The organism is Clostridioides sp. ZZV14-6154 (genome assembly GCF_020657785.1).
Taxonomy (GTDB): Bacteria; Bacillota; Clostridia; order Peptostreptococcales; family Peptostreptococcaceae; genus Clostridioides.
Genome location: NZ_JAGWCY010000004.1, coordinates 57,672 through 173,014, shown reverse-complemented (window position 1 = coordinate 173,014; position 115,343 = coordinate 57,672). Strand labels below are relative to the sequence as shown.

The 115,343-nt window shown below is 29.1% G+C and carries 93 protein-coding genes, 2 pseudogenes and 3 riboswitches (2 of these 98 cut by a window edge); of the genes and pseudogenes, 15 read left to right on the top strand and 80 right to left on the bottom strand.

Annotated elements, in window-relative coordinates; translation table 11 throughout:
• The 15 genes and pseudogenes from KGF45_RS11345 to treB all read right to left on the bottom strand — a co-directional run.
• Positions 1-1,493, bottom strand: the 5' portion of a protein-coding gene (locus KGF45_RS11345; RefSeq protein ID WP_227842580.1) for a cell wall-binding repeat-containing protein. The gene continues 379 nt to the left of window position 1, outside the view; the window shows 1,493 of its 1,872 coding nt (coding positions 1-1,493); it begins with the start codon at positions 1,491-1,493; its stop codon lies beyond the left edge, outside the window.
• Between the two features lie 364 nt (positions 1,494-1,857).
• Positions 1,858-4,200 (bottom strand): preprotein translocase subunit SecA, encoded by a 2,343-nt coding sequence (gene secA / locus KGF45_RS11340; protein WP_227842579.1) that lies wholly within the window; start codon positions 4,198-4,200, stop codon positions 1,858-1,860.
• A gap of 273 nt (positions 4,201-4,473) precedes the next feature.
• A complete protein-coding gene (gene slpA, locus KGF45_RS11335; RefSeq protein ID WP_227842578.1) occupies positions 4,474-6,780 on the bottom strand; it encodes an S-layer protein SlpA in 2,307 nt (768 codons plus the stop codon).
• A 289-nt stretch (positions 6,781-7,069) separates the two neighbouring features.
• A complete protein-coding gene (locus KGF45_RS11330; RefSeq protein WP_227842577.1) occupies positions 7,070-8,668 on the bottom strand; it encodes a cell wall-binding repeat-containing protein in 1,599 nt (532 codons plus the stop codon).
• 218 nt (positions 8,669-8,886) lie between these two features.
• Complete coding sequence (locus KGF45_RS11325) at positions 8,887-10,488, bottom strand: cell wall-binding repeat-containing protein (protein WP_227842576.1); 1,602 nt, start codon at positions 10,486-10,488, stop codon at positions 8,887-8,889.
• A 355-nt stretch (positions 10,489-10,843) separates the two neighbouring features.
• Positions 10,844-12,724, bottom strand: coding sequence for a cell wall-binding repeat-containing protein (locus tag KGF45_RS11320; RefSeq protein WP_227842575.1), 1,881 nt, complete (start codon positions 12,722-12,724; stop codon positions 10,844-10,846).
• A gap of 223 nt (positions 12,725-12,947) precedes the next feature.
• The gene (locus KGF45_RS11315; RefSeq protein WP_227842574.1) at positions 12,948-18,902 is read right to left on the bottom strand and encodes a M60 family metallopeptidase; all 5,955 of its coding nucleotides are present in this window, start codon (positions 18,900-18,902) and stop codon (positions 12,948-12,950) included.
• 122 nt (positions 18,903-19,024) lie between these two features.
• A riboswitch (cyclic di-GMP riboswitch) is annotated at positions 19,025-19,110 on the bottom strand.
• Between the two features lie 174 nt (positions 19,111-19,284).
• The gene (locus KGF45_RS11310) at positions 19,285-20,688 is read right to left on the bottom strand and encodes a cell wall-binding protein Cwp9 (RefSeq protein ID WP_227842573.1); all 1,404 of its coding nucleotides are present in this window, start codon (positions 20,686-20,688) and stop codon (positions 19,285-19,287) included.
• A 511-nt stretch (positions 20,689-21,199) separates the two neighbouring features.
• Positions 21,200-21,406: pseudogene (locus tag KGF45_RS11305) on the bottom strand (cell wall-binding repeat-containing protein); the annotation flags it as partial.
• Positions 21,407-21,678: 272 nt separating this feature from the next.
• Complete coding sequence (locus tag KGF45_RS11300; RefSeq protein WP_227827569.1) at positions 21,679-22,221, bottom strand: glucose PTS transporter subunit IIA; 543 nt, start codon at positions 22,219-22,221, stop codon at positions 21,679-21,681.
• Positions 22,190-23,842: an alpha,alpha-phosphotrehalase gene (treC, locus tag KGF45_RS11295; protein ID WP_227827570.1), complete on the bottom strand. Its 1,653-nt coding sequence runs from the start codon at positions 23,840-23,842 to the stop codon at positions 22,190-22,192. Before treC ends, KGF45_RS11300 begins: the two co-directional genes overlap by 32 nt.
• Before the next feature lie 32 nt (positions 23,843-23,874).
• Complete coding sequence (locus KGF45_RS11290; protein WP_227827571.1) at positions 23,875-24,657, bottom strand: sulfite exporter TauE/SafE family protein; 783 nt, start codon at positions 24,655-24,657, stop codon at positions 23,875-23,877.
• A 23-nt stretch (positions 24,658-24,680) separates the two neighbouring features.
• The gene (locus tag KGF45_RS11285) at positions 24,681-25,772 is read right to left on the bottom strand and encodes a radical SAM/SPASM domain-containing protein (protein ID WP_227842572.1); all 1,092 of its coding nucleotides are present in this window, start codon (positions 25,770-25,772) and stop codon (positions 24,681-24,683) included.
• 137 nt (positions 25,773-25,909) lie between these two features.
• On the bottom strand, positions 25,910-27,373 hold the full coding sequence (locus KGF45_RS11280) for a sulfatase (RefSeq protein ID WP_227827573.1): 1,464 nt from the start codon (positions 27,371-27,373) through the stop codon (positions 25,910-25,912).
• Between the two features lie 21 nt (positions 27,374-27,394).
• Positions 27,395-28,819 (bottom strand): PTS trehalose transporter subunit IIBC, encoded by a 1,425-nt coding sequence (gene treB / locus KGF45_RS11275; RefSeq protein WP_227827574.1) that lies wholly within the window; start codon positions 28,817-28,819, stop codon positions 27,395-27,397.
• 176 nt (positions 28,820-28,995) lie between these two features.
• On the opposite strand from treB, the gene treR reads away from it, so the two are divergent.
• On the top strand, positions 28,996-29,718 hold the full coding sequence (treR, locus tag KGF45_RS11270) for a trehalose operon repressor (RefSeq protein ID WP_227827575.1): 723 nt from the start codon (positions 28,996-28,998) through the stop codon (positions 29,716-29,718).
• A gap of 245 nt (positions 29,719-29,963) precedes the next feature.
• On the opposite strand, the gene scfA is transcribed toward treR, so the two are convergent.
• From scfA to KGF45_RS11220, 11 genes are all read right to left on the bottom strand, one after another.
• Complete coding sequence (gene scfA / locus KGF45_RS11265) at positions 29,964-30,107, bottom strand: six-cysteine ranthipeptide SCIFF (RefSeq protein ID WP_009891067.1); 144 nt, start codon at positions 30,105-30,107, stop codon at positions 29,964-29,966.
• A 65-nt stretch (positions 30,108-30,172) separates the two neighbouring features.
• Positions 30,173-30,535 (bottom strand): TIGR04086 family membrane protein, encoded by a 363-nt coding sequence (locus tag KGF45_RS11260; RefSeq protein WP_227827576.1) that lies wholly within the window; start codon positions 30,533-30,535, stop codon positions 30,173-30,175.
• A gap of 57 nt (positions 30,536-30,592) precedes the next feature.
• Positions 30,593-30,886 (bottom strand): preprotein translocase subunit YajC, encoded by a 294-nt coding sequence (yajC, locus tag KGF45_RS11255; RefSeq protein WP_227827577.1) that lies wholly within the window; start codon positions 30,884-30,886, stop codon positions 30,593-30,595.
• A gap of 133 nt (positions 30,887-31,019) precedes the next feature.
• Positions 31,020-32,141 (bottom strand): tRNA guanosine(34) transglycosylase Tgt, encoded by a 1,122-nt coding sequence (gene tgt, locus KGF45_RS11250; RefSeq protein ID WP_227842571.1) that lies wholly within the window; start codon positions 32,139-32,141, stop codon positions 31,020-31,022.
• A gap of 78 nt (positions 32,142-32,219) precedes the next feature.
• Positions 32,220-32,705 (bottom strand): phosphate-starvation-inducible PsiE family protein, encoded by a 486-nt coding sequence (locus KGF45_RS11245; protein WP_227482100.1) that lies wholly within the window; start codon positions 32,703-32,705, stop codon positions 32,220-32,222.
• A gap of 11 nt (positions 32,706-32,716) precedes the next feature.
• The gene (gene queA, locus KGF45_RS11240) at positions 32,717-33,742 is read right to left on the bottom strand and encodes a tRNA preQ1(34) S-adenosylmethionine ribosyltransferase-isomerase QueA (RefSeq protein WP_227827579.1); all 1,026 of its coding nucleotides are present in this window, start codon (positions 33,740-33,742) and stop codon (positions 32,717-32,719) included.
• A 100-nt stretch (positions 33,743-33,842) separates the two neighbouring features.
• The gene (locus tag KGF45_RS20140; RefSeq protein WP_255611334.1) at positions 33,843-33,971 is read right to left on the bottom strand and encodes a hypothetical protein; all 129 of its coding nucleotides are present in this window, start codon (positions 33,969-33,971) and stop codon (positions 33,843-33,845) included.
• An 86-nt stretch (positions 33,972-34,057) separates the two neighbouring features.
• Positions 34,058-35,077: a Holliday junction branch migration DNA helicase RuvB gene (gene ruvB, locus KGF45_RS11235; protein WP_227827580.1), complete on the bottom strand. Its 1,020-nt coding sequence runs from the start codon at positions 35,075-35,077 to the stop codon at positions 34,058-34,060.
• A 72-nt stretch (positions 35,078-35,149) separates the two neighbouring features.
• Complete coding sequence (gene ruvA, locus KGF45_RS11230) at positions 35,150-35,752, bottom strand: Holliday junction branch migration protein RuvA (protein WP_227827581.1); 603 nt, start codon at positions 35,750-35,752, stop codon at positions 35,150-35,152.
• The gene (gene ruvC, locus KGF45_RS11225; protein ID WP_227827582.1) at positions 35,745-36,254 is read right to left on the bottom strand and encodes a crossover junction endodeoxyribonuclease RuvC; all 510 of its coding nucleotides are present in this window, start codon (positions 36,252-36,254) and stop codon (positions 35,745-35,747) included. Before ruvC ends, ruvA begins: the two co-directional genes overlap by 8 nt.
• A gap of 239 nt (positions 36,255-36,493) precedes the next feature.
• Positions 36,494-37,123 carry a hypothetical protein gene (locus tag KGF45_RS11220; protein ID WP_227827583.1) on the bottom strand — a complete coding sequence of 210 codons (630 nt, stop codon included), beginning with the start codon at positions 37,121-37,123 and terminating at the stop codon, positions 36,494-36,496.
• Between the two features lie 202 nt (positions 37,124-37,325).
• On the opposite strand from KGF45_RS11220, the gene KGF45_RS11215 reads away from it, so the two are divergent.
• Both KGF45_RS11215 and KGF45_RS11210 read left to right on the top strand, forming a co-directional pair.
• On the top strand, positions 37,326-37,649 hold the full coding sequence (locus tag KGF45_RS11215) for a DUF1540 domain-containing protein (protein WP_227827584.1): 324 nt from the start codon (positions 37,326-37,328) through the stop codon (positions 37,647-37,649).
• 285 nt (positions 37,650-37,934) lie between these two features.
• The gene (locus KGF45_RS11210) at positions 37,935-38,786 is read left to right on the top strand and encodes a putative ABC transporter permease (RefSeq protein ID WP_227827585.1); all 852 of its coding nucleotides are present in this window, start codon (positions 37,935-37,937) and stop codon (positions 38,784-38,786) included.
• Positions 38,787-38,906: 120 nt separating this feature from the next.
• On the opposite strand, the gene KGF45_RS11205 is transcribed toward KGF45_RS11210, so the two are convergent.
• The 3 genes from KGF45_RS11205 to garR form a co-directional block, all read right to left on the bottom strand.
• Complete coding sequence (locus KGF45_RS11205) at positions 38,907-40,343, bottom strand: four-carbon acid sugar kinase family protein (protein WP_227842570.1); 1,437 nt, start codon at positions 40,341-40,343, stop codon at positions 38,907-38,909.
• Between the two features lie 58 nt (positions 40,344-40,401).
• Positions 40,402-41,784, bottom strand: coding sequence for a gluconate:H+ symporter (locus KGF45_RS11200; RefSeq protein ID WP_227827587.1), 1,383 nt, complete (start codon positions 41,782-41,784; stop codon positions 40,402-40,404).
• 147 nt (positions 41,785-41,931) lie between these two features.
• A complete protein-coding gene (gene garR / locus KGF45_RS11195; protein ID WP_227842569.1) occupies positions 41,932-42,822 on the bottom strand; it encodes a 2-hydroxy-3-oxopropionate reductase in 891 nt (296 codons plus the stop codon).
• A 390-nt stretch (positions 42,823-43,212) separates the two neighbouring features.
• On the opposite strand from garR, the gene KGF45_RS11190 reads away from it, so the two are divergent.
• The 3 genes from KGF45_RS11190 to KGF45_RS11180 all read left to right on the top strand — a co-directional run bounded on the left by KGF45_RS11190 (position 43,213) and on the right by KGF45_RS11180 (position 45,105).
• A complete protein-coding gene (locus KGF45_RS11190; protein WP_227840820.1) occupies positions 43,213-43,884 on the top strand; it encodes a GntR family transcriptional regulator in 672 nt (223 codons plus the stop codon).
• Between the two features lie 100 nt (positions 43,885-43,984).
• Positions 43,985-44,533, top strand: coding sequence for an L-2-amino-thiazoline-4-carboxylic acid hydrolase (locus tag KGF45_RS11185; protein WP_227842568.1), 549 nt, complete (start codon positions 43,985-43,987; stop codon positions 44,531-44,533).
• A 263-nt stretch (positions 44,534-44,796) separates the two neighbouring features.
• Entirely contained in the window at positions 44,797-45,105 is a 309-nt protein-coding gene (locus tag KGF45_RS11180) for a hypothetical protein (RefSeq protein ID WP_227827591.1), read from the top strand.
• A gap of 143 nt (positions 45,106-45,248) precedes the next feature.
• Here the strand turns inward: KGF45_RS11180 and KGF45_RS11175 are convergent, their stop codons facing one another.
• The 3 genes from KGF45_RS11175 to KGF45_RS11165 form a co-directional block, all read right to left on the bottom strand.
• Positions 45,249-47,039: an ABC transporter ATP-binding protein gene (locus tag KGF45_RS11175; RefSeq protein WP_227842567.1), complete on the bottom strand. Its 1,791-nt coding sequence runs from the start codon at positions 47,037-47,039 to the stop codon at positions 45,249-45,251.
• Entirely contained in the window at positions 47,039-48,766 is a 1,728-nt protein-coding gene (locus KGF45_RS11170) for an ABC transporter ATP-binding protein (RefSeq protein ID WP_227827593.1), read from the bottom strand. Before KGF45_RS11170 ends, KGF45_RS11175 begins: the two co-directional genes overlap by 1 nt.
• 247 nt (positions 48,767-49,013) lie before the next feature.
• Positions 49,014-49,550, bottom strand: coding sequence for a dihydrofolate reductase family protein (locus KGF45_RS11165; RefSeq protein ID WP_227827594.1), 537 nt, complete (start codon positions 49,548-49,550; stop codon positions 49,014-49,016).
• A 340-nt stretch (positions 49,551-49,890) separates the two neighbouring features.
• On the opposite strand from KGF45_RS11165, the gene KGF45_RS11160 reads away from it, so the two are divergent.
• On the top strand, positions 49,891-51,003 hold the full coding sequence (locus KGF45_RS11160) for an alanine racemase (RefSeq protein ID WP_227827595.1): 1,113 nt from the start codon (positions 49,891-49,893) through the stop codon (positions 51,001-51,003).
• A gap of 245 nt (positions 51,004-51,248) precedes the next feature.
• Here KGF45_RS11160 and KGF45_RS11155 read toward each other — a convergent pair whose 3' ends face one another.
• From KGF45_RS11155 to KGF45_RS11145, 3 genes are read right to left on the bottom strand one after another with little or no spacing between them, the layout of a single operon-like run.
• On the bottom strand, positions 51,249-51,758 hold the full coding sequence (locus KGF45_RS11155; RefSeq protein ID WP_227827596.1) for a nucleoside recognition domain-containing protein: 510 nt from the start codon (positions 51,756-51,758) through the stop codon (positions 51,249-51,251).
• A 1-nt stretch (position 51,759) separates the two neighbouring features.
• Positions 51,760-52,401 (bottom strand): nucleoside recognition domain-containing protein, encoded by a 642-nt coding sequence (locus KGF45_RS11150; protein WP_227827597.1) that lies wholly within the window; start codon positions 52,399-52,401, stop codon positions 51,760-51,762.
• Positions 52,402-52,415: 14 nt separating this feature from the next.
• Positions 52,416-53,588, bottom strand: a complete 1,173-nt coding sequence (locus tag KGF45_RS11145) for a M20 family metallopeptidase (protein WP_227827598.1) — start codon at positions 53,586-53,588, stop codon at positions 52,416-52,418.
• A 270-nt stretch (positions 53,589-53,858) separates the two neighbouring features.
• Here KGF45_RS11145 and KGF45_RS11140 point away from each other — a divergent pair, with 270 nt between their 5' ends.
• The gene (locus KGF45_RS11140; protein ID WP_227827599.1) at positions 53,859-55,220 is read left to right on the top strand and encodes a hypothetical protein; all 1,362 of its coding nucleotides are present in this window, start codon (positions 53,859-53,861) and stop codon (positions 55,218-55,220) included.
• Positions 55,221-55,488: 268 nt separating this feature from the next.
• Here the strand turns inward: KGF45_RS11140 and KGF45_RS11135 are convergent, their stop codons facing one another.
• The 7 genes from KGF45_RS11135 to bilQ all read right to left on the bottom strand — a co-directional run bounded on the left by KGF45_RS11135 (position 55,489) and on the right by bilQ (position 60,716).
• Positions 55,489-55,953: a DUF1648 domain-containing protein gene (locus KGF45_RS11135; RefSeq protein WP_227842566.1), complete on the bottom strand. Its 465-nt coding sequence runs from the start codon at positions 55,951-55,953 to the stop codon at positions 55,489-55,491.
• A 92-nt stretch (positions 55,954-56,045) separates the two neighbouring features.
• The gene (locus tag KGF45_RS11130) at positions 56,046-56,231 is read right to left on the bottom strand and encodes a hypothetical protein (RefSeq protein ID WP_227827601.1); all 186 of its coding nucleotides are present in this window, start codon (positions 56,229-56,231) and stop codon (positions 56,046-56,048) included.
• Positions 56,232-56,340: 109 nt separating this feature from the next.
• Positions 56,341-57,900 carry an ABC-F family ATP-binding cassette domain-containing protein gene (locus tag KGF45_RS11125; RefSeq protein WP_227842565.1) on the bottom strand — a complete coding sequence of 520 codons (1,560 nt, stop codon included), beginning with the start codon at positions 57,898-57,900 and terminating at the stop codon, positions 56,341-56,343.
• Between the two features lie 183 nt (positions 57,901-58,083).
• Positions 58,084-58,356 (bottom strand): CD3324 family protein, encoded by a 273-nt coding sequence (locus KGF45_RS11120; protein ID WP_227827603.1) that lies wholly within the window; start codon positions 58,354-58,356, stop codon positions 58,084-58,086.
• A 209-nt stretch (positions 58,357-58,565) separates the two neighbouring features.
• Positions 58,566-59,096, bottom strand: coding sequence for a flavodoxin family protein BilS (gene bilS / locus KGF45_RS11115; RefSeq protein ID WP_227827604.1), 531 nt, complete (start codon positions 59,094-59,096; stop codon positions 58,566-58,568).
• Positions 59,097-59,173: 77 nt separating this feature from the next.
• Positions 59,174-60,268 (bottom strand): bilirubin reductase, encoded by a 1,095-nt coding sequence (bilR, locus tag KGF45_RS11110; RefSeq protein ID WP_227827605.1) that lies wholly within the window; start codon positions 60,266-60,268, stop codon positions 59,174-59,176.
• Position 60,269: 1 nt separating this feature from the next.
• Positions 60,270-60,716 (bottom strand): bilirubin utilization transcriptional regulator BilQ, encoded by a 447-nt coding sequence (gene bilQ, locus KGF45_RS11105; RefSeq protein WP_227827606.1) that lies wholly within the window; start codon positions 60,714-60,716, stop codon positions 60,270-60,272.
• A 310-nt stretch (positions 60,717-61,026) separates the two neighbouring features.
• On the opposite strand from bilQ, the gene KGF45_RS11100 reads away from it, so the two are divergent.
• Both KGF45_RS11100 and KGF45_RS11095 read left to right on the top strand, forming a co-directional pair.
• On the top strand, positions 61,027-62,217 hold the full coding sequence (locus tag KGF45_RS11100) for a pyridoxal phosphate-dependent aminotransferase (protein WP_227827607.1): 1,191 nt from the start codon (positions 61,027-61,029) through the stop codon (positions 62,215-62,217).
• Positions 62,218-62,383: 166 nt separating this feature from the next.
• Entirely contained in the window at positions 62,384-63,352 is a 969-nt protein-coding gene (locus tag KGF45_RS11095) for a DMT family transporter (RefSeq protein WP_227827608.1), read from the top strand.
• A 198-nt stretch (positions 63,353-63,550) separates the two neighbouring features.
• Here KGF45_RS11095 and KGF45_RS11090 read toward each other — a convergent pair whose 3' ends face one another.
• From KGF45_RS11090 to KGF45_RS11075, 4 genes are all read right to left on the bottom strand, one after another.
• On the bottom strand, positions 63,551-64,213 hold the full coding sequence (locus KGF45_RS11090; protein WP_227827609.1) for an anthrax toxin lethal factor-related metalloendopeptidase: 663 nt from the start codon (positions 64,211-64,213) through the stop codon (positions 63,551-63,553).
• Between the two features lie 99 nt (positions 64,214-64,312).
• Positions 64,313-64,399, bottom strand: a riboswitch (cyclic di-GMP riboswitch).
• A gap of 184 nt (positions 64,400-64,583) precedes the next feature.
• Positions 64,584-67,439, bottom strand: a complete 2,856-nt coding sequence (locus KGF45_RS11085) for an SrtB-anchored collagen-binding adhesin (RefSeq protein ID WP_227842564.1) — start codon at positions 67,437-67,439, stop codon at positions 64,584-64,586.
• A gap of 116 nt (positions 67,440-67,555) precedes the next feature.
• Positions 67,556-67,641: riboswitch (cyclic di-GMP riboswitch) on the bottom strand.
• A 130-nt stretch (positions 67,642-67,771) separates the two neighbouring features.
• The gene (locus KGF45_RS11080) at positions 67,772-68,950 is read right to left on the bottom strand and encodes a cation diffusion facilitator family transporter (RefSeq protein WP_227827611.1); all 1,179 of its coding nucleotides are present in this window, start codon (positions 68,948-68,950) and stop codon (positions 67,772-67,774) included.
• Between the two features lie 132 nt (positions 68,951-69,082).
• Positions 69,083-70,033, bottom strand: coding sequence for a DMT family transporter (locus tag KGF45_RS11075; RefSeq protein ID WP_227827612.1), 951 nt, complete (start codon positions 70,031-70,033; stop codon positions 69,083-69,085).
• Positions 70,034-70,369: 336 nt separating this feature from the next.
• Between KGF45_RS11075 and KGF45_RS11070 the strand changes: the two genes are divergently transcribed.
• Positions 70,370-71,743, top strand: a complete 1,374-nt coding sequence (locus KGF45_RS11070; protein ID WP_227827613.1) for a sigma-54 interaction domain-containing protein — start codon at positions 70,370-70,372, stop codon at positions 71,741-71,743.
• A gap of 231 nt (positions 71,744-71,974) precedes the next feature.
• On the opposite strand, the gene KGF45_RS11065 is transcribed toward KGF45_RS11070, so the two are convergent.
• The 8 genes from KGF45_RS11065 to serS form a co-directional block, all read right to left on the bottom strand.
• Complete coding sequence (locus tag KGF45_RS11065; protein ID WP_227842563.1) at positions 71,975-74,743, bottom strand: calcium-translocating P-type ATPase, PMCA-type; 2,769 nt, start codon at positions 74,741-74,743, stop codon at positions 71,975-71,977.
• Between the two features lie 171 nt (positions 74,744-74,914).
• The gene (gene glyA / locus KGF45_RS11060; protein ID WP_227842562.1) at positions 74,915-76,171 is read right to left on the bottom strand and encodes a serine hydroxymethyltransferase; all 1,257 of its coding nucleotides are present in this window, start codon (positions 76,169-76,171) and stop codon (positions 74,915-74,917) included.
• A gap of 70 nt (positions 76,172-76,241) precedes the next feature.
• Positions 76,242-77,744 (bottom strand): AbgT family transporter, encoded by a 1,503-nt coding sequence (locus KGF45_RS11055; protein WP_227827689.1) that lies wholly within the window; start codon positions 77,742-77,744, stop codon positions 76,242-76,244.
• A 97-nt stretch (positions 77,745-77,841) separates the two neighbouring features.
• Positions 77,842-79,026 (bottom strand): M20 family metallopeptidase, encoded by a 1,185-nt coding sequence (locus KGF45_RS11050; RefSeq protein WP_227842561.1) that lies wholly within the window; start codon positions 79,024-79,026, stop codon positions 77,842-77,844.
• Between the two features lie 238 nt (positions 79,027-79,264).
• Entirely contained in the window at positions 79,265-80,353 is a 1,089-nt protein-coding gene (locus KGF45_RS11045) for a hypothetical protein (RefSeq protein WP_227827617.1), read from the bottom strand.
• A 276-nt stretch (positions 80,354-80,629) separates the two neighbouring features.
• The gene (locus KGF45_RS11040) at positions 80,630-81,334 is read right to left on the bottom strand and encodes a response regulator transcription factor (protein WP_227827618.1); all 705 of its coding nucleotides are present in this window, start codon (positions 81,332-81,334) and stop codon (positions 80,630-80,632) included.
• Between the two features lie 113 nt (positions 81,335-81,447).
• A complete protein-coding gene (locus tag KGF45_RS11035; protein ID WP_227842560.1) occupies positions 81,448-82,953 on the bottom strand; it encodes a histidine kinase in 1,506 nt (501 codons plus the stop codon).
• Positions 82,954-83,151: 198 nt separating this feature from the next.
• Positions 83,152-84,423: a serine--tRNA ligase gene (gene serS / locus KGF45_RS11030; RefSeq protein WP_227842559.1), complete on the bottom strand. Its 1,272-nt coding sequence runs from the start codon at positions 84,421-84,423 to the stop codon at positions 83,152-83,154.
• Positions 84,424-84,854: 431 nt separating this feature from the next.
• On the opposite strand from serS, the pseudogene KGF45_RS11025 reads away from it, so the two are divergent.
• Positions 84,855-85,019, top strand: a pseudogene (locus KGF45_RS11025) (cupin domain-containing protein); the annotation flags it as partial.
• Positions 85,020-85,204: 185 nt separating this feature from the next.
• Here KGF45_RS11025 and KGF45_RS11020 read toward each other — a convergent pair.
• Entirely contained in the window at positions 85,205-86,803 is a 1,599-nt protein-coding gene (locus KGF45_RS11020) for an amidohydrolase (protein ID WP_227842558.1), read from the bottom strand.
• A 456-nt stretch (positions 86,804-87,259) separates the two neighbouring features.
• Between KGF45_RS11020 and KGF45_RS11015 the strand changes: the two genes are divergently transcribed.
• On the top strand, positions 87,260-88,186 hold the full coding sequence (locus KGF45_RS11015) for a carbon-nitrogen hydrolase family protein (protein WP_227827622.1): 927 nt from the start codon (positions 87,260-87,262) through the stop codon (positions 88,184-88,186).
• A 199-nt stretch (positions 88,187-88,385) separates the two neighbouring features.
• On the opposite strand, the gene KGF45_RS11010 is transcribed toward KGF45_RS11015, so the two are convergent.
• Complete coding sequence (locus tag KGF45_RS11010; protein ID WP_227827623.1) at positions 88,386-89,381, bottom strand: YhdH/YhfP family quinone oxidoreductase; 996 nt, start codon at positions 89,379-89,381, stop codon at positions 88,386-88,388.
• Positions 89,382-89,501: 120 nt separating this feature from the next.
• On the opposite strand from KGF45_RS11010, the gene KGF45_RS11005 reads away from it, so the two are divergent.
• The gene (locus tag KGF45_RS11005; RefSeq protein ID WP_227827624.1) at positions 89,502-89,939 is read left to right on the top strand and encodes a MarR family winged helix-turn-helix transcriptional regulator; all 438 of its coding nucleotides are present in this window, start codon (positions 89,502-89,504) and stop codon (positions 89,937-89,939) included.
• Between the two features lie 86 nt (positions 89,940-90,025).
• Positions 90,026-90,613 carry a rubrerythrin gene (rbr, locus tag KGF45_RS11000; protein WP_227434375.1) on the top strand — a complete coding sequence of 196 codons (588 nt, stop codon included), beginning with the start codon at positions 90,026-90,028 and terminating at the stop codon, positions 90,611-90,613.
• Positions 90,614-90,827: 214 nt separating this feature from the next.
• On the opposite strand, the gene KGF45_RS10995 is transcribed toward rbr, so the two are convergent.
• The 24 genes from KGF45_RS10995 to KGF45_RS10880 all read right to left on the bottom strand — a co-directional run.
• Positions 90,828-91,448, bottom strand: coding sequence for a YhbD family protein (locus KGF45_RS10995; protein ID WP_227842557.1), 621 nt, complete (start codon positions 91,446-91,448; stop codon positions 90,828-90,830).
• Positions 91,449-91,455: 7 nt separating this feature from the next.
• The gene (locus KGF45_RS10990; RefSeq protein ID WP_227827626.1) at positions 91,456-92,226 is read right to left on the bottom strand and encodes a polymer-forming cytoskeletal protein; all 771 of its coding nucleotides are present in this window, start codon (positions 92,224-92,226) and stop codon (positions 91,456-91,458) included.
• A gap of 39 nt (positions 92,227-92,265) precedes the next feature.
• Positions 92,266-93,108, bottom strand: a complete 843-nt coding sequence (locus KGF45_RS10985) for a hypothetical protein (RefSeq protein WP_227827627.1) — start codon at positions 93,106-93,108, stop codon at positions 92,266-92,268.
• A 271-nt stretch (positions 93,109-93,379) separates the two neighbouring features.
• Positions 93,380-95,290 (bottom strand): 2-aminoethylphosphonate--pyruvate transaminase, encoded by a 1,911-nt coding sequence (gene phnW, locus KGF45_RS20460; RefSeq protein WP_227842556.1) that lies wholly within the window; start codon positions 95,288-95,290, stop codon positions 93,380-93,382.
• Between the two features lie 267 nt (positions 95,291-95,557).
• Positions 95,558-96,343, bottom strand: a complete 786-nt coding sequence (locus KGF45_RS10975) for a DeoR/GlpR family DNA-binding transcription regulator (protein WP_227827629.1) — start codon at positions 96,341-96,343, stop codon at positions 95,558-95,560.
• Between the two features lie 309 nt (positions 96,344-96,652).
• The gene (gene dltC, locus KGF45_RS10970; RefSeq protein ID WP_227434367.1) at positions 96,653-96,883 is read right to left on the bottom strand and encodes a D-alanine--poly(phosphoribitol) ligase subunit DltC; all 231 of its coding nucleotides are present in this window, start codon (positions 96,881-96,883) and stop codon (positions 96,653-96,655) included.
• 18 nt (positions 96,884-96,901) lie between these two features.
• Positions 96,902-98,050, bottom strand: coding sequence for a D-alanyl-lipoteichoic acid biosynthesis protein DltB (gene dltB / locus KGF45_RS10965; protein WP_227839580.1), 1,149 nt, complete (start codon positions 98,048-98,050; stop codon positions 96,902-96,904).
• The gene (locus KGF45_RS10960) at positions 98,050-99,564 is read right to left on the bottom strand and encodes a D-alanine--poly(phosphoribitol) ligase (RefSeq protein WP_227842555.1); all 1,515 of its coding nucleotides are present in this window, start codon (positions 99,562-99,564) and stop codon (positions 98,050-98,052) included. The genes dltB and KGF45_RS10960 overlap by 1 nt, the downstream gene beginning before the upstream one ends.
• Positions 99,565-99,578: 14 nt before the next feature.
• Positions 99,579-99,719: a hypothetical protein gene (locus tag KGF45_RS10955; RefSeq protein ID WP_227434522.1), complete on the bottom strand. Its 141-nt coding sequence runs from the start codon at positions 99,717-99,719 to the stop codon at positions 99,579-99,581.
• Complete coding sequence (dltD, locus tag KGF45_RS10950) at positions 99,685-100,875, bottom strand: D-alanyl-lipoteichoic acid biosynthesis protein DltD (protein WP_227842554.1); 1,191 nt, start codon at positions 100,873-100,875, stop codon at positions 99,685-99,687. Before dltD ends, KGF45_RS10955 begins: the two co-directional genes overlap by 35 nt.
• A gap of 242 nt (positions 100,876-101,117) precedes the next feature.
• Entirely contained in the window at positions 101,118-101,351 is a 234-nt protein-coding gene (locus tag KGF45_RS10945; protein ID WP_227827633.1) for a hypothetical protein, read from the bottom strand.
• An 86-nt stretch (positions 101,352-101,437) separates the two neighbouring features.
• The gene (locus tag KGF45_RS10940; RefSeq protein ID WP_227827634.1) at positions 101,438-102,457 is read right to left on the bottom strand and encodes a Gfo/Idh/MocA family protein; all 1,020 of its coding nucleotides are present in this window, start codon (positions 102,455-102,457) and stop codon (positions 101,438-101,440) included.
• Between the two features lie 195 nt (positions 102,458-102,652).
• The gene (locus KGF45_RS10935; protein ID WP_227842553.1) at positions 102,653-103,186 is read right to left on the bottom strand and encodes a putative ABC transporter permease; all 534 of its coding nucleotides are present in this window, start codon (positions 103,184-103,186) and stop codon (positions 102,653-102,655) included.
• Between the two features lie 101 nt (positions 103,187-103,287).
• On the bottom strand, positions 103,288-103,968 hold the full coding sequence (locus KGF45_RS10930; protein WP_227827636.1) for an HAD family hydrolase: 681 nt from the start codon (positions 103,966-103,968) through the stop codon (positions 103,288-103,290).
• Between the two features lie 28 nt (positions 103,969-103,996).
• Complete coding sequence (locus tag KGF45_RS10925; RefSeq protein ID WP_227827637.1) at positions 103,997-105,286, bottom strand: hemolysin family protein; 1,290 nt, start codon at positions 105,284-105,286, stop codon at positions 103,997-103,999.
• A 222-nt stretch (positions 105,287-105,508) separates the two neighbouring features.
• Entirely contained in the window at positions 105,509-106,183 is a 675-nt protein-coding gene (locus tag KGF45_RS10920; RefSeq protein WP_227827638.1) for a flavodoxin family protein, read from the bottom strand.
• Positions 106,184-106,210: 27 nt separating this feature from the next.
• Complete coding sequence (locus KGF45_RS10915; RefSeq protein WP_227827639.1) at positions 106,211-107,554, bottom strand: uracil-xanthine permease family protein; 1,344 nt, start codon at positions 107,552-107,554, stop codon at positions 106,211-106,213.
• Between the two features lie 163 nt (positions 107,555-107,717).
• Positions 107,718-108,065: a TIGR03792 family protein gene (locus KGF45_RS10910; protein WP_227827640.1), complete on the bottom strand. Its 348-nt coding sequence runs from the start codon at positions 108,063-108,065 to the stop codon at positions 107,718-107,720.
• Positions 108,066-108,181: 116 nt separating this feature from the next.
• Positions 108,182-109,582, bottom strand: a complete 1,401-nt coding sequence (lpdA, locus tag KGF45_RS10905) for a dihydrolipoyl dehydrogenase (RefSeq protein WP_227842552.1) — start codon at positions 109,580-109,582, stop codon at positions 108,182-108,184.
• A gap of 58 nt (positions 109,583-109,640) precedes the next feature.
• On the bottom strand, positions 109,641-110,687 hold the full coding sequence (locus KGF45_RS10900; protein WP_227842551.1) for a dihydrofolate reductase family protein: 1,047 nt from the start codon (positions 110,685-110,687) through the stop codon (positions 109,641-109,643).
• Positions 110,677-112,074, bottom strand: a complete 1,398-nt coding sequence (locus KGF45_RS10895) for an amidohydrolase family protein (RefSeq protein WP_227827643.1) — start codon at positions 112,072-112,074, stop codon at positions 110,677-110,679. Before KGF45_RS10895 ends, KGF45_RS10900 begins: the two co-directional genes overlap by 11 nt.
• A gap of 138 nt (positions 112,075-112,212) precedes the next feature.
• Positions 112,213-113,478 (bottom strand): dihydrolipoamide acetyltransferase family protein, encoded by a 1,266-nt coding sequence (locus KGF45_RS10890; RefSeq protein ID WP_227842550.1) that lies wholly within the window; start codon positions 113,476-113,478, stop codon positions 112,213-112,215.
• A 17-nt stretch (positions 113,479-113,495) separates the two neighbouring features.
• The gene (locus KGF45_RS10885; protein WP_227842549.1) at positions 113,496-114,473 is read right to left on the bottom strand and encodes an alpha-ketoacid dehydrogenase subunit beta; all 978 of its coding nucleotides are present in this window, start codon (positions 114,471-114,473) and stop codon (positions 113,496-113,498) included.
• Positions 114,473-115,343, bottom strand: partial view of a thiamine pyrophosphate-dependent dehydrogenase E1 component subunit alpha gene (locus KGF45_RS10880; protein ID WP_227842548.1) — the 3' portion only. 110 nt of this gene lie beyond the right edge of the window; only the last 871 of its 981 coding nucleotides appear in the window; its start codon lies beyond the right edge, outside the window — the gene reads right to left on this strand; the stop codon is at positions 114,473-114,475. Before KGF45_RS10880 ends, KGF45_RS10885 begins: the two co-directional genes overlap by 1 nt.

The window sequence follows — 115,343 nt, the reverse complement described above, 5'->3', positions numbered from 1 at the left end:
ATGCCAATCTCTTTTCCATCCATCAATTTGATAGCTTCTGCTGAAAGATCATTCCAACCATTTACTATTATAGGAGCCTTAAGTTCAGCAGCTTTAGCAGCTATACTCATAGCATCAGCTTCTCCTTTTGCACCTACTACAAATGCATCTTTAAAAGAACCCATAGCTTTTGCTACTGCTACTGAAGTTGTATGTCTATCATCTCCAGCTAGTCTTTCAATATTCTTAGTTATTGATTCTAATTGCTTTTTAGCTGTATTTGATACTGCTGACTCTCCACCTACTATATATATTTTAGCAGATGGGCTTTTCTTAATTATATCTTTTATATAGTCTAAAGTTACTTTTGGTATTTCATTATCAGATGCCAACAGTATAGGTGCTTTTTTAGATTGAGCTAGTGGTGTAGCTGCTAACCCATCAACTAATTTATTTGAATTAACTATAACTACATTATCAGTGTATTTTGTTTGTTTTGCTATAGCTACTGCAGTTGCATATCTATCTTCTCCAGCTATTAATTTAACTTTCGAATTTCCTTCTAATGCTGATTTAGTATCTTTTAACTCTTTTTCGTTAGTACCTTCTACAGTAAGTTCTATCGCTTTTCCAGATGCATCAGTATATTTAACAGTAAATTTATACTTTCCTGTTTCTGAATCTTTTACTGAAATATCACTAATTGATTTTGATATACCATTTACTACCATATTACCTTGAATAGTTAATCTATATCCATCATATAAATCTTGTGGTGAAACTGTGTTTAAATCACTATTTTTTATAGTTATTTCAGCTAATTGAATATCATCAATATTTTTAGCTCCTGCTACACCTAATTTATTGATTTTATCTACTTTAAAACCATCTGCAGAAGGATCTAAATTCGTCCCAGTTGAATCAACTGGATTTACTGTTAAATCAACCTTTTCATCACCAACACCCACTGTTATAGTGTTAGAAGTTACTGTTTCTGTTTTATCTCTTAGTGTTATAACTAACTTATCTTTATCACTATCATATGAAGCTTTTACATCTGCAACTTTATAAATTCCATTAGTTTCAGTTTTAGCTTTTTCTGTTATTGAATTAGCTTCAGCTGAAAGGTCTGCTGAATTTTCATACCTTTCAATTGCTTCTGCAACTACTTCTTTTGCACTATTTGTTGCATGACCTTTGTCTGTTATAGTTACAAGAAGTTCTTTATTTTCTCCCAAAGCATTTACTAATTTTTCTAACTCATCTATATTAGTTATTATTTTTAATTGTGATGAAGTTTCACCAACCTTTATTTCATATATTGGTTGTCCAACTTGAGAACCTCCAGTATATTTTTGAGACATTAGATCTCTAACTTTTGAAACTAACTCTGTAGCTTCTTTTTTAGTTATTGTTTGTTTTTTTACCTGTGTAGTTTCCGCAGCAAAAACTGGAGCTACTGATGTACTTATCATTGCAGCTGCCATAACTACTGAAAGATTTTTTCTATTCATGGTGTTCTCCCCCTAAAAAATTCAATTTTTCCTTATTCACCAATTATAATATATATTTGATATTATTTCAATAAATAGGATATATTGTAATAATTAAGCACTATTATCAAAAAAATTCAATTTTAGATACTTAGCTACTATTGTATGCAAAAAAGTAACAAAATTGTAATTTTTTTTAATAATCCAGATTATAACTCATAGACTTTTTTATACCTTTATAGTATAATATTAAATGGAAGAAAGAAATTTCAAGCATCTCTTTTTTCCGTATTTCTCACAAAGAAAAAGAGGCTGATTTTCAGCCTCTTTTTCATTTAAATTAATTCTCTTAAAAGTCTGTCTTCATTCATATAACTTTAATATGTTAGTCAAATTTATAAAGGTATTGGACTGTTGACACTCTGATATTTTTGTTTAAAGCTTCAAACATTTCATATCCTTCTATTGCATATTCTTTAAATGGATCTTTTTGACCATATGCTTTAAGACCTATATATTGTCTTAACTGATCCATAGCATCTATATGTTCAACCCAATAGGTATCTACAACCTCAAGTAATACTTTTCTCTCTAATTTTTCTAACTCTTTAATTCCAATCATCATTTTCTTAAGATCATATACTCTCTTAGAAATTTCATATGTTTGATTAATTATTTCATCAACACTTTTTTCATCTAATCTTGGAATTAATAATGTATCAGCTGGCATAAATATTTTATATAGGTATCTAAAATAACCTTGGTAATCTCTAGTCTTTTTCAAATATTTATCAGCAGACTCTTGAATAATCTCCATTACCATTTTTTGTATCTCATCAGAAATATTTAAATCATCTAAAACTTTATTTCTCTCATTATAGATTACTTTTCTCTGCTCATTAATAGTATCATCATATTTAAGAACATTCTTTCTTTGCTCGAAATTTTTTCCTTCAATACCTTTTTGAGCTCTTTCAATTGCTCTATTTAGAGCTTTACTCTCTAGAGCTTCTTCTTCTTTTGTACTCATTCTTTTTAATATTTTTTCTATTGTTTTCCCACCATATAACTTTATTACTTCATCCTCTAAACTTACAAAGAACCTTGAAGTTCCTGGATCTCCCTGTCTACCAGAACGACCTCTAAGCTGATTGTCTATTCTTCTAGTCTCATGTCTTTCTGTTCCTATAACATATAATCCACCTAAATCTTTTACTATCTTTTCTTCTTCTTCATCTCCTGCACCAAGAGATATATCAGTTCCTCTACCTGCCATATTTGTAGCAATTGTTACAGAACCTAATTTACCAGCTTTAGATATTATTTCAGCTTCCTTATCATGCTGTTTTGCATTTAAAACTTGATGCTTAACGCCTCTCTTTTTCAACAATCTAGACAACTTTTCTGATTTTTCAATAGAAACAGTTCCAACAAGAATTGGTTGTTTAGTTTTATTTATTCTTATTATTTCTTCTACAACTGCATTATATTTAGCATTTTCTGTTTTAAACACCTTATCATGTAAATCAGCTCTTATGACTGGCTTATTAGTTGGTATTTGAACAACATTTATTTTGTATGTAGACTCAAATTCGCTTTCTTCAGTCTTTGCAGTACCTGTCATACCAGATAATTTAGAATATAGTCTAAAGAAATTCTGGAAAGTAACAGTTGCCATTGTTTTTGATTCATCTTTTATCTTTACACCTTCTTTTGCTTCTATAGCTTGATGAAGACCATCAGTAAATCTTCTACCATCCATTATTCTTCCTGTAAATTCATCAACTATTAGTATCTCATCTTCTTTAACAACATACTCAACATCTATGCTCATCAGTTTATGAGCTCTAAGAGATTGGTTTACATGGTGAAATATTTCTATATTATCAATGTGTGTAATATTTCCTATGCCAAAAAATGACTCTGCTTTACTAAGACCACTTTGTGTAAGTGCTATTGTTTTGTCTTTTCTATCCATTTCAAAATCTTCTTCATTTATAGTTTTTATAAATGCATTTGCAAGTTCGTAAAGTTTAGTTCCTTCTTCTCCACTTCCAGCAATTATAAGTGGAGTCCTAGCTTCATCTATAAGAATAGAGTCAACTTCATCCACTATAGCAAAATTTAACTCTCTTTGAACCTTATCTATCTTCTTTGTCACCATATTGTCTCTTAAATAATCAAATCCATACTCATTATTTGTACCATAAGTTATATCACATTGATATTGTAATTTTCTTTCTGATGGCTGTTGTCCATTAATTATTACTCCAACTGTCATTCCCAGAAACTCATATACTGGTTGCATTAGTTCTTTATCACGTTGCGCCAAATAATCATTAACTGTAATTACATGTACCCCTTTTCCTTCTAATGCATTTAAATAAACTGGTGCTACTCCAACTAATGTTTTTCCTTCTCCAGTTCTCATTTCAGCTATTTTCCCTTGATGTAGCACTATTCCACCAATTAATTGAACTCTATATTGACGCATACCCAATATTCTCTTCGATACTTCTCTGACCACAGCAAAGGCTTCTGGTAACATATCATCTAAAGTTTCACCTTTACCTAACCTACTCTTAAATATATTTGTCATATTTTTTAACTCATCATCACTTAATAATTGTATTTTATTTTCTAATGCATCTATCTTATCCACTATATTATTTAATTTTTTAATTTCTATTTCATCTGTTTTGTCTAATATCATATCTAGAACTGACATATTTATTTTACCTCCTAATTTATGTTTCTCTTACTATTATACATTAAAATTTTAGAATAGTAGACAATTTTTTTAATGTATAGTATAATAATCATACTTAAATAAATAATTACATCTTTTTATTTAAGTATTTCTCACAAAAGGAGCAATCTAATTTTGGATTATAATAACAAAATTAGATTGCTCCTTTAAATTTTATATTATATTTTTTAAAGATAACAATAAAAGACTTCTCAATGAGAAGTCTTTTATATAAAATCTAGTAATTTAAATTTACATTCCTACTAAATCTTTTAATTTTTTAACAACTGAGTCAGCTATTCCTCCACCAACTTTAACTATTTTATTAGATGCATCATCATCAACAACTTTACTTATAGCTACATGTTGCTCAGAAGATAAGTTGTCAGTAGCTAATACTATTGGAGCTGGAGATAAGTCTCTATTTGCTGTTCCAAGATTAGCTGCTATTGGTCCAGCTGCTAAAGCATCTACTAATTGATCTTCCTTAGTTGAACCATCTTTTGCTAAGAATACATTTTTAACATTCTTAGGACTTGCTTCATAATATTCTTTTATAACTTCTGCATTAGTAGCTTGTCTATCATCTCCACTAATTCTATCTACAGATCTATCTATAGTATCTTTTATAGATGCTTTTACTTTATCAGAAACTGAATTTTCTCCACCTATAACATCTACTTTATCAGCTGAATCTAAGAAATCTTTTGCATCAGAAGATAATGCATCAGCTTTTCCATCTACAACTACTATTGGAGTTGCTTCATCTCCTTTTAATTGAGATGCTACTGGAGCTATACTCATAGCATCTGCTAATCCTGTACCACCAACTACAAATGCTTTATTATCATTATTTAACTCAACTTCATCAGCTATCTTAAGAGAAGTTTCATATCTATCATTACCTGCAAATCTTTCAACTTTTAATCCCATATCTTCTAAAGATTTTAAAACATCTTTAGAAACTGAATTTTCTCCACCAACTACATATACTTTCTTTTTAGTATTAACAGCATTATTACTACTTAATCCCATAACTCTCTTAATTTCATTTTTTACATTACTATCTAATTGATCTTTTGAAGTTAATAATAATGGAGCAGTTTTTTCAGCTGCTAAAGGTCCTGCTACTAATCCATCAACTATAGCTTGAGAACCTACAAGTACAACATTATCAACTGCATCTTCTTTAATTGTATTAGAATTATCATCAATATCATTATTATAATATGATTTACTTAATTCTATAGCTGTTTCTATTCTATCATCACCTGAAATACTATCAACATCAGAGTAACTATTATTGTAATCTTTTAAGTCTTTTAAACCATCTATAAAATCATCTTCATCTGTAGACTCTATAACTAACTTAAGAGGTGTATTTTTAGGTGCTAAACCTTCTGCTGAATCATTAGATTTTGAGAAACCTTGTAATCTTTTCCCTTTAGCAAAGAAAACAGCTTTATAAGTACCATCTTTATCATATGCACTACCATCAAGGTTATCTTTCTCATTTAAAGCTTTAGCTTCTTCATAAACAGCACTTATTTGATCACCATCAAAACTATATTTTTGAGCAATTGCTTTTATTGCATCAGAATCAGTTGCTTTTATAGTTTCTTCTTTTGCATCTAATACTCTAACAGTAACTGTCTTTTCAGTACTTGTTTGTGGTGCTGCTTCTTCTTTATCAAAACCTATAAATTCTTTAGAAGAGTTAAATAAAGGCTTAGAGAAATCAAGTTTTTCTCCACCCTCTTTTACTGTAATTGTGGCAGCACTTGAAGCAATAGCTAATTTTTGTGCGCTTGTTAAACTACCTGTAAGAGCTGTAGTACTTGCAAGATTAGTTAAAACTTTATCTGTTCCAGTTGGTTCTTCAACTGTTACATCAAGAGTGACATTGCCATTAGCATCTTTATCTGTTGAACCTACAGAAAAATATGATTTAAAAGTAGCTATTGTTGCAGCTTCTGTTGTGTCACCACTTCCTGCATTAGCTGCAACTTGACTTTTTATACCAGCTTTTTCATCAAGCACACTCATATTAATAGTTCCTATTGCATCTGTTATCTTTTGCCCAGAAGTTGCTGCTAATTCATTTATATCACTAGCCTTATATGTTGGTGTTACTTGTGTAGAAGTTGACTTTTTAGTTATTTTGAAATCCATATATCTATCAGACTTCAAATTTTTCATTTGATCTTCAACATAATCTACATTAACAACATCGCCTCTTTTTACAGTACTCTCTTTAACAACTACTTCATCATCATCATCTTTTATCTCCATAGTTATTATATTAAGAGCTTTAGCTTTTCCTAACTCAGTCCAAGCATTAGCTTCTGTTCCACCATTAGTTTTAATATATTCATCTATGGCTTTATTGTTTTCATTAACCAATTCCTTAATTTTATCAAGTAAATTTTTATATTTACTCTTTACTACCGTATACTTATCTGCATTTTCAACACTAGGTTGTGTATCAGCAAATATTGGAGCAGCGCTACCTACTACAGTAACTGCTGCCATAGCCATTGCTAAATTTTTCTTATTCATTTCTTAAATTCCTCCCAACATTATATTAAATTACATCTCTTTAATTATGTACATATAAATTTCATGTTCATATAGTCCAAATATTTCTCACACTCTTATGATAGACTATATAAAATATAATTTCAATAATTTATGCAAAATTAATTGAAGTTTTTTCCAACAAATTAATTGTTTTTTTGCTATTTTTGTATTTTTTAAAATTATTTTTATAATTTTTTCATCATTTCAACTTTATTTTTTTATTCAAATTAAATTTCTTCACTTTCTACTATAGATAGTGATATAAAATCTAACTATTTAAGAATTCCATTGCTGCATTTACTTCCCCTTTACTAGAAATATACATACCAAATCCAAAGCTATAAAATTCTTCTTTCAACATATTCTCATTATACTTAGAAGACTTCTTCCATAAATCAAAAATAGACTCAGCCATTTCTTTTGCATCTTTAGAAGTATAAACAGACTTAACATTCATAGGTAAATATGCAATATTTTCACCACTTCTTGCTCCAAATCCAAAAAACACTTCAGCTGCATTTTTTCCGTCAATCTCATGTGCAAATATCTTTTTCTCATCCATATACTTAGACCATGCATTTGCCATTCCAGCTAAAGAATCTAATTCCCTTAAAGGCTTCTTGCCTTTTTCTTTTCTATATGAATTAACCAAATTGTACATCTCATTAGAAACCATAGCCTTAAACTCATAACTATTAGGGTCTTTTGTACTTGTATTTACAATTACCTTAACATTTACACTAATCTCACACTTCTGACCAAAATTATCAAAAGCAGTTATTTTTAAAACATATGTGCCTGCCTTACTGGTATCTACATTTCCTTCAATATTAGCCTTTAAATCATTTCCATAATAATCAGTAGCAACTATATTCAACATACTATTATCAAACTTATCCCCTACAGAAATCTCAACATCATTAGCAGTTATCGTAGGCAAAGTATTTTTATCAGATGCAGAACTAACACATTGGTCAACAACCTTCCTATCCATTCCACCTAAAGAAGTAACTTCATCAGCACCTCTAAGTACACTCTTATCACTTCCATCATTAACAAGAACTATAGGCTTGTCCTTAGCTAGTGGAGAACCAGCCACAGCATCAACTAACTTATATCCTTGGGATATATAAAACTTCTTTGTTCCCTTATAAAAGCGTTGTATAACTTTCTTATTAGTCTCAAATCTATCCTTACCAGCAATTCTAACAGAATTAGTCTTACTTACAAGTTCATTACTCATTATCTCTTCTGACCCAAGAGAATAACATTGAACATCATCAACCTTAAATGGTATGCGCTTTCCATTAGTAAGTATTACAGGCACTCCATCTCTAGCTGCAACAGAAGATACACTCATTGCATCAGCCTCACCTGTATATCCATTTACAAGAAATACTTTATCACCTTTATTTACTGGCTTAATAGTAGAAATCTCTTTTACTATAAGATAACTAGTCTTTATTCTATCTTCTCCACCAATTCTCTTAACCTCAATACCCTTATTCTTAAGTTGATTTTCTACAGATTTACCTATAGTATCCTCTGTACCTATAACATAAGCATTCTTAACATCCTTTAATCTTTTTTCAACATCAGATGGTATCTTATCTTTTTGTACCAACATTATAGGTGCTTTTGCAACTCCTGATAATCCACTTGCACTTAATCCATCTACTATAGAATTATCAGTATTTACTAATATGACTGTGTCATATATTTGTTTATCTGCTATCAATGCAGAAGTCTCATATCTATCTTTCCCTTGTATCTTCTCTATACTTGAAAGTGCATTGATATTTATTGCCCCTGCCATTATTAATGATACTGTCAATCCTATTGATAATATTCTCTTATTTACCTTCATAAAACTCCTCCTACCAATCTTTTAATAATTCAACTCATTATAAATTACATCCTCAGTAGTTATTCCCTTAAAATTTATAAATGTCTAAAATAAAAAACATCTAAAATACCATAATCTATAAAGCAATAACAAAATAGACTACAAAAAGTACTTTAGATGTGATTTTAAATTTTATGATACCAGTAAATTAATAAAAAAACAAGATTTATGGTAGTTTTTTACAAACTACCTTCATTACCATTTAAAAACTCTTGAGTAGCATGTACCTGACCATCAGATAATATATAAAGTCCAAATCCAGTACTAAAAAATTCGTCACTAAGCATATTTGCATTGTATTCTGGTGACTTCTTCCACACTTCGAATACAGTCTTTGCCAAATCTTTTGCATCTTGAGTAGTTTGAACATTCTTAGAATTAATATAAATATATGCTATATTTTCTTCACTTCTCATTCCAAACTCAGAAAATACTTGTGGAGCATTTTTGCCATCTATATAATGTGCAAAAACTTTTTTATCCATCATATACTTAGACCATGCATTTGCCATACCTTCTAGCTTACTAGATACTACTAACGGTCCTTTACCTTTTTCTTTTCTATAAGAATTAATTAAGTTATACATTTCAGTAGACACCATCTTTTTAAATTCTGGGCTATTGTAATCATGAGATTTATCATCTAGCACTTTTATCTGTACTCTTTTTTCTGTGCTTTGTCCCCATTCATCTGTAGCTTTTAATGTCAATATATATGTACCTACTCTATTTGTATCTATAAATCCATCAATTTCTATTGGTAAAACCTTCCCAGTATTATCTTTAGCCACTATATTCAACTTGCTACTATCAAACTTTTCACCTTTATATATCTCTGTAGTACCCATTGTGATTGTTGGAGGTTGCCCATTTGACTTTAATGCGCTTATACATTGTTCTATTACCTTGTCACTTAACTCACCTATAGAAGTTATATGCTTAGCTCCTTCTAACACAACTTTGCTACTACCATCATTTACTAATACCATCGGAAAATCTTTAGTTAATGGTGCAGATGCTATAGCATCTACTAATTGATAGCCATCTGATACATAGAATACATCTGAATTTTTATAAAAGTAGTCTATTACCTTCTTGTTAGTTTCAAATCGGTCAGTTCCTTCTATTCTTACTGAGTTTGTATTCTTAACTATAGCACTACTCATTATTTCTTCTGAGCCTATACAATATGATTGTATACTTTTAACATTAAAAGGCACACTCTTCCCATCTGTAAGTATGATTGGAACTCCATCTCTAGTAGCTACTGATGATACACTCATTGCATCTGCTTCTCCACTGTAGGCATTAGTTAATAGTACCTTATCCACTTTTTTTATAGTTGCTATTTCTTTAGCTATTAGATAACTTGTTTTTAGTCTATCTTCTCCACCAATTCTCTTGACTTCTATATTTTTAGAATTTAATTCTTTTTCTACTGATTTACTTATAGTATCTTCTGTACCTATTATGTATGCTTTTTTGATATTTTTTAAACATCTATTTGTATCTGTTGGTATCTTGTTTTTTTGTGTAAATAATATTGGTGCTTTTGTTGCACCTGACAATCCACTTGCACTTAATCCATCTGCAAGCGATTTTTCTGTATTCACTAAAATTACTGTTTCATAAGTTTGTCTATCAGCTATCTTTGCTGCTGTTTCATATCTATCTTTACCATATATTTTTTCTACTGTTGATGATGCATTTACATTTTTAAAGCTCACCAATATTAATGCTACTGCTAGACCTAATGATAATATTTTTTTGTTCATTTTCATATCCCCCTGATGATTTTTATATTTTATATTTATAAAAGAAGTACTGTTTCTTTATTTTTCCTTTATTTTCTATACATTATAAAGTATATCTTATATAAATATCTTTCGTCTAGATATTAATGTCTTATTTCGTCAAAATTTAGATAAATTATTTTTAGGTATATTTTTAATATCTTAAAACACAATCTATGTATAAAAACTATTTTATATCATATATGTGTAGTTAATATTATATTATTCTTTTAGCTACATTTTTACTAAAATAGATTAAATAAAAAATAAGAATGTATTTTAGATATATAAATTTATATATCTAAATACATTCTTATTCTAGTTCTTACTAATCTTAGTATAGTTATTTTGATTCAATTAAGCTCTTAATCTTATCTACTACAGATGAAGCTATTCCTCCACCCACTTCAAACAACTTAGATGAATTTTTATTTTTTAATGATGATTCTTGTGATTTATCTAACGTATTTGTAGCAAGTACAACTGGTGAATTATTCTTAGCTGCTAATGGACCAACTGCTAAAGCATCTATAAGCTTATCTTGATTAGCAACTATAACCCCATCCAATTTTGACTGAGAATAGAATTTATCTATTACTTTAGCATTTGTCTCTTGTCTATTTTGACCTGCAACTCTATTTTTTGATACATCTTTATTTGCTATTTTTCCGACTTGTTCAATAGCCTTGTTAGATATTTTCTCTACTCCACCAATAAAGTATACATTTGACACCTTGTTTGATTTAATAAATTGTTCTGCTTCATTATCTACACCATCTTTTTGTGTAAGTACTATTGGAGTTTTTTCCTTACCAGCTAATGATGCTATTGATAATGAATCTGCTTCTCCATTTCCTGCCCCTATATACAGCTTGCCTATATTATTCGTCTTATCAATTTCTTTTGCTATATTAATAGAAGTTTGATATCTTGTATCTCCACCTATTCTTTGCACTGATATTTTTGAATTTACGCTTTTAATAGCTTCAACAACTGAATTTGGCATTGAGTTATTTCCACCTATTACAATTACTTTTGATGGATTTAATCTTTTTAGTTCCTCTACAGTTTTTTGAGGAAGTTTATCATTTGAAGATAAAAGAATCGGTGAGTTTTTTACACTAGCAAGTGGTGTAGCTGTAAGCCCATCTACCATACTTCTATCTTCTCCATTTACTATTACAACTGTATCTGATTTTGTCCAACCACTTTGAGATATTTTAACAGCAGTCTCAAATCTATCAGCACCTTTTAATTTTTTTACTGTGACATTAGATGTAGAATCACTTGAACTTCCTCCGCCAGAGTTTCCACCACTAGATGAACCACCTGAATTGCTTCCTCCACCATTATTGCCACCACTATTATCTGGTGGTAATTCGTCTGGTTTAGATAATTCATTTTCAACTATATACTCTAAGCTTTTTGGAAGTGTAACCTCTACATATTTATTTACTGTAGCTGTTCTTCCTTTACTTGTTTTTTGTGATAATCCAAGTTTTAGTATTATATTTGAGCCACTTTCTTCTGTTTCTTTGCTTACAACAGAATATTTTACTCTAATATTGTTTAACAGGTACTCAAGTGCTTCACTTTTCTCAACCTTATACTTTTCAGGGTCGTTTTTACTAGCTCCAGTTCCTCCTATTGGTTTTACTTCATTCTCATTGATAAGAGTAAATATTAAACCTTCACCAGAATCTATACTTTCATAATCAATTGTTTTATTGTTGTAAGTTACAATTTTTAAAGCTGGCTTATCACCTGTTCCATTCCCCAAAACTTTATAGCCAGCATTTGAATTACTGCCAGATTTTTTTACAGATATTCTTCCTATGTTTAAGCTACTTTCATTTAGCAAATCTTCATTTGATGTAACATATATATCTAATGTTGTTATATTATTTGCTTTATCATATGTTGAAACACAATTAGCATTTGCATTTCCACTTTTTATCTGAGCTTCTATATTATCAGACCACTTAATCTTTTGTCCTTGCTCATTATCTGCCACTTCTACTTCACCTTGTACTTTTATACTAGCTTGAAATGAATATACTATATTCTCTACTGAATCCACAGATATATCTATAGTATTTACTTTTTCATATGTTTTTGCCCCTTGTAATACTGGAGCTGCATATGCACATGTAGCACTACCAGTTATAGCTACTGCCATAGTCGACACTGCCAAAGTTCTTATAAGAGATTTTCCTTTACTCATAACACCCTTCCTTATCTACCATTAGCTAGGTGCATACAATCAAATATCCACCCAGACTTATTTATTTGATTTATAGACTATCTTAATTTTATATCTACATCCATGTACTATATTTACTTCATATTTAATATTTAATTTTTTATTCTTTAGAATTTTTAATAGCTATTAACATTGACTATTAAATACCATAAGTATCATTTTATTATATTTAAATTTCTATTAACTATTTGTCTCTAACAATATTACCTTTTACTTTATTATTTATAGATATAATCTTCTTGTTACTTACATCAATAACATTTCTTGTAGCTTTTCTAGCTTTACTATTACTATCAGTAAGACTTATAGTCTTTAACTCATCATAATTTTTAGCTTCCACAGGTACATACATTGTATCACTTACAAATCTTTGACCTACTGGAGTATCTCCTTGAAGTTCATTATATCTATATAATTCAGCCTTGACCTTATCACTTAAAGAATCAAAGCTTTCTTTTGGCATATAGTAAACCCATGTACCTTTACTTATTTCACCTAATTCACCTTTTTCTGGTATCTCTGCAAATAAGAGTGCTTCTCCAGATATAGTTTTATTGTTTTTATCTATAAGTAATGGTAAATTAAATGCTGGATTTCCACTGTATTCTCCTGTAATTACTATTGAACCATCTGGAATCTTAGCTTCTTCATTTTCACTTGTATTAGGGTCATCACTTTGATATACATAATCTTCTACTAGTTTTCCAATTCCATTAGTACGAGTTTGGTCTACACTATTTACTGTTCCAATCTCTATATTGTCACCTGGAGGCCCAATTATATCCAACTCTGCAACTTCTATATTAGACTTATTGTTTGATATTAGTTTTACATATCTAGCTTGGTATGTCCAAAGTTTACCATCTTTATTAAATGTAACTCTAGCTTCATTATCTTGGTCTTTTCCTCCACCAACTAAGTCTTGTCCATATTCAAAAGTTCCTTGGCTAACATCTTCCCAATTCTTTTTATCATTACTTACTTGTATCTTGTAATTAGTTAAAGGGTTATATGTTGTACTAGTATCTTTTCTAAGGTTGAATAATCCTTTTAATGAGAACTTTCTAGCTTCAGTTTTTGGCTTTGTATATTTTAACCCTACTATAGGCAATGTCTCTTTCATGTCTACTATTATATATGGATTTTCTTCTACATTTATATCTGGGTCTTTTTGTGGGTCTTTGTTCCACTCAGCTTTACTAATTCTCTTTCCTTTATATGTTGTACTTGCATCATTATCCTTTATATTATCAATTTCTGGATTTTGTAATGGTCCATGTGAGTCATTTTCAGTTCTAACATCACCATCAGAAACAGTGTTTGTTATAAATGACCATGCTGACTTGTTTATTTTTCCTTCATCTGATAATTTTACAGTACCAACTTCAAACTCATCTGTTGGATTTAGATGATAATCGTACGCAACTACTTTATATGTAAATGCTCTATTATTAAGAGGAGATATATTATCAGTAAATTTAGCTTGACTATTTCCTTTTGCATCCACAAATCCTACTGTTCTGTATTTTACTTGAGTTCCATTCTCACCATCTAAATAGTTTCCATCACTTCTTATTATCTCATATCCTAATATCTTATCTTTGTCTTTATCAACATCTAGGTCTATAGATATTTTATTAGATTTAACTAGAGAACCACTTTGTACTCCATCAGCAAAGCCAGCACTTACTTTAGTATCTTCTGCCATACTTACTATATTTTCATTTAAAATCTTTCTTCTAGCTTCATCATTTATATATTGTATCTTTCTAGTCTCTTTTTCGTACTTTTTACTATCCATTATACTGTTTAGCTCTGGTGTAATTTCTACTCCCCATGCCTTAAAGTAATCTCTTAAATCTTTTTCAACAACACTTGATGCCATTGCCACTAACATTTGGTCTTTTGGTAAGTTGTTTATTGGGTCACCACTTGAAAGTGCTCTGTATTTTCTTGAAATTTTAGCATAGAATGTGTCATTGCTTAAATCAGCATCTGAGTTATTCTTTAACATTGAACCAGTAAAGTCATTGTCATAAGCTAAATGTAATTGCCACAACATTCCAAGTCTCTCAAATACATTGCTCGGTATACCTAAACTGTTTGAAGTTACATGTTCATATATCTTGTCCATTGTTGAACCTTCAAGTCTTGAATGTGTCTTATCGTCAAATGTTTGAGCAAGTAAAGCAAGTACATTATTACTAGTTTCGCTATATGTCATCTTACCAATGTCTGTAACATGTCCTATCTCATGACCTATTCCCCATCCAAATAAACTTCCTCCTGTAGCTTTTCCACTAGCATCTATTTGGAAAGGTACTCCATTCATAAGCCCTGGAACTGAACCATACTCTACTCCTACATGTAAACCAGAAGCATACATAAATGCTCCAATAAACATTCTTTGATATTTTATGTTCATACGAGATTTAGGAGCCATATCATTTTTAGTTATGTCAAATTCATTGTCATCTACAGTTCCATTACCATCTAAGTCTTGTGTCTTAAATACTCCTCTTTCAGAATATATTAAATCCATCATCTGTTCCCATGCAAGCATACTATTGTATAATCTATCTACTTGTGTATTTAAATCAGAATTTCCTTTTGATATTCCTTGATATACAGCTGTTGCTGGAACATTTAGTGTAACTTTATCACTTTCAATATCTGTAGTGTTTAATACACCAGTTGTTTCTGAATATCCATATGAATTACCAATATTCGTTCCTGGATAATATGGTTCTCCCTTTATATCATTCTTATATTTAGTTAATTCTTCTATATAGGCTCTTATCTTTTTCTTAGATTCAGAAACTCCTTCAGGACTCTTATCATTTATCATTCCATTTAAGTTAAGATGTGGTATCTTAGTAGCCCCTGCTACACGTACCTTTATATCTCCACCACTTTGAGTATCATAAGGGTATCTTATGTACAAGCTTCCTCCACACTCTACATCTAAACTATGAAGCTTACTTAACTGAATTACATTTTTACCAGTGTTAAGATTTATTTCTCCACTCTTATATGCACCAGACTCTCCATAGTATTGTGTATATATTAGTTTAGGAGTTCTACCACTTTTACTTCCAACATATATCGTGATTTCATCTCCAGCTCTAGCAGCTACACCCAATGCCTGCCAGTCATTTCCCATACCTAGATTATTAGACTTAACAGTATAGTTTCCGCTCTTATCTTTGTATTTTCCTGAAACATTTATATCTTGATTTACAGTTGTTATATCAGTAAGTGTATCTCTATCATTATATAAGTCTTGTGCTAGCTTTAATTCTCTATCAATAATTGTCTTATATGGATGATATTCTCCACTAGCTTTATCTGGAGTATTAAGTCTATCTTTTAATTCAGTTATTTTTTCTTGAGTTACATCTTCTTTTAATTCAACTTGTAGGTCATCCATAAATAGATTTCTTACATCATCTTCTATACTGTCATATTCATAGAACTTAAGCTCTGATATATTAGACTTATATGAATATGATGAACAAACACTAACTTGTATTTTAGTAGCATTTATTGGTTCCTTTAATCTTACCATTACATATCTATTATTATTTACAGGGTCTGTCTTTGTTTCAAAAGGTACATCTCCCAGGTTATGTAATTGACCATTTTCATCCCAGTATTGTATTTCAAAGTCATTAATTGTCTTATCAGAAACATCAAAACGAGGTGTAGCCATAAAAGTATCCATAGTATAAGCTTTATCGAAAGTTATGATTGGTCCTCTATTCGTTCCTTCAGCTGCATTATATCTTGGGAATGTCCAGTGTGTTGTAAAGTCTCCATCTACTATATTAAATTTATTAAATGGATTTTTATCACTATATTCACTTTTGTCATATCCAGCTGGATAAGTAACATCTACTATATGATTTGTTGGTATTCCAGAACCTGCATCTAACTTAGGAGTATTAATTAGTCTATAGTTAGGTGTTGTTGGAGCATCCACACTTTCAGTTGTTCCTATATATGTTTTAGACATTCCACTAGTGCCTAAATGATTAGTAGCTGTCATTCTAACTTCATATGTTGTATTATCCTTAAGCCCTTCTATTTTTAAACTTGTTCCACGAATAAGTTTGTCATTATATTTTGTCCAAGAACCATTAGAATTTTTTTCTCTATAATATAAATCAAAGTCTTTAGCTTGTTTATGATTTTTCCAACTTACATCAAGAGCCTTAAATCTACCTTTGACATTTATACCTTCTGGTGGTTCTGGCTTTGTATCTGGAACAACTTGAAATTCTATTATACTATCTGGACTAAATTGTATAGGCTTATAGTTTGAGTCTACATTTTCTGGAACTCCATCCAAGTTTTCTGCTGTTGCATCTTTGTATCCACTACTCCAATCTCCATTTAAAGACTGTATGCTAACTCTATATAATCCATATGCTTGTATATCTCTAACATCTATAGTATTTTTACTAGTTTGTAATTTTTTAGTCGATAATACTTTTCCTTTACTGTCAATCGTATCTAATGTAAGTTCGTATGCAGATACGTTTGCTTCGTTATTCCAATAAAAAGATACCTTTTCATTTCCAACAGCAGTACTAGTAGATATTTTATTGATTTTAGGTATATTCATATCTGGTTTTGGTATTTCTTTATATACATTATTTAAAAATTCAACTTTAGATATTTCTGCAAGATTTCTATCATTTGCTGTTGTAGCTGTTATTTTTATTGTTATCTTTTTTACTGCTACTTGTTTACCAAGATTTATTACTATATCGCTATCTTGAACTTCTGCATATGTTTCTACTGCTGACCTACCGTATGTAGATGTTGTAGAACTATCATCTTTGCTGATATTGTCTTCTTGTTTTGATGTATCTTTGTCTGAATCAGACTTATCTGTTGATGAATTTTCTTTATCATTATTTTCTTTATCGTTATTTTCTTTATCAGTTGTATTTGAAGTTGAATCTTCTTTATCATTTTTTTCTTCTTGATTACTGTCTAAGTTATTATTATCAGGCTGCTCTATATTTTCATCTTTATTACTTGTTTCTTCTTGTTCATTGTTTACTTCTTCTTGCTTCTGTTCCTCTTTCAAAGTTTCCACATATTCTTTATTTTCATAAGGAACCTGTTGAACATTACCATCTTTATCTGTAACTTCAACTATTCCTTTTGCTGGAGCATTCCCTTCAGGTGCTTTTATATTTATGACTTCCATATTAAGTGCTTCTGATAAAGCTATATCCATTACTGCTGGTTTTTCTTCTGATATCTTATCACCTGCATTTGCTGGAGATATTTTAACTCCACTATTCTCTCCACTGAATAAATCCTCTACAGTACCCTGAATATTTGTATCACTGTTTTTTTCTAATGTTACTTTACTTGTATCTACTATAGGATTGGTAGATACTATACTCTCTAGGCTTTTTGCATCTTCACTTTGCCCTAAATTTTTCTGAACATAATCTAGGTCAGCAATATCTACCTTTCCATCTCTATTTAAATCATATTCACTTTTATTTGAATTTATATTTTTCAATACATCCTCATAATCACTCTTATCCACTTTTACATCATTATTTACATCGCCCATCAAGAATAGTTCATAGTTTAAAGGTTGATTTTTATCATCTACACTTGCTCTATTGCTTAATAAAACTCTTTGTGAATAACTTGATATATCAATGTCTTTAATTTCCTTACTATTAAAGCCTCCTCCAGATACTTCTACATTGTATTTTCCAACAGGTAAATTATTAAATACAATATTATAATATGATATATTCTCATCTTTATTTTTTATTTCACTTCTACTTGCAGATAATTTTTTTATAGTATATTCTATGTTATCTGCCCCAATATTTAATATTCCTGAATCTTTTTCTCCAAGCTTTATTATTCCACTATTATTACTATCATCTTTTAATTCCAATTGTATATTGGTTATACTTTCTGATTCATTATTTTTTATTGGAAGTGAAAAATTTAAATCTACTTCAAGATTCCCCTTTAACTTCTCTGTAACTGATTTTTCAACTGCCCTTAACTTCCCCTCTAATATAGGTTCTGCAAAAACGTTTAGTGGTGCACTACACATTGATACTGCTAGCACACAAGATATTGCTTTTTTCATGAAACAACAATCCTCCCTCAATAAATTTATAATCTCTCATGAATTTAAATACTATAGTTTCAGACAATAAAAAAAGACACTCAAAGAGAATCTTAATTATAAAATAAAAAGACTTTACTCTTTTTAGCAACTGGCTGATATGGCTTTAAAAGCTTTAATCCCTATAGTTTTGCGTCATTAGATTTCCCTAATTTTGCCATTTAATTTTCACTACTTTCTTACCCATTTTATACCATATTTAAACTTTTTGATACAATTTTTTTCTACTAAATTATAAAAAAATAACATTTATATTATTATATTAATATAAATGTTATTTTCCATTATAATTTTATTATTTATATATTATTTTATCACAACTATCATTTTGTATATATTTTTATTATTCTTTATATCTTCCATAAAACTCATGTGTTGCGTATATATTCTTATCTCCTGTTATGGCTATTCCAAATCCCATTATTTCATATCCTTTATGTAGCATATTGGTACCTTCTTCAGGATTTGTCTTCCACTCATTAAAAATAAAATTTCCTATATCATCTGCATCTCTATTTGTGTAAACAGGTTTATCTGGAATTTTATATTTAATTATATTTTCACCCTGAACTGCAACATATCCAGGCTTAATCGCGCTCCAGTCTAAGTACTTTAAAAAAGTAGAATATGAATTTTTCCCATTTATTGTATGAGATAAAGTCTTCTTATTTGCCATTAAATTAGACCAATCATTTGCTAATCCCTCTAATCTACTTGCTACAACTAACTCTTTTAATCCATTTTCTTTTCTGTATTGTTTTGTAAGAGCATATACTTTTCCCTTTATTCTGTCCTTAAATGCTCTATCATTTGGATTATAGTATAATCCTTGTTGATTTGGAGAAGCTTGATTTATACACTGTTTGATTATATTCTGATTTATTCCTCCAAGTACTGTAAGTTTGTCTGCTCCACTTAAAATACTTTTATTGCTACCATTTTCCACTAAGACTACAGGAGCATTTTTTGCTATTGTAGAAGCGACTAATGCATCTGTCAATTGTAGACCCTTGCTTAAGTAAAACTCTTTACTGTTTTTATAAAACTCTTGTATAACTCTCTTATTGGTGTCAAATCTATCTGTTCCACCTAACCTAACAGAATTTGTACTTTTGACCAATTCATCACTTATTATTTCACTAGTACCAAGTGCATAACTCTTTAATCCTGTTGTATCAAATCCTACACTATTTCCATCTGTAAGTATTATAGGTACTCCATCTCTTGCAGCTACTGGCGATGCACTTATCGCATCTGCTTCTCCTGTAACTCCATTAGCTATAATTACTTTATCAATAGGTTTGATTTCTTTAATTTTCTCAGCGATTTTTATGCTTGTATCAAATCTATTCTCACCAAATATTCTTTGTACAGCCTTCTTTTTAGAAAGTAATTGATTTTCAATATTTTTACTTATTGTCGATTCTGAACCTATTATATATACAGTGTTTGCTTTGTTCAGTCTTTCCATAGTAGTATTTGGAATTTGATTTTGTTTTGTCATTAAAATAGGCGCATTTAAAGCTCCAGCTAAACCACTCGCACTAAGACCATCTGCCAAGCTATTATCTGAATTAATTAGTATTGCTGTATTATAGTTTTGTTTATCCGCTATTTTTGCCGCTGTTTCATACCTATCATTACCTTTTATTTGCTCAACTGATGTCAACGCATTTACTATAGGAGTATTTACCATTACTAAAGATAGTGTAAGTCCTATAGCTAATATCTTTCTACTATTCTTCATATTATTATTTACCCCCAATATATTTTTCATATTTTTTTATCAATATTTTTGTCTATTCTCAATAAAAAGTTACAGTTTTGTTACCATATTTTATATATAATACCATAGTTATCCATATAACTCAAACACTATAATTAAAGTTTTTATTCTCCATAAATTCAAAATATTATAACTTATTTTATTTAATTAAGTAATAAATTCAAAATAATATATGTTAATAAGGTGTTTAATCATTATAAACAATATCATTTATAATAATTTTTTTATAATATTAATTTTACAGTATTATAATCAAAAAATAAGAAAATAAGGTACCTCAAATCAATTCTAAATGAGATACCTTATTTTTATTATTTTTATTTCATTATTTGTATATATTTTATATTGTAGACATCATATCTTATCTAAGCATCTTGTATAATTTTATATTATAGACATTATATCTTATCTAAACACCTTGTATAATTTTATATTATCTAAACAAGCTTATAACATCAGATCTTATATATTATTAGTTCTTAGTAAATAAGTTTATTTTTTCTGCTATTTTTTCAATAGCATTTTTAGCTATTCCTTCACCTATTTGTACTAACTTAGTAGCATTTTTAAGTCTTAACTCAACTACTTCTTCTTGTGACTTAGAAAGTTCTTCTGTAGTTAATACTATTGGTGCTTTTGAACTAGCTGCAAGTGGTGCTGCTGTCAAGGCATCAATTAATGACATTTGCAGATGAAGATAGAAAAAAATATCTTTATCAGTAGATAATCCTAGAGAGGGTATAACTTAAGTAGAGATTAAAGATACTATGGATTTAGTCGTATCTAAAAATATAATAAGTATGAAATAGTAAACTAAACTGTATGTAAGTTTGTGTAAATAAAACTTACATACAACTTTAACTTATTATAAAAAATTAGGTACTGATTAATATAAATACCTAATCGTTAATTTAAGTATATGATATAATTTGCTAAAATCATACATTATATTTAAACCTCTACAATAATTGATTCATTTATAATTGCATCACAATTAGTGAAATACTTAATATTTTTATAGCTTTCATAATTAGTAATAGCCATGATAACAACATCTTGTAAACCACGTGATTTAATTAAATCTTTATCAAATGATATTAGCTTATCCCCTTTTTTTACTTTATCTCCTTTTTTGACAAAAAGGTCAAATCCTTCACCATTCAAAGAAACTGTCTCAATGCCAACATGAAGCAAAATATCCATACCGTTTGATAATTTCAATCCAACTGCATGCTTACTATCATCCATAGTCAAACTTATTTCACCATTACATGGTGAAACTATTAATCCATCATTAGGATATATAGCTAATCCATCCCCTAAAACTTTAGATGAGAAAACAGGATCATTTACCTCAACTATAGGTATTACTTTACCAGAAACAAATGCATGTATTGATGTCTTACTCCTATTTTTCTTGAAAATTGATAACATATTATTAAGCTCATCTCCCAACATAATATTAATCTTTTTTATATAGAACCATTGATTCATATGGCCTTAACTTCATAGAACTATTTAAAATACTATTACTATAGTTTGACAAAATATTTTTATATTTGTCTAAGTCTTTAACATCTAATACAACTTCGTTTTCTTCACCATAGAAATTATTTATAACAATCAGTGACTCATTTTCAAAAGTTCTTTCATATGCAAATATAGAATCGCTATCCTCTAACAATGGCTTGAAATCTCCATACGCTACTACATCTAGCTCTTTTCTTAAAGTAATCATTTTTTTATAATAATATAAAATCGAATCTTTATCTTTTAAATTTTTATCAACATTAATATCCCTATAATTATCAATTACTTGAATCCATGGAGTTCCACTACTAAATCCAGAATTAGTAGTATCATCCCACTGCACTGGAGTTCTAGAGTTATCCCTTGACCTTTCTTGTAAAATCTTATATATCTCTGCTTCATTAATATCTTTTGACCTTAATATTTCATAATAATTTAAACTTTCTACATCCACATATTGATTTATATCATTAAAATATGCGTTAGTCATACCTATTTCTTCACCCTGATAAACATATGGTGTTCCTCTTAAAAAGTGAATCATTGTTCCTAGCATCTTCGCTGACTCTTTATAATATTGTTTATCATCACCAAATCTGGATATAATACGTGGTTGATCATGGTTACTCCAGAAAACAGCTTGCCATCCATTATTATTTTGCATACCTAGTTGCCACTCATTTAAAAGATTTTTTAGCATCATAAAGTCACAATCTTGTAGATCCCATTTGTTTTGATTCTTATAATCTACTTTAAGATGATGGAAGTTAAAGCACATAGACAACTCTTTTTCATCTGGATTAGAATACTTGATACAGTTATCAATAGATGTAGATGACATCTCCCCTACAGTTAGCATATTTCTCTTTACCATTCCACTTTCTATACACATTTCTTTTAATAATTCATGTACCCTACGTCCATCAGTGTAGAAACGTCTTCCATCACCTTCATAATCATCCTCATATTTTTCAGGTTTAGATATTAGATTTACAACATCAAATCTAAATCCTTTAATTCCTTTATTCATCCAGAATTTTAATACATTAACCAATTCTTTTCTTACAGATGGGTTTTCCCAATTTAAATCTGCCTGTGTTTTGTCAAATAAGTGTAAATAATACTCATCGAATTTTTCAACATATTCCCATGCTGAACCACCAAACTTAGAAATCCAATTTGTAGGAGCCTTATGATCTACACCCTTTTTAAATATATAAAAATCCTTATAATATGGATCACCTTCAAGTGCTTTTTTAAACCATTGATGCTCTGTAGATGTATGGTTAAACACCATATCAAGCATTATTTTTATTTCTCTTTGGTCTGCTTCTTTTATTAAATTTTCTAGATCTTTCATAGTTCCATATGACGGATCTATATTATAATAATCAGCTACATCATATCCATTATCTTTTTGAGGTGATACAAAAAATGGTGTTATCCATACATAATCTACTCCTAAGTTTTTAAGATAATCCAATTTTTCTGTAATCCCATTTAAATCTCCAATACCATTACCATTAGTATCATTAAATGATTTTGGGTATATCTGATATACTGTACTTTTTTTAAAATCTAACATAACTCCCCCTTCTACTGTGCACATATTTATATTTAATAATTAATTTTTACTCCATTTAATACATTTAAAAATATTACAAAAACAACAATATATTGGTAAACTACCAATACTGTATCATCCTTTAAAGTTTTGCTCAGTTTTGCTCCTAGACTTCCACCTAGTATAGCCGCCGGAATTATAAATACTAACAAACTTAAATCATATCTTGCATATCCGACAGATAAACCTATTGAAGCTAACTTAGATAGTTGCGAAAATAATATTATAATTATAGAATATACTGTTGTTTCTTTTATAGGTATCCCAAAGAAAAGCATAATAATCGCAATATTAATTGGACCACCACCGATTCCAAGTAATGTAGATAATAAACCTAAAAACCCACCAACCAACACATACCATTTAATATCTTTAAGCTCTAAAGATTTCCACGATTTTTTAGTATACAAATATGCAAATCCTAAAGATATTATTGTTAATATTATTTGAATTCCCATAACTGTATTTTCTGAACTACATATCTTTAGCAAAGTTTGAAATAATGTATTTCCAATCCCCCCTCCAATTACTGATGCACTAGAAATCGCTATAGTTAACTTATAATTTATATTAATTCCGTTTTTTATTTGCTTAATTGTAGATACAATAGCCATTGTAAAGACAGCCACACTTGAATAAAATGATATTTCTGATAATGAGTGTACGCCAATAGCATCAAATAATGGTTTTATTATGACACCTCCTCCCATGCCAGATACAGCACCTACAGTATTAGCAAAAATAATAACAAAAAAATAAATTAATCCAATATGCAATATATTTCACTTCCTTCTTTGTATTAGATAATACGATTTAGTGAATTTAAGATATATGCTAAAACATCGTTATATCCACAGTATGTATTATCCTTATTTATGTACATAGATTTTTGCATTCTTTTACATCCTCCATTACATAATCTGACATATTCACAATTTTTACAGATTTGCGTGAGTTCTTCTTTATTATTAATAAATTGTTGTGCCTTTTTATTATTGAATATCTCTTTAAGAGAATCTTTAGTTATATCTCCTATCTTATATTCATCTAACACATAAAAATCACATGGATATACCCCACCATCAGCTTCTATAACATACTGTATTTGACACTGTCCCGACATGCCACATGTTCCTGTTCTACCTCTTGTTAATAAATTAGCTATATTATCAATTAGTCCAATACTAATATAATTTCCTTTTTTATATTCTTCTTCCCATAATGAGTATATTTGTTTGTAAAAACTTGAAAATCTTTCAGGTTTTAATGCATGTTTTGACTCATTTGAACAATCTAAATCATTTAGACATGGTATAAATTGAATATATTTAATATTATTATCAATAATAAACGAGAATACTTTTTTAGGATATCTCGCAATATTATTAGTCAAAACACATAATATATTGTAGTCAATAGAATTTTTATCAAACATCTCCTTTGTTTTAATAACTTGATTAAATGTTCCTTTTTGATTAGCATCAACCCTATTTTCATTATGATTATTTGACATGCAATCAATAGATAGTCCCACAATAAATCTATTTTCTTTTAAAAATTGACACCACTCCTCATTAATTAAAGTTCCATTTGTTTGAATAACATATTGAACTTTAACCTTACTATTTTTAGTATTTACATATTCAACAAATAATCTAAAAAAGTCTATCCCAGCAAGAGTTGGTTCGCCTCCTTGAAAGGCGAATGTGATAATGTCATTCTCTTCTAGATCTCTATATACATTATCAATTAATTTTTTCATTGTACTATCATTCATTATTCCATAAGATTTAATTTTTCTTGCATCGCTTACATCAGCATAAAAACAATACTTGCATCTTAAATTGCATAATGATGACGCTGGTTTTATAAGTACTGATAAATGCTTCATATATTGTTCTACCCCCTCTTTTTCATCTATACTAATTTTAATATCATAAAATTTACTATAATTATTAAATTGCCTCTATATTAAATTAACTAAAATAGTTAATCACAATATAAAGGCGATTTATTTATCTACATATGTTACACTAATTCATAAGGATGTCTACGCTTTAATTCTTCTACCGCATCTCCACCACGACCTGTTACCTCTAACCTTTTTATGTATTCTTTTAAATGACCTTTGGCATGATGTGGACCACCTTCTCTTATTACAGTCCACAATGGATCTACTTGATTATCCATTGTCATCATCATTTCATCATGCCAATTACTCAATCTATAAACTGCTTCCTTACAAATCTCCGGATGCTCTTTTGCTATATTGTTAGTTTCATATGGATCTTTTTCTAGATCAAATAACATTTCTTTAGGGAATAGATAATATCCATCATGGTATGTTCTTATGTACATATAGTTCTCAAAACGAACTGCTCTCTGACAAACATGAGCCATTTGCCCTATTATCAATTCATCATGCCCTGTTTCAATATCTTCAAATATACTTGATGCATAACTTTCACCATCCCATATACATGGTTTGTCAACATCTACTATATCAGCTACTGTTGGGCATAAGTCAAGGTTATAGTGAAGACCTTTATCCTCCACACCTTTTCTAGAACCAGGCCATTTAATAATCATTGGAATATTCGTTGTTGCCTTATCAGCAGTAGCATGCTCTGCATAAATAGCAAGTTCTCCTAAATTCTCTCCATGGTCAGCAGTTACTATAATCGCTGTATCCTCATAGATACCATTTTCTTTTAGCTTTTCTATTATTTTACCAACATGATAGTCTGCATAATGAATACCAATGTCATATCCATCAATAAATGTTCTTAAATCCTCAAAGTTTGTTAATTTACCAAGTGCTCTTGGCATTTCTGGCTTTGGATTGTCATGGTAAGAATATAGTTCTTGTGATGTATGGGGCCCAACAGCCTTCATATGTTTCTCTAATAGTTCCTCTGTATAAAAATCTTTTAATGGTTCATTTTCAAAAGGATTTCCATACTCACTAGGTGCTCTATATGGTGTATGTGGATCCCAATAGTTCACATATAAAAACCAGTCATCATCATCTGCATTTCTATCTAACCAAGCTTGTATTGTTGGACTTATTTCTTCTGCTGACGCTCTTCCTCTTCTACCAGTATTGTATATTTCATCAAAACCAGCGTAGAATGACCAAGTTGAATGTCTCTCACCAAATGGGCTTATTAATGCTGTTTTCATTCCTTTTTTCCTAAATATTGCTGGTAAGCATTCTTTAGAAAGTCTGTCTTCCATATCTCTATTAATACCTTCGTATCTGAAATCGGCTGCAACACCGCCATGATTAACTACTCCAGTATGTATGCCAAAACGTCCAGTCATTAAAGCTGTTCTTGATGGTAAACATGGTGCGTCTGAACAGTGATAGTTGCTAAATCTTACACCCTCACTAGCTATTTCATCAATATTCGGTGATGTATTTCTATGATACCCATAGCACCCTAAATGATCTGGTCTTAATGAATCGATATCTATTAATAATACTCTCATGTCTAATTCTCCTTATTCCTCTTAACTATTTAATACCTCTGTAAATTCAAGTTCTCCTGATAATTCTTTCTTTTTATATACTGCTGCTGTAAGGAAGAATGGCACTATTATAGCTACAACCATCGCACCTGTAAATATCAGCCAATACTGAGGTTGGATACTTAAAATTGCAGGTAAACCTCCAACACCTATACTATTTGCCATTGTTCCAAAAGCATTGGCTACAGCACAAGCACATGCTGCACCTATCATAGAACAATAGAATGGGAACTTGTATCTTAAATTTACTCCATACATTGCTGGTTCAGTAACACCCAGGTATCCTGATATTGTTGATGGAATAGATATTTCTCTTTCTTCCGTGTTTTTATTCATAACTGCAATAGCTAAACTAGATGATGCTTGCGCAATATTACTTAGCGCTACTAGTGGGAATAATGGTGTAGCACCTAAAGTTGCTATAAGCTGTAAATTTACTGCATTAAATACATAATGTACCCCTGTAATTACAATAGGTGCATATAATAATCCAAACAAGAACGCAAATATTATACTATATGGACCTGTAATTGCAGAACCAACCATATTCCCTATACCATCACCAATAAAACGTCCTACTGGTCCAATAAATGCATGTGCTAATATTACTGATGTTAATAATGTTATAAACGGAACAAAAATCATTGATATAACACTTGGTATAACCTTTTTTAATCCTATTTCCATATAACTCATTGTCAGAGCTGCTAATACTGCTGGAATAACTTGACTTTGATATCCTACTCTAGCTAGTTGAACAAATCCAAAATCCCAATATAATAATTCACCTGTAGCTAATTGAGCTGGTGGTAATAATTGAGGTGATATTAATGTTAATCCTAATACTATACCTAGTATTTGACTTGTACCCATCTTCTTAGATACTGACCATGTAATACCTACTGGTAAGAAGTGGAATATAGCTTGGGCTGGTAACCATAAAAACTGATACACACCATTCCAAAATACACTTTTTGAAGCTAATGTAGCCCCTCCAAACTGTATATCTCCAATAATATTTCTAAATCCTAATATTAGACCACCTGCTATTATAGCTGGTAATAATGGTATGAATATTTCAGCTAATGAACCTAGTAATCTTTGGAATAAATTTTTTTTAGAACTGTCATTTTTTGATGCTGACTTATGATCTGGATTCATTTTATTTACGTCAATAAATTTTTTGTATACTTTTTCTACCTCTGGCCCTATTACTACTTGAAATTGACCACCATTATGAAGACAACCTTTTACAAATTTAAATTCTTTAATCTTATCTTTGTTAACAATTGATTCATCTTTAAGTACGAATCTTAGTCTTGTTACACAATGTGTAACAGAAATTATATTACTTTCCCCTCCAACATAATCATGAAGTTGCTTTAGTTGAGTATCTGTATGCTTCATATTTCTCCCCCTAAGATAATTATAGTTCAAAAACATCTTAATCTAGTATATACCAGTTGGTATATACTAATTATATACGTTTTCCCGAAGCTGTACAACTATTTTTTTTGTAAATATTGTAATTATTTAGTATACTATATAATGTAAATTAAGGTAGTAGAGAGGTGAATAGAAATATGAACAAGTATTTTTCTATATATACGGACTTAAAAGAACAAATAATTGATGGTGATTATCCTGTAAGAAGTTATTTGCCAAGTGAACAAACTTTAGCTGAGAATTATGATACATCAAGGGAAACGGTTAGAAAGGCACTTAGATTATTATCGGATGAGGGGTATATACAAAAAAAACCACGTAAGGGAAATATGATTATAGATGCAAAAAAATTTGTACTATCTGCATCAAATCTATCTAGCTATAAAGAATTTGCAGAATCTCAAAGCGAACTCGAAATCGAAAGCTCAACCATTGTCCTTGATTTTAATACAATTCCATGTCCTCAATTCTTAAAGGATAGATTTGAGACAAAAAAATTACCAGAAATTCATTATATTTTAAGGCAGCGTAAAATAAATAATGAAACTATAATCCTTGATAAAGATTATTTAGTAAGAAACATAGTTCCTAATTTAACAAAAGATATAGCAGAGGATTCTCTATATGATTATATAGAAAAAAAATTACGCTTAAATTTAAGCTATGCTCGAAAAGAAATTACTGTTGAACCTGTAACTAAAGAGGACAAACAGTATATGGATTTAAATGGTGATACTCATGTTGTAGTTATACGAAGCGAAGTATACCTTGAAGATACACGATTTATCCAGCATACTGAATCTCGACATAGAATTGATAAATTTAGAATTGTGGAGTTTGCCAGAAGAAGAAGTACTTAGATAAAATACAAAAAATTAGGAAGTATATCAAAATAGTCAATTATTTTGATATACTTCTCATCCCTTGTATGTATATATTCCTTATTATTTCAACAGAGCTTAGTGATGAATTACATCATGGGTGTTATTTTAAGGAAGGTTTCATTCGCGCAGATGGAGACAAAAAAAATAAAAAAGGATACCTCATTAATGATAAAAGAACCATTTTGAGATACCCTCTTACAAACAACTAAATCAATACTTTTCTATCTTTCACACTCTTGATTTGCAACTGTACAAGAAGTCTTACAAGCTGATTGACAAGAAGTTTGACACTCTCCACATCCACCTTTTGCAGCACTTTGCTTTAAAGTAGCTTGAGATAAAGTTTTTACATGTTTATTTTCCATTTTCAACGCCTCCATTTCTAATTGTTTCCTATTGATTATATCACAAAACCACTTTAATATAAACTCTATTTAAAGTTGACACCCAATACGCCTCCAATACCTCCTGCTGCTGATATAAGCAATAACTTATAAATCATTCCTACTTCAAATACGAAGCTCTCTTGTGCTAAAAACACAGTCAAAAAAATACACACTATGTACAAAAGTCCAACTAAAAGCCCATACATAAGTCCCTTTTCTTGCATGTGTTTTGAAGTGTAAAAACCGCCTATAGCTGCAGAAATAGTAGTTATAAATGATGCAACCATAGTTATATTATCTCCACCAATATCTGTAAATGTCAAAAATAAGTTATACACTAATAAAACAGCCAAAGTTATTATATATGCATATCCCAAACCTTTAAAAATATAATTAGATTTTCCCATAAAAAAACCTCCTCTCAAATTAATATATATTCGAGAAAAGGCTTTTAAATTACTATTTTACTGTTCTTCTATTTCTTCTTTTCTAGATTGAACTGTACCTATAGCCCATTTTTCAAATGGAACTTTAGTTCTATTTGGTCCTAATTCTAATATTACAACATCATCTTCAACTTTAGCTACATTAGCTACTATTCCACCTATTGTAATGACTTTGTCTCCTACACCTAGGCTACTTCTCATTTCTTTTAATTGTTTGTCTTTTTTCTTTTGAGGTCTAATCATTAGGAAATAAAAGATTGCTATTACTACTATCCATAGACCTACACTCATCATTATTTGTTGCTGTGGCATTAATTTTTCACTCCTTTGTAAATTATACTCTTTTGTAAATCATAATAAATGTTTATATAACAATTTACTTTCTTTAGCTTTGAGTACTATTGAATATTATATATTAAAATGATTATAATTAATAGTGCAAAACCTATATTTCATACCCATATTTTACAAAAAATTCATTTCTAAAATCAAGTAATCTATCTTCCATTATCGCTTGTCTTATTTGTTTCATTAAATTTAGTAAAAAGTGAAGATTATGAGTAGTTATCAATCTTGCACCCAATATTTCATTTGCTTTTACAAGATGTCTTATATAAGCTCTTGAATAATTTTTGCAAGTATAACAATCACATTCAGGGTCAAGTGGAGTAAAGTCTTCAGCATAAGTTGCATTTCTAACCACTACTTTACCTTGACTAGTCATTGCAGTTCCATTTCTAGCTATACGAGTAGGTAAAACACAGTCAAACATATCTACTCCTCTTATAACACCTTCTACCAAATCATCTGGACTACCAACTCCCATTAAGTATCTTGGTTTGTCCTTTGGCATAAATGGAGTTGTGTGTTCTAGTACATCGTACATAAGTGGTTTTGGTTCTCCAACACTAAGTCCACCAATTGCATATCCAGGTAAATCAATACTTGTTATTTCTTTTGCTGATTGCTCTCTTAAATCTTTATACATTCCACCTTGTATTATACCAAATAAAGCTTGCTTGTCTGTATTATTATGGGCATCTTTACATCTTTTTAACCATCTTGTTGTTCTTTCTAATGAATTCTTTACATACTCTCTATCTGCTGGGTATGGTGCACATTCATCAAATGCCATCATTATGTCTGAACCTAACGCATTTTGTATTTCCATAGCTTTTTCTGGAGTTAAAAAATGTTTTGAACCATCTAGATGTGACCTAAATTCTACGCCTTCTTCTTTTATCTTTCTCAAAGGCCCTAAGCTAAATACTTGAAATCCTCCACTGTCTGTAAGTATTGGCTTATCCCAGTTCATAAACTTATGAAGTCCACCAGCTTTTTTTATAAGTTCATGTCCTGGTCTCATATATAGATGATAAGTGTTGCTAAGTATTATTTGTGAACCAATCTCTTTTAATTCTTCTGGTGTCATAGATTTTACTGTTGCTTGAGTCCCAACAGGCATAAATATTGGTGTTTCTATAATTCCATGTGGTGTGTGTAATCTTCCAAGCCTTGCACCACTTTGTTTACAAGTTTTTATCAGTTCATATCTTACTGCGTACATAAATTTCTCCTTAATAATTTTTATTTCTAGTTATTCCATAATATATATTTTTACTAATCTAAACATCTAATATATTTTCTAAATAGATTTATCTTTATCTTCTTTGCTTTGTTGTTCTTTGATTGCTTCTTCATCATGGATACTCGTTATATTAAGAGCACTCTTGTCTTTTGTTACTAAAAACTTTTTTATAGCAAATAGTCCTGCAATAGCTATAACTCCAATTAAAACATCTATCATCCCTTCATTTTTAGGAAGTAATAACATTTTTCTGGCTATAGCATATAGTAGTGCCTCAATAAATGCTCCTGGTATGTGAAGTGATAGCATTACTACAAGCTCAACACCTATCACTAAAAGTAATATTTGTGCTAAGAAATCATTAAGCTGACTGTATTGTACTGGATTTTGAAAATCAACTATATATGCTCCCCACATAAGTCTTAATACATCTATTGTACCTAAAAATACTGCTATCAGAACTACTACTGCTAATACACGTTCAAATATAAAAGCAATCTTTAATATAGGGTTATTCTTTTTTTGTTTTTGTAAACTATGCATCTATTACCTCCCTACTTTATAATCATAGCATCTCCAAAACTGAAGAATCTATATCTTTCTTTTACTGCTTCATTATATGCATTTAATACATTATCTTTTCCACAAATAGCACTTACTAACATGATTAAGGTAGACTCTGGTAGATGGAAATTAGTTATAAGTCTATCCAAAACCTTAAATTTATAACTTGGATATATAAATATGTCTGTCCAACCACTAGTTTCTTTCATCTTGCCATTTTCATCACAAGCTGATTCTATAGTCCTACAACTAGTAGTTCCAACACATACTACATTGTTCCCACTTTCTTTTGCTCTGTTTATTTTGTCAGCTGCATCTTGACTGACCATATAATATTCTGAATGCATCTTATGATTTAAAACATCATCTACTTTTACTGGCCTAAAAGTACCTAAACCAACGTGTAAAGTTATAAATGCTATATCTACACCTTTTTCTTTTATTTCATTTAATAATTCTTCTGTAAAGTGTAGACCTGCTGTAGGTGCCGCTGCTGAGCCATTATGTTTTGAATAAACAGTTTGGTATCTTTCTTTTTCCTCTAATCTAGCAGTTATATATGGAGGAAGTGGCATATTTCCAAGCTCATCTAAAATCTCCTCGAAAATTCCATCATAATGAAACTTTATAATTCTTGAACCTTCATCTGATAAATCTACAACTTCTCCAATCAATTTTCCATTTCCAAAGGAAAACTTAGTTCCTACTTTTGCTCTTTTACCTGGTTTTACTAAAGCTTGCCAAGTATCTTCTTCTGTTCTTTTTAATAATAAAAATTCAATTTTTCCACCAGTCTCAAGTTTTTCCCCTATTAATCTAGCAGGTATAACTCTAGTGTTATTTAAAACTAAACAGTCTCCTGGATTTAAATATTCTATTATGTCTCTAAATACTTTATGCTCAATTTCTCCTGTTTCTTTATCTAATACCATCAATCTTGAACTAGCTCTGTCTTCTATAGGAACTTGAGCTATAAGTTCCTGTGGTAAATCAAATTTAAAATCACTTGTTTTCAATGTCAAACTTCCTCTCTTAAAATTTCTCTAGCTACAATAATATCAAAAAAACAACTTATTTTCTACAATATTACCAGAATATATCAATAAATCCCTATTTTTAAGATACAGTATATCCACAATATATAGATATTTTTCCACGATATGCACGTCTTATCCACAATATATAGATACAGTACACACATTTTTCCTTGTATTTATCCACAGTATCTACAGATATAATTACCATTTTGTGGATATGTTTGAATTTTTACCCATTTTAGAAATATTTTAATTTAATGATTATTTGTTTAATTAATACCTCTTTTTGTATTTTTATCTATCACTAGGATAAGGTATTTTTAAATGTTCATAGGCTAGGGGCATGGCTACTCTACCTCTAGGTCCTCTATTTATAAACCCTAGTTGAAGCAAATATGGCTCATACACATCTTCTATTGTATTTCTATCTTCACCAATTGAAGCTGCTAATGTATCAAGACCTACCGGGCCACCCCTAAATTTTTCTATTATAGTCATAAGAAGCTTTTCATCCACAAAATCAAGACCTAAATTATCAACTCCCAAAAGTTCAAGAGCATCCTTTGCAACTTCATCAGTTATCCTTCCATCAGCTCTAACCTGTGCAAAATCTCTAACTCTTTTTAGTAATCTATTTGCTATTCTTGGAGTCCCTCTTGAACGTTTTGCAAGCTCTAAAGCTCCTTGAGATTGTATTTCTGCATCTAAAATATTTGATGACCTAAGCACTATTTTTGAAAGTTCATCAACTGTATAATAATCTAATTTACAAATAACACCAAATCTATCTCTAAGTGGATTTGTAAGCATACCAGCTCTTGTAGTAGCTCCAATAAGTGTAAACTTAGGAAGGTCAAGCCTTATACTTCTTGCAGATGGTCCTTTTCCAATTATTATATCTAAACAAAAATCTTCCATTGCTGGATACAAGACTTCTTCAACACTCCTATTGATTCTATGTATCTCATCTATAAATAAAACATCATTTTCATTCAAATTTGTAAGTATAGCTGCTAAGTCCCCTGCTCTTTCTATTGCGGGTCCTGATGTAATCCTCAAATTTACTCCCATCTCATTAGCTATTATACTCGCTAGCGTAGTTTTTCCAAGCCCTGGTGGTCCATATAAAAGTACATGGTCTAACTGCTCATTTCTTGATTTTGCTGCCTCTATAAATATACTAAGTTGCTCTTTGGATTTTTCTTGACCTAAATAATCTTCTAGTGTCTTTGGTCTTAAACTATTTTCTATATCTATATCTTCCATCTTCATGGTAGATGTTATTATCCTATTTTCATCTTCAAAATCTTGCATCTATACCCCTCCTTCCATAATTTTGGAAATCTACTTTATTTTAAATATTATTTTACATTTACAAATTAAATGCTATTTCATAGATTTACTCATTATATATGTAAGTGCTTTTTTTATAATGTCTTCTGTATTCATCCCATCTTTTTTACATTTTTGAACTGCCTCTTTTGATTCTGCTAAGGTATATCCCAAAGCTACAAGTGCATCTATAGATTCATCTTGAGATATTAAAGTAGGTTTTTGTGATAATAATGTTGGTTCAAATTCTATATTATTTTTATCCACTTTATCCTTAAGTTCTAAAACAATTCTCTCTGCTGTCTTTTTACCAACGCCTGGAGCCTTAGATAGTTTCCCAACATCTTCGCTCAAAATATAAGCTCCTAGTTGTGCTGGTGATGCAAATGATAGTATTGAAAGCCCCACCTTAGGCCCTATTTTTGACACAGATGTAAGCAATTCAAACATCTTTAATTCTTCCCTACTTGCAAAACCACAAAGACTCATATCATCTTCTCTTACTATTAGTTTAGTATATATTTTTGCAGTATTTCCTATTTGCAAATTCATTATTGTATTGGATGACACATTTATCTTATATCCTATATCATTGTTTTCAACAACTATACTGTCTATATATATCTCTTCTACTGTACCTTTTATATAACTATACATACTTCCCACCTATATTCTTTAGAGTTTTTTCAAGTTTATTTGAATGAGCATGGCAAATAGCCACAGCTAGAGCATCTGCAACATCATCTGGTTTTGGAACTTTTTTTAAACTTAAAAATGAGGTTACCATCTGTTGAACTTGTGCTTTATCTGCTCTACCATATCCAACTACACCTTGTTTTACTTGAAGTGGAGTGTATTCATATATTGGTTTACCATTATGTGCACAAGCAAGCATAGTAACTCCTCTAGCCTGTGCTACTGTTATAGCAGTTTTTACATTCTTGTTAAAGAATAGTTCTTCCATTCCAACTTCATCTATATTGTAATTCTTTACTATTGTATCAATTCCTTTATATACGAGTTCTAACCTCTTAGAGATATCCATATGCGCAGGTGTTGTTACTGCTCCATAATCTATTACTTTAAATTTACTATTTTTATATTCAATTATACCATATCCAACTATGGCTATACCTGGGTCAATCCCCAATATCATCATTTTAAAAAATTCCTCCTAAAAATAAAAGAAATACCAAAATGTATTTCTCATAAAAACTTATGTTCTAAATCATTATACCATAAATAATATTAACAAATAATAAAATGGTTTATGTTAAATATAAAATCAAATAAAAAAGTTATATCAAAGCAAACTTCTCACTTCAATATAACTTTTATATTTAGTACAAATAAATTATTGTATTTTAATAGGCATTAAATATAGTTTAAATCTTAATATTAACTTGCAAAATCTTCTAATCTTGAATAGGCATCTTCCTCTGTATCCATAACTACACCTTTTTTAAGTTCATCTTGAACGGTCTTAGGAAGTGAATCTACTCTTATTTTTGTTTTTTCTACTAATGTTTTATTTCCACTATCATCGTATTTATACAATGCTATATTTCCATTATCATTTTCAATTGTATATTTACCTTTTATAGTATTGTTCATTGCTTGTACATCTTTATTATCACTGTTTTTAGATTCTACCAATATGATTTCATTTTTATCCATACTCTTTATTTTTTTAGTTGGATATTCTTGTTTAAAATATGATACTATTTCTGATTTTGTCTTATCTAATAATGACTCTGGAACTACTCCAGCCATTGTAAGTACTCTCTTATAGTTAGTTTCGTTTTCGCCTTCGCCTTGAAGCCAAACTTCGCAGTTTTTATTTAATCCAAAAGCTTCTTTTGATTCTTCACTCATATTCGCACTAGTACTTACAACTTTACCAGTTTGAACTCCATTGTTTTTTAATTTTGTTCCTATATAAACTCCACTACTTAATACAAAGACTCCTACTAGTACTAATGCAGATATTTTCCAAGGAAATAATTCTTTTTTCTTCTTTTCAAACATTGATTACGCCTCCTTTTTCTATTATTTTCTCCAAGCTGTAAGTTTTTATACAATTTAGGTAAATTTTAGAAGAAAATATATCTGTATTTCAAATTATTCTAAAAATAGATATTTTCTAAAAGGAAGTTTTCTCTTAAATGTTATATTCTTGCAATTATATGGACATAATTTATAATAAATAATAGTTTAGGAGGTAATAACTTTGGAAAGAATCAATTGTAATGTAACTAACTGCTCACATAATAACAGCCATATATGTTATGCAGATAAAATTTTTATAAATGGTGAACAAGCTCATAATGATAGACATACTTGCTGTAGTTCGTTTTTAGATGAGTCTATTTATAGTAATCTATCTAACAATGTTAACAATAGAAATTGTGAAGAATTAGTTTGTAGTGTCAAGACTTGTAAGTACAATAAAGATGGTAGCTTATGTAATCTTGATAATATATTAGTCGCTCCTGAAACTGATAGAGTAAATCTTTACACTGAAACATGTTGTTCTAGTTTTAAATGTAAATAAGTAAAATATAAATAATATAAGGGTGTCAAAGTTAATCAAAGCAATATACTGTAGAGTATCTACAGGTATTAGTTCGATTATACTTGACACCCTTATTTATTTTAAATAAAATCTCATTGCTATAGTTCTGCATATAATATTATAATTGTAATTAAATTTGATAAATTTCTATAAATTGGTATAATCAATATGTAAATTAAGTTTAAGGTGATATAGTTAATTATGAAAGAAAATATCAGATATATAGTATTATATAATGTTATATTAACTAGAAATGAGGTATTTATGAGTACATTTTATATTCAATTTCTTTATTTTGTAATTTATAGTTTTATAGGATGGTGTTGTGAGACTACATATTGTTCTGTTTTGCAAAAACAATTTGTAAATAGAGGTTTTTTAAATGGACCCTTTTGTCCTATATATGGATTTGGCGCACTAGCAATAGTAGCTACACTGACTCCTTTTGTTCATAATATTCCCTTATTATTTGTATTTAGTATAATTATAACCAGCATAATGGAGTATTTTACAAGTTTTGTATTAGAAAAACTATTTAATATGAAGTGGTGGGATTATTCCAATCACAAGTTCAACATTCATGGAAGAGTTTGCTTAGAAAATTCACTTATGTTTGGTGTATTATCATTAATTGTAATGCTGATAATACATCCTATTGTAGTTGATTTCATAGATTATATTCCTAAAAATATACTATTTATTCTTGGTATATCTATAGAAATTTATTTTGTTTTAGATTTAATAATTACAGTACACACAATTTTACAATTAAATGGTAAATTAAAACAAATCCATCTTATAATTAAGGAATTAAAAGATAAAAAAGAATACTACAAAATCATTACACAAGAAACTATTGAGAATAAGCTTGAGACTTTGGTTGAAAATAGACTTGAGACTTTAGAGGATAGATTTGAAATATTAAAAGAAAGAGAAAATTATCGTTATGCTAAAAACAGAATTGAAGAACTTAAAAACAAACTTAATACTCTACTATCTAGCCACAAATTGCTTCATAGACGTATTATTAAAGCGTTCCCTAATATAAGCTCTAATAAGCATAAAGATATTTTAAATAAAATCAAAGAAGATATTAAATCAATCAAAAAAAAATAAATAATCTAAATCATATGCCATATTGTAATATAAATATTTATAAATACAAATAAGAGGCTGTCTCAAAATAGAGATAAGCCTCTTTTTCATTGTTGAAATGATGAAATAAAAGATTTTCTTCTAACCCATTAATACTTCAACAGCTTCTCTAAGTGTGCTAACTTCTCCAACATTGCCAGGGAAAATTATATATGGCATATTAGGAAATTTACTTTCTTCTCCTGTCATCCATACTGGTATACCAGGTTTTATTTGACCCATTACAGTAGCTTTTTTTACTTTTAGTGCCTTAGTTCCAACATCACTAGATGTAATTCCACCTTTTGCTATAATAAAATTTGGTCTTACATTAAGCATACCAACTATACTAGTCACAGCATCTGAAATTTCTACAGAAACCATAAGTTGTTTATCTTTATCATTCGTATCTAAATCAAAACGCTCACGTCTAGTATACACAGCAACAGTCTTTCCATTAGTTATTTTCTCTTCTACAACTTGTATAACTCTTTTTACTTCATTTTTCAAGCCATTTTCCTGCAAAACTAAATGTTGATTAAACTCTATAAATTCTATAGGATGCTTACAATTTTTAAGTTCTTCTAGTTGCTGAGTAGTTTTATTTACATGTGAACCAACAAGTATAATACCTCCATTAGTATTATCTTTTAATACTAATTCCTCTTTAGTAAGTAATTCCTTATCACTTACCCCACCAAGTACCTTTGTTATAGCAGCAGCGCTTCTAAATATAAATTCTTTACCACTATTTACTGCACGTATAAACGCAATTGTAAATACCTTTACATCTACATAATCTATTGCATTTACAATGATTTTGTTGAAGTTCTTAGCCATTTTAAGCTTTTCTGTTATACTATCAATATTTAGACTTCTAAGTTCCTCTAATGAAACGTATATCATATCACTAGATTTATATTCTCCATTTGTTTTTTCTTCACACCATTCTCCTATATCGGAAGATTTATAGCCAAAGGATTTATCTTTTGCAAATTCAGTCATTCCCCCTGGTACAAGCATCTCTCCTTCTTTTACATAATGTACATTGTCTATGGTAAATCTTCCACCTTCTTTGAAAAATGGCATTATTATTTCACCATCAAATAGTTTCCCTGATAATTTTTCCACCTCATTTTTCAACAAATTAGTTTCAAGAGGATAATGTCCCCTCATTGTTGAATCACTTCGGCTTATAATAATAAAATCTTGATTAACTTTTTGAGAAATATCCACAATATTTTTTGAAATTTCCTTATGCACTTCTGTTGTTTGAGCAACTGTAAATCCCCTTGAGTTAGTAAGTATAAAAAACATACTATTTTCTTCATCAAAGCCTTGTTCTATGCTACTCTTATCCCAATCAGTATATACAGAAACATCATGAACTGTTTGTACTCCAGTTGGGTCATCATCTAATACAATAATCTTTCTATTTAAATTTTTAAGTTCATTTACAAGTAATTTATTTAATTTATCTTCATCTACGGTCTTAAAAGTATCAAGTATATCTATGTTAATTGAATTGACTTCTCTCACTAAAAATCCCCCTTTATGTAATTTATTATAGTATGCTTATGTTTAGTATTTATATTTTTTATAAACCTGGAAGTGGTACAATACCGTTTATAACACTAAGTAATAAAACCATTATAAATGCTGTAACACCAGCAATTGTACCTCCTATTGTCCATGAATTTAAAGTATCCTTAACTGACAAGCCACTAAATCTTGAAAGTACCCAGAATCCAGAATCGTTTGGAAGAGAGAAACCAACACCACCAGCACATATAGCAAGCCCTACTAAAACTGGTGACATACCAGTTGCTAAAATGGTAGGTCCTAAAATTGATGATGTAGTCACTAGTGCTACAGTAGCAGAACCCTGAGAAATTCTAAGCAATGCACTTAATAAGAATCCAAGTACCACAACTGATATACTAAGTCCAGACATAGTGTCAACTAAGAAGTTTCCTATTCCACTAGCATTTATAACACTACCAAATGCTCCTCCTGAGCCTGTTATTAATAATATCAATCCTGCTGAATCAGCAGCTTCAATAACAACATCTCCCATAGGCTTACTTATGTACTTCTTCAAAAATACTATTGCTACCAATATTCCAAGCAATATTGCTATATTCTTATCCCCTATAAATGCAAGTATTCCACTCATTTTAGAACCTTTTTCTAAAAACATACTAAATACGTTTGATACAAGTATAAGAAGTATTGGAAATAATAAAGAAAACATAGAAACTCCAAAACCTGGCACTTTATCAGAGTTATCATTTTCAAGTTCAATACTCTCTTTTCCTTGTTCTAAATTTTTTTCTTTATTATTTTCGTCAATTGCATAAGCTGGATACTTTTCAAAACGTTTTCCATAAATCCATCCTCCTGCAAGAGCTGCTGGAAATGCAACAATTATGGAATAAAGTATAAAACTGCCTACATTTGCATTTACATTTGCTGCAACAGCTAAAGGCCCTGGTGTTGGTATTACAAGTGCATGACCTACTATTGTACCAACTCCTAATGCACACACAAAAACCATAAGAGATTTCTTGGTTACTCTTGAAACATATTTAATTATAGGCATCATTATAACAAATGCTGCATCCATAAACACTGGAATTGAAATTAAAAATCCTGCTGTAGTTATAGCTAATGCACTATTTTTTTCTCCAGTTCTAGCCAGCAATCCCTTTGCAATAGATTCTGTTGCTCTTGATTCTGAAAGTATATTTCCAAATATTATTCCAAGCCCAATTACAATACCAATACTACCTAATGTACTTCCAAATCCAGTTGATATTGTAGTTGAAATTTCATTTATAGGCATCTTAACCATAAATCCTGTAATTATAGATGTTATAAGCAAAGCCAAAAATGGATTTACTTTAAACTTAATAATCGACACAAGCAAAATTCCTATAGATATAATAAATGCTATCAAAAGTCCATATCCTGTAATCATAATCTTTTCCCCTTTATAATTTACTTTATTATCTCTTAACCTTATTTTTTCTTTTATTATGATACCGTAACTCTATTGTCTTTGTATAATATAATCTAAATCTAATTTTAATAATACATACCTACTATCCCATCAATATATTTGCCATTAATTATTGTGTTTTTTTATTTCAACACCTGCTAATTTTTCAAAATATTGAGCTATTCCACCATGGTCATCTTCTAAATGTCCATGTACTTTTAATGTTTGCATAATTTCTAATAGCTGACTTGTCATAGGTAGTGGCACATCCAAATTGTGTGCTGTCTGCATTACATTTTTTATATCTTTTAGATTGATAGATATTTTTCCACCTGGTTTAAAATCACGATTCATAATCATTGGTATTTTTGCATCCAATATTGTACTGCCAGCTAGACCTCCTCTTATTGCCTTGTACACTTTTTCTGGGTCTGCTCCTGCTTTGGCTGCAAGTACAAATGCTTCAGATACTGCTGCTATTGTAAGATTAACTATTACTTGATTTGTAAGTTTTGTAACACTTCCACTGCCATTGTCTCCAATTAAAATAGATGAACTTCCCATTATATTAAAAAATGGCTCTACTTTTTTATATACTTCTTCTTTACCACCAGCCATAAAAGCAAGTGTTCCATCAATTGCTTTTGGTTCACCTCCACTTACTGGTGAATCTATAAATTCTAAGTTCATTTGCTTTAATTTTTCTGCACATGACATAGATTCTGTGGGAGTAACTGAACTCATATCTACAATTATACTGCCCTCTTTTAAAGTATTTGTTAAACCATCAGCTCCAAATAATATATCTTGAACAATGGCTCCATTTGGAAGTATTGTAAATACAATTTCACACTCTTCACCTATTTCTGAAAGACTTGCATATTTTGCGCCATATGATACAAGCTCATCTATAGCAGATTTATTAATATCATATACTAAAAGATTGCATCCATCTTTTATTAAATTCTTAGCCATTGGTTTTCCCATTATTCCTAATCCAATAAATCCTAACTTCATTATATATCCCTCCATATTTTCACATTTTTGAAAACGTTTTTTATGATTTAAAGTATACTACACACCAGTATACCGGTCAATATAAAATATAAAAGTATTTATTTTAACAATAAAACATGCCTTTTAGCCTTATATAATAGAATTCCCCTCCTATCACTATATTTAATACACACTACTTATGTTAAATAATCCACACTATTTCCATATTATATTTAATCATAGTTTATATTAATTATTTTTATCAATAATTAAGTATCATTCAACTAAACCTTTATTTATATCGCCCAATATATAATTTAAATTTCAAAGGATTGACCTTAATTTTACTATGTTGTATTCTTAACATTATATAAGTTTTTGTATTTTCACATTGTTTAGGGGGTATAAAATATGGCTACATTTAAAAGATTACAAGAACAAGCATATGACTATTTAAAAGAATTAATACTATCTGGTGAAATAATAGAAAATGAAATATATTCTGAAACAAAGCTTGCGAGTGAAATAGGTATCTCAAGAACGCCTATAAGAGATGCTCTTCAAAGACTCAGTCAAGATGGTTTTATAGATATAATTCCAAGTAAGGGTTTTAAAATTCATCAAATCACAGCTAATGAAATTGTAGAGATATTTCAAATACGCTCCGCAATAGAAGGGTTTTGCACTTTTTTAATTACAAGTCAATACAAAGAGCCTAGAGCAATTGAAACTATAGATAAATTAAAGTATCTTTTAGATAAACAAAAAGACATTGTATCAAGTGATAAGAATTTAAATACATTTGCAGAATACGATACTCTATTTCACACAACAATCGTCTCATATGCTCAAAATACTGAATTTGATAAGATGTTCAACAGCTATATGTACAGAATAAAAAAATTAGCTCTTGATTCACTATCACATGAGGGAAGACTAGAAACAACATTAAAAGAACATACAGATATTTTTAATAATATATCTAACGGATGTACTGAAGATATTTATAAAACAACACTTATTCATATGGAAACTCCTAAATACATCAATTTAGAAGATTTTTGTAATAATAAACTATTTTAATAATCTATTTATATTTACTAAAATTTTATTTATCTTAAATCAATTTCTTATTTATAAAAAATACTCTATAATTATAGTGTAACTATTATTATTTTAAGGAGTGATTTTTTTGAACAAAGATACTGTAACTAATGAAACTATCGACAAGGATTATGCTATTGAAGAAGTTCGTATGGCCTGTAAACACTTTGGTGATTTATATTTTTATTTTACCAAAGTATTAGTTGAGGAATTTGGAAATGAAAAAACTACTGAAATATTGAAAAAAGTTTTGTTTGAAAGATCAGAAGAAAGAGCTATTGCTATGAGAGAAAGAGCCAATGAAAATGGAGATGAATTGATTGCTGACAATATTGCTAGTATAACTGATGTCCCATTTTTAGGTTGGGTTCCTGAATTTGAAGAGTTACACTGTCCTTATGGAGCTTCCTGGCTTTCACGCTTTGAAGAAAATCCTTGGTTTAAGGAATTTGCATCCCTTTATTGTGATGTTACTGATACCACTGTTGCTGAAGTATTTACAGGGGATACATCACATAAAATAACAAAAAATATTCTATGGGGAGATAAAATTTGTGAGAGAATATATTTTCATGATGATAATATATCTCAAGGTAAATATACTTATGGAACCAGAAACTGCAAGTAAATAATTTAATTTTTCTATATTTTTATACTATATTTTGTACTTTTTCATATAAATATTATAACTAGTCTTTTATTTTACTTTTGTTTAACTTAAAGATAATTTACTTTTAACTTCTATGAATTATTATATAAGTAATAAAAAATTTATCTTTATAAAATTATAGTCTTTAGGCTTATAATTTACATAATATTTATGCTCTTTATAAAACTTTTTAGAAGCTTCTATTGTTATACTATAAAACTATCTTGAGAAAGGCTGATTAAATGTTTAATAAAATATATGAAAAAAAAGAATTTATAGTTTTTCAAGTTAAAAACGGTTATGTAGTTTATAATACTAGAAAGAATTTTGAAGAAGGTCATACACATTTAAAACATTTTGAAGCAGCAAAAACAGCTATTGACTTAGCTATAAACAAAAAAATTCCTCGAAGTAAAGACGGATATTATCTAACTAGTTTAATTCGCATAAGTGACGATTGTTATTACATCAATAAGTTAAGTGAGTTATTATATGTCAGAGAACAAAAAGGTAAAAAAGAAAAATACTGCAATTCTAGTTATCAGATATAACAAGATTAGTTGTCAAATATAAATATTTTAAGCTTAAAGCTAAAGAGTATCAGTAAGTTTATAAAAAAATAACTTTGCTGATACTCTTTTTAATTATAACATTAGTAATTTAAGTTATAGCTATTATATAAACACATATTTTTTTATTCAGATTCTGTATCTGCAAATTGGCTATTATAAAGCTTCTCATAAAATCCGCCTTTTTCCATTAATTCATCGTGATTACCTTGCTCTATAATACTTCCATTATTCATAACCAAAATCAAGTCAGCATTACGAATTGTAGAAAGTCTATGTGCTATAACAAAACTAGTTCTACCATTCATAAGATTTCTCATTGCCTTTTGAAGCATCAATTCTAACCTAGTATCAACAGAACTAGTAGCCTCATCTAATATCAATATCGAAGGGTCTGATATAAAGGCTCTAGCTATAGTTAAAAGTTGTTTTTCTCCAAGCGATATATTAGATGCTTCTTCATTTAAAAACATATTATATCCATCTGGAAGTGTAGTTATAAAGTGATGTACATTTGCTACTTTTGCTGCTTGTATAATTTCTTCCTTAGTAGCTCCAAATCTACCATATTCTATATTTTCAAAAATAGTACCATTAAATAGCCATGTATCTTGAAGTACCATCCCAAACATTGAACGTAAATCTTCACGTCTCATATCTCTAATATCTACTCCATCAACTTTAATAGCTCCTCCCTTTACATCATAAAATCTCATCAATAAGTTTATTAATGTTGTTTTACCTGCTCCAGTAGGGCCAACAATAGCTACCATTTGACCACTTTTTATTTCTACATTTAAATCTTCTATTAAAGTTTCACTTTCTCCATAGCCAAAATTTACATGTTCAAATGTGACATTTCCTTGTACATTTTCTATCTTAATTGGATTTTCAACATCAGGAATTTCCTCTTCTTCATCCAAAATTTCAAATACACGCTCTATTGCTGCAAAAGAAGATTGTATTACAGTTGATAATTGTGTCATCTGTGAAAGAGGCTGATTTATTTGCCATATGTAACGTACAAATGCTTGTAAATTTCCAACTGTTATCCCTCCACTCACTGCATATATAGAGCCAACTACTGCTACTGCTGCAATTCCAAAATAAGTTACTAATGAAACCATTGGATTCATCATACTTGATATAAACTGTGCCTTAAATCCATTTTCACAAAGTTCTTGATTTACTTTTTTAAATTCTTCTATAGAGTCTTCTTCTTTTCCATATAATTTTATTTCATTAAATCCAGTATACATCTCTTGTACTTTTCCATTTAATTTTCCAAGAGCATTTTGTTGTAATGAAAATCTATTTTGTGATTTTTTTACTATGAACTTAGATACAAAATAACTAATTGGAATTATAAAAAGAGCTATAAATGCCATATATACATTAATTGTAAACATCATGGAAATTGCCAAAATTATTACTAAAATTGAGTTGATAATTTGCATAAAGCTCTGCTGTAAAGCATTTGATATTGTATCTACATCATTTGATATACGGCTTAGTACATCTCCAAAACTATTGCTGTCAAAGTAACTAATAGGCAATTTTCTTATCTTATTTTCTACTTCATTTCTTAAGTCTCTCATTGTATTTTGAATAGCATTTGTAAGTAAAAAACTTGAAGCATACGTAAAAATTGCATTAGCAACATATATACATGCTAAGAGTGCCAAAATTTTTACTACATAGTTAAAATTCACAGATGCTCCTGGTATTCCTTTTGCTATACGAATTACATCTTTAGTTAATTGTGTTATTATTAATCCCTCTGTTTTAGGAGCAATTGCATTCATAGTAGCTGCTAAAATTATACATATAATAGCTATAATAAATGAAAATTTATATTGCTTTACAAATGGAAGAAGTCTACCAATTGTTTTTTTAAAACCTTTAGACTTTTTCATTATTCCAATTCCTCCTTTTTCAACTGAGATGTTGCAATTTCATAGTATATTTCACAATTTTTCAATAATTCTTTATGAGTTCCCATTCCAACAACTTTTCCTTCATTTAGTACTATAATTTTATCAGCATCAATAATTGAGCTAATTCTCTGTGCAACAATCAATACAATTGCATTTTTTGTTTCTTTTTTTAGCTTAGAACGAAGTATTGCATCAGTCTTAAAATCTAACGCAGAAAAGCTATCATCAAATATATATATTTCAGGCTTTCTTATAATAGCTCTGGCAATAGAAAGTCTTTGCTTTTGACCTCCAGATACATTAGATCCACCTTCACTAATTAATTCATCAAATTTTCTAGGTTTTTTTGATATAAACTCATATGCCTGTGCAACTTTGGCTGAATGTTCTAATTCTGATGTTCCTGCTTTATTTTTACCAAATCTAATATTATTTGCTATACTACCAGTAAAAAGCAATGCTTTCTGAGGTATAAATCCTATTTTTTTTCTTAAAGCCTTTAAGTCATATTCCCTTATATCTACTCCATTTATCTTAATGCTACCTTCTGTTACATCATAAAATCTAGGTATCAAGTTAATTAGAGTACTCTTTCCACTACCAGTACTACCTATAAAGGCAACTGTTTCACCTGTCTTTGCAGTAAACGAAATATCTTTAAGCACAGAGGCCTCTCCATCTGGATAAGTAAATGTTACATTGTCAAATTCTATAAGTCCTTTATTTTCAGTATCTTTTACTCCATTTTTAGGATTTTTTATAAGTGGCTCTTCTTCTAAAATTTCTTTTATTCTATTTGCTGAAACTTCTGCTCTTGGATACATGATAAATACCATTGAAAAAAGCATAATTGAAAACATAGCATGGAAAAGATATTCCAAAAATGCAACTAATTGTCCAACTTGAATTTCTCCAATATTTATTTTCTCACTGGAAATCCAAAACACAGCTAAAACAGCTATATTTAATAGTAAAAAGAATGCGGGTTGAGTAATTGACATAAGTTTAAACAATTTTTTAGAAACATTAGCATAATATGTATTTGTTTCTTCAAATCTTTTTGTCTCATAGTCATCATTCCCAAATGCTCTGATTACCCTTATTCCAGTTAAATTTTCTCTTGATATAAGGTTTAGTTTATCCAGTCCTTTTTGTTGTTTGGATGATATTGATTGAGAAACTTTTGCTATTATTGCTACTCCAATAATTATAAAAGGCACTGATATAGCTAATACCAAGGAAAGCTCTACACTTGTTCTAATTGTCATGATTATACTTATAATAAACATGACTGGAGTTAATAAAGCTGTTCTAAGAAGTATATTTACAAATTGTTGAATTTGAAATGCATCATTTGTAGTTCTTGTAATCATTGAAGAAATCCCAAATTTATTGTATTCAGTGTGTGAAAACTCTTGAGATTTTTTAAATATATCATTTCTTATATCTCTAGTTACTCCTGTTGATATTTTTGCAGAACAATAACCCAATAATACACTACCTACAACTCCTATAATAGAAATAACAACTATTACTATTCCCATTTGTTTTATGTAAGTTGTGTTTTGATTTGCAATACCATTATCAATTATTTTAGCTATTATTGTTGGTATACCTAATTCAACTAATGCAAAACTAAATATAGCCAGTATATTTAATCCTATTAATAACTTATAATTTTTTAAATAATTTAAAATTAATTTCATATTCTACTCCTTTCTAAATTTTTGAGACAGTGTAATTATTATGTAATAATACCAAGCTTATGAATACTTGCTTTTATAAAAAAAGGAGAAAAGAGTTAGTGCACTCTCTTCTCCAGCATATTCTTTCTAATACACCCTCCGATAAGTCGCTTATATGTTACCATATTTGACAAGTAATGTCAATTCATATATAATTTAAGTTTTTAAATACTTTATTTTATAAAATGATAACAAGCCAGCACATACTTTATACTTGTTTTTTACTATATTCTAATTTTACAAGTTGTTCTAAATTACTAACTTTTTTAAGATTTAAATTTGTTCTCTGTATTCCAGTTTTAAATAATGGAATTCCTCTACCTAATATTGTTGGCAATACATATACAAAATAATCATCAATTAGATTATCTTTTATAAATAATTCTACTATTTCACTTCCTCCAATTATCCAGATATCTTTTCCTTCTTTCTCTGCTCTAATTTGTTCAATTAGTTTTTTAGGTTCCAAATTTGTATACTTTACATTTTCAGTAACTCCACTAGTAGTCTTTGAATACACATAACATTCTTTCCCTTCATAAAACCATTCATTTGGGCTTAGTTCATTTATTATTTGTGTATATGTTGAATTTCCCATAATAACTGTACCAATTGTATCGTAAAAAGTATTATAGTCTTCTTGTTGAGAATCTGAAGCTACTTCATCTAAAAAAGCTACACTACCATCTTCTTCTGCTATATAACCATCTAAACTCATTGCAATATAAAGTACTACTTTTCTCATATTTATTACCTCCAAAATTTATAATATAAGTTTTTTATGCTAAAACAAAATTTTCACTCACTTAAAATACCCTATTAAATAAAACTCAAACAGTTTTAAGTAAAACCACAAAGTAAAACATTATTATATATACAGTTTAATAATCACATAATTTTACAGCTAATAAATATATTGAAAATTCTAATTAATCTAAATAAATATTGCTCTAAATTCATACTAGTTCTATAATATAATTAGAAGATATTTATATTATAGAACTAATCTTATCATAATATTTTATTAATATCATAAAATCAAGACCTATGATTGATTTTACTTTTATTGAAAGGTGGTAAACAACATGAAAATTTCAGAAATTGCTACACCAAGCTTTTTACTAGATTTAGACCAGTTAGAAGAAAATATAAATACAATACAACAAATTTGTACAAAGAACAACAAACAGCTTTGGCCTATGCTTAAAACGCATAAAAGCACATATATTGCAAAACTTCAAAAAGATGCAGGTGCTGCTGGATTTCTTGTTGGAACTCTTGATGAAGCTGAAGCTTTGATAAATGCTGGCTTTAAAGATATTATGTTGGCTTACCCTTACATGGGAGATGCAAATATAAACAGGGTAGTAACTATGGCTTCAAAAATAAATTTAATATGTGCTACAGATAATATAGAATGTGCAAAAGCTTACAGTAGGGCTTTTTCTCTAGCTAAAATTGAATGTAAACTACTTCTTATTGTAGATTGCGGATTACACCGTTTTGGTGTTGAACCAGAAAAAGTAGTCGAACTTGCTACTGAAATTTCAAAACTAGAAAGTATAAATATTGTTGGAATAAGCTCACATCCAGGTCAAGTATACGGTTGTAGTTCTCCAGAAGGTGTGCCAGATGTTTGTATTCAAGAAGATTCTACTATGGAGAAAGCATCTAAATTATTAACTGATAATGGCTTTAATATAGATATTGTAGCTTCTGGAAGCACTCCAACAGTTGAAACTGAGGCTGCTTCTAAAACTATCACTGCTGTAAGACCTGGAAACTATGTATATTATGATGCTATACAAATAGGTCTAGGATGTGCTACTGAAAAGATGTGTGCTCTTACTGTTGTATGTACTGTAATCTCAAAAAATAGTAATGGATATTATTTAGTTGATTGCGGAAGTAAATGTCTTGGATTAGATAAGGGTGCACATGGAAATAGTAGTATTGTTGGATATGGTAGAGTTTGTGAGCATCCAGAACTTACTATTGATTCACTTTCAGAAGAAGTTGGTAAAATTAAAGTAAATGGAGAAACTGATATAAAAATAGGTGATAGAATAAGAATTATACCTAATCACTCTTGTTCTACTGCAAACTTAACTAGTAATTTACTAGGCTTTAGAGGAGATACAATAGAAAAAGTCATTGAAGTAGATATACGCGAAAATTCAAAACATATTGTACTTTAAAAATACATTTATTTTGATATTAGCATGAAAGTATATTTAGTCTAAAATTAATGTTAATGTTGTAAAAAGAAAAATATAAATTCTAGAAATATAAATTTAAAAGAAGTTTACCAAAATAAATTTTTAGTAAACTTCTTTTTTAATTAATATACATATTAATTACTATATATTAATTGCTGTACATCAATTCTTGTATATATTAATTCTTATACACACTTTATAATTAAGTCATAATTTTATTTTTTTTACATTAGTCCCATAACAGTAAGTAAAACTCTTACTATCAACATTCCCACTACTGCATCAAATATAGGAACTGCCAACAACAACATTCTATACTTAGTACTAGCATTTGCTACAAGTACTATTCTCGCATAATGACCAACTAGAGTACCCATTAGCATACATGGCATAATTAATATAGTTGCTTGTGGTGCAGTAATTAGACCTTGTGCAAATAAGTTTGCAGCTGTTGCTGCTCCTGCTGCCTTAGCAAAGAAAGCTGCTATCAAGACTACAACTGATTCCCCAGGTAATCCAAAAATACCCATTACTGGACCAAAAATACTTCCTAAAATATCAACCAAGCCAGTTAATTGTAGAAACTGTACTATTACATATCCCATTACCATGGCTGGTAATATTTGTTCAACTCCTATGTAAAAACCTTTTTTTGCTCCTCCCATAAAAGTTTCAACAATAGTTTTCTTAACTTTATTATTTGCAATTGTATTTCCAGAAGTTTGTTGACTCATACTACGCAACCTCCTTCTTCTTTTTATTTTTCATTTTTATAATTAATCTAACTAAATTAGCTCCAAGCATCTTACAGAATATCTCTATAAGTATTATCGGACCTATTGCCAATAATGCTATTGGTAAAAGTGGAGCTTGAGTATTTATTGTATTTAATATAACTGCTGAACCAGCATATTGATAAGCTACAAATATAGTTCTTTCATCATCTGTTATTTCTCCACTTTCATATAATCCTTTTGTCATTATTGAAGCTACATCTGAACTAGTAAATGAAGATACAAACGCTATACCAGCTACTCCAGGTATGCCAAGTAATGGTTTAAGTAATGGATTAAATATCTTTGATGCAGCTTGCATTCCTCCCATAGATTCCACCACATCAATAAGTCCTACAGCAAAACATACAGTTGGTATTAGAGTAAGTGCAAATAAAAATCCATCTTTTGCACCAGTACCACCTTTTCCCATAAAGTTTATACCGTCTGAGATAGTACCAAATGAACCAGTTAAGTTAGCAAAATCTAATGCTTTTAGAAATCCTTGTCCATTCTGAAAAATTCCAGAAAATAGTATTATCAATATAAATAAAGACACATACCCTTTCCATGTTACTTTATTCTCTCTATCCGTTGTGTCCATATTAAATCCTCCTTTTATATTTCAAATTTATCCAAATTTAAAATAACTTCAGAAATTAATTTTACCCTTTCAAACATAGAATCAACTAATGCATATTCTCTCGATGTATGATTCCATTCTCCCTTTACACCAAATGAACATATTGTAGGAACTTTTCCAATAGTTAAATAACTGGCATCTGAACTTCCTCCAAGTTTTTTAGCATTTATTTCTCCAAAGCCATTTTCTTTTGACACTGTATTTACAAACTCATAAAATTTCATAACATCTTCTGTAGTTTCAAATGCCATCATTTCATTGACAATCTTAACTTCTGTAGAAGTACCCTCTATATAAGTTTCTTTACAGATTTCTTCAATTCTTTTTTTAACATTTTCTGCTTCTTCAACTTTTTCAAATCTAATATCTATTTCTATATTACAATCTTGTGGAATAGAATTTGGTACTCTTCCACCTTTAATAACACTTACAGTAACTGTAGTTCCAAGTTCAAGATTTGTTAATCTTTGTATTTTTAATATTTTATTAGCCATTTCTTCTATTGCATTTCTTCCACCTTCAAAGTCATTTCCTGCATGTGTTTCTACGCCTTTTACATGTACATTACATCCAATTCTTCCTTTTCTACCTACACATAAGCTATTATCTACTAATCCAGTTTCCATATTGAATGCACAAAGACCACCTTGTCCTTCTTTTAGCATAATTTCTCCACCTGCTGAATCCCTATGCCCTGTCTCCTCATCTCCTGAAAATACTATTTTTATTGGTCTTTCATTATATCCTATTTTATTTAAAGCCTTGATTACATATAAAGAAATTACTATTCCACCTTTCATATCCAAAACACCTGGTCCATAAGCTTTTCCATCTTCTATCTTAAATGGATTTTCTCCAAATGTACCTATTTCAAAGACAGTATCCATATGACCTGAAAAAATTATTGGTTTTCCATTTCTATTAGAACCAAGTGTACCTACTAATGTATTACCATTGTTTCCAACATCTATTAAATTACAATCTAAACCTTCTTTTTCAAATTCAGTCTTTAATTTTTCAGCTAATATATTTACACTTTCTTTGCAATTTGTATAACTCTCAGTATTAACAATATCTTTCCATAAAGAAATTATTTCTTCTCTATTTTCATCAACAAATTTAGAAATATCATTTAAATATGTGCTCATAATATCCTCCTTTATTTTATAAAAAATATAATTTTGTCTTAAAAATAAGGTTCACATTTTTAGAATTTTTAAAAGACTAGTCCTTAATTACAAAATAACATATTTTTTTCCGTCAGTCAACATTTTTTCAGTATTTTCTATATTTTCTGATTTTTCTTGCATTTATTTTTAGACGGTAAAAATAAATTGACTCTTTTTATCTACTATTATAAAATGAGGATATAAATCGGTAATTAGTTACAAGACTTTATAAATTTTAATGGAGGCTTTATGAAATATAAGATTGGTTTTTTAACAGCATCTTATTTTCTGTCAGATAATTTTAAACATGTACTTGAAGAATTAAAAGATGTTTGTGAAGTTACATTTATTGAACTTAAAGGTAAAAATTATTTTAATGATTTACTAAGAATATACAATGAACAAGTAGATAATTTTGATGCCTTTGTTTGTAGTGGTATAATACCATATAGTGAATTGACACTAAAAATAGAGAATATAAAAGTACCTATAAACTTCTTAAAACTTGATGAAAGAGACTTTTACAAATACTTATTTAAACTTTTAAACAGTCAAAAAGACATTGATTTTACAAAATCATTTATGGATTTTTTAAGAGAAGATAACAATTATTATGATATATATTCCTTGATGGATTCTAATAATTGCCCATATACAATCAAAGATTTCAATATTCCACAGCCTGTATATGATTTTAAAAAATTAAATGACAAATTATTAGAGATACACCTTGACTTATTAAAAAACAATAAAATTAACATTTCCTTTACTCGAAACTATGTCATAAGCTGCGAATTAAATAGATTGGGATATAATTGCATTTACATGGTTCCCTCTACAGAATCAATCTTAAACACATTTAAATCTGTGATAAACGAAATAACATTGAAAAATTTGGATAAAAATAAATCTGCAACTTGTATAATTACAATAAATAGCTCAGAGTATATAAATGATGACCTAATATTTAAAAATGATGAGATACAAAATCAAATATACAACACTATCTTAAATTCTTTATCAACAAATGGATTCTATGGAGTTCAAGTCAAAAAAAATGACATGAAAATAGAAATACATACTACTAAAGAAATGCTAAATAATATGACTAAGGACTATACAGAATTTTTTATTTCAGAAGACTTAAAAGAAATTAAGTATAGCTTAAATATTGGTTGGGGAATTGGCAACACAAATATTCATGCAGAACAGAACGCTCGTCAGGCAAATAGTAAATCAGCTTCTCTAGGTGGAAATTGCACATTTATAGTAAATGACACTAATAATATAATAGGACCTTTATATTCAAATAAAAATTCTAATGACCTTGAAGAAAGTTCAATAGCCAATAAAGTTGCTTCTTTCATTCCTTTATCTAATGTAAATGTATCTAAAATTATGAGTATGATTAATGATAGAAATTCAAATAATGTATCAGCGGAAATATTATCAGACTATATGAATATAACTCTTAGGAGTGCAAATAGAATCTTAAGTATCTTATATAAGGCTGGTATCGCAACTATTGTAAACACAAAGCTGGATAATCAAAGAGGTAGACCAAAGAAAATATACAAAGTTGATTTCTTATCTTTTTTAGATAATATCTAGAGATTGAAGTCTAAATTAGTAGCTTTTTTAATAAAAATAACATTTTTCCACTAATTCTCAATAAGCAAAGTTTTTGAATCTGAATATGCAAAATGCCAGAATCCTCATAAACACTATGTTTTTATCAATTCTGGCATTCTTTTTTATTCCGCTATCAGAATTTAAACCAATGATGCTAAAGTAAGCTTTTGCTTTTACCTTACTTCAGCAGCATGAAAAATGTATCTTGAACGTACCTCAAACTCTTTATAGAAAGCAAGTTCATTCCTTACTCATTTTTTGAGAGTTGCTTGTTTTTTTGGTATATTTTATTCCATCCTATTAGTAATAAAATAATAAATACACAGGTATCTATAAAAAAAATAACTGTAACGTTCTTGACAATATTGTAGACAAAAAATATTGAGAATACTTCTACGGATAAAGCTACAAAACATAAAAAGTTCGTCAAATAATCTGCAATAGTGTAACTATAGAAAGCTCGTATTTGTAACCATCTACATATAAATGAGCGTAAAATAAATCTGAACACAACACAAATAATTGGATAAGCATAAATAAATTTTTTATTTACACTATTGACTACACCATTATTCCATTGCACAGGAATTTGAGCTGGCAGTTTTGGAAATGCTATGATTGCAATTAGCAAACAAGCAATGGTAATAATTCCCCATGTAACATTTCCTCCCCATATATATAAGAAACTTACAGAGTCCAGTTTTTTCTTCAACTTCCTTAATTGTCATTTTTAAACAGCACCTTTCGATTTATTGAATTACCTAATATCTTTCTTTTTTATTACTCTAAGTCTTCTTTAATGTTTTATTTCATTATTTGATTCGCCAATATTCCATTATCAATAATACCACACTTTGTAACAATCGCCTCCTTGTGTGCATCTAAAACTGCTTGATTATTATATAAAATACAGTATAAACATGGTTTACAGTCAAGTATTTTTATCATTTTTTTGATTCTATTAAAAAAGGCATCGCAAATAAATGCCATGCCTTTCTATTAATCTAGTCTTTTCATATCTTTCTCAGTCCAAAGGTCAAATTAGCCGGTCTTATGGTAAAATTGATAAAAGATATAACAGGTGATATAAGATTTTCTATCATATTAAATAATTAATTGCCCACTTCTCACAATCCCAAATTTTATTAACTATATCATTATAAAATTCTGGCTCATGGCATACTAAAATTATACTGCCTTCATATGATATTAAAGCTTTTTTTAGTTCTTCCTTTGCTTCAGAATCTAAGTGGTTTGTTGGCTCATCTAGTATTAATATATTACTAGGATTATTTATAAGTTTACATAACCTTACTTTAGCTTGTTCTCCACCACTTAATATAGAAAGCTTGCTTTCTATATGTTGATTAGTCAACCCACATCTTGATAGCATTTTTCTTATTTCATATCTTGTGTATGTTGGAAATTCATACCACACCTCATCAATAAGTTTTTTATCACTTATTTCTTTAACTTCCTGTTCAAAATATCCAACATTTTGTTCTTCTCCTACTTCAATACTTCCACTTATTGGTTTATTTATTCCAATCAAGCTTTTTAATAAGGTTGATTTTCCTATACCATTTGCACCTATTAAAGCTATCTTTTCTCCTCTTTCCATAATTAAATTTATAGGTTTACTTAGTGCTGTTTCATATCCTATAACTAAGTTCTTAGCTTCAAATATCATCTTCCCAGATTTTTTGGATATTTTAAAGTCAAAGTGAGGCCTTACTTTTTCCGTTGATATACTTATTCTTTCTATTTTATCTAATTTTTTCTGTCTTGATTTTGCCATCTTACTGGTTGATGCTCTAACTTTATTTTTTGCAATATATTCTTCTAACTTTGATATTTCTCTAATCTGTTTTTCTTGAGCTATTCTTAAATTTCTCTTGTTTTCTTCATACATCTGTTGAAATTTTTCATAATTACCAATATATCTTGTCAATGTCATATTTTCAAGATGACACACCACATTCACAACACTATTCAAAAACTCCAAATCATGTGATATCAATATGAATGCATTTTCATAATTTTGAAGATATTTTCTTAACCATTCTATATGTTCTTCATCCAAATAGTTTGTAGGTTCATCTAAAAGCAATATATCTGGTTCATCTAACAATAGTTTACCTAATAATACCTTTGTCCTTTGACCTCCGCTCAATTCTGAAACATCTCTATCAAGCCCAATATGTCTAAACCCAAGACCTAAGGCAATTGAATCTATCTTTGAATCAATATTGTAAAATTCATTGTTATTTAAAAAGTCTTGTATATTTGCAACTTTTTCAAGAGACTTATTTATCTCATGTTCATTCATTTCTCCCATTTTACTGTATATACTATTCATTTCACTTTCCATATCAAAAAGTTCCTTAAAAGATTCTCTTAAAATATCTTTTATTGTATTACCTTTTTCTAGTTTAGTATGTTGATCCATATATCCAACTCTTACTTTGCTACTCCATTGTATATCACCACTATCTGGAATCAGTTGACTTGTTATTATATTCATAAATGTAGACTTTCCCTCGCCATTTTTTCCAACAAGACCTACATGTTCCCCTCTTAACAGCCTAAAAGATATGTCTTTAAATAATGTTCTATCTCCAAATCCATAACTTATATTATTTACATTTAAAATACTCATTGTTCTATTCCTCTTCTTAAAATTTAGAAATTCCTCAATAAAATCATATCATTTAAATAGATCATACCTCAAGTTCATAAACAAATCTGTACTAATTTTGTACGAAAAAAGAGACTTTGTTAAAAAGTCTCTTCTTAATCTTTTGTTATATAAATCTATCTTTAAAACATTAATATTCTATTTTCAATCACTTTTTTCTTCTCTTATTATTCGTCTTATACTATGCTCAGTTAAATAATAGTCCTTTGTAAGTTCTTTAACAGAAATACCTTTATTGTACTTATCAAGTATTTCTTTATTTCTTTCTTTCAAGATATTTCTTGAACCACTATTTTCTCCCCAAGCTTTTTTATTTTTAGACTTTCGTGGTATATATAAATAACTACCATCTGTATATTCTTGAATTAATTCAAGTATCTCTTCTGGCAATATATTTTGTGCTTTTTCATACTTCATAGTACTCTGCTCCCATCTACATTTTAAATTGTAAATAAAAGCAAAGACTGCACAAAAACAATTTAGCCTAAATATTATCTTGATTTATTAGGCTCTAAACAAAGTTTTATTGCAATTGTATTTTGCAGTCTTTGCTTAGAGCCAACTGAAATTATAATATCGTTACTCTCTTTCATATTACAAACTCCCTTTCTATCTAATTTAAACTATTACATATTACTAGCTTTAGCTATTATATCTTTTGCAAATTTAACAGCTTCTGATATCTCTTGCTCATCTGGGTGACTTTGAGACTCTTCATGACCTTTTAATTGCTCACGAATATGTTCATTTTCAGGATGAAGTTTTATCATTTCTTCATATTTAACCTTTAAACCTTCTGCAATCTTTCCTTGGCATATAAATGACCCAACTATTTCATTATCCTTTGAAAAGACATCTTTCACTTTGTCCATGATGTTAATTCCATAGTTTCCCTTTGTACTTGCTCCCATTGTTCCAAATAAAGCTAGCTTTTTGTTATGAATATTTTCAAAGACTAGTTTTGAATTTTTATCACAAATTCCTTTGTCCACCCAATATCCTAAGAATATTATATCATATTTTTCATAGTCAACATTATTATCAATTACTTCACTGATATTTTTAATTTCTTTTTCGCCTTGAATTGCATCATATATAGATTGAGCAATTTTTTTAGTATTTCCAGTTAAACTTGAATATAAAATTAAACTTTTCATGATATATCCTCCTATATATTAAGTATTTATCTAAAATTTCTTAATACCATTAAATTTTTAATCACTATAAGATTTTATTAATCTAATATACAACCAAATTGAGAATGTGTCTGCAATGCATCTGCACATTTTTTATTGCAGTAGCAACACTTCTTAATATCATCTACTCTTCCTTCTCTTACTTTCTGCAACCAATCACTGTCTGCCAATAGTTGTCTCGACATAGCAACCATATCTACTCTGTTATTTGATATAACATTTTCTATGAAGTCTGGACTAGATAGCTTACCAACACCACAAACTGGAAGGGTTGTGTGTTTTTTAACTTCATCAGCTAAATACAAAAAGCATCCTTCATCTTTAAAATAAGGATGATTATTGACTGGTATGGTGTCTTCTAGTTTGGAATGATTTGCTAATGTTACATGAAAGCTATTTACACCAAGTGATTCAAATTTTTTTACAAAATGCTCCACTTCACAAAATAAAACGCCTGCATTACCATAATGAGGATTTTCTTGTCTAACTGCAAGCTTATAATCTATTGGAATATCCTTTATATCATTACGGATACTACTAATTATTTCACTTGCAAATCTACTTCTATTATCACAACTTCCACCATATTCATCAATTCTACTATTGTATATACTGGATGAAAAGCTTCCTATAAGTCTATCTCCATGAATTTGAATCATATCAAATCCTGCTTTTTTTGCATTTAATGTTGTTACTCTAAACATCTCTATAATATTTTTTATTTCCTCTTTTGGCATATTTGTTACATAATCCTTTACTCCATCATCCATAATTTTTTTTATTTCATCATGTGAAGTAATTCCCAATTTCATGGTATTTCTGATTAAATTCATGTCATAATCTGAACAAAATATTTGTGCTGAAACTTTCGCCCCTGAATCATGTATTGCATCTACAATTTTTTTGTACTCTCTAATTCCATCTTCATTTGATAAGCTTAGAGCCATTTTATGAAAACTAGGTCTAACTGATACATCTCCTATCGTAATCAAAGCTACACCTGATTTAGCAATTTTACAAAACTTGTCAATTCGTTCTTCCAAATTAAGACCCATACTTGTAGGTGCAAAAGATACCCTATTTTTTAATTCTAAATTTCCAATTTTAATTGACTTTAATAAGTTGCAATACATCCTATTCTTCCTCCACTGTTGCCTTTATATCTTTTACTGTATGTAATTTTTTTACTAGGTCTTTGTATCCTTCATCCAAAAACTCTTTTTTTATATTACTATCCCATTTTGAAAATATGTTTTTTATATCTCCTAGTACTTCTTCACCCTTATCTGTTACTCTCAATTGAAAAGCTCTACTATCATTAGGATTTTGAATCTTTTCTATGTAACCATCTTGTTCTAATCTAGATATAGTTCTTGTAGTATGAGCTTTATCCACCTCGAATTCTGTAGAGACATCATTCAAAGAACAATTCCTATTCTTGTTGATATAAATTAAATAAAAATATAAACCATTCGTAAGCTTATATGGCTTTAGACATTTTTCACAATAAAGTTTAAAGTTCCTTTGAAGATAACAAATAATATACGACAAACTCTCATGCTGTAACTTTTTAAAATCCATTCTTAATTTCCCCTCTATAATTCTAATGCAATATATTTGACTATATCAACTATATTATATTAAATCCTTGATACAGTCAAGAATATTTTGCCTTATAACTGTATAATTTTATACTCCCTTATAAAATTATCATAAAATATAATTGTGGTTTAGTTAGAATTTGTAATTTTTTATATACATCATACATAAATATATTTTATATAAAAGTTTATATTTTCAAACAAGAAATTTTTCGAAAATTGTCTAAATTCAGTAAAAATATGGTAATATATACATAAGCAATATAAATCTATAAAAGGGAGTGTTACATATGATATCTAATAAAATGCAAATTTTAGTTGCAAACAGCTCTGTTATAAGAGCCATGTTTGAAGAGGGAAAAAAACTATCCGATATGTACGGAGAAGAAAATGTTTTTGATTTTAGTATAGGAAATCCAAGTGTTGAGCCTCCAGAAACTATTAAAGCAGTTATAAGCGATATTTTAAATGAAGAATCTCCAAATCTAGTTCATGGATATATGAACAACTCAGGATACGAAGATGTAAGAGATGCTATTGCCAAGCACATAAATAAGAAAGATGGATTAAACCTTACAAGAGATAACTTAATTATGACTTGTGGTGCTGCTGGTGGTCTAAATATTATTTTGAAAACTCTTTTAAATCCTGATGATGAAGTTATTGCTTTTGCACCATATTTTGGTGAGTATAAAAATTATACAGAAAACTATGATGGAAAGTTAATAGAAGTCCCTACAAATATAGAAACTTTTGAACCAGATTTAGATGCTCTAAAAAATGCTATTACTCCAAAGACAAGAGCTCTAATAATAAACACTCCAAACAATCCTACTGGTGTTATTTATTCTGAAGAATTGCTAAAAAATCTTGGAGAGTTACTAGACACAAAACAAAAAGAATTTAATACAAATATATATTTAATTTCTGATGAACCATATAGAGAAATAATTTATGATGGTGCTAAAGTTCCTTGTATATTAAAATACTATAAAAATTCATTTATAGGATACTCTTATAGTAAATCATTGTCTCTACCTGGTGAACGTATAGGATATATTGTGGCTAATGGAGAAATGGATGATTTTGATGATGTTATGTCTTCATTAAATGTTGCAAATAGAATACTTGGATTTGTAAATGCTCCTTCTCTTTTTCAAAGAGTTATTGCAAGAAGCTTAGATGCAGAAGTTGATGTAAATATTTACAAGAAGAACTTTGACCTTTTATATAATAGCTTAATAGAAATGGGATTTTCTTGTGTTAAACCTAGTGGTACATTCTATTTATTCCCAAAAGCTCCAATTGAAGATGATAAAAAATTCTGTGCTGATGCTAAACAATTTAATTTACTATTAGTTCCAGGCTCTTCTTTTGGTTGCCCAGGACACTTTAGAGTATCATATTGTGTATCTTATGATAAGGTTAAGAGTTCCCTACCAGCATTTGAAAAATTAGCTAAATTGTACAATTTAAAATAATTAAATAAATATAATTACAAATAATTAGCTACCTTAGTATAGAATTTTATATTCTATATTAAGGTAGCTTATAATTTTATATCTTATGTTTATATACCATTTTATACCAATGTACTTGAATATTGTAGTTTATAGTACTAATATAAATTACAAGGAGGTGTTTGATTTGAAAAAAGGTTATGTTTATATAATACTAACTACCATATTTTTTAGTTCAATGGAAATTAGTCTAAAAACTGTTACTAATGACTTTAATCCCATACAAATAACTTTATCAAGATTTTTTGTTGGTGGATTAGTCTTACTACCTTTTGCTATAAAAAGATTAAAATCCCTTAGTATTTCTATTACAAAATCAGATTTAAAATACTTTGCTTTTTTAGGTTTTATGTGTGTTGTAGTAAGTATGTCATTGTACCAGTTAGCTGTACTAAACACAAAAGCATCTGTAGTTGCTGTCTTATTTAGTTGTAATCCAGTATTTGTGATGCTTCTAGCTTATTTAATTCTAAAGGAAAAAATCTATAGGCACAATATAATTTCACTTATATTAGAAGTACTTGGAATTATAATTATTATAAATCCACTGCATACAAGATTAACTTTTAGTGGTATATTCTTAACACTATCTTCTGCCATTATTTTTTCAATGTACACTGTTTTTGGTAAAAGAAAAACATTAAAATTTGGTGGAATAGTTGTGACTTGTTTCAGTTTTATATTAGGTAGTTTAGAAATGCTTGTATTAGTTCTACTTACTAAGATTAATTTTATATCAAATATGTTAAATAAAAATGGGCTCCATGTATTTGCAAATATACCTATTTTTAGTGGTTATACCTTACACAACATACCTACTATGATTTACGTATTTGTATTTGTTACAGGTGTTGGTTATGCACTTTATTTTATGGCAATGGAAGCTACATCTACTAGCCTTACATCTTTAGTATTTTTCTTTAAGCCTGTAATATCTCCAATACTGGCATTACTAATTCTTAAAGAATTTATTCCTACTAATATGATTATAGGAATTCTATTGATAGTGATTGGTTCAATAGTTTCTATTATACCTACAATAATGACTCAAGCTCATAATAAACATATTGAGTCATTATATAAAAGTCAGCAATAAATCATCACATAAAAAATATACATAAGATTAAATTGATTAGTTTTACACACAATATAAAAGGTTGTGTCTCAAAATGAACTTTTTAGTTCATGAGGCACTCTTTTTGTATGAAATCAAATATATTTTTATCATTTCAACAATGAAAAAGAGGCTTATCTCTATTTTGAGACAGCCCCTTAATGTTTTTATATAAATTTTTTATTTTACTAAGTTTTGTAAAAAGCTATAAGTTTGTGGACAAGCTGCTTTTAATTTACTATTTGTGTCTTGATTTAAGTAGTAATATGCAAATGCTTCAGCAAAGAATTCTTCTGGATATACACCTAAATAATTTACATTTCCTAAAGAACGTCCTTCTTTAGCAAATATTTGTTTAAATTGTGCTGATTTAGAAATATCATTCAATGCAAGATGGTCTACTGCATGTGCTGTTTCATGTAATTCTAAGTTTATTGCATCATGACCTTTACCTTTGTTACTAAATCCTATTCTAAGAGCTACTGTACTTCCACCTAAACCAGGAACATCATCCCAAGTTTTACCAGTATTTTCCCATCCCTTAGGAACTACACCTTTTAAATAAGCATATTCTTTTTCATCTGTTAATTTTCCACTTAATAATTTTATTTTTAAGTTATCTTGTTTTAATACATTTAGATATTTTCCATCTATATTTGCAAGTCTATTTATCATAGCATTAGCTTCATTTTTATCGTAATTTCCACTTGGAAGAACCACTATTTGACTAAGTGTTTCTTTATTGTTTTGTAAAGTTGCACTATCTGCATGTGCACTTACTGGAACTGAACTTATTAAGAATATTGATATTATAGCGATTAATAATTTTTTACTTGTTTTCATATTATTCCCTCCTTTGAGTTAGGCCGGGAGTAATAAATTTCAAAATAAAAAAGATACCCAAGAGTATCTTTGTATATACAAAAAGAAATTTTTACTCTTTTCGGCAACTGGCTGGCATAGTTTACTTAAACTTTAGCCCCTATAGCTTTGCGTGACTAGGTTTCCCTAGTTTTGCCTCATTTAATTTTATATTTATATTATATCTTATATCCTTCTCTTTGTCTATAGTTTTCTGGATTTTTTTTCTAAAAAACGATTATTTTTTTACATAATACTCCAAAAAAAAATATCTTCTAACAATATTCGCACTTAATAATATTGTTTTAGAAGATATTTTTTAATATTACTTATATTTTTATAATGTTAGGGTCTAATTGATATTTTTCTTTCTTCTCAATATAATAAGTCCTACAATAGCTCCTAACCCCAAAAGTATTTCTACAGTAATTGTAGTACTATCCCCTGTCTTTGGTGGCACTGGTGGATTTACTACAGTATTATCTTTTCCTGTATTATTCTTTTCCTGTGGCACTGGTGGGTTTACTACCTCTGGTATTGGAACAATTTGTTTAACAGGCTTTTCTATTGCATCTTCTGATGGTGGTATTGATGGATTTACTACCTCTGGTATTGGTGGATTTACCACATTTTCTGATGGTGGTACTGGTGGATTTATTGTTGCTTCCTCTGTATCAGATGGTCTTGATGGTTTACTTGGCTTATCTGTACTTGGTGGCACTGGTGGATTTACTGTTGGTTCATCTGTATCTGGTGGTACTGGTGGATTTACTGGAATATTTTCTTGTTTTACATTTTCTATATTTCCAATATCCACAATTTTACCAATATTTTTTCTATCAATTTCCACCTTTATTTTATCCTTTAATTTTTCATATCCACTTGGAGCCATGGTCTCCACTAAATAATATGTTCCTGGATTTTTGACACTAGATTCAATTATACCATCTTCATTACTAACTAAATCCTTAACTACTACTATTCCAAATGTATTTTCCAAATTAAACTTTGCACCTTCAAGAGCACTTTTATCTGAACTGTCTACTTTTTTAGCTTCAAAAGCATACCCTTGTTTAGTAGTTTCTACTCCAGGAGGACTTGAACCATTAATCTGAGCTACATTTTGTATAGTCTCTCCTACTTTTACATCTGTAAAATCTGCATCAAATGTAACCCAACCTTGTACAGGTTCACCTTCTTTTATCTGCTTAAATTCATATTTATTTACTAATCTTATAGTATTTTTCTCATCTCCAGCTTCTTTTTTAAGTTCAAGATTATCAGAGTATTTTATATTAGATATTTTTAATGCTGGATTTACTTCATCTAAAATACTTACTTGCCCTGCATCATAAACACCATAGGTTGACATGTTTATTTTATACTTAACTATTTGGTTATCATTGCCATCTAATACCTTTTTATCAACCTCTTTTTTGGCACTTATTAATCCAGAGTTCTTCTTAAAACTTATCTCGTCTCTTTTATCTACTTGACTATTATTTGCATCAAGAACAGCTCTATTTGTATAACTATCTTCAATACTAATAACTTTTAATGTATATGCTATAAAAAACTTTGATTCAACTTCTTCTTCACTAAGATTAATTGTAAATCCAGTTATAACTTTTTCTACTTGACCACTTTCATTTCTTTTTTCTTCTGTTTTATATGAAATATTATTTGCAATTTTTTCTTTACTCCAAGGAGTCCAGCCACCATTCATTGGAACTTCTACAACTCTAAAATCATGCCCAGCTTCTCCAGCAGTAGTTAATCTCATACCTTCTGGTATATTATCTGTTATAACCACATTACTTATTGGTGATTTGTCATCATTTATTGAAATTTGATAGTTGATTACTTGACCTACTTGAGTAATATTTGTTGCTCCTGAATGTCCCTTAGTCAAAAGATAATCATTTCCCCTATCAAATACACTTACAGTAGCATCATCTTCTTGCAATTTCTTACCAGCAGATTCTAATCTAGCTATATTCTTATATTTGTTACCATGTTTCGCATTTTCATCACTAATTCTAGCCTTATACTTAACAGTATACGCTTTGTCTATGTCTCCAAAATTAACTGAAATAGAATTTTCACCTTGTTCAATATTAAAATCACTTACTTCTTTTCCATTGCTTGCCACTACACTTACAGAATCTTTTATTAATGTCATTCCTTCAGGAAGCTCATCATATAAAGTAATGTCTTTTAATTCTTCCTCTTTTTCATTTACTTGTATACTATAATTTACATCTTTATTTTTAACTGGCATAAATACAGTAGTTGACTCTCTTCCTTCAACAAGCTTTTTAAGTGTTCCTTTAGCTTCTTCAATGTCTTCTTTATCGCCAGGCTTTATTTCTATATCTACATCTCCACTTCCACTTTCTATCTTTCCAGTAGTTTCAATATGAATTTTTGCACTTGTCTCTTCATCAACTTTATTCACATATGCTTCTAATCCAATTTTTCCTTGCATTACACTTTGACCATTGGGTAATTCTCTAAATGTAAGTGTATACTCTCCATTACTCTCTGTTTTATCAAAACATTCACTTGTATAATCTAAATTAACTTTATTAAACACATCTGGAACCTTAAAAGTTATTGAGTCACCTGCTTGTATCCCTTTTGATGTTGGAGTATAAGTTAATTTAAATGTAATTTTTTTCATTGACTCTGTTTCTATTGTATTATTATTAATTTTTACAACAAATCCATACTCTTCATTCTCTTCATTAAGTTCTTCTTCTAAAGTTTTAAGTAAATTTTCATCCTCTATTGGAGTTTGTTGTGGCTTCTTATTTTCTTCTTGTTTATCTCCTTCTGGAGTTTGTTCTGGCTTTTTATTTTCTTCTTGTTTATCTCCTTCTGGAGTCTGTTCTGGTTTTTTATCTTCTTCTTGTTTATCTCCTTCTGGAGCTTGTTCTGGCTTCTTATTTTCTTCTTGTTTATCTCCTTCTGGAGTCTGTTCTGGTTTCTTATTTTCTTCTTGTTTGTCTCCTCCTGGAGTCTGTTCTGGCTTCTTATTTTCTTCTTGTTTTCCATCTCCAGTTGGTGAATTATTTGAATTACTTTGGATAGACCCACTTCCTTCTAATTCTGACGCATAAGATACAGCTGGATATATTGTAGTAACTATCATACTTAAAATCATAATTAAACTGATTAATAATGCCTTCTTATTTCCTTTCCTCATATAGATTGCTCCCCTCTAATCTATTCGCACTTTTGTAAAGTTCTATAAATACATAATATAATTTAATTTCTTTTATCAAAAAACTATACAAAAAAAGCTATGAAATAAATAAAATTTATATTCATAGCCGGTTGCACCACTGACTCTGTATATCCATAAGGTGCCCAGTAATAGGATATACTTCAACGTCTCTATAATTTTTTTATAAAAATAATTAAAAATTATTAAAAATTATTATATTCAAATTAAATATAGTTATATATCTATTATATTATGTCTATATTTTATTGTCTATATTTTTTACATTTTTTCCCTTTATTTTTTAATCATCATTAAATGAAATCTTTATCTACAACAATGACACAATTATATTCAGGATTCATCTCCTTAACTAGTTTTGTTATATCTTCTTTTAAATCTTCTTCTGACATACCTTTGGAGAATTCAGAAGGATTAACTACTATATCAAATACTAAATTTTTCTTACTTCCTTTTCCAACTATCCTAAAATCATGCATAGATTTTATAAGACTATTTTTCTTAAGTATTTCTTCAAGTTCTCTTTTTGCTGATATAACTTCTTCATCATCAAGACATATAGGGTCCATATGAATTACCAAATATATATCCAACTTTTCAGATATTTCTCTCTCAGCAGTATCTATAATTTCATGAATTTCCATTATATCTATATTCGACGGAATTTCTGCATGTATAGATGCAATACATCTTCCAACTCCATAATTATGGATTATTAAATCATGTGTACCTATTATATGTTCATAAGATAATAATAATTCTAAAATAGATTTGACCATTTCTTCATCTGGAGCTTCTCCAAGAAGAGGATTTATAGTATCTTTTACAAGAGAAAATCCCGCATAAAGTATTACTAATGATACTACAATACCTACATATCCATCTATGGGCAAATTAGTAAATCTCGCCAAAATAAAAGATATAACTACACAGCTTGATGTAAATACATCTCCCAAAGCATCTAATGACACTGCTTTTAATGCTGATGAATTAATTTTATTTCCCATAAATTTATTAAAACGGCTCAACCATATTTTAACCATTATAGATGCAATTAAAAGTATAAGTGGCACTAATTCAAACTTTATAGGAACTGGATTTGTTATTCTTTCTATAGACGATTTCACAAATTGAAGTCCAACCAACATAACCATAAATGCTACTATCAATGCTGATAGATATTCTATTCTACCATGTCCAAAAGGATGTTCTTTGTCAGCTGGTTTACTTGCTAGTTTAAACCCTATCATAGTTATTGCTGAAGATGCCATATCCGAAAGATTATTAAATGCATCTGCCATTATAGCTATACTTGATGTAAGCATACCTATAGAGACCTTTACTATAAATAAAACTAAATTAGATATTATACCTACTATTCCTGCTACATAACCATACTTGTTTCTAACACTTGCACTTTGGACATTTTCACTATCTTTAATAAATGTTTTAACTAGGATTTTTGAAAACACGAAACTACCTCCTTGTTTCATATTTTATGCACAAGTCTAAATTTTTATATCACTATTTATGATAACACAATTTAAATATAAAATTCCTGAAATTTACTCTATCCTAGCAAAATTTTCTTAAAGATTAATCTTTTACTTATTCACGGTTGAACATTCATTCATTATTGAACATTCACTTCTATAATTTTTCTTACTTTTATTAGTAGGCATTTTAGTTGGTGCTTTAGTAGCTACTAAGGCAGATACAATCATTATTAGTACACCTATTAATTTTATAAAAGAGAATGCTTCTCCTAATATAAACCATCCTATCAAAACAGATATTACTAACTCTATAGAACTTACAACTCCTGCAACTGAAAGTTCTATACCCATTTCTATTCCACCAACATAACATATGTATGCAAGTGCTGCTGGGAAAACTCCTATTCCTATAATTAATATTAAAGTACTAATATCAGTTACATGAGATATTATTAACCATGGTTTTGCTATTGGTGTTATAAATATTGAACCAAATAGGAATCCATAAATTATTATTGTAAAGCTAGAGCATTCTTTTAGCGCTCCTTTATTTATTATAGGCATGCATGCATATGTTAATGATGCCCCCAAACCTAATAAGAATCCAAATACATTTATTTCTGCAAATTCAAATCTTCCACCTAAAACTGCAACTATAGCACCTATAAAACATAATAGTATTGATAACCTTTTCATCTTGTTGATATTTTCTTTATATACTATATTTGAAAATAATGCTACAAATAGAGGTGAAGTGTAAAGCAGGACTGCAGCTATAGATATTCCTACACTACTTATAGCTTTAAAGTAACAAACATTAAAAGCTACCTGGCATATTATTCCACTTAACATTGAAAGCCCTATCACTTTTTTACTTGTTTTAAAAACTTCTGGTTTTTTTAATACACTGTATATAGATATCACTAGAAATCCTATAAAAGCTCTTGTAAAAGTAATTTGTTCTACTGTAAGCCCTCTCGCTATTAGATTACTTGAAAATAATCCAGTTGTTGCAAACAATGATCCAGCACAACCAATTAAAATATATCCTTTTTTCATGCAAATTCCCCCTTAAACTATTTCTCTTTATATAATTTAAGCAATTATAATGCCAACATTGAAAACTCTATAATTATTATTTTCAAGCTTAACTGATAAATAAAATTTGCTTATTCTTCTAAAAAGCAATATAATCAATTCATAATTGAATTATGTAATAATTTATATAATTCATTTTTGAATCACACTATAATTTACATAATTTATTTTTGAATTATATTACATCTTATTTAATTCATTTTTGAATTATTATTGTTTATATTCTACAAGTTTTAATTCATTTCTAATTTAAATTATGCTTTTTTATAAATTTTTAATTATTTGGAGGAGGTCAAAATGAAATATCCAAAAGATTTTTTTGAAAATATTTTAGAATTTTCACACGATGAGATATCAGTTTGTGACAAAAACGGAATAACATTATACTGTAATAAATCATTTGAGAACAACTATGGGTTAACAAGAGATGAAGTTTTAGGTAAAAGTGTTATGTATATACAAGAAAAAGGTTGTTTATTTCAGACTCCAGTAACAGAAGTAATAAGAACAAAAAAAGCGGTATCATTAGAACAACAATCTAAAACTGGTATAAAATTGATAATTACTGCAACTCCTTTATTTGATGAAAATGGAGATATCGAATATATAATAGAAAATTGTAGAGATATAACAGAATTAAACAATATAAAAGACAAATTAGAAGCTTCAAAAAAGACTATTGAAATGTATAAAAATGAAGTTGAAATGTACCATAGAAGTACAATACATATATTTGATGATATTGTTTTTAAAAGTGAATCTATGAAATCTATTTTTAAAACAGTTGACCAAATATCAAATTCAAACGTGAATATATTGATTTTAGGTGAGTCTGGGACTGGAAAAACCTCTTTAGCTAGATATATTCACTCTAAAAGTGATAGGAAAGAAGGCCCTTTTATAACTATAAACTGTACTACCATATCCCCTTCACTATTGGAGTCAGAGCTTTTTGGTTATACAAAAGGTGCTTTTACAGGTGCTAATAGCAAAGGTAAAATTGGACTTGTAGAATTGGCAGATGGCGGTACTTTGTTTTTAGATGAAATTGGTGATATTCCTCCTGGTCTTCAGGCTAAATTCCTCCAATTAGCTCAAGATAAAAAATTTATACAAGTTGGTGGTGTAAAAGAAAAAAAAGTTGATATTAGAATCATTTCAGCAACTAATGTGGATTTGTTTGGTCTTGTAAAAGAAAAACTGTTTAGAGAAGATTTATATTATAGGTTAAATGTTGTAAACATTAAAATCCCACCACTTAGAGAACGTATTGAGGACTTACCACTACTTATAGATACTCTATTTAAAAAGTACAATCATAAACTAAATATGAATAAGACTATCTCTAAGTCATTAATAGATAAACTTTCCCTTTATAGATTTCCAGGCAATATTAGAGAGTTAGAAAACTTGATACAGAACTTACTCATAACATCTAATAGTGAAAACATAAATTCTCTGCCTTTATCACTTGCATATATAGATTCAGATTTTGATGGAAACACATCTGAATCATTTAGTAATAAAAGTTTAGATGAATTATTATCTGAGTATGAAGGAGAAATTATAAGAAAAGTACATAGTAAAACTAAAAGTTCTTATAAACTAGCAAGCTATCTAAATATTTCTCAACCAAAAGCATATAGGCTTATAAAGAAATATGTAAAATAATTTTTTATTTTCGTTAAATAAAAAGTTACTAATTATTTTTGAAAGAATTTATTATAAATGATAATATACTTCCCTCATGTTGAAAACAATTGTTTTGAATGTATATTAATACCTAAGTTAAAAAACAAAAATAGATAGTATATAATTAACTTAGTCTTGGATAGTATTCCTTACTAACTATCCAAGGCTAGTTTTTATTTAATTTATACTGTATTTTTTTAATATAAGACTCTATTTATATGACCTAATAAGTTTATTATTTTTCAACATTCTAAATGTAAATTTAACTATCTCATTAGATAATAAAATAGTTGATGAAAACAATATTATTTTTATCCACATATCAAACCCTAATGACACTGAATTGAAGAAACTTTGGAATACTTGGGTAAATATTATTTGAATCACACCTGTCACAACTATTACTTGTAATGCTAATTTATTTTTAAATAGATTTGGTATTGTACTGTTTAATCCAAATTCTCTACAATTTAATGCATTAAAAAGAGCACTGAATGCAAATAAGGAAAATATGACAGTACCTTGTTCTTCTGGAGTTGCTCCCAATATGTTGAAAACTGATTGTGTAAATACAATTGTAATCATAAGGATAGCATTTATAATAATATTTACAGACATAGACCTAGCTATTATTCCAGAATGTCTATTTATTGGTTTTCTTTTCAATACATAATCTCTAACAGGCTCTAATCCTAATGCTAACGCTGGAGGACCATCCATTATTATGTTTACCCATAATAATTGTATTGTGGTAAAAGGCATGTCTTTACCAGTAAGTTGAGATATTATAGCAATTATAAATGCTACTATATTTACAGTAAGCTGGAACTGTATAAACCTTTGAAAGTTTTCATATATACCTCTTCCCCATTTTATTCCCTCTACTATTGTACTGAAACTGTCATCAGTCAATATTATATCAGCTGCATTTTTAGAAACTTCTGTTCCAGAAATACCCATTGCAATTCCCACATCTGCTTGACTAAGTGCAGGAGCATCATTTATACCATCACCTGTCACAGCTACGACTTCTCCACTCTTTTGAAGTGCTGAAACTATTCTCATTTTTGTATCTGGCTTGCTTCTTGCAACGATTGATATTCCCTTGATTTCTTTTCTTAATTCTTCATCTGTAAGCACATCTATATAAGTAGCTTCGACAGCTTTTTTTCCATCATTTAATAGCCCTAATTCATCTCCAATAGCAGTAGCTGTATTGATATTATCCCCTGTAAGCATTTTTACATCTACCCCAGCACTAAAAGCTTTATCAATAGAATCTTTAACACCTTCTCTTAATGGGTCTACTATTCCTACAAATCCGCTAAAAATTAAATTTTCTTCTTTTTCATAGCCTCTTGGATTTCCTATTAAATTCAATTCTCCTTCTGATGTTATTGCTACCTCTGTGCGAGATTTAGTCATTTTTTTGTAGGCAAACCCTAAGGTTCTCATAGATTTAATCTGTAACTTTCTAATTTCATCTAAAATACTTTTTTCTATTCTTGGAGTTATTGGAACAATATTTTTCCCTTGCTGTACATAAGAACATTTCTTCAGTAATACTTCTGGAGCTCCTTTTGAAAGCAATATATCTGAGTCATCTTGACGAATTAATGTCGACATTTTCTTTTCTTCTGAGCTAAATGGTATTTGTGAGATTAAATAAGTTTGCTTTCTCATTTCAGTATAATCTTTATCATTATGGTATAAAAGTAATGCACACTCTGTTGCACTTCCTATATATTTAAATGAATTTTCTTCTTTTTCTATATCTGCGGTCGAATTTACTATACAATTTTCTTCAAAATAGCTATTACTCTTATATTCTCCACCACTTACATATTTACCATCAATATAAGCTACTTCTACCATCATTTTATTTTGTGTCAAAGTGCCAGTCTTATCAGAACATATTACAGAAACAGAACCTATAGTTTCACAGGCTTCTTTCTTTGTTACTAATGCATTTATCTTTGCCATCTTTTGCATTGTTATGGCTAAAGTAATATTTATCATAGTTGGCAAACCTTCTGGTACTGTTGCAACTATTAAAGCAATACAAACCATATATGCATTTTTAGCAGGCTCTAATGATTGTAAAAAAGATAAAATACTGCTTGTATCTAAAATTAGCAGACCTCTTCTTTGCATTTGTATAATCATAAACATACATAATAATGTAGCTATTACACCTGATATACCTGCTATTTTAGCTCCTAACTTACCTAATTTAATTTGTAACGGAGTTTGCTGTTCTTCATTTGATAAATTTTGTGCTATCTTGCCCATCTCCGTTTTATCACCAATACAAGTAACAACCATTATTCCTCTACCATATGCTACAAGAGTTCCTCCAAATACCATATTTATTTGCTTTGCAGGTATTGTATCTTGTTCAATTATTTCTGTTTTAGAATAAACTACTTCCATATCTAATATGGCATCAGCATTTTTAGCTACATCATCAGACTCTCCTGTAAGCATATCTTCTCTAAGCTTTAAATTTATAGACTGTATAAGTCTCCCATCTGCTGGTATCATATCTCCAGTTTCTATATATACAATATCTCCAGGAACTAAATTGTCTTTTGATATTTTAATTATCTTACCATTTCTAAGTGCTTTTACTTCTATGTTTTCTGTTAATTTTGATAAGGCATGAGCTGCCTTTTTGGATTTTCCTTCGGTTATTATACCTATGGAAATCCCAATAAAAATAGCCCCTAAAATCCCTAATGCATCATGAAGTTCTCCTACAAAAGAACTTATTACTGCTGCCCCCAGGAGAATTAATATCATTGGCTCTGTCAGACTTTCTCCCAACTCGTCCCAAAATGTTCGTCCTTCTTTTATCGTAAATTCATTTAATCCATATCTAAGTTTCCTTTCTTCTACCTCATTATCAGCAAGTCCAACTTCTGGATTTGTCTTTAAGTATTTTAAGACTTCTTTGGTAGGTTTATTATAATACCTCATAACTTTATCCCCCTTGTTAATTATCTATAGAGAATTATATGCTTATGATAGCTTGTATATTACTTTTCAAAAAAAATAAGGTGTTGATTAATCAACACCTTATAGTGGTTATATATTATTAGGTTTTATGTTATAGGCTTTATAGGTTATGAGCTATATAAATCAATATACTTAATCTTCAAAATATCCTTCTGGATACAATGGGAATTTAGCTATAAGTTCCTGAGCTTCTACTTTACATTCATCTAATACTTCTTTATTATCAATATTTTCTGATACCTTATTCATTATTCCTGCTATTTGTACAACTTCTTTTTCTTTAAGACCTCTTTGAGATATTGATGTAAGACCAATACGAACACCACTAGTTACAAATGGTGATTGTGGGTCATCAGGTATAACATTTTTGTTAACTGTTATTCCTACATATTCAAGAGCCTTTTCAAATTGCTTTCCTGTCAAATTTTTACTTCTTAAATCAACCATTACTATATGATTATCAGTTCCACCACTTACTATACTAAATCCACGAGAAATAAGTTCAGCTGCCAAAGTTTTAGCATTCACTACTACTTGCTCCATTATCTTACGAAACTCATCTGTCCCTAAATACAATAGCGAAAACGTTTTTGCTGCAACTGTGTTAAGATGTATAGATCCTAATGTCCCTGGGAAAACACCTTTATCAAGCTTCTTTGCATGTTCAGCTTTACAAAGTATAATACCACTTCTTGGTCCACAGAAAGTTTTTGTTGTAGATGAAGAAACAAAATCTGCATAAGGTACAGGACTAGGTATTACTTTTGCCGCCACCAAACCTGCAACATGAGCCATATCTACCATAAAATAAGCTCCTACTTCTTTTGCAACATTTGAGATTCTTTCATAATCTATCAACCTTGGATATGAACTTGCTCCTGCAATTATAAGTTTTGGTTTACACTCTTTTGCCTTCGCTTCAAGAGCATCATAATCTATACGACCAGTATTTGAATCAACCCCATAAAATTCATATTTATAAATATCATGTAAGAAGTTTACTGTACTACCATGTGTTAAATGTCCCCCTTGGTCAAGACGCATACTTAAAACAGTATCATTTGGTTTTAATATTGCTGAATATACACAATAATTGGCTGTGGAACCTGAGTAAGGCTGTACATTTACATGTTCTGCTCCAAATATTTCTTTTGCACGTTTTATTGCTAGAGTTTCAAGTTTATCTGCTTCTTCAGAGCCTGCCTGAAAACGAGCCCCTGGATAGCCTTCTTCTGTTTTATTTGTAAATACACATCCACTTAATTCAAGTACTTCTGTTGGTGCTGTACTTTCAGAAGCTATCATCTCAATATTATGCTCTTGTCTAACCAACTCATCAGCTACAATCTTATATAACTCTGGGTCTGAAATTTTTGTTGTTTTTAACATAATAATCCTCCTCTTAATTAAAGTATATTTTTTTTAGTTTAATCTTTATTAATAAATTTATTATAAAGGTCTATAAAATGTAAGATATTCCTCCACCAGGTCCTAATGGTATGCCAATGCCCATGAATAGTAATAATATTATTATTTCTATTAATGTAAATACTACTGAGTATGGAATCATATTCGATATGACAGTACCTATACCTATATCTTTATCATACTTTCTAGCAAAAGCTAATATTACTGGGAAATATGGGAAAAGTGGACTTATTGGATTTGTTGAAGCATCTCCAATACGATAAGCTATTTGAGTTAATGCTGGATTAAAATCTAGTAACATAAACATAGGAACAAATATAGGTGCTAGAATTGCCCATTTTGCAGAAGCACTTCCGACAAATAAATTGATAAATCCAGATAATAATATAAATCCTATTATCAATCCATAACTAGGTATGCCCGATTCTGCTAAAGCTTTTGCCCCTGTTATTGATAAAATTGTTCCTAAGTTACTAAGATTAAATAAATTAATAAACTGAGATGCTATAAATGCTAGGACTATATACCCTCCCATATCACTCATACTACTGCCCATCATAGACACTAATTCTTTGTCATTCTTTATCTTATTACTTACTTTTCCATACACTAATCCTGGAGTTAAAAATATAATAGTAATTATTGGAACTATACCTTTCATTAAAGGTGCATTACTAGATAATATAGAACCAGTTTCTGGATCTTTCATAAATGCATTTTCACCTATGCATAAGGCAACTATCACTACTACTACAACTAACAATGATAATAAAGCGTACTTTATACCCTTATTTTCAAGTTCACTCAATTTCTGTATATCCTTATCATTTGTTGAATCATTATATTTTGAAAAACGAGGAGCTATAAATTTTTCAGTTACAAATGCTCCTGCAAAAGTTAAAACTATCGCTGATATAAAAGCAAAATAAAGGTTCATTGCTGGATTACCTTGGTAAGATGGGTCCATCATTTGAGCTGCTGGTATTGTAAACCCAGCTAACAATACATCTGTAGTACTAAGCATAACATTTGCTGCAAATCCCCCTGCAACACCTGCAAAAGCTGCAAACATACCTACAAGAGGATGTCTTCCAATTCCTAAAAACACAAGTGCTGCAAGTGGTGGTAATATTATAAATCCTACATCTGCTGCTGTATGTGATAACATACCTGCAAATACAATTGCTACAGTTACAAGTTTTTGCGGAACTTTACTTATCCCCTTTTTCATTAACACTTCCATAAATCCAGATTTCTCAGCAACACCTGCTCCAAGCATTGTAACCAATACTAATCCTAATGGAGCAAATGACTGGAAGTTTGTAACTATACTACCTAAATATGATTGAATCTGCTCTTTCTCTAGTAGATTTACTACCTTTACAACTTCTTTTGTAGAAGGATGTATTTCTTCTACTCCTAAACTAGATATAACTGCTGACAATATTAAAACAATTATGCATAGTAATAAAAATATGGTTACTGGGTCTGGAAGTTTATTTCCTGCTCTCTCTACAACATTTAATGCTCTCATCAATAATCCACTATCTTTGTTTTTTTCCTGTGAATTAATTTTCCTCAAACTAATCACCCCCATAAACTTTATCTCCAGAAATGCTCTATCTTAAATTTTATTTTTTTAATTTATCCATATAATTTATAACAGACTGACATAGTACATTTGTGCCTACTAATATAGAATTTTTATCAGCTTTAAATTTAGGATTATGCCACTGATACATACAATCTTGTTCTTTGTTGCCTACTCCTAACCAGTAAAAAAATCCTGGTGCTTTTTCCATAAATATAGAAAAATCTTCTCCTCCTGTAGAAGGTATTGGATCAACTATAGCATCTTCTGAATACAAATCACACACAGACTTACAAGCTATTGTATACATCTCTTTACTGTTTATAACGGCTGGTAGATCAAATAAATAATCTAGCTTTGCAGTTGCTTGATATCCACGAGCTATCTCACAAACTATATTTTCCAAATTTTCAGATATTTTCTTTCGTACTTCATTACTAAAGCTTCTACATGTCCCTGTCATATCTACATTTTCTGAAATTACATTATTTGCAGTTCCTCCATTTATAGTACCTATTGATATAACAGCTGGTTCTAATGGACTTATGTTTCTGCTTACTATGGTTTGAATACCCATTATAATTGCACTTGATGCTACTATAGGATCTATTGTTCTATTTGGTATACCTCCATGACCTCCAAAACCATTTACTTCTATCCTAATAGTATCTACTGCTGCCATTAATCCACCTAACTTAACACCCACTTTTCCACAAGGTATATCTGGGTGATTATGAATACCAAATATAGCATCAACTTTTGGATTTTCCATTACTCCTCGTTCAACTAGCATCTTCGCACCTTTATTGACTTCTTCTGCTGGTTGAAATATAAACTTTACATTTCCATGGAGACTATCTTTAATGTGAGACAATACATATGCACATCCTACAAGGCAAGATGTATGTATATCATGTCCACATGCATGCATTATACCATCATATTTTGATTTGTATTCAATATCAACCTCTTCATATATTGGTAAAGCATCAATATCGCCTCTTAATGCTACTGTAGGACCATCATACTTTCCTTTTAATAATCCTACTACTCCTGTCTCCATTCCCAGGTCTAATATCTCTATACCTAAACTTACTAATAAATTTTTTATAGCTTTTGTAGTCCTAAATTCTTTAAAACTTAATTCGGGGTGCATATGAATATCTGTAAAAAAATCTAAAATATCTTCTTTATACTTTTCTGAGATTAAAATAAGTTCATGCATACTAACACCTCTCCAAAATTTTATTTTTTGATTTTTTGCTAATTTAACTACAAATTATATAAGTTACTAATATTTATAAAGATAGTTTTTATAAATTTAATTTTGTTTATATATATATTTTACTATATTATTTTAATTAAATATATTATCATATTTTGCAATTTATTTAACTATTTTGACTTTTTAAATTTAGATTATATAAAAAGTTTCTTTAACTAGAAAATATTAATAAGTGGCTCTATTCCTGACTTTGTGTTGATTTCTGTCTACATGTAATTGCTTTATATACCATACAAACTAAAATTAAAAGTCCCATATAACCTGTATATGGATATAAAATATTTACTAGTTTACCAAATGGTAAAAATCCACCTATACAAGCTAAAATAGCTATTACTGTTGTTACCAATTTAAATTTAGGATGCTCATCTTCAACAATTCTATTAGTTACAGACCATAAAAGTGGAACAGCTGTTGTATAAATACCTAATATAAGTGCAACTGAGAAACATACACCTATAATAGGAGCTATATTATCCGCTAAATAAAGTGATGGTATTTCTTTCATGTACAAGTTTCCTATATCTGAAATCATAGCCAAATACATAACTATACCAGCAGTCATAAATACAACTCCACCTAATAAACCTCCCCAGAAAGCATCCTTTTTACTTTCAATAGAAGCTCCCATTCCTGTTAAAAAGACAATCATTACAATAATATTTAATGTATTATATATTACACCTGAAATGATTGGACTTTCTGATGCTTTTGTAACTTCAATATTTTTCATAGCTTCTCCAACCATAGATAAACCATCAAAATGCTTAAATAAGCTTATTAATCCAACAGCAATTGTAAATACTGCTATCACTGGTCCAATACGACCAAGTATACTTACTAATTTTTCTAGACCCATAGATACTGTAATCAAGGTAGCAACAGCCATCAACACTCTTCCAAAATAAGGATTTATACCATAATATTCAGTTAAAGTTGAGCCTGCACCTGAAATCATTACTATAAGAATCCCAAATAAAAATATTGGACTAAACCATTCGTAAAATTTTCCTAAAATCTTCCCACAATAAAAAGTGTAAATTCTTGTTGGTTCTTTAAGTTTTAATTCTCTACCTCTAGTTATAACTTCAGCACCAAGAAATGAAAATAACACCATTGATATTAACGCCCCAATCAGCCCCATATACCCTTGTGAGGCAAAAAATTGGAGTATTTCTTGACCAGTAGCAAATCCAGAACCAATTGCTGTTGCTAAATAAGCACCCGCAATACAGATAATATTTTTCACATTGACTTTGTCTGACATATTAAATTACCTCCATTATAAAGTTACCTTCTTTAACAAATATAAATTCAAAGTAAATTAAATGAAAATTCTGTCTTTTCAGAATAGTATTTGACTTACTTTTTTTATTTTTATATCTTTTTATTTTTATTTATATATATTTTTTTATATAAATAGGTACAGCTTTTATAAGGTTTAATATTATTAAATATATTTAAAGCGCTTTAATTTTTATTATAATTAAAGTATACTTACTCAGACATATTCAAACAATTATCTATATTGACTTTTTATTTATCAATTTCGATTTTTAGTATTCAATTTATAAACTTTTGGAGTTACTCCTTTTTCTATCTTAAAGTTTTTATAGAAGTTATTCAGACTATTATATCCAACTATTTCTGCAATCTCATTTATACTTTTTGTAGTATTTTCAAGTAAATCAATAGATTTTTCTATTCTTATATGATTTAGATATGATATAAAAGTCGTATTCAAATTACTTTTAAAAATCCTAGATATATTAGATGGATTGGTTAAAAATAATTTAGCACAATCATTTAACTTTAAGTCATCACTATAATTTAGATTTATATATTCCAGTATTTCATTTAATAAATCATTATTAGTATATTGATATCCGATAATCTTTTCTACAGACTTAGTAAATTCTTTCATATCTAATGGTTTAAGGAGTATATCTTTCACATTTAATCTCAAAGCTTTTTGAGCATATTCAAAATAGTCAAAAGCAGTTATTACTACAAAATTTATTTTTTTAGATAGGTAAGATGTTTTTTCTATTACTTCTAACCCATTGTATATTGGCATTTGAATATCTATAAAAACTATGTCTGGCTCTAAATCAATTATTTTCTCTACTGCTTCATCGCCGGATGTTGCTTTATCAACAATTTTTATTGGCATATCTTTCATTTCTATAAAGTGTGTTATTATTTTTAGAACAGCTTCTTCATCATCTATTATTAGTGCTCTTCTCATGAGAATTCCTCCCTTTTAGCTTAATAATATAAAAAAGCAAGATATATAAAACAACATAAAAACATCTAATATATTTCTTAATATTTATAAAACTTATTAATTTTATATAAGTTCTATACATACTCCTTATAATTTTCAATAGGAATTTTAATCATTATGTAAGTCCCCTCATTATCACTTGACTTTATATCCATATCAAAATTATTTCCATAAGCAGATGTAAATTTTGTATATATTAGAGACAAACCATGACCATTATTACTACGAATACCTGCCTTTATTTTGTCTATACTATTTTCTTCTAATATAGTTCCATTATTATGAATTTCTATAATAGCATACTGGGAATCTACTCTAGCAATTATTTCTATTCTCTTTTTTGAATCAATATCTCTAAACCCATGTGTAAATGCATTCTCTACAATAGGTTGCATAAAGTTAAAAGGTACAGAAAGGTTATATAGCTTCCTTGGAATAAGGTACTTTACTTTAAGTTCATCTCCATAACGCAATTTCTGTAAATTCAAATAATTTTTAATATATAATATTTCAGATTCTAATTCTACAAATCGTAAATCAGACCTCATTGTATATCTAAACATTTTTGATAAATCTATTATTGCACTATACAAATCATAACTACCATCATCAAGTGCTATGCTTGCCATTGAATTTAGAGTATTAAATAAAAAATGATGATTTATTCTTAAGTTAGTAACCATATCTTGAGCTACCTTTAAATTCATTTCAAGTTGTTCTCCATAGTGATATGTTCTTGCAATAGTTTTCTCTTTTTCCTGTAAATCCTTTCTTATATCATTAAATGAACAAAAATTTATTATGTTTTTAGATATTTGTTTCAAAAGACGTTTTATACTTCTAGCAGCACCTTCTGGTATATCATATAAATTACTATGTGTTGTATCTAAATTTAAATCAGATAATAATACATATCCTCCTCTTATAACACCTATACTATTATTTTTGTATAATATAGGTATATTATATATAGTTATCCCATACTTACATACAAATTGGTTGCTACTTTTTTGATTCATACAATCACAATTTTGAGGAAATTTCATAGGATTACATTTTTCAAAACAAAATAGTGGAAAATAAGGATTTTTTAAAACTATATTCCATGAATCATCATATATAATCAATGGAATTCTAAATGGGTCTATAAATTGACCACGAATTGATTCTACAGCCGCATACAAATTTAAAGTACTTTCGCTATAATTTATTAAAGTCTTCTTCAAATAATTATTAGGATTAATATCTATAACTTCACTCTCTCCTACATCATCTACATTATTGGAAACAATAAGCTCTTTTATTGGTCTATCTCCTGTATTTATAGACTCATGTGTGCTACCAGATTCTATATAAAAAATCATACCTTGGGAAAATGGCTTCCAAACTCCATTTATAATATACAATCCCTCTCCTTCTAAAATATATATCATCTGTTCTTGCCCATAATGAACATGATTAAAATGTTTTTTACCTGGCATGGTAACTGCAATGTATATATTCATAGCTTGTTTTGGGTTATTCTCATCATAAGTATGTTTCCATTCAATATATCCCCACTCAGTATTTTGAATTTTCATAAAAAAACCCTTTCTGTTTATAGATTATTTATATTCATTTATCTTTAAATAAATTAGTAAATAAAAATGTGCACATACTCTTTCATATGATAGCTATACTATATCAATATTCATTAGTTTGTACACATTATTATATTAATTATTATTTTTTAAATTATTTATAGCTTACTTTATTATTTAAAGTATATATTTCAATTATTATTTAATAACAGAAACACCCATATATGGTCTTAAAACTTCTGGAACTATTACAGAACCATCCGCTTGTTGGTAATTTTCCAATATAGCCGCTACACTTCTTCCAATAGCCAATCCAGAACCATTTAATGTATGTGCATATTCGGCTTTAGAATTTTTATCTCTTTTAAATTTTATTCCAGCTCTTCTAGCTTGAAAATCTTCACAGTTTGAACAAGATGAAATTTCAACATATCTGTTGTAGCTTGGCATCCAAACTTCTACATCATATTTAAAAGAAGCTGTAAAACCTAAGTCACCTGTACATATTTTTACTACTCTATATGGTAAGTTTAATAATTGTAGCATAGTCTCAGCATTATTAGTTAATTTTTCTAATTCATTGTAAGATTCTTCTGGTGCTACTATTTTTACCATTTCTACTTTATTAAATTGATGTTGTCTTACCAAACCTCTTGTATCCCTTCCAGCAGAACCAGCTTCTGACCTAAAACAAGGAGTATATGCCGTATAATTTATTGGTAATTGCTCAAATTTAAGTATTTCATTAGCATGTATATTAGTTAAGGGAACTTCTGATGTTGGAATTAAAAAGTAATCTAATCCTTCTATCTTGAACATATCCTCTTCAAACTTAGGTAGTTGCCCTGTACCCAAAAAACTATTTCTATTTGCCATAAATGGTGGAATAATTTCTGTGTATCCATTTACTGTTGTATTTGTATCTAGATAAAAATTTAATAATGCCCTTTCTAATCTAGCTCCTAATCCCTTATAAAGAGTGAATCTTGAACCAGTTATTTTCCCAGCTGTTTCAAAATCAAGTATACCTAACTCAGTTCCTATTTCCCAATGAGCTTTAGATTCAAAATCAAAGCTAGTCGTCTTACCCCAAGTTCTCACTTCAACATTATCTTCATCAGTTTCCCCTTGTGGTACTTCTGGATGTGGTACATTTGGAATTCTCATTAACAAATATTCCATCTTGTCCTCTACATCTTTAAGATTTTGGTCTATAACTTTAATCTTGTCAGATAACTCTTTTAGTTTAGCTTTTTCATCTTCTACATCTTTACCTTCTTTTATAAGATTTGGTATATTTTTAGATGCAATATTTAACTCATTTTTCATAACCTCAACTTCTTGAAGAATTTTTCTTCTTTCATCATCTAACTTAACTACTTCATCAAGATTAAAGGCTTTTTCACCCCTTCTTTCCATTGCTTTCCTTATACAATCTAAGTTTTCTCTTATTCTTTTTATATCAAGCATTTTTTCCTCCTCAATACTTTAAGATTGGATGTTATCTCTTAATCTCAGTTAACTTTGATAATAGTATATTTGCTTAAGGTTAAGAAATCTTTTTCTGTCTTATCCGAACCTATTATTTTTATTTAGTTATATTTTACTCACTTTTTTACATATTGTCAAATTATATTTAATTAAATTAATATTATTTAACTTTTTATCATTAACCTTACTTTTACTTTCATTATAATTATACTAATTTTAGCAATCAATTATCTATTTTGACTTTTTCTTTATCAATCTTATATAGTTATCAATTTTTATATAAATTTTTTTACCTTATGATATAATTCTTTATATACTCTTTGTCAGATTTTAGAATAGGAGGATTTTAATTAGTAATTCAAGTATAGGCAGAAAATTGACTTTATGTAGAAAAAAATGGGCATTCTGGAGACGAAGTTGCTTATATACTTAAAGGAAGTGTTGAGCTTAGTTTGGAAGATGATATATTTGAATTAAATGAAGGTGATAGTGTAAAAATACCTTTTGGTATGAGACATAAGTGGGGAAATCCAAATGAAGTTGAAAGTAAGGTAATCTACATAGTAGTGTCCTAAAAATATAAATTTTCAAGGTAGAATTAATAAAATTATGGCAATGACCCTTTAGACCTAATAAGCTAACCATTCAGTCATATATAATATTATTAATTCTACCTATTTTATTAGATTAGATTTTATTTTTACATAATATTTTTTTACGCAATATTTTTACACAATCTCTAAAATAATATAATTCATATCTATTTTAATGAATATAATACTTCCCCTTCTACTATTGTTTGTAAAACTTTAATATCTTTTATTTTAAGAGGGTCAACTGTAAGTGGATTTTCATCTAGTATTATTAAATTAGCTAGTTTACCTTCTTTGATTGAACCCTTTTTATCTTCTTCAAAATATTGATATGCCGCATTTATAGTAACACCCTTTAAAGCTTCCAATGGGCTTATCTTTTCATTTTCACCTATCAATACTCCTTTTTTTGTAATTCTATTAACCGCACACCATATTGTTTCAAGCATATTAGGTGCTATTACAGGTGTATCTTGATGTAAAGTATAAATCAAACCTTTTTCTATAGTTGTTTTAAGAGGACTAATCTTGAATGCTCTACCTTCTCCAAGATTTTTAATATGAATATCTCCCCAGTAGTATGTGTGAGCTACAAAATATGATGGTATCATGTTTATTTTTTTCATTTCATCAACTTGGTCTTCTCTTACAGTTTGAGCATGTATCATCACAGGTCTCATATCATCTTTGATATTTTTTTCCTTTATAACTTTTTCAAATGAATTTATTAGTTGGTCTGCTGCTGCATCTCCATTACAATGAGTTAAAAGTTGCATTTTTTCTTCTACTGAAATTTTTATAAGTTTCTCTACTTCCTCATCTTTATATATAGGATACCCACGATAACCATCTTCTGAATTTTCATATGGTTTCGTTAACCATGCTGTCTTTCCTTGAGGAGAACCATCCAAAAATATCTTATATCCTCCTATTTTAAATCTATTTACATATTTCTTTACAAAATTTTTATTATCATCTTTCACAGATTTACTATTTTTTAAATCTATATATCCTACAATATCCATTTTTAGTCTATTTTGATTTGACATTAATTTTAAAAGATTAAATTGATTATCTGCCATTAATCCTTCTTGCGCTGTTGTAATACCATAACTTAAGTAAATATCTTGTACTTTTTCAATTAGATTACAAATTTCATCTAATGATGGTTGTTTTATTTTAGAGGATACTTTAAAAAATGCATTTTCCTCCAAATATCCATTTGGCTCTTTACTCCCTTTGACTCTGCCTATATGTCCTCCTTCTGGGTCTTGTGTTTCATGAGTAACACCTAATTTTTTTAATCCTAAAGTATTTGCAACTCCCATATGACCAGAAGCGTGTGAAATTAGTATTGGGTTTTCTAAAGACGCACTATCTAATAAATCTTTATCTGGATGCATATTTTCTTCTAAAAAATTGTTATCATAGGAAAACCCAATTATCCATTCACCCTTTTTTATATCCTTTGAATCTTTAAAATCTTGTATTTTCTTTACTATATCTTTAAAGCTAGTTGCATCTTCTAAAGGAACTAATCTTAGTGTAGTAGCAAAAGCTGTCAAATGACTGTGTGAATCTATAAAGGAAGGCATCAATGTTTTTCCCTGTAAATCTATGACTTCTGTTTCATCATTTTTTAAAACTAAAATTTCTTCTTTTGTTCCTATTTTTTTTATTATTTTATCTTTTATAAGAATAGCATCTCCACATATTGAATCTTCCATTGTAATGATATTTCCATTATAATAAATTTTTTCTTTCATAAAATTCTCCTTAAACTGATGTATAAACTCTATAAATTTATATAAATACTTTATATTTTTTACAGTTTTATTTCCTTTTTCATCCTGCTCTATTTTGATAAATTTATTTTATTGTTTTCTAATTAATTATTCGTATTTCATTAAGCTTATTTTTTCATATATTAATATATGAAAATCTCATTTTTAATTATTGTTCACCAAGAAATAAATACTATTCATTATAAATATGATAATTTAATAGTCATTATAATTAATATAAAGAATTATTATATGCTTATAGAAGAAGATACTTAGCATGAATTATTTTTTTGTATAATTGTAATTTGCTAAATCATGATGTATCATTTTAAATATACAGTTGCATCATTATTTACAAGATAAGATACTTTTTTCTCAAATAAAACTTGATGTAATCTGTTGAAATCAACAAATTCAAATATTTTTTAGGAGGTTTTTATGAACAAAGAAAATAAAAATGTAAGAATTGCCGTTGTTCAGGCATCACCAATTATAATGGACTTAGATAAAACTGTTGAAAAAGCATTAGAATTAATTAAAGAAGCTGGTAGAAAAGGGGCAAATATAGTAGTTTTCCCAGAAGCATTTATACCTGCATATCCAAGAGGACTTTCATTTGGATTTGTTGTTGGAAGTAGAACAATGAAAGGTAGAGAAGATTGGAAAAGATACTATGATAATTCTGTACCAGTACCTAGTGCTACAACAGATTTATTAGGAAAAGCGGCCCAAGAAGCAGGGGTATATCTATCAATGGGAATAACAGAAAGAGATGGAAACGATATAAATTGCACTCTTTATTGCACAAACTTATTTTTCTCACCAGAAGGTAAACTTATTGGTAAACATAGAAAGCTTAAACCTACAGGAACAGAAAGATGCATTTGGGGTGAAGGTGATGGAAGCACTCTTACAGTTGTTGATACTCCATATGGAAAAATGGGTTCATTAATTTGTTGGGAAAACTATATGCCATTAGCTAGAACAGCTCTTTATGCTAAAGGTGTAAAACTTTATATAGCTCCTACTGCTGATTCAAGAGAAGAGTGGCAATCAACTATGAAACATATTGCTTTAGAAGGAAGATGCTTCGTTATTGGATGCAATCAATATGTTGAAAAAAATATGTACCCAACTGACCTTAACTATTATAGAGAACTTGATGCAGAACCAGAGATTATGTGTCCAGGTGGAAGTTGTATAGTTGACCCTTTTGGAAAATATGTAGCAGGTCCTGTTTTCAATAAAGAAGAAGTATTAATAGCTGATTTAGATTTAGAACAAATAGTTCTTAGTAGACTAGATTTTGATTCAGAAGGTCACTATTCAAGACCTGATGTATTTGAATTAATTGTTCACGAATAGTCTTTTTATCCAAAAGCTTTACATAAGTTTTTTACATAAAAATTAAAATGAGATACTCTTAAATAAAATAAATTTAAGACATCTCATTTTTTATTTTATGATTTGATATTATAGTTTTACATTAAAACTTATTTAACTATATATTAAAAATCAATTATATATTCAACATTAGTTAACTTAACTATAAACCTAACCTTAACTACAAACCTAAATCAACTACTGTTCTTCCTACATGCTTTCCTTCTATTATTGAATCTATACTCTTACTCAATTCATTTAATGATACTACAGATACCATGTCATCTAAATCTTCTAGCTTCCATTCATTTGATAATAAATCCCATATTTTTAATCTTAAATTCATTGGGCATTCTACAGAATCTATACCATATAAAGTAACACCTTTTAATATAAATGGATATACTGAACTTGTAAAATCAATTCCACCTGCATTACCACATGTTGTAACTGCTCCACAATAATTAGTTGTCTTTATTGCTGTTGATAAAGTATTTCCTCCTACTGTATCTATTACTCCAGCCCATCTTGGTCTAAGTAGAGGTCTCCCTGAATTATCATCTACTTCTGATCTATGTATAACATCTTTAACTCCTAGCTTTAATAATGTTTCTTTTTGTTCTTCCAATTTTCCTGTTGAAACCACAACTGAATAGCCTAATTTAACTAATATTTTAGTTGCAATCACAGCAACTCCTCCAGTACCACCAGTAACTAGTACATCTCCCATATCTTTGTCTACAGTATTTACAAATTTATATACAGATAAAGCTGCTGTAAATCCTGCTGTACCATAATCCATTGCTTCTTTTAAAGAAAGATTATTTGGAAGTTTGACAACCCAATTAGAAGGAACTCTTATATATTCTGAAAAACCTCCAGATGTATTCATACCTAAATCATAACCTGTTACTAAAACTTCATCCCCAACTTTAAAATCATCACAACTACTAAATTCTACTACACCAGATGCATCTATTCCTGGAGTATGAGGATATTTTCTAGTGACACCCTTATTTCCATTTGCTGAAAGTGCATCCTTGTAATTTAATGAAGAATATCTTACTTTTATTAGAACATCTCCTTCTGGTAGTGCATCTATATCTCTTTCTATTATATTTCTCTTAAAACTTCCTTCTTCTTCTGTAATATATAGTGATTTAAAATTTTTACTCATAAATTTCCTCCCAATACATTTAGTTTTATGTTAAACTAATTATAGTTGAAAAATAGTTTTATGTCAAACTACTTTTTATTTCAAATCACTTCAAATAATTTAAAGATTGGAGATTAATTTATGGAAGATAAATATATCATACATTTTATAAGTAAAACAAAAGCTAATATGCTTAAATTCATTGAAAATAGACTCAATAAAAATGGTTTAAATGAATTGTTGCCTACACATGGAAATATACTCACTGCACTTTATGAAAATAATGGAATACTTACAATGAAAGAAATTGCAACTAAAATAGGAAAAGACAAATCTACTGTTACAGTATTAGTTAATAAACTTATAAACCTCGGATATATAGAAAGACAAAAGTGCGATAGTGATAAACGTATTACATATATAAAACTTACAGAAAAAGCAATGCTAATAGAGGATACATTCAATAGTATTTCATCGCAAGTTAAAGAAACAGCCTACTGTAACATTACAGAAAAGGAAAAGCAAGAATTCCTTAGAATCTTAAAAAAAATTAATAATAATTTCAAAAATGCTGACTAAATTGAGCATAATTATATCTCGTCTTGGAATAATAAATAAAAAGAATCAAATATTGTAAAAATTTATTGTTAATAGAGAGGTATAATATGAATTTAAAAGACAGTAAAACTAAAGAAAATTTATTAAGAGCTTTTGCAGGTGAAAGCCAGGCTAGAAATAGATATAATATTTCTGCATCTGTAGCAAAAAAAGAAGGATTATATATAATAGAATCTTTATTTAATTATACTGCTGACCAAGAAAAGTCACATGCAAAACAATTTTTTACTAAATTAAAAGAATTTGCTGGAGAAAATATAAGTATATCAGGAGCATATCCTGTAGATTTATATGATAAGACAGCTCAACACCTTAAAGCTGCACAACATAATGAGCTTCAAGAGTGGGATGATGTATATAAAAACTTTGGAAAAACAGCACGTGAAGAAGGTTTTGAAGCTATAGCTAAATTATTTGAAAATATAGCTGAAATAGAAAAAGTTCATGGTGATAGATTTGGTAGATATGCTACTGATTTAGAAGAAGGTACTTTATTTAGAAGAAATGAAGATATCCAATGGATATGTACAAACTGTGGACATATTCATATTGGTAAGGAAGCTCCAAAAGCTTGCCCTGTTTGTCTTCATCCACAAGGGTATTTCTTAGACTTTAAAAATTCATTATTTGAATAAATAAAAATAATCTACTGTATTTAAGCAATTTATTATATTGATACTAACCAATTTTATAAATATTAAATTATTTGAATAATAAAATGAACCATAGAGATTATTGTAACTATACTCTTTCTATAATTTATAATAATTCAATATGGTTCATTTTGTAATTTCTCAGAAACTATAATCTATCTATATCTACTTATAATAAGTAATTTACAATAACCTACTATGATAACTTAATACTTATATCATTTATTTCTTTCATTAAGTCAATTTCAATAATTTTAACTACATCCTTTTCAAATTTCACTTGTTTATAATCCAAGCATCCTATTACAAATGGAACACCAAACTTTCTAAACAAATAAATTCTTCCATTTTCATTGTATATTGATTTAAAATTTTCTTCTATTATATTGACTATCAATTTTAATTCTTCAAATGTTATTGTGGATTTAACTAAAAATTTCTCTATTATGCTCAATATAAGTAATTCTTTTTTACCTATACTCTGCTCTTTTTTATACAAATTTTGAAATATTTCTTTTGTATATTTACATATAGCTTCCTTCTCAAAAATAAAGTCAATATCAAACTCTTTATTGGTATCTTTTTTTGTAAACATGTTTGCAATATCATCAAGAGATGTTTCTTCTTTCATAGATAGTATTAACTCTATTCTTTCTAGTATTTTATCTCTTGGAAAAAAAGTCTCTTGACCTGTAAAAGCTGATTTTTTTATAAACCATTCTTCTGGTATTATATTTTTTCTTTTCCATCTATATAGCTGCCCATAAGATATATTAGTTTTGCTTAATAAATCTTTCTTAGATATCAATTCTTCCATAATTTTTCTAGCCCACCTTTGTACTGTTTTTTACACTCGAATTATCTGAAACTAACAACTTATCACTGTATTCAATATTTTCAACATCACAATTGCTTACTAAAGATATGCTTTTTCCTCGTATATCTTTTATTGAAACATCTTCTAATTCAATAGTATCTCCCTCTATCAAATTGCATTTAAATTTGCCTGAAAAAATGTTAATAAATTTAATTCCAAATGTAAAAATATCTTTACTTCTACCTATTTCTATATTAGTTGCTCCTATCTCTTTACAATAAGAGCCTCCTCCTGAATAGATATATATGTTTTCTCCATTTAAAAGACCATCACATTTTATTGCTCCATGAACCTTTATATCTTCACATTCTATATTTTCTTTATTTTTCATTTCACCATAAACTTTTATATCCTGTGCATAAATACTTTCACTTACAATTAATTGACCTTTTACTGTAACATTATTACACTTTAAGTTTCCATTAATTTTCTGTTGAGCAGTTATAATCAAGTCATCTACTTCTGCATCTCCATCTATACTAAGTTGCCCATTAACTCTTACACGTTCAGCTTTAAGATTACCTTTTATAGTAGCCTTTCCATTTACTACAAAGTTTTTTATACTAATGTCTCCATCAAACTTTACATCTCCAAATACCTTTACTTCATTACATTTGATATTTCCTTTTGACCTAGCACTTCCCATAATGTTTATACTTTCATATTCCCCACTATTGATAAATCCTTCTCCAAGTATTTTTATAGATCCATTTTCCATATTATTACCTCATTCTAAATTTTATTTTAAACGTAAATATTACTTATCTTTATTTAGATTTACTTTTTCATTATTTAGATTTACTTTTCCATTTACATTCTTTATTTCAATAACTATTGAGCTTTCATCAATATCTATACTTTCACTATACTCCAAACTCTCAATATAACATCCTTTACCTATTTTAACATTTTTACCTCTTACAATTTTAACTTCACTATTTTCTAAGCTGATTTCATCTGCTTCTATAACATTTGCTAATAATCTACTTTCTGTGTATTTTTTAACTGATAGTAGACCTAGATTTCTAAGATTAGAAGATACTTTTTCAAAATCCCCACTCTTTTTTTCGGCTCTATAAAATCTTTTACAATAATCACCATGTCCCTTTTTTATATTTACACTGCTTGCACCAACTTCGTTTAAATTAGAAGTTCCATGCAAACTTATCTTAAGCTCTTCACAATTTAAAAATCCATCACAATCCAAAATTCCACTTAAGTCAACACTTTCACATTCTATGCTCTTATTGATTTTTAGACATCCTTCTCCGCTAATAATATCTGACTTTAAGTTTCCTCCAACATTGATAATTCCTCCAGATTTAACTTTACTTGATTTTATGTCTCCAGTACATTTAAGAAATCCAAATATTGTCACTTGTGATGCCAATATATTGCCTTCAATTTTACTCAATCCTGCTGTAAAAAATTCATTACATTCCGTTGTTCCAATCACTTTTGCCGAACCTGAAGAATCAAATTTATTACATTTTATATTTCCATCTATTTTTCCTGTACCTGCTATATTAACTTCATCAAAAATTCCGCCTTTACATTTTCCCATTCCATTAAAATTTAGTGAACGTAATTCTCCATCCATAATGATTTCCTTTCAATAACTTATTTTGTTCTTGAATATAATATAACAAAACATTGTTACGTTGTCAAGTATAACAATCTTGATGAATAAAACAATGCTCCTTTAAAGACAGATAAATAAAAAAAATAATAGAGAAGATATTTTATATGAACTATGAATTCTTCTTTCTTAGATTTCCAATTCAAATAAAATACTCCTCTATTATTTAACTATTTATATATTTGTCTCGTAACTCTCTAAACTTTATAATCTACCAATGAACTTCTATAATCTACATATTGATAAATTTCTCGATTACATCAGCCAGTCTATCCATATCTTTCGGATACACTTCTCCTATACTTCCTATTCTAAAGGTATCTATGTCAGTCAATTTACCTGGATAAATAACAAATCCATTTTCTTTTAAATAAGTGTAGAATTCCATAAATTCAAATTTTGCATTCTTAGGATATAGGAAAGTTGTTATTACAGGTGATTGAGCATCATCATTCACCAATGTATCAAACCCTAGAGATTTTAATCTTGAAGATATTGTAAATTGATTTTCTTTATATCTAGCATATCTTTTTTCGACAGAACCTTCTTCTTCTAGCTCTAGTAATGCTTGATAAAAAGCTCTTACAACATGTGTAGGAGAAGTAAATCTCCATTTACCATTATTATTCTCCATAGTTTCCCACTGAGCGTATACATCAAGAGATAAAGATTTAGCAATTCCCTTGCATTTAGCTAATTCGTCTCTGTTAGCTATTATAAAACCAAATCCTGGAACTCCTTGTATACATTTATTAGAACTACTCACTAGAAAATCTATATTAAAGTCTTCAACATCAATTTCAATTCCACCAAAACTACTCATTGCATCAACTATGTAAACCTTATTATATTCTTTTGCAAGTTTACCTACATCTTTTATAGGATTTAATCTACCTGTAGTAGTTTCACAATGAACCATTGATATATGTGTAATATCTTTATTTTCTTTCAATAAATTTTCCACTCTATTTAGGTCAACTGCTTCTACATCACTAAATGTACAATCAACATATTCTATATTTAAATAACTGCATATATCCTTCATTCTCTTTCCATATGCTCCATTTGCAATTACAAGAAGTTTGCCATTCTTTGGAATAGTGCTTCCTATTGTAGCTTCCACTGAGAAAGTACCACTACCTTGCATTAATACACTTGTGTATTTTTCTGTATTCTTTGTAGCTAAAGACACTAATCTTCTTCTAACATCTTGTACCAAATCATTATACTCAACATCCCATGTACACCAATCTTTTAACATAGATGCTCTTACTGATTTAGTAGTAGATAATGGTCCTGGTGTAAGTAATATATAGTCATTTTCTGGTACAAAATCTGATTTAATTGTTTCATTTTCTATTTTTACTAAAACATCTTCTAATTCTGCCATAGTTTCTATAACAAAATGTGCTCCTGCTTCTTTAAACTTCTTTGAAACTGCTTCCATCTTAATTTTTAATTCTTCTTTATCCATATTTTCTACTTCTTCTTGTGTAAGACCTAATTCACTTGAACCTTTTATTACAGCAACACTCCACATTCCTGCATTTATACCTTCTTTTACATCACTTAATGTATCTCCTACTTTTACCATGGCACTCATTGGAGATACGCCCAAAGCTTCAGCATTTTTATAACACATCCAAGGATATGGTCTTCCTTGAGATACTTCTGATGGTGTTACAAGAAAATCTGGCGAATATCCCTTTTTAGCTGCATTTGGTTCAACTATATTCATCATTTCTCTTGTATAACCTGTTGTAGAACCTATTTTTAATCCATTTTGTCTTAATCTCTCAATAGTTTCAACAACATGAGGAATTGGAGTTGTATACTCTTCTAGAGTTTCAAATAACATAGGTTCAAATTCAGCATAAAGTTTGTTTACATCTTCCTCTGTTGGAAATCCTCCAAAATTCTCTGCCCAAATATTTTTTATCCTATCCATTTCACACATTTCTCTTATATGGTCTATTTTTAATTTCCCCATAGGTTTTCTTGCTTCTTCCATTGTTACATCTATGCCTCTTCTTTTAAATATCTCTATAAATACATTGAGAGGTGCAAAACATCCATAATCTACTGTTGTTCCAGCCCAGTCAAATACTACTGCCTTTATTTTTTCTCCATATAACTTTTTCATATTTATAACCTCCATAGATTCTCAGTTAGAATTTTTGTGTTTTTAGTTGTTTTTACTTTTAAAGTATAACTTTTTCATGTTAATTATACATCATATTTAGGTTAAATGTATATTAAATTTATGTTTTTAGTTGTTTTTAATTGATTCTGCTTGTTTTCAATATCTAATATAAAAATTCCACTAAAACTCTACACAAAAAATTAAAATTTGTAATCTTCTTTCTAGGTTAAATATATGAATTTGTTAAATTTTATAAATTTATTACTTCTATTTTGCTTCTATCCATGTTATATTTGATTCATTTAATTTATCTTTCCATTCACTTGGAGGTTCTGCGTCACAAATAACAAAATCTAATTCATTCAAATCAGCTATCTTGTACATACTGACAATTCCAATCTTAGAACTATCACATAATACAAAACTTTCCTTTGAATTTCTTATATACTCTTTTGACAATAACGCTTTATTTTGTTCTATGCTACTAATTCCAAAGCTATCAATTACACCTTCACTAGATATAAATGCTTTATCTACATATAAGTTTTTCATAGCATCTATTGACATTTGACATGCTGTTCTTTGATGTTTTAAATTTACTTTACCACCAATAAATATAACCTCTCCATCAAATATGCCTTGGTTTTCATATGAAATCAACTTTGATAGCACAGGATAAGAACTAGTAATAACCTTTAGATTTTTTACAGAAACTATGTAATCCACAATTTGTAAATTAGTAGTCCCTTCATCTATTACAATTGATTCATTATCATTCACAAATTTAGCTGCATACTTAGCAATACTTTGTTTCTTTTCTAAATTAGTACTATTTCTTTTTACATGTTCTGGCTCAATTACTCCATAATTTATTTTTACAGCACCACCATAAACCTTCTTCAACTTATTTTCACTTTCTAATTCTTCCAAATACCTTCTTATTGTTTCTGATGATACTTCTAGTTTTTTTACTAATTCTTTAGTATTTACCTTTCCTTTTGCATCTAACAGTTCTAATATTTCTTTTTTTCTATCTATTGAATTTAAAGACAATTAAGTTCCCCTCCTAAATGTGTATTCTACTTTTATAAAATTATAATTAACATCTACGTCCATAAAGTAATTCTAATCTATGACAAAAGATATTTCACTCAATTAAAGATAGTATATCTTACAATAGATATTACTATTAATTTATATAGCATGCAATCTTTCATTCATACTTTAAATTTTTCACTATTTTATATATTTATACAACTAAGTTATATCTCTTTACAATAAAAAATCCATCAAATATCAATATTAGATGGACTTTATAATCTTTTATTATGTAAATTAATAATTAAACATTTAGTCATTAATTTATTTTCTTGTCTCTAAGAATTTTACTAAATTATTTACAGTAGACATGTCTTTTCTTTCTAAATCAGTTGGTTGAAGTTCTATTCCAAGTCTATTTTCAATCTCAAGTAAAACTTCAATTATAGCTAATGAGTCTAAAAGCTCTGTTTCAAATAAGTTAAGGTCTAAATCATCTCTTATCTCATCAGTTCCTAATACATCTTCAAATATTTCTATAACTGTTTCCTGCATAAATTTGCCTCCTTAAAATTAAGCTAAATATCCTGAGAATATCAATAATCCAAAACATACAATATGGAATGTAATGAAAATTTGAACTCTCTCAAACCATTTTTCTTTTTTATGCTTCTTATAAAATTTAGATTTTCTCTGATATATATCAGTTAAGACAAGTGCTAAACCTTGATACACACCATAAGCAATGTAAAACCAAGTTAGTCCATGCCAAAATCCCATTGTTATCATTGTTATCATCTGAGCTACATGAGCAGCAGTAGTTCTTTTCTTAAATCTTTTCTTTCTCATTGAAGACATAACAAATCTTGAAAAAATATAATCTCCAAACCATCTTGAAAGACTTATATGCCATCTTGTCCAAAACTCTTTCATATCTTTACTTATAAATGGTTTATCAAAGTTTATAGGTACTTGTATTCCAAATATATATCCTGTCCCTATAGCAAATAAACTGTATCCTGCAAAATCAAAGAACAGGTATAAACTATATGCATACATATAACTTAAAACATTTATAAACCTCATATCTTTAGGTATTATTGATACCCAATATGTATTTATCAAAAATGCTATAACAAATTTATAACCTACTCCCATAACAATGTTTTTTATTCCAGGCAATAAGTATTCTTCTATATACTCTTTTCTAGGTATTTTCTTCTCTAAATCCTGTTCAAATCGTCTTGACCTGTCAATAGGCCCAGAACTCAGTGTTGGAAAAAATAACATAAAATAAAGCATATTTGAAATCTTAACCTCTTTTATAGCACCATCATAAATTTCAATAACCATTTGTATAGCCCTGAAATTTAAGTATGATATTCCAATAAATCCAATCAATCCAAAAGATGTAACTGGAGATATTTTATTAATTATTATTGGAAGCATTGATGCAAACAAAAAGCCCCAATATATATATTTATTTTTAGTTTTTCTTCTTACATATTCGTATCCTTTGACTATTATTACTTCTAAAATGATAAATATCAACAAGTATTTAAATTGAACATCTATTCCTACAATCAAAAATATCATAAATAAACTTGCCAACATACCATAATACTTTATATTTTTACCCATTAAGCCCAAAATCACTGCTGGTATTGATGTTAATAATAATATGTAAAGATAAAAATAATCTCCATACTGTGAAAAAACCATTAAATTTCCTCCATAAGTTTCTTTCTGTCTATTTTACCATTGATATTTGTTGGAAACTCGGAAATTATTGCAATATTTCTTGGAATCATATACGAAGGTATATACTTTCCTAGTTCCTTTTTTATCATCATCCCATTTTTGATATTACCTAAATCATTCTTCTCATTTAACTCAACAATACCTTTTAAATAAGCAATTTTTTCATCCTTATATATTGGTAAAACTACTGCATTTTTTACATTATGAACTTTTCTCAAATTATTTTCTATATCTTCTATTTCAATCCTAAATCCATTTAACTTGATTTGAAAATCTTTTCTTCCACAATAGTATATATTTCCATCTAAGAGATATCCCATATCACCAGTTTTATAAGCTCTCCATTTTATACCATCTATTTCATCATAGAAAAATACTTCATCAGTCTTCTCTTTATTATTGAAATAACCTTTGGAAACTGATGGTCCAACTATTATAATCTCACCTTTTTCATTTTCTTTCAGCTCATTTCCATTTTCATCAAGTATTTTTATTTTACAATTTTGCATAGGATATCCAACTGGAAGACTCTTTTCATCATCTATAGCTTCTTGAGTCATGTCATTTACACTTACGCCAACAGTGGCTTCAGTTGGTCCATATCCATTGATAACTCTTGTATTTGGAAATCTACTTATAAGCTCTTTAGTAAGATTCTTTGAAAGTGCTTCTCCTATAAATATCATTGATTCAAGCTTAGGAAGCATCTTACTATTAAACTCTTTTTCTGTTACACATACACCTGCAAAAGAAGGAGTTGATACCCATACTGCAATATTAGACTCGCCAAATTGTCTGAATAGCTCTTTATAATCTGCTAGCACATCTTTTGATATTGAAAATAATGTAGCTCCATGAACAAGACCAGGGTATATTGTTGTCACTGAAAGGTCAAAAGAATATGCTGCTTGATTCATTATTACTTTTTCACTTCCATCTATATTTAAATATGGGCTTATCCAATCTACAAAACTATCTAAGTTATTTGAGCTTATTTGAACTCCTTTTGGCTTTCCTGTACTACCTGATGTAAATAGTATATATGCATTTTCATCATCTTTTACCCAGTTTTCTTTATCTAATGACTTTCCTTTATATTCGCTTATTACATCATTTAATTTATCCTTATCAATTACATTGATATCGCCAAAATCTTTTTCATCACTAAAGTTAAACAACACCTTTGGTTTCACTTCCTTAGTAACTTCAAAAACTCTATCTAATGGAAAGCTAATATCAAGAGGAACATACGCTCTACCTGATTTTAAAGCTCCTATCATACACGCCATTATCATATTTTCTTTATTACCATAGATTACTATAGGAGTATCTTCTTCTTTGTATACATTTTTTAGAAATACTGATATAGCATCTGAACATTCATTTAAATCTTTATAAGAAAGTTTATCTCCATTACATGTCAAAGCTATTCTATCTGTATTTGAATATTTTTTTATTCCTTCAATAATTTTCATATAAAAATTCTCCTTTAAAATCCATTATAAATAAATGGCAACTCTTTAAATGGTGTAAATGTTAAAACACCTATTGCCAATATTATAATCATAGTTAAACAAATACTAGTTACTAATTCTTTATTGCTCTTTAAATATTTTAAATAATCTCTCACAGACATCTACCCATCCTTTCGTTCCAAGATGCATTACATCTCTTAAATAATATTTCTCTGTCCCTTTATCTTTAAGATTCATAACTTCAAAGCCTTTACTTTCTGCTATGTTCTGCGCCTTATCATAAAACTGATTTCTTTCTTTCTCAGAAATACCAGTTAAATCATAAAATTTACCCATACTTGGAATTAATACAACAACTGGTTTAATATCTAAGTCCTTACATACATTTAATAAAAGCTTATAACTTTCAAATTCCTTAGATGTTACTAAGTTTACACCCTTATCTCTTCCTCTATATTGCTCTAGACCATCTTTAAAATGTTCATTGTAATAATACTTGTCAATGTTTAGAGGATTATTACCTACTCTCTTTTTAGCATCTTCAATAGCTTTCTTTTTCTCATGTGACCAATTTATAGGTTTTTTTCTTCCTTCTTTTTTGTGTTTATCTAGCCTAATTAATTTCTTATAAAGTATCCCTTTTTCTTTAAGCTCTATACAGTATTTTCTCCCTTGAAAATAAGGCTCTAACAACGCCTTCTCAGCTTTTTCATACACTGTCTTAGGTTCATATAGCTTGGCATACAATGCTTCTGCCTTATATTCGTCACTACCCCATAAAAGCTTACTTGATTTTTTTACATATTCAATCTTATTTTGTTTAGATATCTTTGGATTATCTAAAAAACGATAAAATTGTATTGGTGAAAACCTAGACTGATAATGGTGACTTGTAACTCCATCTTTTTCCATAAACCATTGCATAGAAATTAACAAGACAACCTTCTTATTATCAATATTAGGATTCATACTTCCTAACACTGCAGCATCTTGTAATGTCTGAGTATAAGCTCTACCAATTGCAAACACCTTATTTTTACTCCTATCTGTATTAAAATAGTACTTTGGATGTTGTTTTGTTGAATTACTAAGTTCTGATGACCCCAAAATCATAATATCTTTTTCTCTTAAAAAATGATTATTTGCTGTAACACCTTTATCCTTTATATCACTTAAAGTATCATCCATAATTGGAAGTAGATTTTTCTCCCTCAAAAGTTCATCAGTTTTAGAATCAAGAAATTTGTCTAACCCAAATAAAAATACTACGCCTATTATAAATGGTGTAATAAAGTATATCAATTTTCTCATATTTTCTCTCCTCTAAAAATATTCAAATTTATGTTATTATTAATCATATTAGTTTTAATGTATATATTCAACTACAAAATTGTAATAAAATCTCCAAAACTTTTTTTTATTCTGTTACAAATTTGTAAAAAAAAAGAAGAAAATAACTGAAAAAGGAATCTTTTTAGTGATTTTCTTCTTTTTATAATTTGACATTTTAATACTTAATTATGTATACAATTTAACTTATTTTAAAATTAAATTTATTCAAAAGTATATCTTAGCCCCCATTGCGTTCTTATTTCATCCATTAAATTCATGACATATATAGATGATTCTAAAGTATTTGCTTTTATTTTATTTGATATACAATTGTTAACATATTCAATCTCATACTTTAAAGCTTTTTCTGTGTCACCATATTCTAGAGTTTCAACTCTTCCACTATCTGTATAAGTTATTGTAGCCTTTGATGCTCTTGGAAAATTCTGATGCAATAGTTCCAGGACCCAATATAGCCCAATTTATATTCTCCATATTTACCACCTCATATACTATATATTATTATATGCTTTTAAATAAATTACAGACTGTCAGCTGGATAAACAATCTTCCCTTGTCTTCTTATCTCATCCATAATCCCCATTACTATCTTTGAATTTTCATGTGAGTTTATATCAGACTCTATTTTGTTATTATTTATAAGAGTTGTAAACTCAATAAGTTCATGGTATATTCCTTCTATTTCTCTAGGTTTCTCTTCTTCTTTTTCCTTTAAAATAGATATATCTTCTTCAGTTCCATCTTTATATCTAATAACTACCTTTTCAAACAGATTAAGTTTTTCAATTATTATACTTCCCTTTTCTCCTTGTATCTCAGATGGTATGTAAGAATCAGCTATTTTAGAGTACTCAACTACTGCATCCATATCGTCATATTGGAATATAGCTAAACCTTCTCCATCTACTCCAGTTTGAAGTATATGAGAAAATGCTTTTACACATTTTGGAGCGCCAAATAGATTCACCATAGGGTGTATGCAGTACACTCCAATATCCATCAATGAACCATTTGACAGTTCTTTTTTAAATGCATTTTCTATAATTCCATTTTTATATTTATCATATCTTGAAGAATACTGACAATAGCTTCCAAAGAATCTTCTTATTTTACCTATCTTATGTAAATTTTCTTTAACTGCTTTAAAATTTGGAACATATGTAATTCTCATAGCTTCCATAAGCAATACATTATTGTCCCTTGCAACCTTTATCATTAATTTTACTTCTTCTAAGTTAGATGCTAATGATTTTTCACACAACACATGTTTTTTGTGTTTTAAACAGGTAATAGCTTGTTTTGAATGCATCGCGTTTGGAGAAGCTATGTATATAGCATCTATATCATCTGATTTAGCCATGGTTTCTAAATCATCAAAAAACAGACTTGCCCCATGTATCTTTCCAAATTCCTTAGCTTTTTCTAAATCTCTTGAATATACAGCAACCAGTTCAAACTCTTCAACCCTAGATGCAGCTCTTAAAAATAGTTTTGATATATTACTTGTACCAATAATACAAAATCTTATTTTACTCACCATTCAAACACTCCTTATTTTTTATAATTTATTTTAACTAAGTAATACTCTATAATAAATAATACTCTATATAAATGTTTGAAACTTATTAAAATATTAACTTCATCAAATAAAAAAGAAAGCTAACTTTAAATGATTTCAACATTTTAGCATAGCTTTCTTTTAACTACAATCTAAACTTATCTTATACTTCTAAAGTTATATTATATCTCTATTTCCTCTCAAGAATTTTATAGTAAAAATTTCATCCACAAACAATGCTATCAATAATATAGTTGCTATAATTGGCCAATAAGGCATTATTAAACTATACAAATTATCAACTACATACACTTGAAGATACCTTACTCCAATAAAAGTCAATATAATCCAGTACATAGAAAATTTTACACATATTATCCCTCTATTATTGTACTTATAGTCTGAATAATCCCAATATACTTTATTAAAATATACCTTCATAATTATACCTGTGATATACTCTACTGTTGTTGGCACTACTAAACATAGTAAAAGCAATGCAAATATATTATTTGGGTCAATAAACCTTGAGACCTCTATTATAATAGACATTGCAATTGCATACATTGGCTTAAATGGACCATTTAAAAATCCATCTTCTTGAAAATGACCTTGAGTAAAATAACTATATAAATTTTCAATTATCCAACCTATAAAACCATACAAGAAAAAATTAAATAAAAAATATAATAGAGAACCTACACTATCCATGAATATTCCTCCTAATTGTTTATAATTATTTTTTCTCATATCCATGGATTTATTCTAAATCAAAGAAATTAAATTTAAATTCTTTGATTTAATATTTCATATTATAGGCTACAACATTCTTTAGAATCTAAACTTTTCAGGTATTCTCTAACTTCCAATAAATTTTCAAGTATCTTATGTGATTGTGCTTTAATTTGTTCATCTGGCTCTTTTAAGTCCGGTACGTTTATACATTTTATACCACCATTATAAGCAGCCTCTACTCCCATAGGGGAATCCTCTATAACAATGCAATTTTTTGGATTAACATTTATCTTTTTAGCTGCTTTTAAGAATATTTCTGGATTTGGTTTAGAATTTACAACATCATCTCCACAAACTATAGCATCAAAGTATTCTTTTAAATTTGCCTTAGCCAATCTTTTAACTGCTCTTTCTCTTTTTGTAGATGTTGCAACTGCCATTTTATATCCATTTTTCTTTAAAAAAGATATTAATTCATTAACTCCTAATTTAATAGGAGCTCCTTCTCTATCCATAAATTCAATCATATTTTTAGTTTTCTCATCATACAAATCTATTATTGGCACAGAGCTATCGTATATCTTAGTAAGACCTTCTATTATCCCTTTACGATTTCTTCCCATAACAGATGTATATATTTCTTTAGTCATAGTATATCCATACTTTTCAAATGTCTCTATCCAAAATTCAAGAGATATTCTCTCTGAATCAAACAAAACTCCATCCATATCAAAAATAATTCCTTCTACTTTTTGCATACAATTCCTCCAATATTTTTTGATATAATTATATTACACTTTTTATGATTAATTTTACAACCCTCAATTTATCCAATTCTAATATAGTGAAATTGTAATTTTCAAAAGTTACACTTTGATTTACTTTAATGTTTGAACCAAGCATATAGGATATCCAACCTCCTATACTATCAAATCCATCATGCTCTATATCAAGACCAAAATACTTATTAATATCATTGATTGATTCAGTTCCATCAACCAAGTAAGAACTTGTTCCTATTTTCTTAATATGAGTTTCTTCTTTATCAAATTCATCTTGAATTTCTCCAACTATCTCTTCCAGTATATCTTCAATTGTTACTACACCAGATGTGCCACCATATTCATCTACCACTATAGCAAGTTGGAGCTTTTCTTTTCTTAATTTCTCAAGAGCCTTATCTATAGTCCAATTTTCTGATATATATATAATATCTCTAAGCATTTCTCCTAGTTCAATTTTATTTCTGCTTATTTTTTGATTATACAAATCTCTTATATGTACAAATCCTAATATATCATCCTTATTTTTCTTACATACTGGATACCTAGTAACACCTTCATCTCTCAAAATAGATAATATCTTTTCCTCTGAGTCACTTTCATATATACAGACCATATCAGTTCTAGGTACCATTATTTCTCTAATTTTCTTTTCTTCAAATTCAAAAATATTGTCAACTAATCTTTGCTCTGATTCATCTATAAGCCCGCTTTTATAACTTTCTTCCACTAATAATCTTATTTCATCACCTGTATGTGGTTCATCAACTTCATCAGCTTGTGAATATCCAAATGGTTTAAGAAATAAATCAGTACTTAGATTGAAAAAGTATATTATTGGGTATGTCAATTTATAAAATCCAATCAGCAAAAAAGATGTACTTAGCATTATTCTCTCTGTATTATAAAGTGCTAAGGCTTTAGGAACAAGCTCCCCTATTACAACTTCTACCATTGTTATAATTAAAAAGGAAATAGAAATTGATATTGTATATATAACACTTTCACTAAGATTAAATATACTTATTATTGGCAATATTAACTCTTTAACTGTAGATTCTCCCATCCACCCTAGTGCAAGCGAACAAAGTGTTATCCCAAGTTGACATGCAGAAAGATAGGAATTTAGATTATCTTTTATTATTTTACATCTTTTAGCATTATTATTACCTTCAGCCATCATAGTATCTATCCTAGAACTACGAAGCTTTACCATAGCAAATTCACAAGCTACAAAAAATGCATTTATTAAAACAAGTACTATTATAAGTGTTACATTTAATAACTCCCGCATAAAATATTGGCCCTTATAACATAAGAAATTTATAAGAACTCAAAGTTCCCCCCTTATATTTATAAAATTTAATTTATAATATATATTCTATCATATTTATTAATATATCTTATTTTATTACAAATAATTTTAAATACAAAATTACCCCTCTTAATATTTATGATGGGTTGTCTCATATATTAAGAGGGGCTAATTAAATTTTACGTATGGGCAATATAAATTTTAGTGGTCTTTTACAGGACTTTTTTCAGTTTCACTTGTTATTCCTAATTCTTCTTTTTCAATATTCCACTTTTCAAGACCATATTTAGATATTTTAACAGCTTCAGCTAGACCTCTCCCAAGTCTTTTTATGGTATTCATGCCTACTTCGTCATCTTTTGCACCTTGTTCCTTTGCATCTTTACTCCAAATACTAGCACCAGTGTATCCTCCAATAAGTCCTCCTGTTACCAATACCTCATGCATTAAAAAGAAATTTATTATTGGTAATCTGGCCATTTCTTGTCCACCATATCTAGTTCCACCAGTAGTTATAGCAGCTCCTACTTTATTTTGCAAATTACATCCATGTACTAAATACATATGTCTTAATCTATTTAACACAGCAGTCAATTGAGCAGTTATTCCCATATCATAAACAGGAGAACCTATTATAAATCCATCTGCTTCTAGCAATTTTTTCTCTAGTTCGCCCATATCATCTTGTATAGTACATTTTTCTGCTTTTCTCATACAAGCATCACAATGTATACATGGACCTATATTTTTTCCTCTTACAGTCCAAAAGTCAACTTCTATACCTGGTATTTCTTTAGCTTCCTCTAAAGCTTGTAGTATTGCATATTCAGTTGCTCCTTTTCTTGGACTTCCACATATTCCTAGTATCTTAGCCATAACTCTATACCTCCCACAAATTTTAATTTAAGCCTCTATTTTTATATCATTAGACTTATTCGATTTTATTGATAATATATATTTAATTATCATTGCTACAATAAATACTGATACTATACAAGAATTTCCAACTAAAGTTCTAATAATCTCTGGAAACTTTTCCAAAGTCTGAGGAACTGAAGTTATACCTATACTTAAAGTAATTGAAACTCCTGCTATAAGATTGTTATCTGACGTAAATCCACATTGACTTATCATATCATAACCAGCCATAGCAATTGATGAAAATACGATTAAAGTGACCCCTCCTATTATGCATGAAGGTATAGTCGTTATGATTGCTCCCAATAATGGTGAAAATCCAACTAAAATTAATACTACTCCTGTAATTGACAATACAAATCTACTAGTAACTTTATTTATAGCTACGATTGCAGCATTTTGACCAAATACTCCTGTTGGTATTGAACTAAATACAGATGCAATTATAGATGTTAATGCATTTCCCATTGTAGCAGACTCTAATTCTTTATCTGTAACCTCTCTATTCATAGCTCCCATTGTAGCAATTGTTGCTGCTCCCATCATATCAGCTATAGCTACCATAAATAAAATGGCAAACATTAATATTAAATCAAGTCTAAACTCTAGACCAAATGCCAATGGTTTTGGAAAAGAAAATATTGGTGTCCCTTGAATTGCAGAAAAATCAACCAATCCAAATGCAAGTGACACTAAATAACCAAATATTATACCTATTAAAATTGCAGCATCTTGAACCAAACCCTTGCCAAATTTCATAAGCAAAATTATAGCTATAACAACTATAAGCCCTATTGCAAAATTTATAGGTTCTCCAAATGTGGCTGAGCCTTCTCCCCCAGCTAAATTTTTTACAGCAGTTGGAAATAGACTAATACCCATACAAGCAATCATTGTACCTGCTATAATTGGAGTAAATAAATGTCTTATCTTCTTAATTCCAAAGGCTATAAAAAACACTACTATTGCTCCTCCAATTTGAGCTCCAAAAAGAGCTTTAAGTCCGTATTTGCCAGCCACTGAAAGACAGGCTCCTAAAAATACGTAATTTGTTCCCATTATTACAGGAAGCTTTGAACCCAGCCTATGCCCTTTAAATAGTGGTATTGAGTACAATTGTAGTAAAGTTGCTATTCCAGCTACCAACATAGCACCTTGCATAAGCATAGTTGACATCTGTTTATCAAGCCCTACTATATTCGATATAAGCATAGCTGGAACCATATTACCAGCTATCATTGAAACAAAATGCTGTAATCCTAAAGGTAAAGCTTCTTTTAAAGGCGGTTTTCCCTCTAGATGAAATTTTGATGTATCGTGCTCTTTCATAAAATAAATCCTCCCATAAATTTTATTTTTCTTTACGACCATGAATTTATTAACAATTAATTTTGAGCTATACACATCTTAATCTAGTTAATTCTTAACTTAAATGATATTTATTTTAACTAAAGTATTATTTATGTATAGTTGTTCAGTGCACTTAATCTTATTATTTATATTCTCTAAGCTTATACTTTTTATTGACATCATGCTCTGCTCTTACAAACTCTAAATTTCCTTCTCCCATTAATTCAGACATTCTTTTCTTTCTATCACTTAGCCAGTCTTTATCAATATTTTTATAGTACTTATAATCTGTCCAATATATTATTGATGTTATTTCTTCTGGATTACTTTCACTAATCCATATCTCAGAACCAGCAAATCCTTCTAATAATTCTAGACCTTTAACCCAAATCTCATAATCTAATTGTAAGTACTTTTCTATTAATTCAGTATTTATCCTAAAAGTTAGTTCTTCAATAAATAAAGGTCTTTCAAATGATTTTAATTTCATATTATATACTTCCCTCTTTAATATTTGACTACTTTTTTATTCAAATGATTTTTTATTTAAATACTTTCAACATAATGCTCTTACATATAATTACTTTTTATTTACTTCTTATAATTTTACTTTCTAACAGGAGGTATGTGTATTGCTTTACCTACTATTCCCATAGTAGCTTCTGCAAAAGCTTCTGGTAAAGTTGGATGTCCATGCATAGTACTGGCAACTTCTTCAACTGTCAACATTGCTTTCATCGCAATTACAGCTTCATGAATTAAATCACTAGCATTGGGCCCTATGATATGAACACCATATATTGTAGTCTTATCTTTTGAAGCAATTACCTTAACCATACCATCTGAATCATTCATTGTAAGAGCCTTTCCATTGCCAGAAAACTGAAATTTGCTAACGACATAGTCTAAGTTTTTATTTTTGGCTTCTTCTTCAGACAATCCAACTGTAGATACCTCTGGAAAAGTAAAAATGGAATTTGGTACTAAATCATAATCTACACTTGTTTTTTCCCCTACAATTCGTTCAACAGCTACTTTGCCTTCTTCAGATGCAACATGTGCAAGCATTATTCCTCCAATCACATCTCCAATTGCATAAATACCTGGTACAGACGTACAGTAATTTTCATCAACTTTTATTCCCTTTTTATCATATTTGATGCCTAAATTATCTAGATTTAGTCCTTCTACATCTAACTCTCTTCCTGTAGATACAAGTACATTATTACAAGCAATCTTTGTTTTTTCTCCATTCTTATTTATATCTACTACTAGTTCTTTATCACTCTTAAATATTTCTTCTACTTTTGATGAAAGTAGTATTTTAATCCCCCTTTTATTAAGTAGTTTAGTTAATCTATTAGATACCTCATTATCAACCATAGGAATTATATTATCCAAGAACTCAACTATAGTTACATCTGAACCAAATTCATTTAAAATTCCTGCAAACTCAATTCCTATAACTCCTCCTCCAATTATTACTACTTTCTGAGGCAAATTAGTTATTTCTAAAGCTTCTTTACTTGTTATTACTCCCTCTAAATCAATTCCTTTAATAGGAGGCTTAGAAGATTTTGAACCAGATGCAATTAAAATATTTTTTCCTTTAATTATCTTCTTTGAACCATCATCTAATTTTATTTCTACAGAATCCTTACCTATTAACTTTGCTTCCCCCTTTTCTACAGTCACTTTATTTGCTTTTAATAATCCTTTTACACCACTAGTTAATGTCTTAACTATATGTTTCTTTCTTTTCTGCACTTTTTCCAAGTCTAATTTGTATTTATCAACTTTTATCCCATATTCTTCAGCATGATTAAAATAATTTAAAACCTGTGCATCTTTAAATAGTGTCTTTGTAGGAATACAACCTGTATTTAGGCAAGTACCTCCAAATTCATTTTTTTCTACAATTACAACTTTTAACCCCAGTTGAGCTCCTCGAATCGCTGCAACATACCCACCTGGGCCACCACCAATTACGATTAAATCAGTGTTCATATTTATTTTTCCTCCTTTTAAGTTATAGATATTAATATCTATAATTAAAATTTTAGTATCAATATTTATAGCTTGTTAAATCTACTTGATTTTTAATACCATAGCAAAGTTTCTGACGTGTAAAAATAAAATTATTTCTATGCATTCCTACTGTCAATAATTCCGAATGTGGATGTTCTAAGTATCTATAAGCTGTTGTACAACCTGGAGTCATTTTTCCACCAACAAATACCATAGAATAATTCATAAAATATTCGTCTAATAATTCATTTTCAATTAGATGAGTACAATATGAAGGAGATTCTATACACATTTTTTCTATCCCTAGACTTTTAAGTACATAAAGTAATATCTTAGAGTCTGGAGTACTATCTTTACCAGTTACAATTACAGGACAAACATCAAAATCTTTGTATAATTCTTCAAATTTATAATCATCAACATCCTTAATTGAATTAAAGCTTCCTATACATCTGTGTTTTAAAGGAGAATTTTCTTTTATATAATCCCAACCATTTGGAGATGTAGCTATAACCATTTTATATTCCTGACTCTTATCAACTCTAAATGTATAATGGTCAAATGGAATATCTGTAGCATCAAAAGAAACTACTACTCCACATGGCTGATATTTTTTATTTAAATAGTCTTTTCTTTGCTGTGTCAAACTTTCATCAAATACATGACATGTTATCCCAGGTTCATTTTGCAACGTTCTAGCCCCTATAATCACAGCATCTGAATATGCTCTTAGAACATTTAAAACCCAAAAATCTGCCAAGGCTCCATCTGGATCAACAAAATTATTTTTTCCAATTAAAGGTCCTGCTTTATTGTCTTCATATGCCATTTTTCCATCGGATGAAAGCACCATAGATGAAAATATATATGGTCTTTTATCTTTTGATTTTGGAAAAAACAACTCCGTATAATACTCTAAAGCATCTGGTATACAGACATTTTCATTAGATTCTTCTTTTATAGTGTCTAATATCTTTTCATTTCTATTTAATACATTTATTTTTAAATTATTTTTTGGTATGTTGAAAAACTCAAGCTTATTCATACTTTGACCGCCCTCTCCCAAGTATTTTTTACAATCCATAAATTCTTTTTCCCCATTGTACATTTCCTAGACCAACATCCTCTATTAACTTACTTGATATTTTTTGAGTTTCATATATTACTTTTTCTTCATCTATATTAACTATCTTGTTATTATCCATAACTACTTTTCCATCTATAATAGAAGTTTCTATATTATTTGGAGTAGATGAATATATTAATGAACTAATTGGGTCGTGAACTGGTATAGAAATTGCACTTTTATATGGATTATAAATTATAATATCAGCATTTTTTCCTATCTCTATTGACCCTAAGCAGTCTAATTTATTTATGGATTTTGCTCCTCCAAGTGTTGCCATTTCCAGCACACTTGACGAAGGTAAAAGCTTTGCATCTCTATGAGTAACTTTTTGTAATAATGTAGTCATTTTCATTACTTCTAACATATTTTGAGTATCATTACTCGCTGAACCATCGCAAGCTAAACTTATAGTTAATCCATTTTCAATAAGCTTTGGAATTGGTGCTACTCCTGCCGCTAAAACCATATTAGATACTGGATTATGAGATATTTTAACATCATATTTTTTAAATAGTTCTATGTCTTCATCTGACATTTGTATGCAGTGAACTGCAATAAAGTCAGGTCCTAAAATTCCTACTTTTTCAAGATATGGTACAGTCTTCATACCTCTATCTTCTAAACAGTATTTATCATCGTCCTCAGTTTCAAGTAAATGCATAGTTATTGGAATATGAAGCTCATTGGCTATATTTCTCATTTCTTTGTATCCTTCTTCTGTGTTATCCCATATAATTCCAGGAGCTAATGCTAAACTTATTCTCGAGTGGTCTCTATATTTTTTCTCTAATCTTCTAACATCATCAAAAAACTTTTGTTCTGTATCATGATAAGTACAGCCAAATTCTTTTGGAAATTTACTTGTGTCTGTAAACCCTCTACCAAGTATTCCTCTTATTCCTAAGTCTTCAAATGCTTGAATTATGCTATCATCAAGCCCTTCTTTTCCATGGCAGTACATATAGTCAAGTATAGTAGTTGTGCCTGTTCTAATTGCTTCTATACATCCTGTTAAGGCTGCATAATAGCAACATTCTTCATCTATTTTATGTATAGCCCTTCTAACAGAGCTATCAAGCCAGTCTAACAACAGTTTATCTCTTCCTAATCCCTTTAACAAAGTCTGAAATAGATGAGAATGAGTATTTATAAATCCAGGTAAAACAAATTTACCTCTAGCATCTATAATTTTTTCAGAGATGTATTCTTCTAGTAAATTCGTCTTTCCTATATCAATTATCTTGTTCTTTTCAATTATTATACAAGCATCATTTAGTATTTCCCTCTCATTATTCATTGAAATTAGATAAGCGTTTTTAATTATCAAATCTACTTTTCTCATGCAGTAACCTCCATATAATTTTTTGCTATGTCTTGATTTTGACAGATAGTTTGGAGAGAAAAAATCTTTCGAGAAACGCATAACAAACTATCTGTCAGATTACTGGTGTACTATAAAATTATTTTACATATATTTTAATTACATCCATCTAAAATCCAAAAGATTTTGTGTAACTTCTTGAAGAAAACGTGCTCCAGGTGCTCCGTCTACTACTCTATGGTCATGAGTTAAACTCATATTCATTATTAAACCAGCATAAAATGCACCATCTTTTACAAGAACTTTTTCTATTATACTTCCAATACCTAAAATTGCACTTTCTGGTGTATTTAACACTGGGGTAAAGTATGTTATTCCAAACATCCCTAAGTTAGTTATAGTGATAGTTCCATTACTCATTTCATCAGAATTTAACTTGTTATTTTTAGCTCTTTCACTTAAATCACTTAGTTCAATACATATTGTTTTTAAATCTTTTAAATTTGCATTTTTTATTATAGGTACCACCAAGCCATTTGGAATGTCTACAGCTACACCTATATTAATTTCGTTACTTATTTTAAAATGATTTTCATCAACTATTTGCGTTCTAAGTTTAGGATGATTTTCAAGAGCTTCAGCTACAGCCTTTATTATAAGAGCTGTATAACTTAATTTAACTCCTACTTTTTTATACTTTTCTTTCAATCCTTTATATATTTTTGATAAGCTAGTAATTTCTAATTCAGTGGCAATTGTAGTTTGAGCTGTTGTCAACAAACTCTCATGCATTTTTTTTGCTATTACATTTTGCATTGGTGTCATCTTAGTTACCAAATCATTTTCCCCTATATTTACCTTAATGTTATTAACGTGAGAAATAGGAGTAACTTCTTGCCGTACTTCTTTTTCTACTACTTTATTTTTATTGACTTTCATAACTTCTTCTACTGAATTACTGTTCATAAAATTTTTCAAATCATCAATTGTTATTGCACCATGTATTCCTGTTCCCTCTATATTTGAATAGTTAATTCCTTTTTCCTCAGCTATTTTTTTAGCTCTCGGAGTTATTCTTTTCTCTATATTTAAACCTTTTGCCTTAGTTGTATTTTCTAAATTTAAAATATCTGCCTCTTTTTCATTATCAGTTTTATCTATCAAATCAAATCCACTAATATCTTCATTAGCTTCTGCAATTATACAAATTAGTTCTCCACAATTAGCAATATCGCCCTCTTCAAAAAATATTTTTCTCAATACCCCACTTTCTGGCGCTTCAACAGTATTAGTAATCTTATCAGTTTCAACTTCTAAAATTTCATCACCCTTATTTACTACGCTTCCTTCTTCAATCAACCATGTGCCAATTGTTCCTTCCTCCATAGAAAGACCAAACTTAGGCATCTTAACCTCTGTAATCATTGTTTATCCTCCCCTGACTAATATTGCATAACTTCCTTACAAGCCTTAATTAGATTTTCTAATTTTGGTAAAACAAAATCTTCTAAAACTGGTGCATATGCTACTGGAGCATCAATTGATGTAACTCTTTTTATCGGTGCACTTAGGTACTCAAATACATCTTCATTTATCATTGCAGATATTTCAGCTGCCCATCCTCCAACTCTTGGACCTTCTTGAGCAATAACCAATCGACTAGTTTTCGCAACTGACTCTACTATAGTTTTTTTATCATAAGGAAATACAGTTCTAAGGTCGATTATCTCTACATCAATTCCTTCTTTTTCAAGTTGAATTGCTGCTTTATGTGCTAATCCTAACATCATTTGAGTAGCTACTATAGTAATATCACTTCCAGTTTTCTCAATCTCAGCTTCATATAGAGGAATCTCATATGGCTCAACTGGCACTTCCCCTTTGACATTGTATAGCATCTTATGTTCTAAAAATAATACAGGATTATCGTTTTTTATAGCTGAAAGCAACATCCCTTTAGCTTCATAAGGTGTTGTTGGTGAAACTACTACAAGTCCAGGAGTGTTCATAAACCATGACTCTGCACAAACTGAATGATGATATGCACAGCGTATACCACCTCCCTGTACAGCACGAACAGTAATTGGACAATGTGCTTTTCCTTGGAACATAAAATTTAATTTTGCTGCATTATTTACAAGTTGGTCAAAACAAACTCCCAAAAAATCTGCAAACATTATCTCTGGAACTGGTCTTAACCCACAAAGTGCTGCACCATTTGATAATCCTAATATAGCTGATTCTGATAACGCTGTATCTTTTATTCGATTTGGCCATTTAGCCATTATTCCTTTGGTAATTCCAAAATCTCCACCCATTTTAGCTACATCTTCACCTAGTATAAAAACTCTATCATCATTTTCCATAGCTTGATGAAGTGCTTCATTTATTGCCATTCCATATGAAAGTTTTCTTCCCATTATCTTATCTCCACCTCTCTATCAACATATGTGTGTGTAACTGCATCTTTAATATCTGGTGATGGACTCTCCAATGAGAATCTCAGCATTTCTTGAACATCAGCCTCTATTTCTTCTTCTATTTGCTTAAGTGATTCATCTGACATGCCTTCTCTTTCAATAAGTATCTTTCTAGTTAATTTTATTGGGTCCCTATCTTTCCAATACTTAACTTCTTTTTCTGGTCTATATGCTGCTGGGTCTCCTGCAAAATGACCTTGCCAACGATAAGTAAGAAACTCTATTAAAGTTGGACCTTCACCTTTTCTTGCCCTATCTGCTGCTATTTCCACTATCTCAATTACTGCTTCTACATCATTTCCATCTACCCTAAAACTTGGAATCTCATATCCCTCACCCCAAGTTTTTAACTCTTTTTGAGGATGTGAATCTGTATAGTGTGTAGATATAGCATATTGATTATTAAGTAGGCAATATATTATAGGAAGCTTCCATGTTGCTGCCATATTAAGACTTTCGTGGCAAGCTCCTTCTCCTAAAGTTCCATCTCCTAGAAATACTGCTGTAACATCATCTGTTTCTTTATACACAGATGCAAAAGCTGTACCAAGACAAGTTACCATAGTTGAACCTTGTATTCCATTAAATCCCATATTTCTACATTCAATATCATTTATATGCATTGAACCGCCTCTACCACCATTTATCCCTGTAGCCTTAGCAAAAATTTCTGCCATTACAAGTTTTGGGTCAGTACCACAAAGTGCTATAGTTCCATGACCTCTATGGTCTGGAAATTTATAATCTGTTTTTCTAAGTGCATCAACTATACCTGCTTGACAAGCCTCTTGCCCTATACTTAAATGAACA

Excerpts from the sequence above, each read along its gene's own strand:
- secA (WP_227842579.1), bottom strand. The coding sequence starts at position 4,200 with ATGTCAGTTCTAGATATGATATTAGACAAAACAGATGAAATAGAAATT.
- slpA (WP_227842578.1), bottom strand. The coding sequence starts at position 6,780 with ATGAATAAGAAAAATTTAGCAATGGCTATGGCAGCAGTTACTGTAGTA.
- KGF45_RS11330 (WP_227842577.1), bottom strand. The coding sequence starts at position 8,668 with ATGAAGGTAAATAAGAGAATATTATCAATAGGATTGACAGTATCATTA.
- KGF45_RS11325 (WP_227842576.1), bottom strand. The coding sequence starts at position 10,488 with ATGAAAATGAACAAAAAAATATTATCATTAGGTCTAGCAGTAGCATTA.
- KGF45_RS11320 (WP_227842575.1), bottom strand. The coding sequence starts at position 12,724 with ATGAGTAAAGGAAAATCTCTTATAAGAACTTTGGCAGTGTCGACTATG.
- KGF45_RS11315 (WP_227842574.1), bottom strand. The coding sequence starts at position 18,902 with ATGAAAAAAGCAATATCTTGTGTGCTAGCAGTATCAATGTGTAGTGCA.
- KGF45_RS11310 (WP_227842573.1), bottom strand. The coding sequence starts at position 20,688 with ATGAAGAATAGTAGAAAGATATTAGCTATAGGACTTACACTATCTTTA.
- KGF45_RS11300 (WP_227827569.1), bottom strand. The coding sequence starts at position 22,221 with ATGAATCAATGGTTCTATATAAAAAAGATTAATATTATGTTGGGAGAT.
- treC (WP_227827570.1), bottom strand. The coding sequence starts at position 23,842 with ATGTTAGATTTTAAAAAAAGTACAGTATATCAGATATACCCAAAATCA.
- KGF45_RS11285 (WP_227842572.1), bottom strand. The coding sequence starts at position 25,772 with ATGAAGCATTTATCAGTACTTATAAAACCAGCGTCATCATTATGCAAT.
- KGF45_RS11280 (WP_227827573.1), bottom strand. The coding sequence starts at position 27,373 with ATGAGAGTATTATTAATAGATATCGATTCATTAAGACCAGATCATTTA.
- treB (WP_227827574.1), bottom strand. The coding sequence starts at position 28,819 with ATGAAGCATACAGATACTCAACTAAAGCAACTTCATGATTATGTTGGA.
- treR (WP_227827575.1), top strand. The coding sequence starts at position 28,996 with ATGAACAAGTATTTTTCTATATATACGGACTTAAAAGAACAAATAATT.
- scfA (WP_009891067.1), bottom strand. The coding sequence starts at position 30,107 with ATGGAAAATAAACATGTAAAAACTTTATCTCAAGCTACTTTAAAGCAA.
- KGF45_RS11260 (WP_227827576.1), bottom strand. The coding sequence starts at position 30,535 with ATGGGAAAATCTAATTATATTTTTAAAGGTTTGGGATATGCATATATA.
- yajC (WP_227827577.1), bottom strand. The coding sequence starts at position 30,886 with ATGCCACAGCAACAAATAATGATGAGTGTAGGTCTATGGATAGTAGTA.
- tgt (WP_227842571.1), bottom strand. The coding sequence starts at position 32,141 with ATGTACGCAGTAAGATATGAACTGATAAAAACTTGTAAACAAAGTGGT.
- KGF45_RS11245 (WP_227482100.1), bottom strand. The coding sequence starts at position 32,705 with ATGCATAGTTTACAAAAACAAAAAAAGAATAACCCTATATTAAAGATT.
- KGF45_RS20140 (WP_255611334.1), bottom strand. The coding sequence starts at position 33,971 with ATGGTAATTATATCTGTAGATACTGTGGATAAATACAAGGAAAAATGT.
- ruvB (WP_227827580.1), bottom strand. The coding sequence starts at position 35,077 with ATGCAAGATTTTGAAGATGAAAATAGGATAATAACATCTACCATGAAG.
- ruvA (WP_227827581.1), bottom strand. The coding sequence starts at position 35,752 with ATGTATAGTTATATAAAAGGTACAGTAGAAGAGATATATATAGACAGT.
- ruvC (WP_227827582.1), bottom strand. The coding sequence starts at position 36,254 with ATGATGATATTGGGGATTGACCCAGGTATAGCCATAGTTGGATATGGT.
- KGF45_RS11220 (WP_227827583.1), bottom strand. The coding sequence starts at position 37,123 with ATGTTTGAAAAGAAGAAAAAAGAATTATTTCCTTGGAAAATATCTGCA.
- KGF45_RS11210 (WP_227827585.1), top strand. The coding sequence starts at position 37,935 with ATGAGTACATTTTATATTCAATTTCTTTATTTTGTAATTTATAGTTTT.
- KGF45_RS11200 (WP_227827587.1), bottom strand. The coding sequence starts at position 41,784 with ATGATTACAGGATATGGACTTTTGATAGCATTTATTATATCTATAGGA.
- garR (WP_227842569.1), bottom strand. The coding sequence starts at position 42,822 with ATGAAGTTAGGATTTATTGGATTAGGAATAATGGGAAAACCAATGGCT.
- KGF45_RS11190 (WP_227840820.1), top strand. The coding sequence starts at position 43,213 with ATGGCTACATTTAAAAGATTACAAGAACAAGCATATGACTATTTAAAA.
- KGF45_RS11180 (WP_227827591.1), top strand. The coding sequence starts at position 44,797 with ATGTTTAATAAAATATATGAAAAAAAAGAATTTATAGTTTTTCAAGTT.
- KGF45_RS11175 (WP_227842567.1), bottom strand. The coding sequence starts at position 47,039 with ATGAAAAAGTCTAAAGGTTTTAAAAAAACAATTGGTAGACTTCTTCCA.
- KGF45_RS11170 (WP_227827593.1), bottom strand. The coding sequence starts at position 48,766 with ATGAAATTAATTTTAAATTATTTAAAAAATTATAAGTTATTAATAGGA.
- KGF45_RS11165 (WP_227827594.1), bottom strand. The coding sequence starts at position 49,550 with ATGAGAAAAGTAGTACTTTATATTGCAATGAGTTTAGATGGTTATATA.
- KGF45_RS11160 (WP_227827595.1), top strand. The coding sequence starts at position 49,891 with ATGAAAATTTCAGAAATTGCTACACCAAGCTTTTTACTAGATTTAGAC.
- KGF45_RS11155 (WP_227827596.1), bottom strand. The coding sequence starts at position 51,758 with ATGAGTCAACAAACTTCTGGAAATACAATTGCAAATAATAAAGTTAAG.
- KGF45_RS11150 (WP_227827597.1), bottom strand. The coding sequence starts at position 52,401 with ATGGACACAACGGATAGAGAGAATAAAGTAACATGGAAAGGGTATGTG.
- KGF45_RS11145 (WP_227827598.1), bottom strand. The coding sequence starts at position 53,588 with ATGAGCACATATTTAAATGATATTTCTAAATTTGTTGATGAAAATAGA.
- KGF45_RS11140 (WP_227827599.1), top strand. The coding sequence starts at position 53,859 with ATGAAATATAAGATTGGTTTTTTAACAGCATCTTATTTTCTGTCAGAT.
- KGF45_RS11130 (WP_227827601.1), bottom strand. The coding sequence starts at position 56,231 with ATGGCATTTATTTGCGATGCCTTTTTTAATAGAATCAAAAAAATGATA.
- KGF45_RS11125 (WP_227842565.1), bottom strand. The coding sequence starts at position 57,900 with ATGAGTATTTTAAATGTAAATAATATAAGTTATGGATTTGGAGATAGA.
- KGF45_RS11120 (WP_227827603.1), bottom strand. The coding sequence starts at position 58,356 with ATGAAGTATGAAAAAGCACAAAATATATTGCCAGAAGAGATACTTGAA.
- bilS (WP_227827604.1), bottom strand. The coding sequence starts at position 59,096 with ATGAAAAGTTTAATTTTATATTCAAGTTTAACTGGAAATACTAAAAAA.
- bilR (WP_227827605.1), bottom strand. The coding sequence starts at position 60,268 with ATGTATTGCAACTTATTAAAGTCAATTAAAATTGGAAATTTAGAATTA.
- bilQ (WP_227827606.1), bottom strand. The coding sequence starts at position 60,716 with ATGGATTTTAAAAAGTTACAGCATGAGAGTTTGTCGTATATTATTTGT.
- KGF45_RS11100 (WP_227827607.1), top strand. The coding sequence starts at position 61,027 with ATGATATCTAATAAAATGCAAATTTTAGTTGCAAACAGCTCTGTTATA.
- KGF45_RS11090 (WP_227827609.1), bottom strand. The coding sequence starts at position 64,213 with ATGAAAACAAGTAAAAAATTATTAATCGCTATAATATCAATATTCTTA.
- KGF45_RS11085 (WP_227842564.1), bottom strand. The coding sequence starts at position 67,439 with ATGAGGAAAGGAAATAAGAAGGCATTATTAATCAGTTTAATTATGATT.
- KGF45_RS11075 (WP_227827612.1), bottom strand. The coding sequence starts at position 70,033 with ATGAAAAAAGGATATATTTTAATTGGTTGTGCTGGATCATTGTTTGCA.
- KGF45_RS11070 (WP_227827613.1), top strand. The coding sequence starts at position 70,370 with ATGAAATATCCAAAAGATTTTTTTGAAAATATTTTAGAATTTTCACAC.
- KGF45_RS11065 (WP_227842563.1), bottom strand. The coding sequence starts at position 74,743 with ATGAGGTATTATAATAAACCTACCAAAGAAGTCTTAAAATACTTAAAG.
- glyA (WP_227842562.1), bottom strand. The coding sequence starts at position 76,171 with ATGTTAAAAACAACAAAAATTTCAGACCCAGAGTTATATAAGATTGTA.
- KGF45_RS11055 (WP_227827689.1), bottom strand. The coding sequence starts at position 77,744 with ATGAGAGCATTAAATGTTGTAGAGAGAGCAGGAAATAAACTTCCAGAC.
- KGF45_RS11050 (WP_227842561.1), bottom strand. The coding sequence starts at position 79,026 with ATGCATGAACTTATTTTAATCTCAGAAAAGTATAAAGAAGATATTTTA.
- KGF45_RS11045 (WP_227827617.1), bottom strand. The coding sequence starts at position 80,353 with ATGTCAGACAAAGTCAATGTGAAAAATATTATCTGTATTGCGGGTGCT.
- KGF45_RS11040 (WP_227827618.1), bottom strand. The coding sequence starts at position 81,334 with ATGAGAAGAGCACTAATAATAGATGATGAAGAAGCTGTTCTAAAAATA.
- KGF45_RS11035 (WP_227842560.1), bottom strand. The coding sequence starts at position 82,953 with ATGAAAATTCAAAATACTGAGTGGGGATATATTGAATGGAAACATACT.
- serS (WP_227842559.1), bottom strand. The coding sequence starts at position 84,423 with ATGCTTGATATAAAAAGAATAAGAGAAAACTTAGATTGTATAAGGAAA.
- KGF45_RS11020 (WP_227842558.1), bottom strand. The coding sequence starts at position 86,803 with ATGAAAGAAAAAATTTATTATAATGGAAATATCATTACAATGGAAGAT.
- KGF45_RS11015 (WP_227827622.1), top strand. The coding sequence starts at position 87,260 with ATGAACAAAGAAAATAAAAATGTAAGAATTGCCGTTGTTCAGGCATCA.
- KGF45_RS11010 (WP_227827623.1), bottom strand. The coding sequence starts at position 89,381 with ATGAGTAAAAATTTTAAATCACTATATATTACAGAAGAAGAAGGAAGT.
- KGF45_RS11005 (WP_227827624.1), top strand. The coding sequence starts at position 89,502 with ATGGAAGATAAATATATCATACATTTTATAAGTAAAACAAAAGCTAAT.
- rbr (WP_227434375.1), top strand. The coding sequence starts at position 90,026 with ATGAATTTAAAAGACAGTAAAACTAAAGAAAATTTATTAAGAGCTTTT.
- KGF45_RS10995 (WP_227842557.1), bottom strand. The coding sequence starts at position 91,448 with ATGGAAGAATTGATATCTAAGAAAGATTTATTAAGCAAAACTAATATA.
- KGF45_RS10990 (WP_227827626.1), bottom strand. The coding sequence starts at position 92,226 with ATGGAAAATGGATCTATAAAAATACTTGGAGAAGGATTTATCAATAGT.
- KGF45_RS10985 (WP_227827627.1), bottom strand. The coding sequence starts at position 93,108 with ATGGATGGAGAATTACGTTCACTAAATTTTAATGGAATGGGAAAATGT.
- phnW (WP_227842556.1), bottom strand. The coding sequence starts at position 95,290 with ATGAAAAAGTTATATGGAGAAAAAATAAAGGCAGTAGTATTTGACTGG.
- dltC (WP_227434367.1), bottom strand. The coding sequence starts at position 96,883 with ATGCAGGAAACAGTTATAGAAATATTTGAAGATGTATTAGGAACTGAT.
- dltB (WP_227839580.1), bottom strand. The coding sequence starts at position 98,050 with ATGGTTTTTTCACAGTATGGAGATTATTTTTATCTTTACATATTATTA.
- KGF45_RS10960 (WP_227842555.1), bottom strand. The coding sequence starts at position 99,564 with ATGAAAATTATTGAAGGAATAAAAAAATATTCAAATACAGATAGAATA.
- dltD (WP_227842554.1), bottom strand. The coding sequence starts at position 100,875 with ATGAGAAAATTGATATACTTTATTACACCATTTATAATAGGCGTAGTA.
- KGF45_RS10940 (WP_227827634.1), bottom strand. The coding sequence starts at position 102,457 with ATGGTGAGTAAAATAAGATTTTGTATTATTGGTACAAGTAATATATCA.
- KGF45_RS10935 (WP_227842553.1), bottom strand. The coding sequence starts at position 103,186 with ATGGATAGTGTAGGTTCTCTATTATATTTTTTATTTAATTTTTTCTTG.
- KGF45_RS10930 (WP_227827636.1), bottom strand. The coding sequence starts at position 103,968 with ATGCAAAAAGTAGAAGGAATTATTTTTGATATGGATGGAGTTTTGTTT.
- KGF45_RS10925 (WP_227827637.1), bottom strand. The coding sequence starts at position 105,286 with ATGCGGGAGTTATTAAATGTAACACTTATAATAGTACTTGTTTTAATA.
- KGF45_RS10920 (WP_227827638.1), bottom strand. The coding sequence starts at position 106,183 with ATGGCTAAGATACTAGGAATATGTGGAAGTCCAAGAAAAGGAGCAACT.
- KGF45_RS10915 (WP_227827639.1), bottom strand. The coding sequence starts at position 107,554 with ATGAAAGAGCACGATACATCAAAATTTCATCTAGAGGGAAAACCGCCT.
- KGF45_RS10910 (WP_227827640.1), bottom strand. The coding sequence starts at position 108,065 with ATGAAATTAAAATCATTTGAAAGACCTTTATTTATTGAAGAACTAACT.
- lpdA (WP_227842552.1), bottom strand. The coding sequence starts at position 109,582 with ATGAACACTGATTTAATCGTAATTGGTGGTGGCCCAGGTGGGTATGTT.
- KGF45_RS10900 (WP_227842551.1), bottom strand. The coding sequence starts at position 110,687 with ATGGATTGTAAAAAATACTTGGGAGAGGGCGGTCAAAGTATGAATAAG.
- KGF45_RS10895 (WP_227827643.1), bottom strand. The coding sequence starts at position 112,074 with ATGAGAAAAGTAGATTTGATAATTAAAAACGCTTATCTAATTTCAATG.
- KGF45_RS10890 (WP_227842550.1), bottom strand. The coding sequence starts at position 113,478 with ATGATTACAGAGGTTAAGATGCCTAAGTTTGGTCTTTCTATGGAGGAA.
- KGF45_RS10885 (WP_227842549.1), bottom strand. The coding sequence starts at position 114,473 with ATGGGAAGAAAACTTTCATATGGAATGGCAATAAATGAAGCACTTCAT.